Raw genomic sequence first — 114,507 nt, forward strand, 5'->3', positions numbered from 1 at the left:
GCAGCCAAGCACTTGCGGCGGTACATGACCATCCCGATCTGGAGTTGGTCGGCGCCCGCGTCTACAACGAAGCCAAGGTGGGACGCGATATCGGCGAGGTATGCGGGATCGGTCGGATCGGAGTCACCGCCACCGCCGACCCCGACGAGATCATCGCTATCGACGCGGACTGCGTGCTGTATATGGCCGAGGGCGAGTGGAACCCGCCCGAGGCTCTCGACGACATCTGTCGCTTGCTGGCCTCGGGCAAGAACGTCGTCTCTACCGCGGTAACGGCCTGGATCTATCCGAAGAGCGCGGGCGAGGACGTGGTCGAGAGGCTCGAGGCGGCCTGTGCCGAAGGGCAGAGTTCGTTTCATGCCACCGGTATTCAGCCGGGTTGGGCAGCCGAAGTACTGCCGCTGACGATGTCGGGGCTATTCCGCCGGATCGATTCCCTGCTGGTGCAGGAATTGATGGATTACACCACCTACAACGTTCCCTTCGTGATGTTCGATGTGATGGGTTTCGGCAAGCCGCCGGAGGAAAAGGTCCTGATGGACGACGCAGCGATCGGCGCAGTGCCGTTCAAAGCGCCGCTGATGCTATTGGCCGAAGGCCTCGGCGCGACGATCGACGACTATATTTGGGAGCGCCAGGTTGCGGTCACCGATCAGCCGATCGAGATCAAGGCTGGCCGCATTGAAGCCGGAACCGTCTCTGCGCAACGGTTTTCCCTCACTGCCGTCATCGAAGGCCGGCGGGCGTTGACCGTCGAGCACATCACCCGAGTGGGCACCGATCAGGCGCCCGAATGGCCGAACGGGCGTGGCTGGAAGGTCACCGTCGAGGGGCTTCCGTCGATGGTGCTGGAATCCCGAATCGCAATCCACGACGAGGACGACACGGAACAGGGTTGCTTGGGCACTGCGATGCATGCCGTGCACGCCATCGCGCCGGTGTGTGCCGCGGCGCCGGGTGTCCGTACGTTCCTCGACCTCCCGACGATCGTGGGCCGTGGGGTGTTGTCACAGGGACCGCGCAGGTGACCTACCGGATCGTTCAGTGGACCACCGGCAACGTCGGAAAGAAGTCGGTGCATGCGATAGCGTCGAACCCACTGCTGCAAATTGTCGGATGCTACGCATGGTCCCCGGACAAGGTCGGCCGCGATGTCGGTGACCTGTGTGGGATCGAAACCCTCGGTGTGATTGCTACCGAGGACATCGATGCGCTTCTCGCCCTCGAGCCGGACTGCGTGGTCTACAACCCGATGTTCGCGAACGTCGACGAACTGATCCTGATTCTCGGTGCGGGCATCAACGTGGTGACCACTTCGGAATTCATTACCGGCCATCAACTCGGCGAGCAGCGCGAGCTCATCGCCAAGGCCTGCGAGCAGGGCGGTGCCACGATCTTCGGCAGCGGCATCAATCCGGGCTTCATACAGCTCTTCGCGATCGTCACCGCCGGAATCTCGGACCGGGTCGATCGCATCTCCATCGTGGAGTCCTTCGACACCACCATCTACAACTCGCCGGCAACCGAAAAGCCGATGGGCTTCGGCTATCCCATTGACCAGCCGGACCTGCGTGCAATTACGGAGAAGGGCTCCGGAATCTTCCGGGAAGCGGTAATCCTTGTCGCCGATGCTCTCGGAGTCGAACTCGACGCTATCCGCTGTGAAGTCGACTACGCGCAAACCACCGAAGACCTCGAGTTGCCCGGTGATTGGACGATCAAGAAAGGCTGTGTCGCGGGAATCGACGTCCGGTGGAAGGGCTTCGTCGGCGATCGTGAGGTCATCGCGATCCGTGGTGTGTGGACCAAGGGCCAATCCTTGGACCCGTCCTGGTCGACCGATTTCGGTTACACAATCACAGTCGAGGGCCGCCCGACCGTGAAGAGCACGCTTAGTTTCGAGCCGCCACCGGACTTTGTTGCTGAAACGCTCGACGACTTCATCATGCTCGGATTGACCATCACAGCCATGCCGGCGATCACTGCCATACCTGCTGTTGTCGCGGCTCCGCCCGGTATCGCCACCTACAACGACCTGCCACTGCTGCTTCCTCGCGGGGTCACGGCAGACGGTGTTCCGCGGAATTCAGGATAGCGAGTAGCCAGTCGATGTCCGAACAGACCTACCGCGTCATCCAGTGGATGAGCGGGCGCGTCGGGAAGATCGGAATCCGTCACTTCGCCGCCAGTCCGGCGTTCGACCTGGTGGGTGTCCTGGTGCACGACAAGGAAAAGGTGGGCAAGGATGCGGGCCAGATCGCCGGCATCGAGCCGGTGGGCGTAGTCGCGACCGACGACGTCGAGGCAATCCTGGCTATGGACGCCGATTGCGTGTTCTACACCCCCTGGTTGTTCGCCGACGTCGAAACGATCTGCCGAATACTGCGCACCGGCAAGAACGTCGTCACCACCGCTGGTTACTTTCATCCGAACAAGGACAACCAGATCGACGGAGCCAAGATCGAGGCCGCATGCCGAGCCGGGGGTACCAGCTTCCATGGCGGCGGTATCCATCCAGGCTATGCGGGCGACGTCCTGCCGCTCACGCTTGCGCGAGTCGTCAGTCGGATAGACACGATCCACGTGTACGAGATCGTGAATGTCCTCACCGACGCGCCCCTGGAAGATCACCTCGGTCTCTTCGGATTCGGCAAGGGCAAGGACGACTTCCTATCCAACCCGACCATGCTGGGCATGGGCGTACCCTTCTTCGCCCAGGCGATGGCAACGATCGCCGACGGGCTGGGACGGGAGATCGACGAAGTCACAACAGAATTGACTGCAGCGACCGCGACCGAGGACATAACGCATCAACTGGGAGTGATCCGGAGTGGGTCGGTGGCCGCACAGCGGCACGACTGGACGGCTTGGTCCGACGGCAAGCCGCTGATCGTCTTTCACGCCATGTACACGACCGGCGATGCGAGCAACCTCGATCCGGCTTGGGATTGGGGCAAGACGCGGTACCGGATCGTCATCGACGGAGATCCGCCGACCGAACTCACACTCGAGGGCGGGACGCGCCCCGACGGATCGTTTGCGCATCCCGGCTACAACTGGACCGCGATGAGTGCGATCCACGCGATCCCCGATGTCTGTGACGCTCCGCCCGGCTGGATCACCCAATTGGACCTCGGATTGGTCCGACCCCGAGGACTGGTGTGACATCACTTTGACCCGCACGCACCGACCGAAGAACCAACGATGGCCTACAGGATGGATCCGAGCGTTCTGGCCGAAGTATCGGCCGAAGTCCTGGACCTGCCACTCGCCGACGGTGAACATGTGTTCGTGGGGTCGAAACTTCGCACCCGCGAACACAATTTGCACCCGGTAAGGAGTGCGTCAGCCGTCGGCGCGTTCGGCAACGCCGCGCACAACCGTGTCTCGTGCGTGCACGAGCGCGGCCCGCCGACCGACCTGCAGCAGGATGTTCTCCGGGATCCACTGCACTCCGATGACGCAGCGCGCGAGCATGTCCGACGACGGGCTTTCGATCCGGATTTCTCCCGAGCGCACGCCCTCGGCGAGCAGGTGCTTCATCTGGCGCACGCGGGTCCCGAACGACCAGGCCGGATCGGTAGCACCGGGTGGGGTCTGCCGCATCCACGCGAGCTGGATGCGGAACTCGTCGCTGAACTGGTCGAGCGCGCTGATGTTCACCCAGCTGAGCGCGTCGATCTTCTCGATAGGCGTCGAATCCGACTGCAGCACACTGGTCCAGCCCGCGGCGAGCTTGTCGCCGAAGGACAGCATGATCGAGCCGAGCAGTTCGTCCTTCGAGCCGATCAAGCGGTACACCGTCCCGGTCCCCATACCGGCGGCCGCGGCAATGTCTCGCACGGTGGTGAATTCATACCCCTTGCGGCCGAACTCTTCTCGGGCCACCGCCCGAACATGGGCGGCCCGGTCATCGGGATCGGCTGCCGACTCGGATGCCCAGGTTCGGACCACCTCGTCGGCGGCGGCGAAGGCACTCGACTCGTCGAGTTCGGTATCGTCGCGCCGGCGTGTCGCGAGTCCGTCGAAAAGAATCCGGCACAGCACCGTGGCGGTGCGATCGGGTGCGGCGTTGTTGCGGATCACGTCGATGCCGACGTGCAGCATCGTCTGGCACACTCGGTCGGCCAGCGTAGGCAGATCGATGTCGGGCCGCAGATAGCCGCTCCATCGCGCCGCGCGCAATGCCTGCAGCATCGCTGTATTCAGGGTGGTCGGCGCGCGGCTGGTCAGTGCTTTCAGTTCGGGATCGTCGCTGGGCCCCTCGTAGAACGACAACTGCAGTGCGGCGCTGTTGCGCACCGCGCACTCCGCGATCGACACCGCCAGCGCGAAGATCTGCTCTGGGATGGGCCCGGCCTCGGGATCGTCGAGCCGGAGTAGTGCGGTTTCGCCGATCCGGTCCAGTTCGGCGTGGTACCGGCGGATCAACTCGATGAGGATCGCTTCTTTGGAGTCGAAGTGGTGGTAAAGGCTTCCCGCGAGGATTCCGGCGGACTCCGCGATCTGCTGCAGCGAGGTGCGCAGACCCGAGGACGCGATCACGGTGTTGGCGGCCTGAAGTATCTCGTTGCGCCGCGTGACGTCGACGGACGTGCCGTCATTGCCAGCGGCGAGGTCGAGCACACGTGCGCGCGAACTCGGCGGGGTGGTCGGGGAACGGGGCGCCTCACGCCTCGGCTGCACAGTACGGACTCCCCTCGAGTTGTGCCCGCACGGTCCTTCGACAGGATGCGGAACATGGCACACCGGAGGTGTGAGTCTACCGCCCGGAGCCGGACTGCCTGGTTCGTGATTCGTGTTGTGTCCTTGGCATTGACTTGCCGTCGCGCCTCACCCTACTGTGGAACAGATATTAGGTCAACGATGTTGGATCGGGGTGCGGGTTGCAGTTCGACCAGGATCGGACCGCCGGTGTGCGGCGATGGGAGCTCATCGCGGGCGCGGTGGCAGGCCGTCCGCTTCGAGTGCTCGCCCTCGATGGCGGTGAAGCGGCCTGGACGGATGGCAGCGCGATTTACGTCGATCCCGGCGCCGGCACAGCGCGGCTGCTCGAGTCCGTGACGGTGCAGGCGTCGCTACTGGCGGCAGGCAGCCTCGACGCGGCCGTGCTGCGCAGGGTCGCCCGCCGGACCAACCTCACCCGGCGCTACCTGGCGGTCGAGGGGCATCGTGCGCTGGCCTGCAACGAGGACGTGCTGCCACCCGCGGTGCGGCCCTTGGTCGACTGGAACCTCGCCGCGCGCAGCGACTCGCCGACCGCCTCGTTGGCCCTTGCGTCATCGGATGACGTCCTGCCCGATCCGCCCTCCGCCTTCGGTGCCATCCGGCCACGTCAGATGCGAGAAAGCGACGCGGGCAAGGAATTCGGACCAGCGGCAGCAACGCACGCGCCGCGCCGCCGGAACGACCGCGAGTTGGCCGAACTCGATGACGAGACCGGCGAGGCCGACATCCTCGACATCGTCTCCAGCCCGGTCTCCGGGGGCGGGGGCATCGGTCGGCTACTCCAGCGAATGCTCGGCGCGGTCCGCAAGCTGGGTGGCGAGGGTGGTACGCCCGGCGCCGACACTCCGTCGCACCGGTTGCGATCGGGTGCCCGCGGTGGCGGCCCACGCATCTTCTCCACCGCCCGCGCCGAGTCGGACGAGGAAGTACTCGGCGACGGCCGCAAATGGACCTACCCGGAGTGGGATGCCGGGCGGCGGGCGTACCGCCCGGACTGGTGCACCGTGCTGGAGGCAGCACCGCCGCCCGATGCCGCCGGCCACCCCGGAGACTGGTCGGGTCATGCACTGCGCCGCCCGCTTGCTCGCCTCGGAGTAGGGATCGAGCGTCGGCACCGCCAGTTTCAGGGTGACGACATCGACCTCGACGCGGCCGTCGAGGCGCGGGTCGAGGCGCTCGCGGGAACCGTTCCCGACGAGGCGGTCTACATCGAAAGCGTGCGGCGGCGACGTGACCTCGCCGTGCTCGTCCTCCTCGACGTGTCCGGCTCGGCGGGCGAGCCGGGCGCGGGGGGAACGACCGTGCACGACGAACAGCGCGCGGCAGCCGCCGCGATCACGATGGCGTTGCACGAACTCGGCGACCGCGTCGCGCTCTACGCGTACAACTCGCAGGGTCGTTCGTCGGTGTGGTTGTCGGCGCTCAAGCGATTCGACGACAACCTCGACGAGCTGGCGCTGCGGCGGCTGGCGGGGCTCATGCCCGCGGCCTACTCCCGGTTGGGCGCCGCGGTCCGGCACGGTACCGCGGTACTCGAGCGCGAGGGCGGTGCATCGCGACGCCTCCTCGTGGTGTTGTCCGATGGACTGGCCTACGACCACGGCTACGAACGTGCCTACGGCTCGGCCGACGTTCGGCGAGCGCTCGCCGAATCGCGTGCGCGCGGGATCGGTTGTCTGTGCCTGACGATCGGCGCCGGGACCGACACCGAGGATCTGCGTCGAGCCTTCGGCAGCGCGGCACACGCGACGATTCCGCGCCCCGAGCAGCTGAGTCGGGTAATCGCGCCGCTGTTCCGGTCGGCGCTGAGCGCCGCAGACATGCGTCGACGCATCGCGCAGCGGCACCGACCACACGCCCAGCGGGATCCCCGCGTCAGTGCCCCCTAGCAGCTCGCTGCGCCGACGAGGCGCAGCACACCCGGCGCGCGGAATCGACCGCGCGGGAAGGAAATCTCATGGTAAGCGGAACGCGCCCGTACTACGTCGCGGTCGACAATGAGGAGCAGGTATTCAAGGCCGCATACCGGCAGGGCATGTCGATCGTGTTGAAGGGCCCGACCGGCTGCGGCAAGACCCGTTTCGTCGAGGCGATGGCCTACGACCTCGACCGGCCCCTGATCACCGTTTCCTGCCATGACGATCTGACCACCGCCGACCTGGTCGGCCGGTACTTGCTGCGCGGTGGCGAGACCGAATGGGCCGACGGACCGCTGACGCGGGCGGTGCGCGAAGGGGCGATCTGCTACCTCGACGAGGTGGTGGAGGCGCGTCAGGACACGACTGTCGTACTCCATCCGCTCGCCGATTATCGGCGGCAGTTGCCGATCGAACGGCTGGGGGAGACCCTCGATGCGGCACCGGGTTTCGGCCTGGTGGTGTCGTACAACCCGGGCTATCAGAGCGTGCTGAAGGACCTGAAGGATTCGACACGGCAGCGGATGGTCGCCATCGAGTTCGGTTTTCCCGCACCCGATGTGGAGGAGAAGATCGTCGCCAGCGAGTCGGGCGTCAGCACCGACGTCGCGGCCGCACTCGTGCGGCTCGGGCAGGCAATCCGGCGGGTCGACACAGCGGGTCTGCGCGAGGTCGCCTCGACGCGGGTGCTCATCGCCGCCGGACGATTGGTCGCCGAGGGATTGGGTGCACGGACCGCCGCGCGTGCGGCCATTGCCGGACCGTTGACCGACGACGCACTGGTGGCCGGCGGGCTGTTCGAGATGATCGACGCCTATCTGCCCGACGACAATGTCCGGCAAGGGGATTGACCATGGCAGGCCGTCCCGCTAGGTTGGAACAAAGATTAGGTTGTTCGCGCGGGACAATGCCTGCGCACCCTCGGAGGTGACATGTCCTACGAAAGCACGGCACAACCGATCAAGGTCGGATATCTGATGGACTTCAAACTCCCGGATTTCTTCCCGGAGACAATGCGTGACGACCTGACCCGGCCCTTCGAGATGGTCTTCGCGGATGCCCGCGAGCGAGGCATCATCGACCGACCGGTGGAGATGGTCTACCGCGAAGTCGAGGGCTTGCCCAAGGGTTCGGTCAAGGCGGTTATCGACGCCTACGGCGAACTCGTCGACGAAGGTTGCCTGGTGGTGTTCGGGCCGAACATCACCGACAACGCCGTCCCCACGAAGGAAGCGATCGAGGAGAGGTTCAAGGTTCCGGGGATCAGCGTCACCGGAACCGACGACTGGCTGGGGGAGTGGACCTTCGCATTCCCGCAGGGGTCGATGACCGACGAGCCCATCTTCTGGGCGGATCTGCTTGCCAAGGCAGGGCACCGCGAGGTCGGTGTCATCATCGAGAAATCGCTGGTCGGCGAGAGCTACCTGAAGAACTTTCAAAAGGCATGCCGCAGCAAAGGAATTCGCATCACTGCCGAGGTGTCGATCGCGCAGACCGCTCAGGATGTCGGCGGAGCGGTGCAGACACTGCACGAGGCGAAGGTCGACGCGATTGTGCACTGCGGCTTCGGCTTCGGCATCGTGTTCGTCAATCCGGCGCTCGAGGCGTTGGGCTGGGATCCGCCCAGGTACACCAGTACCGCGTTCCAGAACGCCTGGGTGAATCCGGTGATGTGGAACGCATTGCTCGGCTGGACCGGCATCGATCAATACGACGAGCACAACCGGGTCGGCCAGGCGTTTCTCGATCTTTACCAGGAGAAACTCGGGCGCCGGCCGGAGTACTGCGTGCCGGTGGTGAATCGCGATGTTGCCACCACGCTGCTGCAGGCGTTCACCGACTCGCACCCACTGAGTCCGCGGGGCGTCAAAGAGGCGCTGGAGCGGGTGAAGATGCTGCCGGCCGCGTCGGGGGCGCCCGGCACCAGGGTGTCGTTCGGGAAGTGGACCCGTCGGGCATGGATGGGCGCCGGGTACCTCGTGGCGCGGCGCCTCGATCCCGACGGCGTCACCACCCACCTGGTCGACCGGTTCGGTGAGGAATAGCCGTGACGACCGAACAAAGCGCTCCGGCAGGCGGTTCCGCGCCGCCGCAGCGCATACCCGGCGAGCAGAGCCCACCGACCAAACGTTCCTACCTCGGTTGGGGCCTGCTGGCGCTGGCCTTGCTGGTGCTCTGGTTCATCGCGGCCAACGCGCGGCGCGGGGCAGTGTCCGACCGGATCCGCAATCCCGAGGTCGAAGGCGCACCGCGACCGGTTGAGCCGCTCTTCGGCTTCGACCACTGGATCGCGGTAATCCATATCGGCACCATCCTGCTCGTCCTGACGGTGATCGTGATCTGGGTGCGCATGTTCCGGCAAAACCCCCGGAACCCGGTGCTGATCATGGGCTTCATGACGACCGTGATCGTCTGGCAGGACCCGATCATGAACTGGGCGCCGTTCGCGGTCTACAACCCGTTGCTGTGGCACTGGCCCGAGGATTGGCCGCTGGTGTCGCTGTCGCCCACTGTCGAACCGTTCGTGGTGATCGGCTATGTGTTGTTCTACCTCGGCCCGTACTTCCCGGCGGTCGCCATTCTGCGTAAGCTGCAGGCCGCGCGCAGTCCGGAATCGTTCGTGTGGCGGCATCCGCTGATCTGCCTGGCCGGCTTGATCCTGGTGATCGGGTTCGCCTTCGACATGATTCTCGAGGTGTCGCTGGTTCGCACCGGGATGTACATCTACTCCCAAGCCATTCCGTTCGGGACGATCTTCGCCGGTACGACGCACCAGTTCCCGCTCTTGTGGGAGTCGCTGTCGGTGACGTTCGTGATGATCCCGGCCGGCGTGCTGATCTATCGCGACGACAGCGGCCGCACGGTCGCCGAGAAGCTTGCGCAGCGGGCCCGGATCTTCCCGAAGCGCCCGTTTGTCGGAATGGTCATCGTGATGGCCGTGATCATGAACATTTCCTACTTCATCTACGGCGGCTGGTTCGCTGCGATCAAGTGGTCCGGTCAGGCCACCTCGGTTGCCTGCCCGTGGCCGTATCCGGATGCGAAGGTCTTTGACCCACAAGGGTTCTACGAAGAGAACGGCGCAGCCGGCCCATACTCTGTCGGCATCTGGTCGGAGTGGATGAGTGGCCAGCCGAACGGACGTCCAGACGTCGAGTTCGCCTCGACGAGCGATCGATGCGGAGCAGAGCAGTGACCGAGTCGCGCAGTGTTGTCGTCACCGGGGCATCGCGCGGCCTGGGCCTCGCGTCGGCCGCCCACCTGTATCGGCACGGTTGGCGGGTGGTCGCAGCGATGCGCTCGGTCGACACCGGGATGGCCGCATTGCGTGCCGAGACGGGCGCCGCCGCAGACGATCCCCGATTGATCGGTGTGCGGCTCGACCTCCTCGATGAGGACTCGATCGTTGCCGCGGCGGCCGCGATAGCGGCGGCCGTCGGGGCGCCGGATGCGTTGGTGCACAACGCGGGGATCGCATCCGCCGGCACCGTCGAGGAAACTCCGATGGAGTTGTGGCAGCAGATGTTTACGACGCACCTGTTCGGTCCCGTCGCGCTGACCAAGGCCCTGCTGCCCGGGATGCGGGCCGCTGGGCGGGGCCGGATCGTGGTGATCTCGAGTGCGGGCGGGGTGCGCGGTATGCCGGCGATCGCCGCGTACTCGGCGGCCAAGGGCGCGACCGAACGCTGGGCGGAGTCGCTCGCCGGCGAGATCGCAGCCTTCGGCCTCGGTGTCACCGTCATCGTCACCGGAGTGTTCGACACCGACATCATTACCGATCACGGCACGCAGACCTTCCGTGATTTCGAGGGTCCGTACGGCCGTCACCACGCGACGATCGACAAGCGTGGTCGCGCCGCGATGAAAATCGCCCACTCACCGGAGAAGTTCGCGAAGGAGCTGGCGAAGGCGCTCGACGACACCCGGCCGATCGTGCGCCGGTCGACGGGCATCGACGCAACCTCCCTGGTTGTGTCCAACCGATTACTGCCCGGACGGGCGATGCACCAGGTCTCGCGGCTGGCGATGGGATTGCCCAGACAGGGCGCCATGCGTCCCGGTGTCGTCAAACTGGGCATCGGCACTCGCGCGCTGATCGCCGCGGCCAAGGTGATTCCGCGCCGGTGATGCAGCGAATTGTCGTGCTGGTGATGAAGTTTCAGAAACCGCCCAGCCCTGCCGACGTAGTGCCGCCGGTTGAATCCGACCCGGCCGGCGATCAGTCGAACACCATAACGGACGAGGCCGGATCGGCACAGCCGACCGAAAGCTACAGCGAGGAGACCAAGATCCATGGCTGACAAAGTTGTCCCACGGTTCGAATCTCGGATGCTGATCGATGGAAAGCTTGTCGACGGCAGTGCGGGAACCTTCACGAACGTCAACCCCGCCACCGAGGAGGTCATCGGCGAGGTCGCCGATGGATCAGTCGCGGACATGCGCCGGGCGATCGATGCGGCACGTCGAGCATTCGACGAGACTACGTGGTCGACCGATCGTGCGTTCCGAGCGAAATGCCTGCTGCAGCTGCAGGAAGCGCTCGAGGCCGAGCGCGAGGAACTGCGCGAGGAACTGATCCTGGAGGCGGGTTGCCCGCGGGCGATCACCTTCGGGCCGCAGCTCGATGCTCCGCTGTCCGACGGACTGACGTACCCGGCCAAGCTCATCGAAGAGTTCCCCTGGGAAACCGATCTCGGCGACGCGTTCGTCTCGGTGACCGGTGTCAATACGACCCGCAAGGTATGGCGCGAGGCGGTCGGCGTGGTCGGTGCGATCGTGCCGTGGAACTTCCCGTTCGAGGTTTCGCTGCACAAGCTGGCGCAGGCGCTGGCGACAGGGAACACCGTGGTGCTCAAGCCGGCACCGGACACACCGTTCAACGCGACCCGCCTGGGCCGGCTCATCGCCGAGCACACCGACATCCCGGCCGGCGTGGTGAATGTCGTGACCGCATCGGATCACCTTGTCGGCGAGGAACTCACCCTCTCGCCCAAGGTCGATCTCATCTCCTTCACCGGTTCGACTGCGGTCGGGCAGCGGATCATGGAGAAGTCCGCAGCGACGATGAAGCGGCTGTTCCTCGAGCTCGGTGGAAAGTCTGCGACCATCATCTGCGAGGACGCCGACTTCGGATTTGCCTGCGCTATCGGCATTGCCCCGTGCATGCACGCCGGTCAGGGCTGCGCCAACCCGACCCGACTCCTGCTTCCGCGTTCGCGTTACGACGAGGGCGTGGCGATGCTGAAGGCGATGTACGACGCGGTCGCTCCCGGTGACCCGCAGGATCCGTCGACGCTGTGTGGCCCCGTGATTTCGGCGAGGCAGCGTGAGCGCGTGCTCGGCTACATCCGCAAGGGCATCGAAGAGGGCGCGACCCTGTTGTCCGGCGGACCGGAGCGGCCCGAGGGGCTCGACAAGGGTTACTTCGTCAAGCCCACGCTATTCGTCGATGTCGACAACAAGATGACCATCGCCCAGGAAGAGATTTTCGGCCCTGTGCTGGCGGCGATTCCGTACGAGGACGAGGACGACGCGGTCCGGATCGCGAACGATAGTCCGTACGGGCTCGCCGGGAATGTCATGTCCGGTTCGATCGATCATTCCCTCGCACTGGCACGCCGGCTTCGAGCCGGTTTCATCGGAATCAACGGAACGGCCGCGTACAGCGCCGATGCTCCATTCGGTGGTTACAAGGCCAGCGGTGTCGGACGGCAGAACGGGCTTGCCGGATTCGAGCAATACACCGAGATGAAAACCGTCGCCTACCCCGCAGAATGAGCAGAAAGAACCCTTCGGTATGCAGTTATTCGATGATCTAGAAGATTTCGGTTCCTTCGATGACGTGGTGTCCGGAGATGTCCGCGACCCCTACACGGAGTTGGCCCGCATTCGGCGGGAGGAACCGGTGCAGCGTATCGAATTGTCGATGATGCCGGGCGATGACACGAAACCGCTGTTCATTGCGTACCGCCACGAAGACATCGCGCAGATGTTGCGCGACAACGAGACATTCTCGTCCGCCATTGTCCTGCAGGCATTCGGTGATGTGCTCGGCAAGCAGGTGATGCTCGGGCTCGACGAGCCCGACCACGGTCGCCACCGCGCCCTGGTTTCGAAGGCGTTCACCCAGAAGGCACTTGCCAAATGGGAGGACGAGTTGGTCGGCACTGTCGGCAATAGCCTGATCGACAAGATCGTGGCGAAGGGCAGCGCGGATCTGGTGCGGGAGTTCACTTTCCCATTTCCCACTCAGATCATCGCGGGACTCATCGGGCTACCGCGCGACGACTTTCCGCAATTCCAGAAGTGGTCGATCTCGCTGCTGAGTTTCACTGTGAACCCGGAGCGCGGCAAGGCGGCCTCGATCGCCCTCGAAGAGTACTTCGCACCGATCCTCGCGGAACGCCGCGAGAATCCGCAGGACGACCTGATCAGCCGCCTCGCCACGGCCGAGATCGACGGCGAGCGACTCGCGGACAGCGAGATCTTCTCGTTCCTACGACTGCTGCTTCCCGCTGGTGTGGAGACCACCTACCGCTCTCTGGGCAACCTGATCTTCGGATTGCTCACGCACCCGGACCAATTCGAGGCTATCCGGGCCGATCGCTCGCTCATTCCGCAGGCGATCGAGGAAGCGGTGCGCTGGGAGGCGCCGTTGTTGACGATCACCCGCGTGGCCACGCGCGACACCGAACTCGGTGGCGTGGCAATCCCTGCGGGTTCGTCGGTGATGCCGATGCTGGGCGCGGCCAATCGGCAGGAGGACCGGTACGAGGACCCGGATTCCTTCAACATCTTCCGGCCGGCCCGGGCGAACATCTCGTGGGGTTACGGAGCCCATGTCTGCCTCGGCATGCATCTGGCTCGACTCGAGATGCGGGTGGCGATGAACCTGCTGCTCGATCGGCTACCGAACCTGCGGCTCGATCTGGAAGGCAAGGATCCGCACATCCGAGGCCAGGTGTTCCGCTCACCGACCGCACTACCAGTGCTGTTCGACGCGACGCCGCGGTGACCTCGAGGAGGCCCGAAGTGGACGAGTTCGACGAGGTGGACTTCTTCACCGACCCGGCCCTGATCCCGAGTCCGTACGAGTACTTCGATCAACTTCGGTCGAAGTGCCCGGTACTCACCAACGAGCAGTACGGCCTCGTCGCGATCACCGGACATGACGAAGCTGTTGCGGTGTACAAGGATTCGGCATACTCATCGTGCGTCACGGTGGCCGGGCCCTATTCCGGCGTCTCGTTCGATCCCACGGACGACGATATCGGCGCGCTGATCGAGGAATGCCGCGACCGGATTCCGATGAGCGAGCACATCGTGACGCAGGACCCGCCTCATCACACCCGCACCCGCGGACTGTTGAGCCGTCTGCTGACACCGCGACGGCTGCAGGAGAACGAAGAGTTCATGTGGCGCCTCGCCGATCGGCAGCTCGCCGAATTCGTCGCCGAGGGCAGCTGCGAGTTCATGGCTGCCTACGCGAAGCCGTTCTCGATGCTCGTGATCGCCGACCTGCTCGGCGTCCCGGAATCGGATCACGACGCGTTCCGGGAATCGCAGTACGGGGTGATCGCGGGCAACCTCGGCAAGGACCAGATGGCGCACAATCCGCTGCTCTGGCTCGAAGCGAAGTTCACCGAGTACGTAACCGACCGGCGCAGCGAGCCGCGCGAGGATGTGCTGACCGCGCTCGCTCTGGCCAAGTATCCCGACGGCGGGACACCGGAAGTCGTCGACGTCGTCCGGCTCGCCACGTTCCTGTTCGCGGCCGGACAGGACACGACGACCAAACTGTTGTCCGCGGGTATCCGGATGATCGCCGAGCAGCCGGAACTCCAGCAACAACTACGCGACGACCGGGACATCATCCCGGGATTCCTCGAAGAAGTGCTGCGGCTGGAGAGCCCGGTGAAAAGTCATTTCCGGTTGTCGAGCCGGCCCACGTCGATCGGCGAAATGCCCATTCCGGCCGGCACGACGGTGATGCTGCTGCCGGGCGCGAGCAACCGTGATCCGCGGAAGTTCCCGGAACCCAATGAGTTACGCGTCGATCGGCGAAACGTGCGCGAGCACGTCGCATTCGGTCGTGGAATCCACTCGTGCCCGGGCGCGCCGCTGGCCCGCGCCGAGGGCCGGATCTCGATGAACCGGATTCTCGACCGCATGGGCACCATCACGATCGACGAGCGGCAACACGGCCCGGCGGGGGAGCGGCGGTATTCCTACGATCCGACGTTCATCATGCGCGGCCTCTCGGAGCTGCACATCGAGTTCAACCCCTAAACCGGATCGAACTTCGAAATAAGCCACTTCCCGTCGACCTTGTCCATCGTCGCGACGACACTGCTCGAGGCTATCGCCGGGTCCGGCTGGTCTTTGCTGGTCGTCGTTTGATTGATGAACAGCAGCACCTTCGCGCTATCGGGGTGCATCTCCGACACCGCGGAGCGGACCACGACGGCGTTGGTCTTGACCGCCTTGTCCTTCGCCGCGGGTGCGACGACCTGTTCGGTGAACTGCTTGTAGTAGTCGAGGAAGTCTCCGGTGAGGTGTGACTGCGCCGCGGCGAGATCCTGATCGAGGGTGTCGGGACCATACGTGAGTACCGCGACCGCGCCATCGGCCGCCGCGGCACGAGCCTCCTCGGTGGCGGCGGCGTCGGTCTGCTGATCCGGGCGGTACTGCACGAAGTACACCGTGGCGGCCGTTGCCACCGAGGCCACCAGGACGACCGCGAGCATCGCGGCACCGAGGTGGCCCTTCAGCCACATGATTGCCTTGGCAACGGGCATGAGCACCCGGTACTTCAAAGGCAGCTTGGGCGCCGCCGTTGGCAATTCGGCAGGATCGGTTTCGGACACGTCGGCTTCCAGTACGTCGGAGTTGGTCGGGGTCACGGTACGTAATCCACCTTCGACATCTTGATCTGGTCGCCTTCGTGGGTGACGGTCACGGCAAGGCGCCATGCGCGCGGTTCCTGGTCGGCGCCGGCGGAATTGGTGACCTTCGAGGTGGCGGAGACGAGCACCACTGCGTCGTTGTCGTTCATCGATTCGACGGCTGTCGAATTGACCTGGCCCTCGGTCGCCACTTTGGAATCTTGGATCACCTTGGCAAAGTCGTCTTTGCGGCTCTGGAAGTCATCGCGGAACTCACCGGTGGAACTGTCCAGCACGCGCTGGATGTCCGCCTCGGCGTTGTTGAAGTCGAGCGAGGTGAGCGTGACGACGCCCTGTTTCGCCGCGGCCGCGTATTCCGCCGCTTGGTCGCGATCGCTTTCGGCCTGCCGATGCTGGTAGGTCATGTACCCGGTTGCCGCGAGCGCTGCGCAGATCACTACGACGGCGGCGGACGTCAGAATCGTCCATGCGGGGCCCTTCCGGCGTCGGCCGGGTTCCTGCTGCCAATCGGTCGCCGGAGTTTCCCCATACTCCTTGGTGAGAGTCACCGTAGGGGTCGGGTCGTCCGCGGCACCGGCCGCCTGCGCGCCAACGTCGGAATCCCGGCGCAGTCGGGCCGCATGCGCGCGAGCGGCTGCCGCAGTCGCTTCGGCGGCAGCAGCAGTTGCTGCGGCAGCCGCGGCCTCCGCCTCAGCGTCGGCTGCAGCGAGATCCAATCGGGCGGCGTCGCTGCCGGAAGCCCCCTCGCCGCCGGCCGAGGACGAGCCTCGACTGGGATGGCCGGGCGTCGAGTCCGGCATCGGTCACCTCCTGGTTGACTGCACAGATGAGAATGACGCTACCGTAAATAGCATGTGAGGACCATCACGCGGCCTGAGAACTGTCTTGGAAATTGCTTATAACGTGCGGAAATGACGTTCTCTCCAAAGAGCGCCGTCGCTACCGTTGCCCGCCGAAGATGAATTCGGCGGGCATGTGCGCAGACTATTTGTGCGGCACGTCGGCGACCAGGCCGCCGTCGACGACGAACTCGGCGCCCGTGGCATACGACGACTCGTCGCTCGCGAGGAAGAGGACGAACGTCGCGACCTCGTACGGATCCGCGGCGCGGCCGAGTGGCATCTTGACCATGTCCTCGGGGATGCCCTCGGTCATCGGGGTGCGGATCAGGCCCGGGTGCAGCGAGTTGACCCGAATCTTGTGCGGCGCCAACTCCAGCGCGGCAGACTTCGCGAGTCCGCGCACCCCCCACTTCGAGGCGACATAGCCATGCGCCCATGGCGCGCCGCGAAGACCCTCGACGGACGAGACGTTGATGATCGAGCCGCCACCGGCCGCGATCATCGCGTCGACGGATGCCTGGATACCGAGGAACGTGCCGGTGAGGTTGACGTCGAGGATCTGGCGCCACTTGTCGAGGCGGAACTTGGCGATCGGGCTGCCGTTGACGATGCCCGCGTTGTTCACCAGCACATTGAGCGAACCGAACTCGTTCACCGCGAGGGCGACGGCCGCCTGCCACTCCTCGGGCTGGGTGACATCGAGGTGCACGTAGCGCGCAGCCTCACCCAACTCATCGGCGAGCGCTTTGCCCTTTTCGTCGAGAATGTCGCTGATAATGACCTTGGCGCCCTCGGCGACGAGCAGGCGGGCATGAGCCTCACCCATGCCCTGCGCGCCGCCGCTGATGATTGCAACTTTTCCATCCACGCGTCCCATGTCGCGTGACGCTACCCGATTGGACAGGTGTCTGGCTAGAACGTGTTCTACCCGCAATTAGGTCGCTCAGGAGGGGATCCGGAACAGCCCCTTGCCGGTGACGAACGGCAGATCCAGCGTCGTGCGGATGCCCGGGTCGGCGTCGACCACCGCCGGGATCGCGTTCACGACGCGTCCCGCGCCGGCCGCGATAGCCGCGTAGTTGTGGTCGCCCTTGCGGCTCGTCGGGCAGATGTCGACGACATACGAGGGTTCGCCGGTGATCTCGACGCGGTAGGAGCCGCCCTCCTGGGCTGGGCGGCGCCAATCCGGACGCAGGTCGTCGCGCAGCCGCGTGACGTGCTCGATGACGATTGCCGGATGGTCCCCGACCCAGCCGAAGATCTCGAACTTCAGTGCGGCGACGCCGCCCTTGGGGATGTGCCCGGCCGAAATATCGAACGCCTCGGGCGCCGGCTCGCGCTCATAGGTTTCGGTGATGTTGTCGATCTCGATGCCGAGACCGGCCGCGAGCTGGCGAATCGCGGTGCCCCACGCCATGCCGAGCATGCCCGGCTGCAGCAGCATCGGCACCTCGTCGAGCGTCATCCCGAAGCCCATGACGTCGAACATGACGGTCGAACCGTCATAGGTCGCGTAGTCGGCGATCTCGAGGCACCGCACCTGCTCGATGCTCTGGCAGGTGGAGGCGAAAGCGAACGGGATCAGGTCGTTGACGAACCCGGGATCGACGCCGGTGATGAACAGGCTCGCATTGCCCTGCTCGGCGGCCTCTTCGAACTGCGCAATGTACTTACGGGGCAGCACCTGCCAGGGGTACTGCAGCATGCCGGGCGCCGAGCCCGCGACGTTCACGCCGGCGGCGAGAATGCGGCGCACGTCCTCCATGGCCTCGATCGGCCGGTTGTCACCCATCGCGCAGTACACGACGCAATCGGGCTTGTCGGCGAGCACGGCATCCAGGTCGTTGATCGCGGTGATACCGGTGACGACCTCGAGTCCGGCGAGTTCACCGGCATCTTTGCCCACCTTGGCGTCGGTGGACACGCAGACCCCGGTCAGTTCGAAGCGCTCATCGTCGATCAGGTGTGCCAGCGCTATGCGGCCGACGTTTCCGGTGCCGACATGGGCGACGCGGATGGGCATGGGTGTCTCCTGTCGAAGATGTGTCTCGCGTAGTGCGAGTCGCTCGTCGCCGGGTCACCGTAGCAAGAGCGAGCGAGAAATTGGAACAAGTTCTAGGACAGGTGGGGATAACATTTGCATTCGGAAACCGAAACGCGCGAGAGAGGTCACGTCATGTCGCTGGTGCGGGTGCATAATTTCTCGATCTCGCTCGACGGGTTCGGCACGGGCGAGGGGCAGTCGGCCGACGAACCATTCGGGCACGCCGGACAGCGCCTGCACGAGTGGGCCTTCGCGACTCGGACCTTCCGCACGCAGTTCGGCAGCGACGGGGGCGGCCGCGGGGTCGACGAGGTTTATGCCGCCGCGGACAAGACCGGAGTCGGTGCGGAGATCATGGGGCGGAACAAGTTCGGGCCACAACGTGGACCGTGGGAGAACGAGGAGTGGCGAGGCTGGTGGGGTGAGAACCCCCCGTTCCACACCCCGGTCTTCGTGTTGACCCACCATCCGCGTCCCGACCTGGAGATGGCGGGCGGCACCACCTTTCACTTCATCGACGCAACTCCGGAAGAAGCCCTCGAGAAGGCCAGGGCCGCAGCCGGCGACCGTGACGTCCGGATCGGTGGCGGTGTGCAGACTGTTCGCGCGTTTCTCGCCGCCGACCTCGTCGACCACCTCCACCTCGTCGTCGCGCCGATTCTGCTCGGCCGCGGTGAACGCCTGTGGGATGGGCTCGAAGGCCTCGAGGAACGCTTCGACTTCGAATCGGTCAGTTCACCGACCGGGGTCACGCACATCACCGGCACGCGTCGATGATGGGAGGGTAGGTCGGTAGGTCGGGGTCAGAGCAGGCCGGTCGCGTCGAACACCCACGAGGTGTCCGAGGTCGCGAGTTCCTCCATCCAGGTCGCCGGTGCGGCGTGCACGAATGCACCGAAGTCCCAGTAGTCCTTCCACGCCGTGATCTTGCCCTCGACAACCTTGTGCACCGTGACGAATGGCAGCACCGCGACCTCGCCGGTCTTCCAGGTCCAGGTCTCGGTGTGCTCGTACATGACGTCGCCGCCGTTCGCGACCATCATGCCGTCGTGGTTCACGTAATCGGCCAGCGGCTCGAGCCCCACCTTGAGCCGCTTCACGATATCGGCCGGACCGCGTGCGGCGAGGGTCGGGCCGGTCGGTACGTCGAGGTAGATGCAGTCCGAGGCAAGGAAAGTCGCGATCGACTCCCAGTCTCGCTTCGACAGTGCGGCCCACAGACCGAGAACGATTTCCGAAGCGGTGTCCGGCACGGGATTCGCCTAGGCGGTTCGGGTGAGCGGAGCGGCCACAGGATCGGTCGCGGGCACGGCGGGGGTGGACTGTGCACGCAGGAACTGTCCGGTACGCGCGTGTCCGACGAAGTCGCCGAAATCGCCGTCGCGGAACACCGGACGGCCGGCAACGTAGACGGCGTTCACCGTGGCGTCGTTTCGGTTCACCATCCGCGAAAGTCCGCCGTACTGTTCGACCTTCGCCTCGGTATACGTCTCGAGTGACGCGTCGAGGTAGTCCGGGTCGAGGACGAGCAGGTCGGCGCGGTCGCCCACCCGCAAGTGTCCGGCATCGATCCGATACCAGTCGGCGAGTTCGCCGGTCAGGCGGTGCACCGCCTGTTCCATGGACAGGAAGGGCGTGCCTGCCTTCGCCGCGTCGTTGACGTGGCGAAGCAGGCGCAGTCCGAAGTTGTAGAACGCCATGTTGCGCAGGTGTGCACCGGCATCGGAAAAGCCCATCTGAATTCCGGGTTCGGCCGCCATGCGTCGGAGCATCTCGGGTCGGTGATTGGAAATCGTTGTCCGCCAACGGAGTTTCTGGCCGTGTTCGACGACGAGATCGAGGAATGCGTCCACCGGGTGAATTCCGCCGCGATCGACTCCGACCTGGCCGAACGATTTGCCGATCACCGACGGATCCGGGCAGTCCACGATCTGCGCGTCGAAGAAGTCACGGTGCCATACGCGCGGCCCGAACTTGCTCTCGTAGTCCTTGCGGAATTGACGGCGGTAGCCCTCGTCGCGAAGCAGGGAGTCGCGTTCGACCTCGTCGCGCAGGTGCAATGCTGCGGCGCCCGAGCCGAACTCCTCGAAGATCACCAGGTCGATACCGTCGGCGTAGACCTCGAACGGCACCGGTAGGTGTTGCCAGCGAAAGTCCCCGCCCAGGCGGTTCACGAACCGGGCGATCGGGCCCATGATCCGGATCACGGCCGGGTTTGCCTTGATGTCGGCCGCCGACAACAGGCTGGTACGCAGGTGCGGTCGCAGTCCCCCCAATGCGTTGAACACCTGGGAGACGATGTTGAGCGGGTTGGTGATATCGGGCCCGGACTGCATGACCCGGTTACGGCGCCGCAGGATCGCGTTGAGGCGGCGAATCTCGCCGGCGCGCGCATATGTCGACGGCAGCGTCCGCGAGCGGCATGCCTCACCGTCGACCTTGTCGAAAAGTAGCTGCTGCGAGGACATTCCGACGAACCCGGAATCCAGCGCCTCGGTGAGCATCGATTCCATCCGGGACAGTTCGTGTTCGGTGGGGTGCACCTGCTTTCGCGTCGCGCGGTCCAGGCCCATCGTTGCCGCACGAATATCGGAGTGACCGATGAACGCGGCGAGATTGGGGCCGAGTGGAAGCGCCTCGAGTGCATCGACGTACTCCGCGCAGTTGCGCCAGGTCTTGTGCTCCTCGACCGCGCCGATGACGTGCTGGCGGGGGATGGCCTCGACCCGGCCGAAGAGGTCGCCTGCGGTCGTGGCACCGACATGGACGGTCGACAGCGAACACGAACCGAGCAGCACCGTGGTGACCCCGTGCCGAAGCGACTCCGGCAGCGCCGGACTGCCGAGCACCTCCACGTCGTAATGCGTGTGGATATCGACGAAGCCGGGAAGCACCCACTTGCCGGTGGCGTCGACGACGTCGTGCACACCCGTTTCGTCGAGAGGTTCAGCGCTCACCGCGACGACCCGGCCGGCCAGAATCCCGATATTGCGGGTCGCGGACGGCCCGCCGGTGCCATCGAACCAGCGCCCGTTGCGGATGACCGTGTCGTACGTCATAACGTTGATGTAATCCCAATACTGGAACACGTGTCAACGCCGGTGGCAATCGTTGCCCTCGCGGCGGTCGCGCCGATCCACAGCACCTTCCAAGGTTTGTCACAGCCGGTGTGTAACCGATCACAGGACGATCGAGATATGACTGGTGGAGGGAGTTTGGTGATGGTCGTTCAATGGTCGGTCGCGCTGGTGGCGGTTTTCGTGATGGCCGCATCCGGCATCGTGGCGACACGCGCACCCGAATCGCTCGTGCGGGTTCGGCCCCGCAAGCGGTAGGAGCTATAGACAGGACGCCAACAACTCGCGAGCATCTCGCCGATGTTCGACCGAGAGTTGTTCGCGAAGGCGTTGGCGCAGCCGCGGTTGCGACAGCCGCTGCCCGAGTGCCTGATGTACGAGGGTGAAACGCTCTTCGACTTCATCGACGCCACCCAGTCCGCCGGCATCCTGCCCTCGGACGAGAGTTGGCAATTCCACACCCTGATGCAGGCCTCACGGCTGCCGTGCGCGATCGGCGCACTGCCCAGGCAGTTGAGTCCCGCGCGCTGATCGAGCCGGTCAGCATTCCGCGCTGCCGGTCGAGCCGAGCAGTTCGACCTCGCACCAGAGCGGCTTCGGCGGGGGCGGCGGGGCAGGCGCACTGCCGTCGCTGAGCACGACCCAGTCGCCCTGGACCGTCACCGGTCGTCGTTCCAGTGGTCGATTTGCCGGCCCGGCGGTCACCGCGCCGTCGAGCGCGAACTTGCTGCCATGGCAAGGACAGTTGATGTTTCCCGCGGTGATCGAATCGACGGCGCAGCCGAGGTGCGGGCACACCGAGGACAGCCCGACGAAGTTGCCGGCAGTCGGTTGGGTGACCACAACGTCGGCCACAATGACGCCCGAGCCGACCGGGATTTCGGAAACTCGGGCCACCTTGCCGCCGGGGGCGGATTGCGGCTGGGACTCGGTTGGTGATTCGGAATTCGGTGCCTGCTGTTCCGGCACCACCGCTTCGCCGCCCTGCCCGCCGACGATCCACTCGCCCTGCACGCTCACCTGACGGGTGGCGAGGCTGCGCGTCGCCGGTCCGACCGCCACCGAGCCGTCGAGGTTGAATTTGCTGCCGTGACAGGGACAGTTGATCGTCCCGTTTGTCACCGAATCGACGGCGCAGCCCTGATGCGGGCACACCACGGAGAAGCCACGGTATTCGCCCTGGCTCGGCTGCGTGAGCACGACGCCGCCGGCGATGATGCCCGATCCGACCGGAACGTCGGCGGTTCGCGCGAGGGTGGTTCCGGGCGCGGGCTCGGGCGCTTCTGCGACGGGTTGCTCCTCGGTCTCCTCGGCTGTCGGGGGAGCAGGTTGCGGTCCGACGGCAACGACCCAGTCGCCCGCCAACGCGACGCCCCGAGCCGCGAGGCCGGTCGTCGCGGGCCCGACAGCGACCGAGCCGTCAAGGTTGAATTCGCTGCCGTGGCAGGGACACATGATCGTGCCGCCGGCAATCTTGGTGACGGCACAGCCCTGGTGTGGACAGACCACGGAGAACCCCGCAACCGCCTCGGGGCTCGGCCGGGTCAGCACGGTGTCGCCGACGATGATGCCCGAACCCACCGGCACATCGGACGCTGCTGCCAGGGCGTTCGGTGGGCGGGGCGACGCGGGCGCGTTCGCGCCGGCGGATGGTGGCGGAGCCTGTGATGGCGCCGAGGTGGATGTCCCCGGAGGCGGCGTATCGTCCGCCGTCGTTTTCCGGTCCGACGCGCATGCGGCCAGGGCCGTGGCACCCAGCGCCACGCTTGCACCGACCACAACAGTCCGCCTCGTGACGCGACCTTGCTCGATTCCCATTCGCCCTCCATTTAGCCCGATGCATCGAGCTCTCCCGGTTGTCACGAACGAGGTGGCGATCCGGTTCGACGTCACTTTTGCGGACCTGACCGGAGCGACCGCTGGTGCCGAGGTCCGGCTGATGGAAGCGGAGCGCCGGTCGGTGACCTACCCACGAAAAGCTGCGCGCGCCAACCATTCTCGTGCTAGAATCGCCTGTATGTTCGACTATGTGCTGCAGGTGCCGCCTGATGCGCTCAGTTGTGGTGATATGGCGCTGGCGGTGCTCGACGAATGCCGGCAGGCGGCCAATGCTGCGGCGGCGCGGTTGGCGCATACGGCACGGGATCTGTGGGAGATCCGGCTGTGTGCGGCGGAACTCGAGGGTGGCGATGCGGGGACGGTGTCGCGGTCGGCGATCGCGGAGGTCGCTGTCGCGCTGGGTTGTTCGCAGGCCACCGCGAAGACCATGATCGACACTGCGCAGCTGCTGGAGTTTCGGGCGCCGCTGGTGAACGAGGTGTTTCGGGCCGGTGATATCGATTTCGCGAAGGCCCGCACGATCGCCGCGGTGCTGACCGATGCGAGCGACGAGACCATCGGTGCCATCGAAACCGAGGTGCTGGGCGCGGCAGCGCACCTGACGCCCGGTCCGTTGCGGGCCGCGATCTGGCAGGCATGGATGCGTGCGAATCCGGAAGAGGCGGCCGCGGTTCGCGAGGGCAAGCGCACCACCGAGCGCAAGGTGTATGTGCGGCGCGGGACCGACGGGTTGTCGTGGCTGTCGGCATGTTTGACCGATCTCGAGGGATTCGAAGCACAGCGGCTGATCGACGAGCTCGCCGATAGCGTGTGTGCGGGTGATCCGCGCTCGCGGGACAATCGGCGTGCGGATGCGTTGCTGGCGTTGCTGCATGGCGAGGCGTATCTGGCTTGCCGGTGCGGGGATCTGGGCTGCCCGCATGCGGGGACCGCGGCACCGGAGCGTCGCGGTCATCTGTTGCAGATTCTGGTGGGCATCGAGACACTGCTCGGATTATCGGAGAACCCCGGCATGCTGCCGGACGGTACACCGTTGGATCCGGTATTGATCCGCACTCTTGCCGAGGACGCGACCTGGCAAGGGTTGCTGGTCGAGATGCGTTCGCTGGCAGCGGGACTGGGCGTCGATGATTCGGGTAGCGAGGTGCCCGCCGACGAGGTTTCCCAGGTGACAGGGCGCGGCCGTCGTCGGATGTCGGGATCCGTCCCACCGCCCGCAGGCAGCTCGCGGCGCATGTGCCCGGATGGTATCGGGCACTTGCATGACCGGGTGTACGCCGCGCATGCCAATGCGGCGAGCTCGTTGAACGATGGGCATGGCGGGCATGGGGTGCCGCAGCCGGGAGCCTTGACCTACCGGCCATCGGCCGCGACCGCGGACATCGTGCGCGCGACCTACACGACCTGCACCTTCCCGGGCTGTGCAGTCGCGTCGGCACGGTGCGAAATCGACCATCGGGTGCCCTTCGACCACGCTGATCCAGTGCAAGGCGGATGGACGGTTGTGGAGAATTTGCAACCGTTGTGTAAACAACATCATCAGATGAAGACCCAAAAGCTCTGGGCCTGCACCGGACTCGGCGGCGGTGCCGTGTACTGGCGGAGCAGGGCAGGGGTTGCGCGGATCACCGTCTCCCGGGGAGGTCTCGCCGCAATCCCTTACGGGCCGGCACCGGTCCGCACCGAGCCGGCAAGGGATTCGGTCGCCGACCCCCCGACCCCGGACGAGGAAATCGACCTGCTCTACGAACCCACCTGGTGGGAACTGAACATGGGCGATGCGCCCCCACCACCGCCTCACGACACCGAACTACGCGAACGTCATCGCGAGCATCGCGACGTGGCTCGGCGACGGTATCTGCTGCAGCCATCGCCGTTCTGAACTGGTGCGCGCTGTCAGCTATCGATCCGATACGAGATGCCGCAGGTATCTTTCCGGCTCCGCGAGGAAATCCCGGGTCAGCCGCACCGGCATCGCGTCGTCATACGCAACTTCCTCGATGTCACCGTCCTCGGAAATCGCGAAGATTGTCGCGCCGGGCACGGACAGCAGAATCGGGGAGTGGGTGGCGACGAGGATCTGGCAGCCTTCGGCGGCAAGCTCTGCCAACCGGGCGACCGCGGCCATGCATCCCCTCGGCGACAACGCAGCTTCCGGCTCATCGAGGATGTAGAGCCCGCGCGGGTAGAACCGGAGCAGCATGAGGTCGATGAACGACTGGCCGTGCGATCGGTCGTGTGGCGAAACGCCGGCGAACACCTTTTCCAACTGTTCCGGGCCGATGTTCTCGGTTTCGGTGGCGACGTTGTAGTAGGACTCGGCGCGGAGGAAGAAGCGGCTGTGCGGTTTGCGGGTGCCCCAACTCAGCGTCAGGTTCGCACCGAGTGGTGACTCGGAAGATCTTGTTGCGAAGCGGTAGTTCTGGCTTCCGCCTTCGGCATTCATTCCAGCTGCCACCGCGATGGCCTCGATCAATGTCGACTTGCCGCTGCCGTTCTCACCCACCAGAAACGTGATGCCCGGCGGAATCGGGAGTCCGTCCGGACTCTTGCGCAGTCGACGAACTATGGGGAGGTTGAAGGGGTAGTCGTCGCCGTGGTGGCCGCGTGCCACGCGCACGCTGCGGATGTACTGGGCGCGGTTCGAATCCACCTCGAGAGGCTACCTACTCGAGCAAGGAGCCCGAACTAGACTGCAGGTACGCGGGGGCCGAGGAGCGCAGCATGACAGCGATCGCGTCCGGAGTCGAGTGGGTGGCGGCCGCCGTCGCACTATCGAAGTTCGCGCACCTGTTCGTGGTGGCAGGGCTACTCGTGGTCCTCTACCGATGGTCGCGTCGGCACCCCGAATCGCCCGAGCGGCGGCGGGGTTCGCCGCCCGGGCAATCCGACAGCGAGATCAGACCGAGGCGGCGTCGTTGAGCCGCTCGAGCGTTCCGGTCGCGTCGAGATACTCCTGCACCCATCGTTCGATGACGGCCGCGGTCTTCTCCACCTTGGTGAACTGACCGACCACCTGGCCGACCGGGTTGAACGCGACATCGACGGTCTCGTCCGGGTACTTGTGCGTGGCCGCGACGGCCATTCCGGACACCATGTACTGCAACGGCATGCCGAGCGGCTCGGGATTGCCTTCCTTCTCCCACGCTTCGGTCCAGTCGTTGCGCAGCATGCGGCACGGCTTGCCGGTGAACGAACGGCTGCGCACCGTGTCGCGGCTGCTCGCGCCCGCGTACGCGGCCTGCTGCACGGCGGTGTTCTCCGCTTCCTCCACCATCAACCACTGCGAGCCCGACCAGGCACCCTGGGTGCCCAGCGCGAGCGCAGCGGCGATCTGCTGGCCGCTGCCGATACCGCCGGCGGCGAGCACCGGGACCGGCGCGACCTCCTTGACAACCTGCGGCCACAACACGATCGAACCGACCTCGCCGCAGTGGCCGCCGCCCTCGCCGCCCTGCGCGATGATGATGTCCACGCCGGCGTCGGCGTGTTTGCGTGCTTGGTAGGGCGAGCCGCAGAGCGCGGCGACCTTGCGCCCGGCGTCGTGGATGTGGGCGATCATGTCGGCCGGCGGGGTGCCGAGCGCGTTCGCGATCAGGGTGACCTTCGGGTGCTGGAGGGCGACCTCGACCTGCGGCGTGGCCGTGGCTTCCGTCCAACCGAGCAGCTGCAACGCGTTCTCGGTGCCGTCGTTGGCGACCGGCACACCGTGGTCGGTGAGGATCTTGCGCGCGAAGTCGAGAGTCTCCTGCGGGACCATCGATTGCAGCATCTTGGTCAGATCATCACCGGACAGGTCCGAGTCCATGCCCTCGTACTTGTTCGGGATGACGATGTCGACGCCGTACGGATGATCGCCGATGTGCTCATCGATCCAGTTCAGCTCGATCTCGAGTTCTTCGGGCGAGAAGCCCACCGCGCCGAGGACGCCGAAGCCACCAGCTTTGCTCACGGCCACCACCACGTCTCGGCAGTGCGTGAAGGCGAAGATCGGGAACTCGATGCCGAGTTCGTCGCAAAGTGGGGTGTGCATGCGCGCTCCTTCTCTGGGCGGTACCTAGAACTGTAACAAGTTCTACCTTATCCAGAGGTGCGTTCAGGCATCCACCCTTTCCCGGTCCGCGGTTTCGCGACGGGCGAGCAACGGTATGCGACCACCGGCCAACACGGCCTCGACCTGGCGCTCGGAGAGCCGGTGGTGCAGCTTGTAGGTCTCGTCCTTGGTGTCGTTGCGGATTTCGGCGTGCCGGTCACCGGGCAGCAGGTCGCGCAGCCCCTCCAGCACGAGGGTGTCGCCCTCGTCGATCCGGTCGTAATCCGCCGGATCGTCGAACTCGAGCGCGACGACCCCGAAGTTCGCGAGGTTCTGCCAGTGGATACGGGCGAACGATTTCGCCACCACCGCATGCAACCCGAGGTGGCGCGGGGTAATTGCGGCGTGTTCGCGGGAGGATCCCTGACCGTAGTTCTCCCCGCCCACGATGATGTGGCCGGTCGATTCCTTCAGCTCCGCCGCTTGCTGGGGGTAGTCCTCGCGCACCTGTGTGAAGGTGAACTCCGCCAGCTTGGGAATGTTCGAGCGGAACGGCAGCGCGCGGGCCCCGGCGGGGGAGATCTCGTCGGTGGAAATGTCGTCGCCGACCTTCAGCAGGACGGGTGCCTCGATCCGGTCGGGCAGCGGCGGGAAATCGGGCAGCGCCGAAATGTTCGGGCCCTTCACCAACTCCTCGTCCCGCGCCTGGTCGGGCTCGAGCGGTGCGACGAGCATCTCGGTGTTGACCGTGGCCGTCTCCGGCAAGTCGAGCTGCGGATACGCCAGATCGAGCTTTTCGGCGAGATCGCGAGGGTCGACGATCTCGCCGGTCAATGCCGCGGCGGCCGCCGTCTCGGGCGAGCAGAGCCAGACCGAGTCCTCCTTGGTGCCGGACCGGCCGGGGAAGTTGCGCGGGAACGTCCGCAGCGAGTTCGTGCCGGATGCCGGCGCCTGACCCATCCCGATGCAACCCATGCATCCGGTTTGGTGCAGCCGGGCGCCGGCGGAGATGAGGTCGAATGTGGCGCCCATCTTCGTCAGGTCGGCGAAAATTTCGCGGGAACTCGGATTCACGTCGAAGCTGACCGCATCGTTGGACTGCCGACCGCGCACCATCGCCGCGGCCATGGCGAAATCGCGCAATCCCGGATTCGCCGACGACCCGATCACTACCTGATTCACCGGAGTGCCCGCGACCTCGCGTACCGGGACGACGTTGCCGGGGGAGGACGGCTTGGCGATGAGCGGCTCGAGCGTGGACAGATCGATCTCGTCGGTCACGTCGTAGTCGGCATCCTCATCTGCGACAAGTTCGGTGAAATCGTCCTCGCGGCCCTGTTCGCGCAGGAAGGCGCGGACCGCGTCGTCCGCGGGGAAGACGGTCGTCGTCGCCCCGAGTTCGGCGCCCATATTCGCAATGACGTGCCGGTCCATCGCCGTGAGGTGCGCCAATCCCGGCCCGTGGTACTCGATGATCCGCTGGACTCCACCCTTCACGCCGTGCCGGCGCAGCATTTCGAGGATCACGTCCTTCGCGGACACCCACGGCGGCAACTCGCCGTCGAGCCGAATGCCCCAGATCTCGGGCATCCGCAGATATAGCGGCTCGCCCGCGATACCGCCGGCCACCTCGAGGCCGCCGACGCCGATCGCCAGCATGCCCATCGACCCGCCCGCGCAGGTATGCGAATCGGAGCCGATCAGGGTCTTGCCGGGTTTGCCGAAGTGCTTCATGTGGGTGGGATGGGAGACCCCGTTGCCCGCCTTCGAGAACCACAACCCGTACCGGCGACATGCGGATCGCAGGAAGGCGTGGTCCTCGGCGTTCTTCTCGTCGGCCTGCAGCAGGTTGTGGTCGACGTACTGGACGCTGACCTCGGTCTGTGCGCGGTCGAGGTCCATCGCCTCGAGTTCCTGCATCACCAGGGTGCCGGTCGCATCCTGGGTCAGCGTCTGATCGACGCGAAGCGCGATCTCCGCACCCGGTTTCGGCTCACCGGAGACCAGATGGGAGGTGATCAACTGCCTGGCTACCGAATCGCTCACCCTCTCGGTGTAACCGGGATCACAGCGTTTCTAACCCGGCCCCGCGGTATCGGGTGTTTCGGCGCGAAGTCGACGGGTAACCGAGGAGTGCAAGGTTCTCGACACCCCGAAACGAAGGATGACCACGTGACCGAGAAGAACAGTGGGCCCGCCGAAGCTGTCAAGGGCGTCGTCGAAGACGTCAAGGGCAAGGTGAAGGAAGCCACCGGTGCTGTCACCGGGCAGGACGATCTGACCCGTGAAGGCCGCGCTCAGCAGGACAAGGCCGAGAGCCAGCGCGAGGCCGCCGGTAAGGAAGCCGAGGCCGAGAAGGCTCGTGCCGAGGCGAAGAAGGACGAAGAGCGGCAGAAGTCGCACCAGGACAACTGATTCCTGGAAGCACTGCGTCCAAGCAGACGAAACGCGACCCCCGCACCACCAAGGTGCCGGGGGTCGCTTTCGTTTGCCCGCCAGGTCAGGCTCGGCGGCGTTGTTCCAATTTGGCGACCAGGCGCCGCATGTCCGGGTCCGCGGCGAGGCGGGCATCGAGCGCGACATTGATGACTCCGCGCAGCAACGCATACGGTTCCCAACCGGCCGGGGCGACCGTGCGGGCGGCGCGCCGGCCGATCCCGTCGGCGATGGTGGTCGCCGCTTGCTCGGGAGTGATCCGCACATTGAGCGGCCACGGCAACCCGGCGCCGAGTTCGCGACCGAGATCGTCGTTGTCGAGCGTGTTGTGTGTCATCGCTGTGTCGACGACACCGAAGTACGCCACGCCCGCGCTGGCGCCGCACGCCGCGAGTTCTACGCGCAGCGCGCGGCCGAACTGTTCGACCGCGGCCTTGCTCACCATGTACGGCGAGCCGCCCATCCCGGGCGCGAACGCCGCGCACGAGGACACCACGACGACGTGACCACCGACCGCGACGATCGCATCGAGCGCCGGGCGCACCGTGTTGAATACGCCGGTGAGGTTGATCGAGATGACTCGATCGAAATCGTCGCCGTCCATCGTTCGCACGGTCGCAGGTGTGGGCACCACACCGGCATTCGCGACGACGACGTCGACGCGGCCGAACTGCTCGCACGCCCGCGCGATCGCCTTGGCCATGTCCTGGCGATCGGCGACGTCGGCCCGGATCGCGAGTCCGCGGCCGCCGAAGGGGGCGGCAGTGACCCGCGCCGCGACGTCGTCGATGTCGACCACGGCGACCGAAGCACCCCGGGCATACATGATCTTCGCCAGTTCGCGGCCGATGCCCTGTCCGGCGCCGGTGATCACCACCGTCTTGCCGCGCACGTCGTATGCCGGGCCGGAATCGAGCCACCGCAGGGGGTTGAGCCGATCCAGAATCGCGAGCCGTTCCGAAATCACATTGTCACCTCGTAGTTTTCCGCATCGAACTGGCTTGTGCGGCGGCGATATTCGAAGCTCCAGTTCGGGTACAACCCGGAATTTCCGCCGTCCGGGGTCTGGTAGTAGCTGGTACACCCACCGGTCAGCCATACCGTGGAGGTACTGCGCGCTTCCATCTCCTCGATGAACGCGTCCTGAACGGCCGGACGTACCTCGACCCGGGTCGCGTTGCGCTCGCGGACGGTGCGCAGCGCGTCGACGATATAGCCGATCTGGGATTCGATCATGTAGATCGCCGACTGGTTCCCTGCGGCGCCGAATGGGCCGAGTGTGAAGAAGAAGTTGGGGAAGCCCGAGATGGTGGTGCCGAGATAGCTGCGCGGCTGCTTCTCGTACAGGTCGGCGATGCTGAGCCCGTCCCGTCCGATGAACCGTTCGTAGGCCGCCCCGGCGGACTGGAACCCGGTGCCGTAGATGATCGCGTCGATTTCGATCTCTTCGCCGCCGCGCGTGACGATCGAGTGTGGCCGTACCTCGGCGATGGAGTCCGTCACCACGTCGACATTCGGCCGGTCGAGCGCGGGCAGATACGCATCGGAAAAGATCGCGCGCTTGCACCCGATCACGTAGTCCGGCGTCACCTTGCGGCGCAGGTCCGGATCGGCGATCTGGCGGCGCAGATGGACGCGGGCCACCGCTTCGTAGGGATGGCGGAACCGGTTGTCCACGAAGCCAACCAGGCCGAAGCCTTCGATCAGGCTGTACCACGCTCCGCGGATCGCCTTGCCGGCCGCGGGAACGTTGCGCAGCACCAGTCGCTCGATCGGCGTCGTGGCGCGGTCCAGTCGCGGCACGATCCACGGCGCGGAGCGCTGGAACACGGTGAGACTGGCGACCGCCGGCTGGATCTGTGGGATGAACTGAACGGCCGATGCGCCGGTACCGATCACGGCGACCCGCTTGCCCGCGAGATCGTAGTCGTGATCCCAGTGCAGGGAATGGAATGCCTTGCCCGCGAACGTCTCCATGCCCGGCAATGAGGGGTATTTCGCCTCGTTGAACACACCGATCGCGGAGACGACGAAATCGGCCGTGAACGCTCCGCGCGAGGTTCTCAGCCGCCACAGCGATGCGCCCTCATCCCAGCGTGCCGACTCCAGATCGGTGTTGAGCCGAATATTGCGCAGCACATCGTGTTCGATCGCGACGCGCCGCAGATAGCTCAGGATCTCGCGCTGTTCGCCGTAGGTGCGCGACCAGTTCGGGTTGGGAGCGAAGGAGTAGCTGTACAGCTGGGAGGGCACGTCGCAGGCGCATCCCGGATAGGTGTTCGCCTGCCAGGTGCCGCCCAGGTCGGCGGCACGTTCCAGCACGACGAGGTCTGTGAAACCCGCCTCGCGCAGCTTGATTGCGAGGCCGAGACCGGCGAAGCCCGCGCCGACCACGGCGACGTGGGTGTGTTCGGGGAGGGGAGCCATCGCCTAGTGGATCCTTCCGTGCAGTTCGGAATCGGAACGGCTGATCGTGCGGGTCTTGGCGATCCCGTTCGCGATCGACGCGGTTAGCACGCGGTTGAGCAGGAAAACGTCGTCGGCCGGCTCGAGAGAGTAGCGGGGCATCTACGCGGCATCCTTTCTCGAATACCTGGGTGTCACAGGTCGAGGGTCAGGGACTTCCCGGCTGCGCGGGATACACAGCTGAGCATGTGGGTGGAGCGTTCGGAATCGGTGAGTGTGCGGTCGCGGTGATCGACCTCGCCGGCGAGCACCGCGACCCGGCACGTGCCGCAGAAGCCCTGTCGGCACGAGTAGGCCGCGCCCGGTACGGCACGTCGAATCGCGGCGAGGGCAGGTTCGTCCGCGCCGACCCGGATCGTGGTGCCGGAGCGGGCCAGCACCAGATCGAACTCTGCGCCGTCGAGAACGGTTGCAGCCGAGAAACGTTCGGTATGCAGCGATCCGGACGGGTTGGCCGTGAAGGCGTGCAGTTGGGCGCGTTCGAGCACCGGCGGCGGCCCGCACACGTAGACCGCGGCACCCGATTCGGCCATGCCGAGCAGCGCCTCGATTTCCGGCGCACCGTATTCATCGTCCGGTCGGATCGTCACCGACTCCGGGCCCATCGCGACGAGTTCGTCGAGAAACGGCATGGTGGCGCGGGAACGGCCCAGGTAGACCAGGTGCCAGCGCGCACCGGCGAGTGCCGCGGCGCGGGCCATCGGCAGGATCGGGGTGATCCCGATACCGCCCGCGATGAACAGGTAGGCGGGCGCGTCGACGAACTCGAATGCATTGCGTGGGCCGCGCAGTCGCAACGGCATGCCGGGCTCGATGGCGCGGTGGATCTCGGTGGAGCCGGCGCCATCGGGCAAGTGGCGCACGGCGATCCGGTAGTGCGTGCGATCGCGCAGATCGCCGCAGAGCGAGTACCGCCGCTGCAGGCCCGACGGCAGAAAGACATCGACATGCGATCCGGGACGCCAGCGGGGGAGTTCCGCACCGGAGGGCGCGGACATGGTCAGTGCCGCCACGCCTTCGGCCACGTCCTCGATCCGGTCGACAACCACCGGGAAGTCGAAATCGTTGTGGCGCACCGGGCTCGGGCGTGACAGCAGGGAGGCGGTGCGACCAGACACGAACAGATCGAGGTAGGCGTCCACCGCCGTGCCGACCAGACGCAATGCGGCGGGCGGTGTGTACGCCGCTGTCACTGTCCGGGCCGGTCGGTAGAACTTCGACCGACTCTGGCGGCGGGCGAGTGCGCGAGGTAGCGCAACGCTTTGTCCATCGGGCCGAGCTGCGACGGATGGAAGCCGGGCCGCAGGTAGCGCGGCAGCTCGGTGAGGAAGATCGTCGCGGGCGGGATGACCCCGCGCATCGTCGCGCTGACGAATTGCGTTGCCCAGGAACGGCCGGACTTGGGCACTGGGTCGCGGCGGTACATATACGCGGTGGACACAACGAACAGTGGCAGCAGGAGTGCGCTCGCCAGCACCGCGGTCCGTGCGCGTCTGGCGTAGCTGCCATCCAGGTACATGAAAGCGTCGTAGACGACGCTGCGATGCTCGACCTCCTCGGCGCCGTGCCAGCGCACGAGATCGAGCATCGTCGGATCCATGCCCAACTCTTCGAACGTCGGGTTCTCCAGTAGCCATTCACCGATCACCGCGGTGTAATGCTCCATTCCGGCGAAGAGGCCGAGGCGCTCGTTGAGCCATTCCCGTTTCGCCCGCCCGGTCAGCCCGTGATCGCCGAGAACTCGATCGACGAGCCAGGACACGGCGCGGACGTAGGTGTCCACGTCGAGCCCGATCGACTGCAGGTGCTCGCGAGCGGCGGCGTGGCTGCTTGCGTGCGTCGATTCCTGGCCGACGAAACCGGCGACTTCCTCCGCGAGTCGCGCGTCGTCGATGAGCGGCATGGCCTCGGCGAGGCACTGGGCCATCGCCCGCTCGCCCTCGGGCAGCACGAGATGCATGACGTTGACGATGTGGGTCGCGAGCACCTCGCCGGGGATGTAGTGCATCGGTACATCGCCGAACTCGAAGTGGACGTCCCGTGCGCTGATCGCGTGCTCGTCCGCGCTGTAGGGGCGCTGCGCCGCGCTCGAAGTCCCAGCCATGCGGCGACCGTACAATGCAACATGCAGCATTGCAATGTTGCAGCTACAAATCTCTAACGATTGTTGCAGAAAGCGGCCTACTTGTTAGCGTGTAAGCGTGCGTAAAGCCCCGACAACCTCGACGAGTACCCCCGAGGCCGGCGATTCGGTCGAGTCGCGGATCCTCGACGCGGCGCTCGTCCAGTTCGAGAAACAGGGGTTCAAGAAGACGACGATCGAGGACATCGCGCGGCAGGCATCGGTCGATCGCGTGACGATCTACCGCCGGATCGGCTCCCGCGACGACGTGGTGAGCGCGGTGAACACCCGTGAGGTGCAGCGCGTGCTCACCCAGCTGGGCGATCTGGCGGACCGGATCGACAACGCCGACGAACTGGTCGTCGGAATGTTCGCCGCGGTGCTGAGCAGCTGGCGCACGCACCCGTTCGCACAGCACATGCTCACCGTCGAACCCGAGCGGGTGATCGGTGCGCTTACCGTGGACGGCGCAACGCCGTTCACGTTGACGGTCGCGGCGATGGGCGCGATCCTGCAGGGCGCCATGGTGCGTGGTGTGTTCCCCGAACTACCCGACCTGTTTGCGCGGGTCGAAATCATCTGCCGGATAGTGCATTCGATCATCCTGCAACCGGCTGGATCGATTCGGCTGGAGTCCGAGGAAGACATCGAGGCGTTTGCCCGGCAGTACCTGATCCCGATCCTCATCCCGGCAGGCGTGGTGTCGAACTAGCGGGAGCCGTCCCGGTCAGGCCGATGACACCGCGTAGAGCCGATACACGCCGGGAAAGCCCTTGAGCTCGACTTCCTGCTCGGGTGTGAAGACGAATCCGTCCCGGTCGGCGAGTGCGCGGTGGACGGACTCCGACACCAGCGTTTGCGCGCCGTCCGCCTGCGCGGCGACCCGAGCGGCCATCGCCACGTTGCGACCGAATAGATCGTCACCGCGCCGGACCGAGGTGCCCATGTGCACGCCGATCCGCACCTTGACCGAGGTGCCGGGTTTCCAGACGGTCGAGCCGAGCGTCTGCTGGATGGCCAGGCAGCAGCGAACCGCTCCGGCCGGACGGGGAAAGGCCAGCATGAACCCGTCGCCCTGGTTCTTGATCACATGGCCGCCGAACTCCTCCACGCGCTTGCGCACCAGCCGGTCGTGCCGGCTCAAGACCTTCACCCAGGCGTTATCCCCGAGCCGTTCGTTGAGCGCGGTCGAGTTTTCGATATCGGAGAAGACGATCACCACGTTCCCGTCCACGGTCATTCGGGCCAGATCCGGTCGCTCCACTTCCGCCCAGTCGGCAAGTACCTCGATCGAGTTGCGTACCGCGGCACCAAAACCTTTGCGACGCACCAGATCTGCGGTCTGCCACACCGTTTTCACTGCTTCTCGGCCGGTGGTCATCAGCCGCTGGGAGGGCTTGGCCTCCAGGTTATTCTGGAGATGGGCCAATTCGCGTCGCGTCTCGGCGAGTTCGTGCAGCGCGCCGCGCAGCGCAACAGCAAGCACCACCAGGCCGATCGCCGCGGCTACGAGGAGTACTACCAGCACGATCTCGATCATGGTGGCGCTGACGGTAATGCACGGTCGGTGCGGCGTCGAGATTGGATCTCAGGTGATGCTCACCGAGCGACTGTGCCAGCCCGTCGCGCCGTCCGGGATGGGCGCCACTCGCTCGTCGGTCTGGGTATTGCCGTCCAGGTCGGTCGCGCGCACCTGCAGCGTGTGCGACCCCGGTTCGGCGTTCCACATCCAGGTCCACTGGCGCCAGGTGTCGATCGAGTACAGGCCGGCCAGCGTCGCGGGCTGCCATTCGCCATCGTCCACCCGCACCTCGACGAGCGCGATGCCGCGATGCTGGGCCCATGCGGTGCCCGCGACGAGAACCGTGCCGGGAGCAACGCGAGCGAAGGAGGCGGGAACTTCGATGCGCGACGCAGTCTTGATCGGCGCCCGTTCGGCCCAGCCGCGGCGGGTCCAGTAGGCCTGTTCGCGGTCGAAGCGGGTGATCTTCCAGTCCACGACCCATTTCGTCGCAGAGACGAAGCCGTAGAGACCGGGTACGACCTGCCGGACCGGGTAGCCGTGTTCGAACGGCAGCGCCTCCCCGTTCATGGCGACAGCCAGCATCGCGTCACGTCCATCGCGAAGCACCGCCAATGGTGTGCCGACGGTGAAGCCATCGGAACTGGTGGACAGCAGCATGTCGGCGTTGGCATCGACACCGATTTCGTCGAGGATCGGCCCGATCGGATAACCGGTCCAGCTCGCATTGCCCGCGAGGGTGCCGCCGACCTCGTTGGAAACGCAGGTCAGCGTGATGACCCGTTCGATCGGCGTGCGGGCGACGAGGTCGGCCCAATCCAGGACGATTTCGCGCTCGACCATCCCGTGCATGCGGAGTTGCCATTCGTCGGTGGTGAGCCGCGGCACCTGCAGCGCGGTATCGATTCGATAGAAGGAGCCGGTGGGGGTGATGAAGCTGCTGGCCCCGGGCACACCGATATCCGTCCCGGGCGCGATCGGGGCAGCCCGGTCCCCGGCGCCGACGGCGGGAACGCGAAACAGGCGCCGGTTCGCGATCGCGTCGTTGAGTCGTCGGGCGAGAACTCGCGCAGTTGCGCCACCGGTCGCAGCGATGGCGGCGGCGCCTGCCGCCAGGGTCAGGAACCGCCGGCGCGATACGGACCCAGCTGCCTGCGTCGGCGAGGTGCCGGGGTGTCCGGACGGGCGCGCGGCGGCCGTGAGGACGCGCAGCGTCGCGATGCCGGCAACTGTTCCGACGATGGTAGGTACGGCGTACAGCAAAGTCGCGTTGGGTCTGGCGAGTGCGGCACCGACCGCGGCCACGCCGAGTATGGCAAACAGGATGCTGCCCACTGGCCCGCGCGTGCGCTCCAGCACCCCGGCAAGTGCCGCGACGACAACCACGACGATCACCATCCCGCCGAACAATGCCGGCTTGTCGTTGGTACCGAAGGTCTGGATGGCGAACTCACGTGCCCACGCCGGACTTCGATCGACCGCAGTCGAACCGATCGCGAGAAATGGCGACGCGGCCGGTGCGATGAGTACCGCCACCAGCTCGCCGACAGCGAGAATCATTGCCGCAGAGATCACTCCGGACAACGACCGAAAGATCAAGTGCCGGTGTGAAGTCGGGCGTGCCAGTTCCGAGGTGTGCGATTCGATGGTGTCCGACATGGTTTTTCCCTTCGCCTATTGGGCGGATTCGTCGCGGCGAGGGCTGCGGATGGGTCGGCTGCGGGCGCACGACGGGTTTGGCCGCCCACCCATCCGCACGTCGTCCGGTTCCGAATAGCACTCGTAACCAACGCGACGACGCGGGCAAAGCCCCGCGGACAAGAAAGTGGTGACGTGGAATGAACACGCAACGATTTACTGCCGTGGTGAGTCTGGGCGCGATCGCCGTGCTGGGCTTGGCGGCCTGCTCGTCCGATGATTCGGACTCGAGCGCCGAGTCGACGATGACCGGGTCGCCGATGACGAGCGAAACGTCGGCGATGGCGGCCGCACCTGCAAGCGATCTGGTCGGTCCCGCCTGCGCGGACTACGCGGCACAGGTACCGACCGGTGCCGGATCGGTGGAGGGTATGGCGCAGGACCCGGTGGCGGTCGCCGCGTCGAACAACCCGATGCTGACCACGCTGACCGCCGCGGTATCCGGGCAGGTAAACCCACAGGTCAACCTGGTCGACACGCTCGACGGTGGTCAGTTCACCGTGTTTGCCCCGGTCGACTCGGCGTTCGCGAAGATCGATCCGGCCACGATCGACACCCTGAAGACCGACGCGGCCGCACTGACCGGGATTCTCACCTATCACGTGGTGCCGGGCCGGCTCGATCCGCAGCAGGTGGTCGGCGAACACCCGACCGCGCAGGGGGCCACGGTGACCGTTACCGGATCCGGCGACGATCTGAAAGTGAATGGTGCAGCGGTAGTGTGTGGTGGTGTGAAGACCGCGAATGCCACTGTCTACCTGATTGATTCGGTGCTGATGCCGCCGGCATAACGTGGCAATGGCGCCCGCGAGCGTCGTGTGGTGGTGGGGAACGGGAGTCCGCATTACGGTGAAGGGCGATGATACGAGCATCGCGGTGACCCGCCCGGTCCCTGAACAGCGTCGGTTCGGCGCCCGGCCCATCGAGGGCGGGCGCCGGCCCGGCCTCGCCGCAGACGAGCGGTCGGTGCTCGACGCACTCGTTGCGGCCATCGCCACCGGTGACGAAGATGGCTTTGCGGAATTGTACGACCGGACCTGTGCACGTGTGTACGGCGTCGTGGTGCGGGTTCTGCGAGACGCCGGCTACGCCGAAGAGGTGACCCAAGAGGTGTACCTGCAGGCATGGAATACCGCGGGTGAGTTCGATGCGAGTCGTGGTTCGGTACTTGCCTGGCTACTGACCCTTGCCCACCGCCGAGCGGTGGATCGGGTGCGGTCGGAGCAGGCCGCGACCGATCGCAGCAATCGCTACGAAACCCGCAACGTTGCCGCGGCCTTCGACGTCGTCGCCGAGGAGGTGGCACGTCGGGGCGACCGGCGTGCGGTCATCGACTGCCTCCGTTCGCTGACCGAGGTCCAGCGGGAGGCAGTGGCGATGGCCTACTACGACGGTCGGAGCTATCCAGAGGTGGCAAGCCACCTCGGTGTCGCGCTCCCGACCGTGAAATCCCGTATCCGAGACGGGCTGATCCGGCTGCGCCGGTGCCTGGAGGTGTCGTAGTGACCGACGACGAACTCATCGGCATGGCCTATCCGTATGCCCTCGACGCGCTCGACGACAACGAGCGTCGAGCGGTCGAAGCCGACCTCGCCGCTGCGCAGGAAGGTCTGCGCGCGGCGTTCACGGACGAAGTGCGCGTGATCCGGGAAACGCTCGCGGCGGTCAGCGATGTGGGTGCCGTGACGCCATCGGGTCAGGTGCGCGAACGAGTCCTGGCGCAGATCCGATCGGGCGTGCCACCCGATGCGCTTGCGCTCAAGCGCCGCAGCCGACGGCGGCGGCAGCTCCTCGCGGCGGCCGCCGCGATCGTGGTTGCCGTCGGTGCGGTCGTGGCGGTGCAGGCGTTGACCGACGAACCGGCGCCCGCAGTCACCGCCGAGCAGGTCCTCGACGAGCCCGACGTGCACTCGGCGACCGCGCCGATTCCGGGTGGCGGCATGGCGACGGTGAGCTATTCGCCGGCGGCGGACGCTCTGGTATTGGTCATGGACGGCGTCACACCGCCCCCGGCGGATGTGAACTACCAGATGTGGCTGATGTCGGATGCGGCGCCGGCCGTGTCGGCCGGGACGATGTCGGCGCAGGACGTCGCGCCGACAACCACCGTCGTCGTCGACGACGTGGGCTCGGCCCAGAAATTGGGATTCACCGTCGAGCCGCCCGGGGGATCCGCGACACCGACGAGCGAACCGTTCGCGGTCATCGACCTGGTCTGACAGTGGCCCGGTCAGCCTTCGCGCAGCGCGGGGATCACCTTCTCGCAAAGCAACTGCTGATTTTCCCACGACGGCTCCGCCGGCATATTGCCGCACAGCGGATGGCTCGTGATCAGGCGTAGTTCGCCGCTGCGGCAGCGTTCGATCAGCTCGTCCGGTGTGGCAACGAGGTACGACCCGGCGGCGCGAAGCTGCCGCACCGTTGTCGAGCGGTCCCGCACGTGCGATTCCATGTCACCGTGCCAGGCGTCGTAACCCCGGGCGTCCGCGAGCAGATGCTCGCCGTGGTTCGCCCAGAACCGGTCGGGATCGGTGCTGCAGAAGACCGTCGCCGGCCCGGTCGGTGGGATCAGTACATGGCCCGGTTGCCGGCCCAGACGCTCGCACTCCTCGAGGTAGAGCTGTTTCAGCGCGCGATCGGCGAGTTGGGGCGCGAAGTTCAGCCCGAGCCGGGCAGCGCGCCGAGCCGCCGCGGGCGAGCTTCCGCCGTAATAGAGGAATGGATGCGGCCGGCTGAACGGCGGCGGCGTTACGCGCGTGGTTTCCCCGGCTGCGGTGAAATCGGTGCCCGCCCAGGCGTCGAGCATTTCGCCGATCGCGTTCTCGATATCGAGGCCCCGGGATTCCCAATCGCGGTCGAACATGGCGTACTCGACGGGGCGGTAACCCAGAGCCAGCACGTAGGACACCCGGCCCGCGCTGATCAGATCGAGCACGGCGATGTCCTCGGCGAGTCGGCGGGGCTGGTACAGGTTGACAATCAGCGCGGATACCGAGATCGGAATGCGCTGCGTCCTCGCTGCGATCGCCGAGGCCAGCAGCAGCGGCGATGGAAGGTAGCCATCCGGCGAGCCGTGATGCTCCGACAGCATGATTGCATCCTGGCCGTGCGCGTCTACATAGGTGGCCTGCTCGACCGCGCGCGAAAACAACTCCTGGCGTTCGGCGTTCGAGGCGCCCGGCGCGCGCATGTCGAACCTGGTGATGAACTGGGTCGCCACGGCAGGTCCTACCGCGCCCACCGCGGAATGATGAAAACCCCGCTCGCCTCGACTGTCACGCCCTCCGCGTCGGAGATGGTGCCGCGGGCGAACTTCTTGCTGGTCTCTCGGCGGTCCATCTTTGCCTCGATACGAACCGGGCCGAGCGGGGTCCTGCGCAGGTAACGCACCTCGATCGTGCCGGTCAGCGACGGGGTGTCGTCGAAGCTCGCCGCCTCGCCGAGGACATGGTCGAGCAGCAGCGCGAGTACGCCGCCGTGCACATGGCCGGTCGGGCCCTCGTAGGCGGCGCCGAGCGTGAAGTCCGACCAGTGCCTGCCGGTCTCGTCGCGTTCGACGAACAACGGCGGCGCAATGGGATTGCGGATGCCGATCACCGGATTGCCCCACGGCATGCTCTCGCCGCGCGGCGTATAGCGGATGCCGTACGCGCCGTCGATCTGGTTGCGGCGCAGCAGGGCGGTGGCCCGCTCCACCAGCGCGCGGGCCTCGGCAACTTCCGTCGCGTCGGCCTCGGTCCGAATCGAGGCATCGATGAGCTCGCGCACCGACTCGGCGAGGGGTTCGTAGGTGGACCGCCGCTGCAGCATTTCGGATCGGCTGATGTCCTCGACCACGAAGTGGCCACCACCGCCGCTCTGTTGCAGCTTGTCCCGCAAGCCGGGCCGAAGCTCGTCGGACACGTTTCCTCGTTTCTCCTGCGCCAACCGCAATGGTCGCCCTCGCCGGATCTGGACAACTGTCCGGACGTGGGTTCAAGCTAGCCGAGCGGCGAAGGAGCTGTCCATGCGGCCGCACTGGACACGAAGTACCGAACAGATGTTCACTTCTTGTGGCGTACTCTGAATCGCCTCGAGACCGGTCACGAGGAGGTGGCGTCGGTGGATTGGCTCACCGACTTCCTGGACGCGCTGCCGCCGCAGATGCGCGACCCTGTCGCGTTCGCGATCCCGTTCTTCCTGATCCTGCTGATCCTCGAATGGACTGCCGCACGGGCGCTCGAATATCAGGCAGCGGATCCCGGTCGGAGCGACGGCGAGCACCGCCCGCCGCCCGGCTCCTATGAGACGCGCGATGCCCGCGCGAGCATCGGGATGGGGCTCGTCTCCATCGTCACCACCGCGGCGTGGAAGGCCATCGCGTTGTTCGTCTACGCGGCGATCTACGCCTACGTCGCGCCATGGCAACTCTCCGCGACGCAGTGGTACACGTGGGTGATCGCGCTGTTCGGGGTGGACCTGTTGTTTTACCTGTATCACCGCACCGCGCACCGGGTGCGACTGATCTGGGCCACGCATCAGGCGCACCACTCCAGCGAATACTTCAACTTCGCCACCGCGTTGCGGCAGAAATGGAACAACAGCGGCGAGATCGTCGCCTGGCTGCCGCTACCGCTGCTCGGGGTCCCGCCCTGGATGGTGTTCGCGAGCTTCTCGGTCAACCTCGTCTACCAGTTCTGGGTGCACACCGAACACATCGGCAAGCTGGCGCGGCCGGTCGAGTTCGTCTTCAACACTCCGTCGCATCACCGCGTGCATCACGGACGCGATCCCGAGTACCTCGACAAGAACTACGGCGGAATCCTGATCATCTGGGACCGGATGTTCGGCACCTTCACGCCCGAGATCGAGCGCCCGCACTATGGGCTGACCAAGCCGGTCGAGACCTTCAACATCTGGCGGCTGCAGTTCCACGAGTACGCCGCGATCACCGCCGACGTACGCAGCGCGGCGCGGTGGCGGGACCGCGTCGGATTCGTGTTCGGCCCGCCCGGGTGGCTGCCACGCTCCGGCGCGCCGGCGCGTGCGGGATCCGTGTCCGCCGACCCGGCACGCTGAATGCGCTGCCGCGGTCGCGTCAGGCGGCTGCTGCCGCGGGTGTTTTGAGCGCCATCTACCGGGTATTCACGCGCATGGCCTTGGCGACGTCGCCTCGGCCTCGGCTCGGTGACCAGCTCATGTGATGCGGTCGACCGGGCCGACTGTCCGGGCGGGCCGATCGTGGCGTGGTTCGCCGCAGATCGCGTCCACGCAGACAGGAGCGATTCCGATGTCCCAGACCGACACTCGAGCGACCGTGGGCGAGGTGCCGCCCAGCGTATTGCGCAGAGCAATCGGCGCCTCGGCAATCGGTAACGCAGTCGAATGGTTCGACTACGGCGTCTACGCATACCTGACCACCCATATCGCGGCGTCGCTGTTTCCCGAGGGCGAGAACGGCGTCCTCTACACCCTGCTCGGTTTCGCCGTGTCGTTTCTGATCCGGCCGATCGGTGGGCTGTTCTGGGGTCCGCTCGGCGATAAGATCGGCCGCAAACGCGTGCTTGCGATGACGATCATTCTGATGGCCACTTCTACGCTCGCCGTCGGTCTGATCCCCAGTTACGCGGCCATCGGCATATGGGCGCCGATCCTGCTGTACACGTGCCGCGTCGTGCAGGGCTTCTCCGCAGGCGGCGAGTACGGCGGCGCCGCGACCTTCATGGCCGAGTACGCACCCGACAAGCGCCGCGGCTTCTTCGGCAGCTTCCTCGAAGTCGGCACGCTGGTCGGCTTCACTGTGGGCAACGTGATCGCGCTGCTGCTGGTGAACACGCTCGACGACGCGTCGATGCAGTCCTGGGGCTGGCGCCTGCCGTTCCTGCTGGCCGCGCCGCTCGGCCTGATCGGTATGTATCTGCGGTCGCGGATGGAGGACACCCCGGTCTTCCGTGAGCTCGAAGAAGAGCAGAAGACCGAGGACACCGCGGCCCACGTGTTCAAGGACCTGATAACCAAGTTTGCCCGTCCGATCCTGACACTGTTCGGCCTGGTCATCGCCCTCAACGTGGTGAACTACACGTTGCTGAGCTACATGCCGACGTACCTGCAGACGACGCTGGGCATGGACGAGTCGGACGCACTGCTCGTGCCGTTGTTCGGGCAGATCGCCATGCTGTTCACGTTGCCGCTGTTCGGCATGCTCTCCGACCGGATCGGTCGTCGTCCGATGTGGATGTTCTCCTGTATCGCGCTCGTCATCGCGGTCATCCCGATGTATCTGCTGATCGGGACGAACCTCGCCGGCGCCATCATCGGCTTCGCGGTGCTCGGCATGCTCTACGCGCCGCAGTTGGCGACGATCTCGGCGACCTTCCCTGCCATGTTCCCGACCATCGTCCGGTTTGCCGGTGTCGCAATCGGCTACAACGTGGCGACGTCGCTGTTCGGTGGTACCGCCTCGGCGATCAACGAGGGGATCATCGATGCGACCGGCAACAGTCTCGTTCCGGCGTTCTACATGCTCGGCGCGTGCTTGATCGGTATCGCTTCGGCCTACTTCCTGATCGAGACGAAGGGCCTGTCGCTGCGCGGTACGGAGATTCCCGGTACGCCCGAGTCGTTCGAGGAACAGCGCGAGCTCGAACTCGAGCGCCTCGCCGAGGAGGAGAGGCGCGTCAGCGGCCGGACGTAGCGACCCGTCGGTCCGGGAGCGGAGCCTGCGGAGTGACCCGTCGTTCCGGGAGCAGAGCCTGCGGAGTCACCCGTCGTTCCGGGAGCGGAGCCTGCGGAGTGACCCGTCGGTCCTGGATCAGCTTCACGAGTTCGGCAGCGGGGCCGGTGAGCCGACGGGGCGGGCGCCACACCGCGCGCAGCGTCCGATCGGTGTGCAGCCCATCGACCGGCACCTCTTTCAGCTGGCCGTCGCGGAGTTGATCCGCGACGGCCAGCGTGCTGAGAACTGCCGGTCCCACGGCGCCGAGTGCAGCGGCGCGGATGGCCGCACTGCTACCCAGCTCGAGCAGCGGAGTGGCACGCTCGTAGGCCTCCAGCGCGAGATCGAGGGTGTGCCGGCTCCCCGAGCCCTGCTCGCGGATGACCAGCGGGGTCGCGGCGAGGTCGGCGACGCGCAGCGGGCTGCGGCGCCTGGCCAGCGGGTGGCTCGGATGTACCACCACCGCGAGCCGGTCGCGGCCGATGGTGACGCTGTGCAGACCGGCGGGCACGGTGGGGCTCTCGACGAACCCGAGTGCGCACCCACCCGACGTGACCAGATCGAAGACCCGCATCGAGTTGTGCACCTGCAGATGGACCCGGATGTCCGGGTGCGCCCGCTGGAAGGACCCGAGCCAGGGCGGTAGCAGGCACTCGGCCACCGTCATGCTTGCCGCGACGGCGAGTTCTGCGTCCCGCTTCGTGCGCAGCGCCGCGGCCGTGTCGAGCAGATCTGCGGCCCGCGCCAGCACGTCGCGCGCCCGGTGCGCGATGACGGTGCCCTCCGGTGTCAGGGTCGAGCCGCGCGGAGTCCGGTGGATCAGTGTCGCGCCGAGTGCGCGTTCGAGCCGTTTGATCGTCCGGCTCGCGTTCGGCTGCGCGACACCGAGCGCACGACTCGCCGCGCCGAGACTGCCGCGATCGTCGACAGCGACGAGTAGCTCGAGTGCATCGAGGTCGGGCCAGGTGTAGGCCATGCATGGATGATATGCCTGAAGGCAAAGCCATATCAAATTGATATGTCAGCCATGCCGAATTGGCGGCTACCGGAGGGCCCGGTTCACGGCGAGTCTTATGGCATGGCAATTCAGGCGACGATCGACCACGCTCCGGTACCGGCTTCGCGCACGCAACGCAGCGAAGCCACGGCGGCCGTGGCCCGACTCGCGCCCGGCCTGGCCGTGTGCGCTGCGGCAACGGCCGTCGCACTCGGCGTTCGATCGCTGGTGCCCGCCGTGAGCCCGCTGCTCGTGGCGATCGTGCTCGGCGCGGTGCTGACGAATATCGTTCCGCTGCCCGCGAGCACGGCCGCCGGAATGGGTTTCGCGAGTCGACGGCTCCTCCGGGTCGGTGTCGCACTGCTCGGTTTGCAACTCGCACTCGGTGACCTCGTCGGGCTCGGCCCGGGCGTGCTGCTCGCCGTCGTTGCGGTCGTCGCCATTGGCGTTTCGGGCACGATGGTGATCGGACGGTGGCTCGGAATCGGCTGGGAACAGCGGGTACTCATCGCTTGCGGGTTCTCGATCTGCGGCGCCGCGGCGGTGGCCGGAGTAGAGGGTGCGGTCGACGCCGATGAGCGTGATGTCGTCACCGCGGTGACCCTGGTCGCTGCCTTCGGCACGCTGATGATCCCGGCGATTCCGCTGCTGGGAAACCTGCTCGGCCTGACTTCCGAGCAGTCCGGCATGTGGGCGGGCGCATCGATCCACGAGGTCGCCCAGGTTGTCGCGGCCAGTGGCGCGATCGGTGGCACGGCGCTCACCCTGGCCGTCGCGGTCAAGCTGGCCCGTGTGGTGCTGCTTGCGCCGGTCGTGGTCGTCGTCGGCGCAATGCATCGGCGCCGTGCCGGCGAGGCAGCACGTTCGAGCCGGGCAGCGCTGGTGCCGATGTTCGTGATCGCATTCCTTGGCTGCGCCACCCTGCGCACCCTCGACGTTGTGCCTGCCGGTGTCCTCGCCGGTGCCGGCACCGTGCAGACCGCGCTGTTGACCGCGGCCATGTTCGCGCTCGGGACCGGAATCAAGATGTCCGTGCTGAAGCGCATCGACGTTCGCTATGTGGCGCTGGCCGCGATCGCCACCGTGCTGGTTGCGGTGGTCTCGCTGATCGGCGTCCTGCTGGCCGGCTGACTCACCATGCTTCTGCATTCGACCGGCTGAGTAACTCAGCCGGTCGAATGCGTTGTCCGTGTCTGATTCAGTGGCTCGGCAGCGCGCACGCGGTGTCGAGTCCGAGGATCCGGTTGAGCCGCCCGAAGGACAGCCACGACCCAATGCACATGCTCAACTCGACGATCTCGGGCTGGGTGTAGAGCGCCTTGAACCGCAACCAGAAGTCGTCGTCGATGCCGTGATGGTCGAGTGCATAGCGTTCGGCGTACTCCGCGGCAATCCGGGTGCGGTCGTCGAAAGAGTCGGTCGTGCGCCACTGCGCCACGGCGACGTCGAAACCTGCTTCGACCTTGACGCCGTCGCGTTCGGTGCGCCAGTCCTGGCAGAAGACGCACCCGTTGATCTGGGCGATACGTAGTCGGGCGGCCTCGAACTCGCGCAATCCGAGTGTCGAGTCCGAGTACACCGCCAGTGAGAGCTTGGCCGCGGCCGGTCCGATACCGGGCACCATCTCGCCCCACACGTAGGTGATCGGGTCCTTGCCTGCGGGGATGTCGATGTTCATTCGGATTGCCTTCCTGGAACGAGCTTGCCGGTTGCCGGGCGCAGCGGTACGTCGAGCGCGTCGTAGATAGCGGGCGGAGCTTCGACAAGCCAGTCGATCGCGTTGACGATCCGGCCCACCGCGGTCGCGTTGCCGCCCGCGGCGCCGCTGCCGCCCTCGTCGGTGGCGACCACGGTGACTTCGATGTTCGGCCGGCCCGAGATGATCACGCGGTGCGCACCGTCGCGGCCGCCCGGTGGCTGGGGCCACTCCGGCGCGCAGTCGGGGTGGATCCGGGTGATGTGCTCGATGACGATGCGCGCTTCGCCATCGACGATGCCCTGCACCTCGAAGCGCAGCGCGCCTTGTGTTCCCGCCTCGAACTCGCCCATCGTGGCGGTTTGGACCGTCTCGGCGAGTGGCCGGCGCTCGAGGGTTTCGGTGATCTTGTCGACCTCGACGCCGAGGCCGCGGGCGATCAGCCGGATCTGGCCACCCCAGACCATCGTCGGGACGCCGGCGGCGACCATCGGCGGGTCGTAGTCCATCGGCTGGCCCATACCGACCAGGTAGCGCACCGTATCGGGCTGGTCGTAGCTCGCGTAGTCGAAAATCTCCTGGCAGCGGATTTCCTCGACCGTCGAGCCGAGTCCGCTGATCAGCAGCGGGAGGATGTCGTTGCCCCAACCGGGATCCACACCGGAGACGAACAGCGACCCGCCGCCCGCCTCGATGGCCTGCTCGATCGGCTCGCGGATTTCGGCGGGCGCGGAGCTGGGCTCGTAGAGCGCGTACACCGACGGCGTGACGACGACGGCGCCGGCGCGCACGGCCAGGGCAATGTCGGCTATTGCCTCGTCGGGTCGAATCTCGCCGGATGCGGCGTACACCACCGCCCGCGGCCGCTCGGCGAGGACGGCAGCGATGTCATCGGTGGCGAGGACGCCCAGCGTTCCATCGCAGTCGGCCAGGTCGCCGGCGTCTCTGCCGACCTTCGCCGGGTCGTGGACAAGGACGGCTGCGAGGGTCAACGACGGGTGTGCGGCGACCGCGCGAATCGCGGCTCGCCCGACATTTCCGGTGCCCCATACGACGGTCGAGATCACCCTGCGACGCTACCTGAACTGAAACACGTTCTCATTGGGTTCGGGTACGAAATTCCGGCGGAGGCAGTTGCGGTCGGGGTTTAGCGATCGTTAGGTAGAATGCGCCCATGGCTACTTCCGGCGCACCGAACCAGTCCGACGCCCCGACGTTGGACTGGCGACAGCTGGAACCCTTGCCGCTCACGCCGATTCTGGAAGCAGCGCTCGATACGTTCTACGAGCGCGGATTCCACGGCACCTCGGTTCGCGAGATCGCCCGCCGCGTCGGCGTCACCGTGCCCGCGCTCTACTACCACCACGACAACAAGGAGGGCCTGCTCATCGCGCTGATCGAACTCAGCACGGGCGATGTGCTTGCCCGCGCCCACGCGGCCGATGCGGACGGCGGTGAGGACCCGGTCGCGCGACTGTCGAACGTCATCGAGGCAATCGTGCTGCGCATGACGACCCGCGCCCGGCTCGCAGCCATCGAGGCGGAGGCGCGCTACCTCGGCCCCGAGAACCGCGAGCGTAATCGCGTGGTGCGCAAGGGAATCGAACAGCTGATGCGGGGGATACTCGAGGATGGCGACCGGGCGGGCGTCTTCGATGTGGACGATGCCGCCGAAACCACCCGTGCGTTGCTCGGGATGTGCCAGTCGATCCCGCGGTGGTACCACACGGAGGGCACGTTGCGGCCCGACGAGGTGGCCCGCAAGTATTCCGCGATCGCGTTGCAGACCGTCGGCGCCAAGCCCTCGGTGGTCTGACGCGCCAGGGCTTACAGGCCCTGTACCGCGATATCGAAGGAATTCCACAGGGTGTCTATGTCGGCTTCGGTCGCGGCACGCAGGCTCGGATTCTGCAGCGCCAGGCCGTTGCCGAAGATGATTGTATTGAATCCGATGAAGCCGGCATTGGCGAATCCGTTGCCCGACAGTGCATCGAGGGCTGGGCCGAGAGCGTTGCCGAAGACCGCCTTTGTTCGATCGACAATGACGCTCGTGTTGCGCCCGATCGTGTCGAGAACCGTGAAGTAGTCGCGCGCGTTGAATCCGGCCATTGCAACACGTCCAAGCGACAGGCTGCAGTCGTGGGCCAGTGCGAAATGGCGTGCCCATCGCGGTTCGACGTGGCCGGAACCGAACTCCCCGTGCACGTTCACCAGGAACTGGCTCATCACCTCGATGCTGAGCCGATGGGGCGTAGTCGGGGTCGACGAACCCCGACTCCGCACGTTGCAGTGGCAGCACGGCGGATTGTTCGAGGCCGTCGAGTCCGAGAGCGAAAGTTGCTCGCCAATCCCTTTGGCGGACAAGGATTTCGGTGATCCTGTTGAGGCGGGCAGCCACGGCTTCCAGTCGTGGCAGAGTCGGGCCGCTCGCCACGGTGCCGGTATCGGACAGAGTGACGATTTCGGAGACCTCGGCGGAAGTGAGTGGTTGTCCGCAGGCTGCGGCCGCCCCGGCCGGGGACTACTGGCCGCCGAACTTCGCCGGCCGCTTGCCGAGGAACGCCGCGACTCCCTCGCGGTGGTCCGCGGTGACGAGCAGTTCGAGTTGTCCCTTTCGTTCCCGGGCGAGCGCGTTGTCGTACTCGGTCAGGGTGGCGTCATTGATCGCGGCCTTGGTGCGGTGAAACGCCTGCGACGGACCGGCGGCGATGCGGTCGACGAGAGTGGCTGCGGCGGAGGCGAACTCGTCGTCCGGATAGGTCGCCGCAATCAGGCCGTATTCGAGTGCCTTCGGCGCAGGCAGTCGCTCGGCGAGAATCGCCATGTTCAACGCGCGTGCCCGGCCGATCGACGCGGCGACGATGGCCGTCGCGCCGCCGTCCGGCATCAAACCCACCTTGGTGAACGCGAGCAGGAAATAGCTCGATTCGGTCGCGACCGTGAGGTCGCAGATCAAGGCCAGGGAGGCGCCGACACCGGCCGCCGGGCCGTTCATCACGGCAACCACGACGCGCGGAAACGCCCGAATCGCAGCGACGGCGCGATTGGCGGCGTCGATCGTGCGGGTGTCCGCGGGTTTGTCTTCGCTCTTCTCCGTGGCGGACAGGTCGGCGCCGGTGCAAAACGCTCGACCCGTGCCGGTCAGCACGGCGGCACGCACCGCTGGATCATCGGCGTGCGCCTCGAACGCGTCCGCGACCGCCTCGAGCGACGCCCAGGTGAGGGCGTTCATCCGCGCAGGTCGGTTGAGAGTCACTCGCAGCACGCCGGATTCGACGGACACGTCGACGCCCGGAATAGCGGCACCGGGCGCTTCGGTCTCGGAAGCTGCCGTACTCATGCGGGACCTCTTTCTCCGGTGGCCGAAGCTCGGCGAGTCTGCTCCGACTCATCAATACCCCACGTGAACGGGCACTGACGAGGGTGGTGCGCTTTGACCACAGCGGACCTGCTGTGATAGCTGTTTAGCGAGCGATAAGTAAACTATCCGAAAGGAAGCCATGAACGTCACCGACACCGTTGCCCTGATCACGGGGGGCGCCTCGGGCCTCGGCCTCGCCACGACCAAGGCACTCATTGCCGATGGCGCCACCGTGGTCATCTTCGACCTGCCGTCGTCCAACGGTGAGGCGATCGCGAAGGAACTCGGCGATCGGGTCCGCTTCGCCGCAGGCGACGTCACCGACGAGGCGTCCGTGACCGCGGCGCTCGACCTCGCCGAATCGCTCGGCCCGCTGCGCGTCACGGTGAACTGCGCCGGGATCGGCAACGCCATCAAGACCGTCGGCAAGAACGGCGCCTTCCCGCTCGACGCCTTCAAGAAGGTCGTCGAGGTCAACCTGTTCGGCACTTTCAACGTGCTGCGACTGGCCGCGGAGCGCATCTCGAAGAACGACTCGGTCGACGGTGAGCGCGGCGTCATCATCAACACCGCATCCGTCGCGGCATTCGAGGGCCAGATCGGCCAGGCCGCGTACTCGGCGTCCAAGGGCGGCGTCGTCGGGATGACCCTGCCGATCGCTCGCGACCTCGCGTCGCTGCAGATCCGCGTCGTCACCATCGCGCCGGGCCTGTTCAAGACCCCGCTACTCGGTGCGCTGCCCGAAGAGGCGCAGAAGTCGCTCGGCGCGCAGGTGCCGCACCCGTCGCGGCTCGGCGACCCGGCCGAATACGGCGCGCTGGCCGCGCACATCGTGTCGAACCCGATGCTCAACGGCGAGGTGATCCGCCTCGACGGCGCGATCCGGATGGCGCCGCGCTAAAGGATCGACGCGTCGCAACAGCTGTCACGCGGGCCGGGTGCACCCATCGGGGTGCACCCGGCCCGTTCCATTCGGGGGCCGCTGCGCGCCGTCGTCCGTCCGGCGCGCGGTGACATAGGGTCAGTTGTGATGTCGCCCGCCGATTCCTCCCCCGATCAGATCCGTGCGCAGATCGCCAGCGAGCTGGCCCGGTTCGACGCCCGCACGGTGGATCCCGCCGGACACCGGGCCGCCGCCGTTGCCGTCGCGGTCGGGGCCACGGCGGATGGCGACCTCGGATTTCTGCTCACTCGCCGCATCGCCCGGCTGCGCGCGCACCCCGGCCAATTCGCGCTGCCCGGTGGCGGCATCGACAATGGCGAGACCGGTGCACAAGCGGCGATCCGCGAACTCGCCGAGGAACTGGGGGTCACGGCCCATCCGGACGACGTCCTCGGCCGGCTCGACGACTACGTGACCCGCTCGGGTTACGTGATCTCGCCGTATGTTGTGTGGGTGGCCGACGGCCTCGCCACGGCGGATCCGAATCCGGCCGAGGTCGCCGAACTGTTCGTGCCAACGCTGGCCGAACTCGATGTCGAACCCCGCTTCATCACCATCCCGGAATCCGACCGGCCCGTGGTCCAGTGGCCGTTCCGTGGGCATCTGATTCATGCGCCAACCGGCGCCGTCGTCTACCAGTTCCGCGAGGTCGCACTGCACGGCAGGGCGACGCGGGTGGATGGGCTCGAACAGCCTGTCTTCGCGTGGCGTTGATCCGAGGAGGTTGGGACATGGGAATCCTCGACACCATCACGGGCCGGCTCAACCGCGTCGGACTCGAACCGGTTGCCTGGCGGGCACCCAAGCCGCCGCCGCTGATCGGCGACCTTGCGCCCAACACCGAACTCGACGGCGCGCAGCGCTGGCGCCTGCCGTCCGGCGAAGGTCCGGAGGACGTCGTGGTCGACCACGACGGCCGCGTGATCACCGGTGGCGCGGACGGCACAATCTGGCGCTTCGAGGGCCCCGGCCACGCCACTGCTGTCGCACGAACCGGCGGACGACCGCTCGGGATCGAGATCCTCGACGACGGCCGGTACCTGGTCTGTGACTGCGAACGCGGGGTGCTGCGTGTCGACGACACCGGCCGCTGCGAGGTCCTCGCCGATTCCGCCGTTGGACAGCCGCTGCTGGCCACCAACAACTCGGCCGTCGGCCGGGACGGCACCGTCTACTTCACCGACTCCTCGGCGCGATTCACCATCCCCGACCACAAACTCGACATCCTCGAACACGGTGGCACCGGTCGCCTGCTGCGGCTGGACCCGTCGACCGGCGAGACCGACCTGCTCGCCGGCGGGCTCAACTTCGCCAACGGGGTTGGGTTGGCCGCGGATGAGACGTTCGTGCTGGTCGCCGAGACCGGCTCGTACCGGATCACGCGCGTCGACCTGACCGGTCCCGACGCGGGCAAGGTGTCGGTCTGGTACGACAACCTGCCCGGTATCCCGGACAACATGACCTCGCAGGGCACCGACGGCATCTTCTGGGTTGCCCTGTTCAGCCCGCGAATGCCGTTGCTGGACCTCACCGCACCCCGTCCGGCACTGCGGACCATCGCCGCCAACCTGCCTGCCGGGCTGCAGCCCGACCCCCAGCATCGTGGCTGGGTGCTGGGCCTCGACGGCCGCGGGGCGCTGGTGCACAACCTGCAGGGATCGAAGGGTGGTTTCGCCCCGATCACCGGCGTTCGAGTCGCGGGGGAGTGGATGTATCTCGGCAGCCTGGAGGGCGACAGCATCGCGCGGATCGCGGCGCCCGGTAGGGGTGCTTCGGCGTGACCGGGCCGATCCCGGAGCAGGACGCGGCGCGCGAGCAGGCGGCCAAGGATGGCGCGCCCGACCGCATCCTCACCATCCCGAACGTGCTCAGCGTGCTGCGACTGCTCGGTGTGCCGCTGTTCCTCTACCTACTCCTGGTGACCGAGTCGGATGGCTGGGCCTTCGCGCTGCTGATCATCAGCGGGGCAACCGACTGGCTCGACGGCAAGATCGCCCGGATGCTCGACCAGTCCTCGCGTCTCGGTGCGATGCTGGATCCGCTGGTGGACCGGCTCTACGTGGTCACCACCCTGATCGGGTTCGTCATCCGGGGGATCATCCCCTGGTGGGTCGCGGCGCTGTTGATCGGCCGTGACGTCGTGCTGACCCTCACCCTGATCGTGTATCGGCGACGCGGGCTGCCGCCGCCGGAGGTGATTTATCTCGGCAAGGCCGCCACCTTTGCCCTGATGTCCGCGCTGCCGTGGCTGCTCGCCGGCGAGATGGACTGGTCGATCGCCGCATTCGCATCGGCCGTCGGCGCGGCGTTCCTGGTCTGGGGGACCGTGCTGTACGTGTGGACCGGAATTCTCTATGTCGGCAAGGCTGTGGCGGTGGCACGCGCGATCCCGGTATCCACCGGTGCGGTCGGCGGTCGCGCGTGAGCGAGCCGTCACGATATTCGAGCCGGAACTCGCTACTGCAGTCGCTGCTGCGCGATCACCTGGACCCGGGCTACGCCGCGGCCGCGCGGGCGCGCGAATCCGGCACCGCGCGCGGCTCCCGGGTGTCGCAGCTGGTGTGGCTCGTGGTCGGTTGTGTCGCGGTCGGCGCGGTGGTGGGCATTGCGAACCGGACCATCGGGGACGATCCCGACGACTACCGAAAGGAAGTGCTGGCCAGCGTGTACGCGGCCGAGCGGCGCAACGACGATCTGTCCGCGCAGCGCGCGGAGCTCGGCACGACTGCCGACGAGGCCCGCGCCACTGCGCTCGCGGGCAGCGTGGAGGGGGAGCAGGTACTCGACCGGATCCGCGTCCTGGAATCCGCGGCCGGCGCCGAACCGGTGCACGGCCCCGGCGTCGTGGTGTCACTCGATGATCGGGGCGCGGGCGACAACCGGTCGGTCGTGCTCGACCGCGACCTGCAGGCGATCGTCAACGCGCTGTGGGCCGGCGGGGCGGAGGCGGTGTCGATCGGCGACGTGCGGGTCGGACCCGAGGTGACGGTGCGGCAGGCCGGCGGAGCCATCCTGGTGGACAACCGCCCGGTTGCCCCGCCCTACCGGATCACCGCGGTCGGACCGCCCGTGCCGCTGCAGACCGGGTTCGTCGTGAGCCCCGCCTACCTGCGCATGTCGGCGGTGGCCCAGCTCTACGACATCGAGTTCGACCTACAGGCCGAGGACGATCTGCAGCTACCGGGAGCGAACCTGCGCGAGCTGCGTTCGGCGCAGGAGGCGACCCGATGAAGCCGACCTTCGGTCTGGTGGCGATCCTCGCGCTGATCGGCGGGATCGCGCTGGGCGTCGTGGTGAGTCCACAGGTACCCACCTGGGCAGAGCCCTATCTGCCGATCGCCGTCGTTGCCGCGCTCGACGCGGTCTTCGGTGGCATGCGCGCCTATCTCGACGAGATCTTCGACTCCAAGGTGTTCGTCGTGTCGTTCGTGTTCAACGTGCTCGTCGCGGCGCTGATCGTGTGGCTCGGCGACCAACTCGGCGTCGGCACCCAGCTGTCGACCGCGGTGATCGTGGTGCTCGGCATCCGAATCTTCGGCAACGCCGCAGCGTTGCGTCGCCACCTCTTCGGAGCCTGACGCGATGGCGAATGAAGCGAACGACGTATCGCCGGATCCCGTCGAGGAGTCACCCGAGCAGCAGCCGCCGCCCGGGCAGAAGCGTGTCCGCAAGGCGTCGCCGCGCGCCCTGCAGGTGCTCGCGTTGATCCTGATCGGGGTCCTGGGCATCGCGATCGCCACCCAGATCCGCGACACCGACTCCGGCAGCAGCCTCGACTCCGCGCGGCCGACGGACCTGCTCGCGTTGTTGGACAACCTGAACCGCCGCGAGGCGTCGCTGCGTCAGGAGATCGCGACCCTGCAGGGCACGATCGCCGGCCTCGAACAGCGCGGGTCGAGCGCCGCCGTCGACGAGGCAAGGGCGCGCCTGTCGGCGTTGTCGGTGCAAGTGGGCACAGTCCCGGCGAGCGGGCCCGGTGTGGTGCTCACCATCGCGGACCCGGCGCTGAAGGTGGGACCGGACGTGCTGCTCGACGCCGTGCAGGAATTGCGTGCGGCCGGTGCAGAAGCGATTCAAATCGGCGGTGCCGGTGGCGACCCGTTGCGAGTAGGCATCAACACCTGGATCGGTGGCACACCGGGAGCGGTGATCGTCGACGGTGTGACCCTGACCGCCCCGTACACTGTGGTGGCGATCGGCGACCCGCCGACACTCGCAGCGGCGGTGAACATTCCGGGTGGAGTTGTCGATTCGGTCTCGCGCAGCGGGGGAACGCTGGTGGTCGAGCAGCGCGAACAGGTCGCGGTGACCGCGACTCGGGACCCGACCGACCCGCACTACGCTCAGCCAGGAAACTAGGCACCCCGGAACCCGGGCACACCGAAACCGGGCGCACGGAGGCCGGCGCAGACCCCGAAAGGACCAGAAACGGTGAGTACCGCACTACCCGAGGATTTGCGCTACACCGAGGAACACGAGTGGGTACTGCGGACCGGTCCGACGACCGTCCGGGTCGGGATCACCGACTACGCACAGGAGCAGCTCGGCGACGTGGTGTTCGTGCAGCTACCCGCCGAGGGCGACGAGGTGACCGCGGGCGAGTCGCTCGGGGAGGTCGAATCCACCAAGAGCGTGTCCGACATTTTCGCCCCGCTGACCGCGAAAGTCGTTGCCGTCAACGGTGATCTGGAAGCCAGCCCCGAGATGGTGAACTCCGATCCGTACGGCGGCGGGTGGCTGGTCGAGTTGTCGGTCGACGACGAGCAGGTCCTCGACGCCGCTTTGGGCAACACGCTGGACGTGGCCGGTTACCGAGGGGTAATCGGCGGTTGATCGGCGTTTCCGGTCTGCCTGCACGCGGTGCCCCGGGCAGGGTACGGTCATTACCAATACGTGTGTTGTGTGCGGGGGCGATGGTCCGAGACTCGAGAATCGTCCGAGTGAAATGCCGCATTGAAAATCGGACTCAGGAGGAGAAACGGTGAGCGAGAACGACAACGAGTCGGCCTACGGGGAGAGTGCCGCAGAGACCACGTCGGTCTTTCGTGCGGACTTCCTGAACGAGGTCGACCCCTCGGCTGCGCCGACCGGTGAGGCGCCGGTATCGGGCGTCGAGGGTTTGCCTGTCGGCTCTGCTCTGCTCGTCGTCAAGCGCGGTCCGAACGCCGGTTCGCGGTTCCTGCTCGACCAGCCGACGACGTCCGCCGGCCGCCATCCCGACAGCGACATCTTCCTCGACGATGTCACCGTGAGCCGCCGGCATGCCGAGTTCCGTCAGGACGAAGACGAGTTCCAGGTCGTCGACGTCGGCAGCCTCAATGGCACCTATGTCAACCGTGAGCCCGTCGACTCGGCAGTGCTCGCGAACGGCGATGAAGTACAGATTGGCAAGTTCCGCCTGGTGTTTCTCACCGGCCCGCGATCCGAATCGGGTCTTCCCGCCGCGGGCGCGGGTAGTTCATGACGCAGGTCGGGCAGCGGGCTGTTCGCACGGGGATGTCCATTGGCTCCGTGCTCGACCTCCTGCGGTCCGACTTTCCCGACATCACGATCTCCAAGATCCGCTTCCTCGAGGCGGAAGGCCTGATCAGCCCCGAGCGCACCCCATCCGGGTACCGGCGCTTCGCGGTCACCGACGTGGACCGGTTGCGGTTCGTGCTGACCGCGCAACGCGATCAGTACCTGCCGCTCAAAGTGATCAAGGAACAACTCGAAGCGATCGACCGCGGTGTGGCGAGCGTCGGATCGGGTGAGGCACGTACACCGCGTCGGCTCGGCATCGTCGGGGAGGTATCGCCAGAGGAGTTTCGGTCGGCGCGCGATGTCCGGCTCGGCCGGGCCGATCTGCTCGAGCGTGCCGGCATCGAGGACGCGTTTCTCACCGAACTGATCCGCGCCGGCCTGATTGTGCCCGGCGCTGCCGGCTTCTTCGACGAGGACGCGATCGCGCTCGCGGCGACCGCCAAGGCGATGGCCGAGTTCGGTCTCGAAGTGCGTCATCTGCGAGCGTTCAAACTTGCTGCCGACCGCGAGGCCGCGCTGGTGGCCCAGATCGCCGGCCCGGTCGCGAAGAGCCGGGACGCAGGTGCCCGCGACCGCGCGGAAGAGTTGGTCCGCGAACTGGCTGCGATGTCGCTGACGTTGCATACCTATTTGGTGAAGTCGGCCGTCCGGAGTGCACTGGATAAGTGATCCGCGTGGCGACTCGATCAATGCTCGGTCGCGCACCGGTTCGGTGACCGCGCGGCGCGACCCGCCGCGGGGCGATGTCCGGGTGCCGGCCGGATCCCCAACGGCTCGAAGCGAACACCACGTTCGCCTAGACTCGTGCTACGACCTTCGCCGGCGGTGCCGGTATGGACAAGGGTCGGCTCGGCCGGTGGTTCGCCCCGGGGTCGCGCAAGCGCTGGGAGGCAGATTCGATGAGTGAGATGCGTGTGATCGGAATCCGTGTCGAACAGCCGCAGAACCAGCCGGTGCTGTTGCTGAAGGAGACCGACGGCGACCGCTATCTGCCGATCTGGATCGGTCAACCGGAAGCTACGGCGATCGTGCTCGAGCAGCAGGGCGTCGAACCGGCCCGGCCGCTCACTCATGACCTCATCAAGAACCTCATCACCGCACTCGGCCACACGTTGCGCGAAGTCCGCATTGTCGACCTGCAGGAGGGCACCTTCTACGCGGATCTGGTCTTCGAGGATGATCTGCGGATCTCGGCGCGGCCGTCGGATTCGGTGGCGATCGCGCTGCGTGTCGGGGTGCCGATCTACGCCGAGGAAGCCGTCCTCGACGAGGCCGGTCTGGTCATGCCGGACGAGCGCGAAGACGAGGTCGAGAAGTTCAAGGAGTTTCTCGAGTCGGTATCGCCCGACGATTTCAAGGCGACCGACGGCTGACTGCGCCCCGGTGATCACTGTTCCGCAGTGTTTGTGGAGGTAACAAATCGGCCTCACCCTAAACTCGAGGTTTAGGCTTCGGCGAGTCGGTTTGATTGTCGTCGGCTCATCGCATTACATCGGGGAGTAGCCTCACTTCTTACGGGCAGCGATCAGAGGGAGTACTCAGTGGGCGATCAGCCGCACGATCAGCGATCGAGCCGGGACACCGGCTCCGCCCCGGGAGAAACGTCGAGTCGCCCCGTCGACTCCGCTCCTGCTCTGGACTTGGACGTGCAGCCCGGGCTGTTTCCCGACGACACTCTGCCCGACGAACTCGTCGGTTACCGCGTGCCGAGTGCTTGCCAGATTGCCGGCATCACCTACCGGCAACTCGACTACTGGGCGCGCACCGGTCTCGTCGTCCCGTCCATCCGCAGCGCTGCCGGATCCGGCAGCCAACGGCTCTACTCGTTCAAGGACATCCTCGTCCTCAAGATCGTCAAACGCCTGCTCGATACCGGGATCTCGCTGCAGAACATCCGCGTCGCCGTCGATCATCTGCGCGATCGCGGAGTGCACGATCTCGCGAAGATCACGTTGTTCTCCGACGGCACCACCGTCTACGAGTGCACCTCCGCCGAAGAGGTCGTCGACCTGCTGCAGGGCGGGCAGGGTGTGTTCGGCATCGCAGTGAGTGGCGCGATGCGCGAACTCACCGGCACGATCGCGAACTTCCCCGCCGAACGCGCAGATGGCGGCGCCGTCGAGGAGCGTCCCGAGGACGAGCTGGCCTTCCGCCGCAAAAATCGCGCAAGCCGCAAGACCGGTTAAACTAGCGGCACGTCGCCGACGCACGGGAGAGCCCCGAATCCGGACTATCGCCGGTTTCGGGCGCCGAAGGAGCAGCACCTCCCCGTCAATCTCTCAGGCACCCGGACCGTGCGGTCTTCGACGTCTCTGGAAAGCGGTGGCCCGCCGTGCATCAAGGCAGGTCACCCGCCCACGGGGAAAGGTCTGTGATGGGCCGAATCTCTCAGGCGCAAAGACAGAGGGGGAGGGTGTGACGCACCTACCTCCTGGGAGACGCCTATGTTCGCCGATCGTCATATCGGGCCCGATTCCGCCGAGCTGAGCCGCATCCTCGACGTGATCGGCGTCGCGTCCTACGAGGATCTGATCGGCAAGGCCGTCCCGGCAAGCATTCTCGACCAGAGCGGGCTCGACGCATTGCCTGCGCCGGCGACCGAACATGCGGCACTCGCAGAGCTGGCCGCACTCGCGGCGCGCAACACCGTTGCCACCTCGATGATCGGCCAGGGCTACTACGACACCCACACCCCGCCCGTCCTCGTCCGCAACATCTTGGAGAATCCGGCCTGGTACACCGCCTATACGCCGTACCAACCCGAGATCAGCCAGGGCCGGCTCGAGGCGCTGCTGAACTTCCAGACCATGGTCGCCGACCTCACCGGCATGGAGGTGGCGAACTCGTCGATGCTCGACGAGGCCACTGCGGCGGCCGAGGCGATGACACTGCTCCGTCGCGCGAGCAAGAGCAAGTCCGCGCGTTTCGTGGTGGACACCGATCTGTTCCCGCAGACCCGAGCCGTGCTCGAAACCCGCGCCGAACCGCTCGGGATCGAACTCGTCGAGGCCGACCTCGTCGCCGACGGACTGCCGGTGGGCGAATTCTTCGGTGTGCTCGTGCAGTTGCCCGGCGCATCGGGTGCGATCGTGGACTGGAGCGATGTGGTCGCGGCCGCGCACGAGCGTGGTGCGCTGGTGGCCGTGGGCGCCGACCTGCTTGCTTTGACGTTGCTCACCCCGCCCGGCGAGTACGGCGCGGACGCCTGCTTCGGCACCACCCAGCGGTTCGGGGTGCCGATGGGGTACGGCGGCCCGCACGCCGGATATCTCGCCGTACACACCAAGCACGCCCGGCAGCTGCCCGGCCGCCTCGTCGGGGTGTCGTTGGACGCCGACGGCGACATCGCCTACCGACTCGCCCTGCAGACCCGGGAGCAGCACATCCGTCGGGAGAAGGCGACGTCGAACATCTGCACCGCGCAGGTGCTGCTCGCCGTCATGGCCGGGATGTACGCGAGCTACCACGGCGCGGCCGGACTGACCGAGATCGCACGGCGGGTGCACCGGCACGCGGAATCCATCGCCGCCGGTCTGCGCGCGGCGGGTGTCGAGGTGGTGCACGGGCGTTTCTTCGACACCGTTCTCGCGCGCGTGCCGGGGCGGGCCGACGAGATGGTCGGCGCCGCGAAGAAGCACGGCATCAATCTTCGTCGGGTCGACGCCGACCACGTCGGGATCTCCTGCGACGAAACCACCGTCGTCGAGCACGCCGTTGCCGTGCTCGACGCGTTCGGTGCCGCCGCCGTGGAGACGACCGCCGCGTCGATCGAGACCCGCACCTCGGCCTTCCTCACCCACCCGGCGTTCACCAGGTATCGCACCGAGACCGCGATGCTGCGTTACCTGCGGGCGTTGTCGGACAAGGACATCGCGCTGGACCGCAGCATGATTCCGCTCGGCTCCTGCACGATGAAGCTCAACGCGGCCGCGGAGATGGAGGCCATCACCTGGCCCGGTTTCGCACGGTTGCATCCGTTCGCCCCGGACGCCGATGTGCCCGGCATGCTCGACCTGATCGGCGAGCTGGAGCGCTGGCTCGTCGCGATCACCGGTTACGACGCGGTGAGCCTGCAGCCGAACGCGGGCAGCCAGGGCGAGTACGCCGGCCTGCTCGCGATTCGGCGCTATCACCTCGACCGCGGCGACGTGCACCGCGATATCTGTCTCATCCCGTCCAGCGCACACGGCACCAACGCCGCGTCCGCGGTGATGGCCGGAATGAAGGTCGAGGTCGTGGCGTGCCGGCCCAACGGCGACGTCGACCTCGACGATCTGCGTGCCAAGATCGCCGACCACGCCGAACGCCTGGCCGCGATCATGATTACCTACCCGTCGACGCACGGCGTCTTCGAGCACGAGATCTCCGAGCTGTGCGCGGCCGTGCACGACGCGGGTGGTCAGGTGTACGTGGACGGGGCGAACCTGAACGCCCTCGTCGGCCTGGCCCGTCCCGGCCGGTTCGGCGGCGACGTCAGCCACTTGAACTTGCACAAGACCTTCTGCATTCCGCACGGCGGCGGTGGCCCGGGGGTGGGCCCGGTCGCGGTCCGCTCGCACCTCGAGCAGTACCTGCCCGCGCACTCCGGACCGGGCATGATCTCCGCGGCGCCCTACGGTTCGGCGTCGATCCTGCCGATCACCTGGGCCTACATCAGGATGATGGGCGCCGAGGGCCTGCGGCGTGCCACGCTGACCGCGATCGCGTCCGCGAACTACATCGCCCGTCGTCTCGACGAGCATTTCCCGGTGCTCTACGCGGGCGAGGGTGGCATGGTCGCGCACGAGTGCATCCTCGACCTGCGCGAACTCACCAAGCGGACCGGCGTCACGGTCGAGGATGTCGCAAAGCGGCTCGCGGACTACGGCTTTCACGCGCCGACGATGAGTTTCCCGGTCGCGGGCACGCTTATGGTGGAGCCGACCGAGAGCGAGAACCTCGACGAGATCGACGAGTTCTGCGAGGCGATGATCGCGATCCGTGCCGAGATCGACCGGGTCGGCAACGGGGAGTGGCCCGTCGACGACAACCCGTTGCGCGGCGCACCGCACACGGCCGCGTGCCTCGTCGCCGAGTGGGACCACCCGTACAGCCGCGAAGTCGCAGTATTCCCGCGCGGCAAGTCGCGGCCGAAGGTGTGGCCGGCCGTGCGGCGAATCGACGGCGCCCACGGCGACCGGAACCTGGTCTGTTCATGCCCGCCGCTGGAAGCGTTCTCGAGCTAGCCACCGGTGGGTGCCGGAACGAAATCGGCTCCTATTAACGCGGAGTTACATGCTTCGGGTTGGCGTGTCGGTGCCGTAAACATTGGCTTCCGGAGCGTCTCCTCGGTCTTCAGCCGGGTTACGGTTCTGCCTCGAAACCGTCACGAATCGCGGTTTCGCGCAACCTGGTTCGCGACCGACCGCAATTGCGACCGGCGGGGCTGGTTGCGATCGGCCTGGAGAAAAGACGAGGTATCCCCATGCAGAAGATCGCCCGCGTTGCCGCCACCTCGGCGATCGCAGTAACCGCGATCGGCCTCGCGGCCGGGACCGCGAACGCCGCTCCCGCGCTGGCACCGCCCGCGCCCGACACCTCAACAATCACCGCGGAAATTCTGCCTGGGGTCCACTATGCCGCCAGCGGAGTCGACCGCTCGATCGCCCTCGACACGCCGATTGGTTCACTGCGGGTGCTCGGTGACCAGTTCCAGGTCAAGAACTCGCTCGGCGGGATTGTCGCGGGCGCGCCCGAAATGGCAGCACCGGCGGCGGTGACGACGGTCGCGGCGTCCGTTCCGACGCCAGTTCCGGCGCCGCTGGCCGGTCCGGCAGCGGCCCCGGCTGTGCACGAGGCCGCGGCCGATATGCCGTTGCTGCACCAAGTCGACGCCACCGCTGACTTCAACAGCGCACTCGCGGTCGCGGCGACCCAGACCGGCTTGGCGATCAGCGTCGGCACTCTGACCGGCGGCGCCATCGGCCTCGGTGTGGGCTGCGTCGCGGGCGCTTTCACCGGCGGCTTCTTCAGCCTTCCGGCCCTCCCGGCTGTGCCCATCATGGGCGTCCTCGGCTGTATTGCGGGGGCCGGCACCGGTGCGGGCATCGGCGGCATCGTTGGCGGTATCGCCGCGGGTGTCCCGGTGGGGATCGCCAGCGGGGTGCAGATGTACAACACCTTGCATGCGGCCGGAGATATCTGACCGACCCTGCAACGACGAACGCTCCCACCGGATTCGCCTTCTGTGGGGGCGTTCGCCGTTCCGTCGTGAGCCGGCTCGTCGTTGGTGCAATTTGTGTTCGCGGGGGCGAGTTCGAACCCGCGAACGAGTTTTGCACCGGTTTGGGTGCGATCAGTCCGTCGCGCGCAGCCAGTCGAAGGCCGTCGCCGCGGGCGCGTGGTACTCGAGTCCGATGCGGCCGCGGTAGCCGTTGCGCGCCAACTGATCGAGAAAGCCGGTTAGTCCGATCTCGCCGGTGCCGGGCGCACCGCGGCCCGGTGCGTCGGCGATCTGCACGTGGCCGATGCGGTCGGCGTGGGCATCGATCGCCGCCGCGATGTCATCGCCGTTGACGTGTAGGTGGTACAGGTCGGCGAGCAATACCAGATTGTTGACGCCATGCTCGTGTTGCACCGCGTCGCAGACCGCGACCGCATCGCGGGCGAGCCGCAGCGGATACGCGGGGACCGCGCTGAGCGGTTCGATCAGCACGACCGCGCCGATCTCGGCGGCGGCACGGCCGGCGAACGCGAGGTTCTCCCGCGCCGCGGCATCCTGGCGATCGGGCGAGATCTCCGCGCGCCGATTGCCGTAGAGCGCGTTGAATCCGCCCGTGCCGAGCCGGCGCCCGATCTCCACCGCGACGGCGACATTGTCGCGGAACTCCGTGGTGGACGCGGGATTCGACAGCAGGCCGCGTTCACCGGCAGCCATATCGCCACCGGCGAAGTTGAGTCCGGTCAGCCGTACCCCGGCATCCGCAACGGCGGCGACGAACTCCTCCACTTCCCGGTCCGTGGGGACGGCCCGATCGAACGGCCACCAGAACTCCACCGCGTCGAATCCCGCCTCGCGCGCGGCCCGCGGCCGGTCGAGCAGGGGGAGTTCGGTGAGCAGGATCGAACAGTTGACGGTGTAGCCGGACATGGGGCACCTCCTCCTAAACTCCTGGAAGTATGAACGCCCCCACGCGACGGGTCGCCGTCGTCACCGGCGCCGGATCCGGCCTCGGCCGCGAGTTCACGCACGCGCTGCTCGACGGTGGATACCGCGTCGCGCTCGCCGGCCGCCACGCCGAGACGCTGACCGAAACCGCCGGATCACGCGCCGACACCCTCGTCGTGTCGACCGATGTGTCGAATCCCGACTCGGTGCGTGAGCTGTTCGAGCGCGTGCGGCAAGAATGGGGCCGGGTGGACGTGCTGGTGAATAACGCGGGAACGTTCGGTCCGGGCGGCGCGATCGACGAGATCACGCTCGACGACTGGAACGCGACGGTGGCGGTGAACCTGACCGGTGCGTTCCTCTGCGCTGCAGAGGCGGTGCGAATCATGAAGGCGCAGCAGCCCGGCGGCGGCCGGATCATCAACAACGGCTCGATCTCGGCGCACACGCCCCGGCCGGGCAGTGTCGCCTACACCGCGACCAAGCATGCGATCACCGGACTGACCAAGTCGATCTCGCTCGACGGGCGACCGTTCGGGATCGCGTGCGGCCAGATCGACATCGGCAATGCGGCCACCGAGATGACCGCCGGCATCGCGACCGGCGCTCGGCAGGCCGATGGGTCCATCCGCCCCGAGCCGACCTTCGACGCCAAGCACGCCGCGGATGCGGTGCGCTACATGGCCGATCTGCCGATCGACGCGAACGTGCAGTTCTTGACCATCACCGCCACGACGATGCCGTTCATCGGCCGAGGCTGAATCCGGCTCGGTTACAGCGTGTCGAGTGCGGCGATGATCGCGCGCACGTCGGTGCTCTCCGCGGCGCGGATGTGGCGCACCGCCGTCGCGAGCGGCTCGGTCGGGTCGGCGACGATACGGCCGAGCAACTTGGTGCGGTTGTCGATCAAGTCGATGGCGGCCGCGTCGACCATGTCGGGCATCACCGCGATCACCGACGCTGCCCGTTTCGCCTCGTCCCGGGCGGCGATGAGGCTGAACTGCAGCGCGAGTTCGGCCGATGTGCCGGTGGCGGCAGTCAATTCGCCCAGTCGTGGGGAGAACTGCTCGATCACCGCGCGTGCTCTCGGGGTCACCCCGGCCAGGGTGTCGTTGATCCGGTCGAAATCATCGAGTACGCCGATCAGGGCCGTGCCCGGAAACGTCTTGCCGGTGACGACGCCGAGGTCGAGATTGATATGGGTGTTGATCCCGAGCAGCACGCTCTGCAGGATAAGCACTCCACCCGCATGGGTCCGGTCGAACGCGAATTGCCAAGAGCGGCTGGTCCGTCGGCCGGCCTGCTGTGCTTCGTAAGCGGCGAAGTACGCGTTGGCGAATGCCGTGTCGAGACGATTCATCCGCGGGCCGTCGTCGAAAACGCCCGCCTCGATCGACCGCTTCACCTCGACGGTGACCTGTCGGTACACCGCCGCGAAGTAGCCGATCGGGTCGTTGCGGGCCTTCGCGTCGTCGACGATAGTGCGCTGGATCGCCAGGACCTCGTCGATGTTGTTGGCCCGCATCGGCTCAGCGTAGCCGCGAGCGCATAGTTGTTCCGGCCGAAATCGCCGCTACGGCCGGAACAACTATGCGGTCGGCCGTCTATGCGTTGGCGCTCTTGTACTCCCGACGCCGCCGGTGCAGGATCGGCTCGGTGTAGCCGTTCGGCTGCTTGGTGCCGTGCAGGATCAGCTCGGTCGCGGCCTGGAAGGCGATATTGGTGTCGAAATCGGGTGCCAGCGGACGATAGTCCGGATCCCCTTCGTTCTGCCGGTCCACGACCGGGGCCATGCGCTCGAGGCTGGCGCGGATCTCGTCCTCGGTGACGATGCCGTGGCGCAACCAATTGGCCAGCAGCTGGCTCGAAATGCGCAGCGTCGCACGGTCCTCCATCAACGCGATGTCGTTGATGTCGGGCACCTTCGAGCAGCCGACGCCGTGATCGATCCAGCGCACCACATAGCCGAGGATCGACTGCGCATTGTTGTCGAGCTCGTTGCGCTTCTCCTCGTCCGACCAGTCCGGCGTCGGGGCCAGCGGGATCTCCAGGATGTCGTCGACGCTTGCCCGGCGCCCGCCCTTGGCGATCTCTTCCTGGCGCGCGAACACGTCGACCTGGTGGTAGTGCAGCGCGTGCAGGGTCGCGGCAGTGGGGGACGGCACCCAGGCGGTGTTCGCACCGGCCTTCGGGTGGCCGATCTTCTGCTCGAGCATGTCGTGCATGAGATCCGGCATCGCCCACATGCCCTTACCGATCTGCGCGCGGCCTTCGAGCCCGGTGGCCAGACCGGTGTCGACGTTGAAGTCCTCGTAGGAGGTGATCCACTTCTGCTGCTTCATCGCGCCCTTGCGCACGACCGGACCCGCCTCCATCGAGGTGTGGATCTCGTCGCCGGTGCGGTCGAGGAAGCCGGTGTTGATGAACACCACCCGAGCTTGGGCGGCCTGGATGGCGGCCTTGAGGTTGACCGTGGTGCGGCGCTCCTCGTCCATGATGCCGACCTTGAGCGAGTTGGCCGGCAGGCCGAGCACCTCCTCGACGCGGCCGAACAGCTCGTTGGTGAACGCGACCTCTTCGGGTCCGTGCATCTTCGGCTTCACGATGTAGACCGAACCGGTCCGGCTGTTGCCGCGGACGGTGTCCCCGCGCAGGTCGTGCAGCGCGATGAGCGAGGTGAACAGGCCGTCGAGGATGCCCTCGGGCACCTCGTTGCCGTCGGCGTCGAGAATCGCGTCGCTGGTCATCAGGTGACCGACGTTGCGCACGAACAGCAGCGAACGGCCGTGCAGGGCGATCTCGCCGCCGTCGACGCCGGTGTAGACGCGATCCTCGTTCATTGTGCGGGTGAAGGACTTGCCGCCCTTGCTGACTTCTTCGGACAGGTCGCCCTTCATCAGGCCGAGCCAATTGCGGTAGCCGAGCACTTTGTCCTCGGCGTCGACGGCCGCGACGGAGTCTTCGAAATCCATGATCGTGGTGACCGCGGATTCGAGCACGAGGTCCTTCACACCCGCTGGGTCGGTCTTGCCGATCGGCGACTCGGGGTCGATCTCGATGTCGATGTGCAGGCCGTTGTGCCGGATCAGGACCGAGGTCGGCGCGTCCGGGTTGCCGCGGTAGCCCACGAGTTGGGCCGGTCCGGCGAGCGTGGTCACGGTGCCGTCGGCGGTGGTGACGCGCAGCGTCGAACCGTGCACCACGTAGTCGGTGGTGCCGATATGCGAGCCGGACTCGAGCGGGGCGGCCTCGTCGAGGAACTTGCGCGCGTATTCGATGACCCTGTCACCGCGCACCTTGTTGTAGCCGGTGCCCTTCTCGGCACCGCCTTCCTCGGAGATCGCGTCCGTGCCGTAGAGCGCGTCGTAGAGCGAGCCCCACCGGGCGTTCGCGGCGTTGATCGCGAAGCGGGCGTTGAGCACCGGGACGACCAGCTGCGGGCCGGCCGTGCGTGCGATCTCGTCGTCGACGTTCTCGGTGGTGGCGGTGAAGTCGTCCGGCTCGGGCAGCAGGTAACCGATTTCCTGCAGGTAGGCCTTGTAGGCGGCGCGGTCGTATCCGGCGCCCGGATGCTCGGCATGCCAGGCGTCGAGCTTGCCCTGGATCTCGTCACGCTTGGCGAGCAATTCCCTGTTGCGCGGCGCGAGATCGGCGATCAGCTTGTCCGCGCCGGCCCAGAAGTCGGCCGCGGCTACGCCCGTTCCGGGAATCGCTTCCTGCTCCACGAAATCGTGCAGCACCTTCGCGACTTGAAGACCACCGACCTGAACACGCTCAGTCATGCTTTGCCTCACTCTTGGCTATTGCGGACACCCAATGTTACCCGCGGGTATTACGGCTTCTTCCTCCTGGTATGCCAGCAGGACGCGGCAGCGGTCACGCAATTTCGACCGTAGCCGTTCACCCCGCCAGGACAATGCCGATTGCAGCCGCACATATTCCGCGCGCCCGCCCGGCTCCTCGATCCGCACCGGGTCGTAGCCGAGGTCGGCGAGGTCGTACGGACTGGCCCGCATGTCGAGTTCGCGCGCCGCGACGGCGTGCTCGAAACATTCGAGCAGCAGGTCGGAATCGATCAGGGGAACCAGTTTGTAGCACCATTTGTAGAGATCCATGCCGGCGTGCAGGCAGCCGGGCTGCTCGCTGCCCACTTGGTTTGCCCGCTCCAGCCGGTGAGCGTTGCGGGGCACCGCGTCGGCGGTGAAGAAGCGGAGCGCGTCGTAGTGCGTGCAACGCAACTGCATGGACTCGACCACCGCGTCGGTTCCGCCATGCCCGAGCCGCAACGGAACCTGGTCGTGGCGGATCTCGTCGTCACCCGTGCGGTACACCATTGCCCACTCGTGCAGTCCGAAGCAGCCGAGGTTCATCGGGCGAGCCGAGGTCGCCGCGAGCAGCGTGTGCACGAACTCGACGGTCGAGCGTCGGGACGCGAGCACGTCGGCGGCGGCCGTCACGACGCCGTCGATTTCCACGTACCCGGGGTGGCGCAGGTATTCGCGAGCCCGCGGTCCTGCGAGACCGACCCCGAAGCCGGGGTGCCAGCGACGCAGCGCACCCGGCCGGAAGCTGTAGTAGGTGAACAGGAAATCGATCACCGGATGCTTGCGACCGGTGGCCTTGCGTTGCAGGTGCGGCCCGATCAACCCGTCGACCCGTTCCCGGTGCCGATCGCGTCGAGCGGTCCAGTCCTGCACGGGAAGTACGTGCACCGCTCAGCCGGGCCTTCCGGTGTCCGCGCCGCGACGCGCGTCGCGCACACCGGGCACGACATCGGTGCCGCGGTGGGTGGTGTCGCGCACCGTGCCGACGAACTCTTCGACGAGGTCCTCCAACGCGACAACGCCTGCGGTGGCGTCCTGCGCATCGACGACGCGGGCCAAGTGGCTACGCGCCCGCCGCAGCCGCGCCAGTGCCTCGTTGAGCGGAGTGCGCAACGACAGCGTCGGCAGTGGCCGGATCTCCGAGCGCGCGACCACCGTGTCCGGGCCTGTCGATTCGTCACCGATCTCGTCGAGTACATCCTTGATGTGGATGTAGCCGACCAGCGACCCGTCGTCTGCCCGCACCGGATAGCGCGAATACCCCGTCTCGGTCACCGCTTCCTCGATCGAGCCGAGCGTCGCGCCGTCGCCGGACTGCGGCACGCAGCGTGCCTTGTCGAGCGGAATGAGCACATCCGCGACGGTACGCCCCGCGGTTTCCAGCGCCTGGGTCAAGCGGCGATGCTCTTCGGCGTCGATCAGGCCCTCCGAGCGGGACTCGCCGATCATCTCGGCCAGCTCCACCGCCGAGACCGTCGAGTCGAGTTCGTCCTTCGGTTCGATCCGGATCGCACGCAGCGACGCATTCGCAAGCGCGTTGTAGAACCAGATCACCGGCCGCGCGATCTTGATCCAGATCAGATGCATCGGGACGAGCAGCAACGCGACCCGTTCGGGGCCGGCCAGCGCGATGTTTTTGGGCACCATTTCGCCGAGCAGGATGTGCAGGATCACCACGATCGCGAGCGCGATGGTGAATGCGATCGGGTGCAGCAGCTGATCGGGAACCGACAGCAGTTCCATCGGCTTCTCGATCAGGTGCGCCACCGCAGGCTCGCCGACCCGGCCGAGCAGGATCGAACAGATCGTGATGCCCAGCTGCGCTGCGGCGAGCATCATCGATAGGTGCTGACCGGCGCTGATCACGATTCCCGCGCGTCGTTTGCCCTGCGCCTGAAGCGCTTCGAGCCGGTCGCGGCGCGCCGAGATCAGCGAGAACTCGGCGCCGACGAAGAAGGCGTTCGCGCCGAGCAGCGCGATGGCGAGTACCACGCCCCACAGGTCACTCATTGCGATCATCCCGCTGCACGCGGTGCTCGCCGAGCACGGACTCGGTGACGGGAGTGAGCAGCACCCGATCGATGCGCCGCCCGTCCATCTTCTCCACGGTCGCCAGCCAGCCGCCGGACTCGCGCTCGTCGGCGGGGATTTCGGGGAGGGAGACCACATCGCCCTCCTCGGGGATCCGGCCGAGCTCGGTGAGCACCAAACCGCCGAGGGTGTCGTACTCGCCTTCGGGTGCGGTGTACCCGATGGCCTGCGCGACCTCGTCGATACGCAGCAGGCCGGAGCAATTCCAGCCGTTGCCGATGCGGGTCACGTCGAGATCGACCTGATCGTGCTCGTCGCGCACGTCGCCGAGGATCTCCTCGATCAAATCCTCCATCGTGACGATTCCCGCGGTGCCGCCGTACTCGTCGACCACGATCGCCACCTGCATCCCGTCGGCGCGAACGCGCTCCATCAGTTCGTCGCCATCCAGGGTGGACGGCACCACGGGCACCATCCGGGCCAGCTCACGCAACGGTGTGCCGAGCCGTCGCGCGGTGGGGACCGACAGGGCGCTCTTGATGTGCACGATGCCGAGTGTGTTGTCGAGGTCGCCGTCGACGACGGGGAACCGGGAGAACCCGGTGCGCGAGGCTGCGGCGATCAGATCCGCGACGGTGTCGTCGCGCTCGAGCGACTCGATCTTCACCCGCGGCGTCATGAGTTCTTCCGCGCTGCGCTCACCGAAGCGCAGCGAGCGGTCCACCAGCACCGCGGTCCGTTCGTCGATGGCGCCGCGCTTCGCCGAGGTGCGCACGAGCGAACCCAGTTCGCGGGGGGAGCGGGCCGACCGCAGTTCCTCGGCCGGCTCCATGCCAAGTCGCCGCACGACGACGTTCGCGGAGCCATTGAGGAAGTTGATCGCCCAGCGGAACATCGAGGAGAAGACGGTCTGCGGCATCGCGGTGAAGCGCGCTGTCGCAAGCGGTTTCGCGACCGCGATATTTTTCGGTACGAGTTCGCCGAAGACCATGGACAGCGAGGTGGCCAGCACGAGAGCGATGGCAACGGCGATGCCCGCCGCGGCATTCTCGCTCAGCCCGAGGTCTTCGAGCACTGGCCGGAACAGGCCGGCGAGCACCGGTTCGGCAAGGTAGCCGGTGATCAGCGTGGTGATGGTGATGCCGAGCTGCGCACCGGAAAGCTGGAACGAGAGCGTGCGGTGCGCGCGCTGGACCTGCCGGGCGCGCAGGTCGCCGTTGCGGGCGTGCGCGTCGACCGTGCTGCGTTCCAGTGCGGTCAGCGAGAACTCCGCCGCGACGAAGAGCGCGGTACCAGCGGTCAGTGCCGCGAAGCCGATCAGGCTGAGGATATTGATGACGAGGTCCACGGCTTACCGCCCCTGGACCGAGCTGGTAGGGATTGAGGCGCCGGGTCTGTCACCCGGCTCGATAGAGGAGCCCTCCGAAGTCGAACTCTCGGCGGTGGCGGCGTCGCCACTCGGGCGTATCGGAGCGCCGCTGGTAGTGGGTGCCTCGGGCACCACGGTCCTTTCTCGCGGAAATAAGAGCCTCAAGTGTAGCGAGCCGAACCCCGGATCGCTGCCGGCGCATGCCGGTTCACCCGTCACCAACCACCCGGCAGCGGGCGCCCCTCCGCAAAACCGGCCGCCGACTGCACGCCGAGGACGGCCTTCTCGTGTAATTCGGGCAGTGACCGCGCACCGGCGTAGGTGCAGGTGCTGCGCACGCCCGAACAGATGTGGTCGATCAGATCCTCGACTCCCGGCCGGTCCGGGTCGAGCAGCATGCGCGAACTCGAGATGCCCTCCTCGAAGAGCCCCTTGCGCGCCCGGTCGAAACCGCTGTCCGTCGCCGTCCGCGCCGCGACAGCCCGCTTGGAGGCCATACCGAAGCTTTCCTTGTAGGCGTTGCCTGCCGTGTCGTAGTGCAGGTCGCCCGGCGACTCGTAGGTGCCGGCGAACCAGGATCCGATCATCACGTTCGCGGCGCCGGCGGCGAGCGCGAGCGCGACGTCGCGCGGATGCCGCACCCCGCCGTCGGCCCAGATGTGCGCGCCGCGTTCCGCCGCGGCCTCGGCGCACTCGGCGACGGCAGAGAACTGTGGGCGGCCGACCCCGGTCATCATCCGGGTGGTGCACATCGCGCCGGGACCGACACCGACCTTCACGATGTCGGCGCCTGCTTCGAGCAGGTCGCGGGTACCGGCGGCCGAGACGACGTTCCCCGCCACCAGCGGTACGCCGAGATCGAGTGCCCGCACCGCGCGCAGCGCGTCGAGCATTTTTTCCTGATGCCCGTGCGCGGTGTCGATCACGAGCAGATCGACGCCGGCGTCGACGAGTGCCTTCGCCTTGGCGGGCACGTCGCCGTTGACGCCGACCGCGGCCGCGACGCGCAGGTGCCCGGCGTCGTCGAGGGCCGGGGCGTAGATACCGGCCCGCACCGCACCGGTACGGGTGAGCACGCCCGCCAGCGATCCGTCCGGATTGGTGAGCACCGCGAAACGTTGATGGTCGACCTCGAGCCGGTCGAACACGTCCCTGGGGGAGGTGTCCACGGGCAGGGTGACGAAGTCGGTGCCGGACACCGCGCGCAGGCGCGCGAACCGGTCGACTCCGGTGAGCGCGGATTCGGTGACGATGCCGATCGGACGGTCGTTCTCGATCAGCACGATCGCGCCGTGGCCGCGCTTGTGAATCAACGCCTGTGCCTCGGACACCGAGTGGTCCGGGGCGAGCGTCACCGGAGTGTCGGCGACGAGATGACGGCTCTTGACGAAGGCGACGGTCTCCGCGACCGCGTCGATCGGCAGGTCCTGGGGCAGCACGGCGAGGCCACCGCGGCGGGCGACCGTCTCGGCCATCCGGCGGCCGGACACCGCGGTCATATTCGCCACGACGATCGGGATCGTGGTGCCCGATCCGTCGACCGTAGCCAGGTCGACATCGAAGCGGGACGCGACCTCGGTCCGGTTCGGGACGAGGAAAACGTCCGTGTAGGTGAGGTCGTGTGGAGGCTGCTGACCGGGAAGGAACTGCACGTCGGAGACTCTACGCGGGTAGGTTCTCGCGTGCCTGCGAGCGGGAGAGCAGCAACGTGGTGACCACCATGACCACCACCGCGAGCATGGTTACGACGATCCCCAAGCCGCTCGTGCGCAGCCGCTCGTCGAGCACCGTCATGCCGATGAACACCGCGCCGAGCGGCTCGGCGATGGTGAAGGCGGGCAGTGACGCGGTCAGCGGCCCAACTTGATAGGCGCGCTGCTGCAGGTAGAAACCGATCACGCCGGAAGCGACCAACGCCCAGAGTTGCCAGCCGCGCAACGCGGCGCCGATGTCGTGTTCGAATATGTCCGACACGTGTTCGGTGAGCGCCGCAGCGAGGCCGAACAGCAGGCCACCCGCCAGCCCGAGCAGCAGCGCCCGCCAACTCGCGTCGATCCGGCTCAGTCCGGCAGCGGCGGCCACCACGACCACCCCGAGCAGGAGCGCGAGCGGCACCACCCACTCGCGAAACGCGGCGTCGGCCGTGCCCTCGGTGGGATTGCCGATCACGAGAAACACGGCGAGCGCGACACACAGCGCGGCGGCGAGCCAGCCCTGCCGGGCGGTGATTCGGCGGTGGTTCAGCCGCCCGGAGAGCGGCAGCGCGAAGACCAACGAGCTGACCAGAATCGGCTGCACCACCAGCACCGAACCGACGGCCAGCGCGAGCACCTGCAACGCGAAGCCGCCCCCGTCGCCGACCAGCCCCGCCCACCACCGCGGATTGCGCGCGAGGCCGCGCACCAGCGAATCGCCCTCGGCGACGCCGGAGGCAGCGGACTGTTGTGCGACGGCGGCGACCGCAAAGAGCAGTGCGGCGCCCAACGCCAGGGCGATCGACAGGAGCGGAAGGTCGGCCACGGTGTCGCCCGTCAGTGCGCGCCGCGGTTGCGGTGCCCGTGCGGTGTGGCGGGGGGACCCGGTCGACGGCCGCGCCGGCGGGCCGGACCCCCGCCCCGGCCGTCTCGACCGTTCGAGCGCGTCCCGCGGATCGGATTGTCTCCGCGCTGCGGTTTGTCATCGCCGGACGGCGCCTCGGTCACGCTCGGCAGCGCGACACCACTGGGTTTGCGGGCGCCGGTGAGCGCGGCGAGCCTGCGGTCACCGGGACGCACTTCCATGGTGTCGACCCGGACCCCGGCCTTGCCGGTCATCTTGGCGACATCGTCGCGTTCGTCCTCGGTGACGAGCGTGACCACGATGCCCTCCTCGCCGGCCCGCGCGGTCCGGCCGGCTCGGTGCAGGTAATCCTTCGGATCCGCGGGCGGGTCGATGTGCACGACGAGGGAAACCCCGTCGACGTGAATCCCGCGCGCCGCGACATCGGTGGCGACCAGCACCGGGGTGGTGCCGTCGGCGAAGGCGGCCAGGGTGCGGGTGCGGTTGTTCTGCGCCTTGCCGCCGTGCAGCGCGCCGGCCGAGACACCCGCCGAACGCAGCTGCTTGGCGATGCGGTCGACACCATATTTGGTGCGCACGAACATGATCGTGCGACCGGTGCGGGAACCGATCTCGGCGACGATCGCCCGCTTGTCCGCCTTCTGTACGTAGAGCAGATGGTGGGTCATCGTCGTGATCGACGCCGAAGCGGGCGCGGTGGCATGCGTGACCGGGTCGCGCAGGTAGCGCCGGACCAGGGTGTCGACCTCACCGTCGAGGGTTGCCGAGAACAGCAGCCGCTGCCCGTCGGCCGGGGTGCGGTCGAGCAGCCGGGTCACCTGCGGCAGGAAGCCCATGTCGGCCATATGGTCGGCCTCGTCGATGGTCGTGATCGCCACGTCGTCCAGGCTCGCCGAGCCCGCCGCGAGGTGGTCGGCAAGCCGGCCCGGCGTGGCCACGAGCAGATCGACGCCACGACCGAGCGCGTCGACCTGTCGTTTCATCGGGATCCCGCCGACCACACTCGCGACCCGAAGACCCAGCGCCACCGCCGCGTCGTCGAGGGAGCGTTCGATCTGGGCCGCAAGTTCCCTGGTCGGTGCGAGCACCAGGCCGCGCGGCGAGCGCGGACGGCTCGGCGCCCCGGCCAGCCTGACCAGCATGGGCAGCCCGAAGGCGAGCGTTTTGCCCGATCCGGTGGGTGCCCGCCCGAGCACGTCGCGACCGGCCAGCACGTCCGGAATCGTCGCCGCCTGGATGGGGAACGGCTCGTCGATGCCGGCGTTTCGCAGCGACTGGACGAGCAACGGGGGCAGGCCCAGCGCCGCGAACGTCACTGCTCAGCCCGCCGAAACCTCGCTGCGGTCACCGCTCCACAGCGTGTGGAACTTGCCCTCGGCGTCGATGCGCTCGTAGGTGTGTGCGCCGAAGAAGTCGCGCTGGCCCTGCGTCAGTGCCGCGGGCAGCCGCTCGGCACGCAGTGCGTCGTAGTAGGACAGCGACGACGCGAACGCGGGCACCGGGATGCCAAGCAGTGCTGCCGTCGAGACGACGCGCCGCCAGCCGTCGATGGCGTTCTCCACCGCCGAGCGGAAATACGGCGCGAGTAGGAGGCTCTCCAGGTTCGGGTTCTCCGCGTAGGCATCCTTGATCCGGTCCAGGAAGCGGGCGCGGATGATGCAGCCGCCGCGCCAGATCGTCGCCAGGTCACCGGGATTCACGTCCCAGCCGTACTCGCCGCTGCCTGCCTTGATCTGGTCGAAGCCCTGCGCGTACGCGACGACCTTCGACGCATACAGCGCGAGCCGGATGTCCTCGGTGAACTGCTCGACGTCGGTTGGCTTCGCGGCGAGCGTGCCCGCGGCGAGCCCCTGCGCGGCCTTGCGCTGCGCGCGCGAGCCGGAGAGTGCCCGCGCGAAGACGGCCTCGGCGATCCCGGTGACCGGGATGCCGAGGTCGAGCGCGGACTTGACCGTCCACCGGCCGGTGCCCTTCTGCTCGGCGGCATCGACAATGACGTCGACGAGCGCCTTGCCGGTCTTCACGTCCTGCTGACGCAGGACCTCGGCGGTGATCTCGATGAGGTAGCTGTCCAGGTCACCGGAGTTCCATTCGCCGAAGACCTCGGCGACCTGTGCAGCGTCGAAGCCGAGCGCCTCGCGGAACAGGTGGTACGCCTCGCCGATGAGCTGCATGTCGGCGTACTCGATGCCGTTGTGCACCATCTTCACGAAGTGGCCCGCGCCGTCCGGGCCGATATGCGTGCAGCACGGGGTGCCGTCCACCTGGGCGGCGATCGATTCGAGCAGCGGGCCGAGCGAGTCGTAGGACTCCTTCGGGCCGCCCGGCATGATCGACGGACCATTCAACGCGCCCTCCTCGCCGCCGGAGATGCCCGCGCCGACGAAGTGCAGCCCGCGCTCGCGCAGCGACGCCTCGCGCCGGATCGTGTCGGTGTAGAGCGCGTTGCCGCCGTCGATGATGATGTCGCCGGTTTCCATGGCGGCCGCGAGTTCCTCGATGACCGCGTCCGTGGCGTCGCCGGCCTTCACCATGATCAGCACGCGACGCGGCTTCTGCAGCGCCGCGACGAACTCCTCGACCGTCTCGGTGCGGACGAAGTCGCCGTCGCTGCCGTGGTCGTGCAACAGTGCGTCGGTCTTGGCGACACTGCGGTTGTGCAGCGCGACGGTGTGACCGTGACGAGCGAAGTTGCGAGCAATGTTGCTGCCCATGACGGCGAGGCCGGTCACCCCGATCTGGGCGCGCGCGGAATCAGCGGAAGTGGTCATGCGCTACAGCTTCTCAGACCGCGTGCGCGAGGGCACGCCCGGTAGAACCGGTGGATCAGCCGCGCAACAGACGCTCGAGTTCGACGAGCCAGGGCACCGCCACCGCGATCGTCGGCAGCACGAGGATGGCCGCCGAGCCGAGATAGGCGATGGCGGGGATGCGGCGCCGGGCCGCGGGCTCGCCGAGGCGTTGCACCCGCAGCAGCGTGCTGGTTCCACCGAGGCCGAGCGCACCCTGCGGCGCAACCGAATTCGAGCAGGCCACCAGGGCGCGAGCGACCGGCGTCGGTCCGGTGGCCCGGACCGCAGAATCGTCGGCGAGCAGCTCGATCAGCAAGGCCACCGCACCGAGCGCGGACCCGCTACGGACGAACCGCGGGAACGCCTCGTGCACGGCGGTGAAGAATTCCAGCACCAGGTCGTGGCGCGCCCGCAGATGCGAATGCTCGTGCGCGAGCACCGCGGTGAGTTCCGGGTCGCCGAGGCTGGTGAACGTGCCCTCGCTGAGCACCACGCGGCGCCGCACGCCGGGTAGGCAGTAGGCGATCGGTTCGGGCATGTCGAGCACCCGCACATAGGACGAGCGGGCGCGGGCGACCGGCGAATCGGCGCGGCGGGAGCGGGCGACCGGCGAATCAGCGCGGTCGAGCAGGTCGACGAGGATGCGGTGCCGAGCACGCCGTCGCCGGGTGCGGACCCCCACGCGGATGCCCGCATACATCAGTCGGAGACCGATCAAGACGGTGAGCGCGAAGACGATGACGGAGAGCGTCCACAGCGGCGCGCCGAGCGCATCGATTTCCCTGGTGGGGGAGGTGGTCGGACGTCCGTCCGGGCCGGGGACGAGCAACTGGCTCGCGATCGCGAGACCCGAGCCGAAGGCGGACAACACTGCGGCAATGGCCACCGCCTGCCACAGCACCAACGCGGCTCGCGGCGCGCGATGGGTCCAGCGCGCCCGACTCAGCGCCATCGGTACGGGACCCGTGAGCACCAGCGCGAGTGCGGCGAAGACGGGGGCTGCGACGTTCATTGCCGCCCAGGTTACCGATCTTTCGGCGAGTCCTTTGCCACGTCCGGTGTCGACGGGCCGTCGGCCGCCTCGAGCTTGGCGAGTGCGGCCCGCAATGCCGCGGCTTCGTCGGCGCCGACCTGGCCGACGAAGTGCATGAGCGCGGCCGCCCGGCCGCTGGATTCGTCGGCCTGCGCGAGAGCGTCGACCATCAGGCTCGCGACCAGTTCATCGCGCCCGTTCACCGGTGCGTACCGGTGGGCGCGATCGTCGCGTTGCTGGGTGACCAGGTTCTTCTTCGCCAACCGCTGCAGCACCGTCATCACCGTGGTGTAAGCAAGCTCGCGACGCGCGGCCAGTGCCTCGTGAACCTGCCGTACGGTTTGCGGCTCATCCGTGGACCACAGGTGGTCCATCACCGCCTTCTCGAGCTCACCCAATCGCGCCATGAACAGCAGTCTACGGAACCTCCGACACAATGGCGTACTACTTTTTGTAGTAGTCAAGTTCACGTTAAGGTGACATGCCTCACGCAGGTCGAAATCGGGGGCGCACCAGACTATGTGAAGGTTCGGTGGGTGGAGACCATTACCGATATCTCGTTGCTCAGCGGTGCGCTACCGACCGTGGTCCTGGCCATCGGAGCACTCGGGGCAGTCTGGCTGCTCGTCGCACAACGACGCTGGTACTACTACCTAGCGCTGCCGGCCTGCCTTATCGGCGCGACGCTGGTGACGTTGCTCGCCTATCAGATCGTGGAGAACTGGTGGCGCCCGTTCCCCGATCCGGTCGAGACCGAGGTGTACGTCTGGATCGGCGTCGCGATCGCCGCCATCGCCCTGCTCGTCCCGCGCATTCTCACGGCACGGCACTGGCCGGGACGCGTCCTCACCGTGGTCGCGGTGCTCGCCGTCGTGCTCGCGGCGAGTTCGCAGATCAATCGGGTGTTCGCCTACTACCCGACGTTGCGGACCGCGCTCGGCATGTCGAACGCGCACGAGGTGGACTTCGCCGCGGTGCCCGGCCCGACCGCGACGACCGTGACCGGGCGCCCCCTGGACTCGGTCTGGCAGGCGCCGGCCGGAATGCCGAGTACGGGTGACGTGACGTCTGTGTCGATCCCGGGGGACAAATCGGGATTCGCGGCGCGGCCGGCGCGGGTCTATCTGCCGCCCGCGTACCTGACCGACCCGCGCGCCCTGCTGCCGGTGCTGGTGATGATGGCGGGCCAGCCCGGGGAGCCGGACGACTGGATCAAGTCCGGCGGGCTGGCCACCACGATGAACGACTTCGCAGCCGCACATGACGGATTGGCGCCCGTTGTCGTGGTCGCCGACGGGACCGGTTCCACGCTGGCCAACCCGCTGTGCATGGATTCGCGGCTCGGCAACGTCGACACCTATCTCGCCGTCGACGTGCCGAACTGGGTGAAGGCACACCTGCAGGTCGATCCGAACCCGCGGTCCTGGGCGGTCGGCGGGCTGTCCTACGGCGGCACCTGCGCGCTCCAGCTGGCGACCAACCATCCGGACGTGTACCCCACGTTTCTCGATTTTTCCGGTCAGGTCGAACCCACACTGGGGGACAGGCAGCGCACGGTCGACGCCGCGTTCGGCGGCGACGATGCCGCGTTCCGGAAGGTGAATCCGTTGGATCTGCTGACCGCGCGCGATTTCTCGGGCTCGGCGGGAATGTTCGTCGTCGGGGCCGGCGACGACGAGTACCGCGACGGTCAGCGCAAGATGGCGGCAGCGGCGAAAGGGGCCGGCATGGAGGTTGTCTATCTGGAGGTACCGGGTGGGCACAGCTTCGCGGTGTGGACGGCCGCACTGCGCGCCTCGATGGACTGGCTGGCCAAGCGGCTCGGTCTGATCCCGTGAGCACACCGCATGCCCGGGCGCAGACGCTTGTGTCGTCGGTGCGGCGGGAATCGCTGCGGCTCGGCGGAATCGCGGCAGGCGGTGTGCGGCGCGCGCCCGTCTCGGTCGGCGCGATCGTGCTGGTCTGGGTGCTGGCCATCGCCACCGGCAGTGTGCTGCGCGCGACGCACACCGTCCGGTCCGACTTCGCTCTCAGCGTCGGTGCGATCGAGCACGGCAAGTGGTGGACGCTGCTGACCTCGGGGTTGTTTGCGCCGAATCTCGCCGGCTACCTCGTCGCCACCCTGCTGGTGCTGTTGATCGCCGCACCGGTCGAGCAGCGGATGGGATCGGCGAGGTTCGCCCTCGCCGCGGTCTCGACGCAGGTCATCGGTTCGTTGGTGGCACTGCTGCTGGCCTGGGCGGCGAAGGCGATGGACGAGGACTGGGGTTTTCGGCTGCACATCGGCACCGCGATGAGCCCGACGACGTGGATAGTCGGGACGGCGATGGTGGCCAGCGCCCGGATGGAAACGCTGTGGCGGCGGCGGACGCGGGTTGGTTTGTTCGCGCTGCTCGTCACGCTCGCGTTGTTCGGCGGGCACCTCGAGGACATCGCCCGGCTCGGCGCGGCGATCGTCGGTCTGCTGCTGGGACCGGCGATCGTCGGCAGGTCCGCGCGCGGGCCGTTGCGCGCCGGAACTCGCCGAGAAGGCCGGGTTTTGGTCGCCCTGGTGATGGCGGCGACGATCGTCGGCACCGCGTTGGCCGCGTTGTCGCCGAACGCAGTCGGACCGTTCGCGGTGCTGCGCGAACTGTTCCGGGGTGTGCCCGATACACCGGGCGAGGTTGTCGAGCTGTGTTCGAACGCGCGCGGCAGCGACGACTGCCGGCGCGGCCAACTCGATCTGCGGCTCGGCGGTGTCGGACCGACCGTGCTGAGCCTGATGCCGATGCTGGCGTTGCTCGTGTTGTGCGACGGCCTGCGGCGGGGCCGCCGATTCGCCTGGTGGGCAGCGGTCGTCGCGCAGACGGTGCTGCTCGCGCTGTCGCTGGCGAACTACCTGTGGCGGTTCTTTCCCAGCGATTCGGATTCCGTGTTCTACGTACTGGCCTCGCCGACCGCATACCGGACGATCGTTCCGTTCCTGACGCCGCTGGCGATGCTCGTGCTGTTGTTGTGGACGCGGCGTCTGTTCACCGTGTCCGCCCCGAAGGGGACCTATCGCCGCCGGCTGCTCATCCTGGTCGGTGTGACGGTCGCGCTCGGCGTGGTCTACGTGCTCGGTGGTGTCGCGATCCGGCGCAGTTTCGAGCAGGACGCGACGTTCGCCGGCCTGCTGGGCGACTTCCCGCTGCGCCTGATCCCACCGGTCTATCTGCAGTGGCTCGATCCGCGCTTCCTGCCGGACAGTCCGATCGCGACCCTGCTGTTCGACTGGACCGGGGTGATCTTCTGGCTGACGCTGTGTGTGCTGCTGCTCGGTTCGTTCCTCGCACCCGCCTACGGCTCGGAAACCGAAGCCACCGAGCGGGCTCGGGAGCTATTGCGCCGTGGCGAGGGCAGCGCGCTGTCCTGGATGACCACGTGGCGGGGTAATCGACACTGGTTCGCTCCCGACGGGGAGAGCTACGTTGCCTACCGCGTCATCGGTGGTGTCGCGCTCACCACGGGACAGCCGGTCGGGCGGCGGGATCGGCTGCGGGAAGCCATCATCGGGTTTGCCGAGTTCGCCGCGTCGAACGGCTGGACGCCGTGCTTCTACTCGGTGGCGGCGACTGCGGAGGCGATCGCCCGCGACCTCGGCTGGAGCGTGTTGCAGGTCGCCGAGGAAACCGTGCTCGATCTCGATGAGCTCGCGTTCACCGGGAAGAAGTTTCAGGACGTGCGAACCGCCATCAACCGGGCCAAGAAGTCGGGCGTGACCGCGGAATGGATCCGGTTCGGCACGGCGCCGCTCGCACTCACCGACCAGATCACCGCGATCTCGGAGGAGTGGGTGTCGGACAAGGGGATGCCGGAGATGGGCTTCACCCTCGGCGGGCTCGAGGAGGTCGACGATCCCGACGTGCGCTGTCTGCTCGCGGTGGACGCGGACCGCACCGTGCACGGTGTCACCTCGTGGCTGCCCGTCTATCGGCAGGGCCGGGTGGTCGGCTGGACGCTGGACTTCATGCGCAGGCGGACCGACGGCTTCCGGCCGGCAATGGAATTCCTGATCGCCTCGGCGGCCCTCTCGCTCAAGGATGAGGGCGCCGAGTTCGTCAGCCTGTCCGGCGCCCCACTGGCCAAGGTCGACGAGGGGCCGGCCGGCGGCCAGCCCGCCCTCGACCGGCTGCTCGACATCCTCGGCCGCACACTCGAACCGATCTACGGGTTCCGTTCTCTGCTGGCGTTCAAGGCGAAGTTCCAGCCACGCTACGAGCCGGTGTTCATGTGCTACCCCGACCCGGCCGCGCTGCCCAGCATCGGCACCGCCATCGGGCACGCCTACCTGCCGGACGTGACGTTCGGCGAGGGGATGCGGTTGGTGCGGGGACTGCTCGACCGGTAGGCGGTGCGCTCGTCAGCGCGCGCCGTTCACGACGGCGCTCAGGGGCTGCTCGCAGCCGACCTTGCCGTACACGTGGCGGGTTCCGATCGGCACAATAAGCGGTCGGTCCGACACCGGGTCGTCCACAACGGCGGCGTCGAGACCGAACACCTCGCGCAGCAACTCGGCGGAGATCACCTCGGTCGGCGGACCGGACGTGACGATCCGCCCGTCGGCCATCACGACGAGCTGATCGCTGTATCGCACGGCGAGATTGAGGTCGTGCAGCACCATCACGATGGTGCGGCCCATCTCCTCGTGTAGCCGGTCGACGAGGTCGAGCACCTCGACCGAATGCGCGAGATCCAAGTACGTGGTCGGCTCATCCAGCAGCAGGATGTCGGTGCCCTGCGCGAGCGCCATCGAGATCCAGGCGCGCTGACGCTGGCCGCCGGAGAGCTCGTCGAGCGGGCGGTCGGCGAGATCGGCGATGCCGGTGTGTTCCAGCGCGTGCGTCACTACGTCGGAATCGGCCGCCGACCACTGCCGAATCCAGGATTGGTGCGGATGGCGCCCGCGTGCGACCAGATCGGCGACGGTGAGACCCTCGGGCGCCGTTGGCGATTGCGGCAGGATGCCGAGCACCCGCGCAACATCGCGCGTACGCATCGAGCCGATCGCCTTGCCGTCGAGCAGGACCTGGCCGGACTGCGGTCGTAGCAGTCGGCCCAGCGCCCGCAGCAGCGTCGATTTTCCGCACCCGTTGGGCCCGATCACCGTCGTGACGACGCCGGTGTGCACGTCGAGGTCGAGTCCCTCGGCAACGATCCGCTCGCCGTATCCGAGGGTGACACCGGCAGCCGAGATGCGGGATTCGGCGTCGGTCATGCTGCGGACTCCATCAGGTCGCCTTTCGGTTGGTGCGGATGAGCAGATACAGCAGGAAGGGTCCGCCGAAAGCCGCCGTCACCACACCAACGGGCAGTTCGATGGGCAGCACGGTGCGTGCGATGACGTCACTGCCTACCACCAGAATTGCGCCGGTCAGCGCCGAACCTATCAACGGCTCACCCTCGGATCGGAGCATCATCCGGCCGATCTGGGGTGCGGCGAGCGCCACGAAAACGACCGGACCTGCTGCCGCGGTGGCCAGGGCGGCGAGGACCACGGCGGCGAGGAGTAGCAGGCCCTGCCTGCTCTGCAGCCCGAGACCGAGCGAGCGCACCGTGTCGTCGCCGAATCGGAGCGCCCCCAGCGTGCGTGCCGAGACCAGCACGGCGGCGGCGATCACCGCGAAGCACACACCCAACGGGACGACGCGCGACCAGTCGGACTCGGCCAGCGAGCCGTTGAGCCAGACCTGCGCTTTCGACACGTCCATGATGCGGCCCGAGATCAGCAGCCAGCTCACGACCGCGACCAGGAAGGCGTTGATCCCGATGCCGATGAGTACGAGCCGGTAGCCCTCGACGCCGCTTCGCCAGGCCAGTAGATAAATGGCGACGGCGGTGGCGAGCGCGCCGATCAGCGCGGCCACCGGCAGACCGACCGCGGCGAGTGCGCCGGTGACGGAACCGCCGCCGCCGGACACGATCAGCGCAACAGCCGCGACGCTGGCACCGGAGGTGATGCCGAGCATGTCCGGGCTGGCCAGCGGGTTGCGCAGAATCGACTGGGTGATCGCACCCGCCATGCCGAGCGCGGCCCCGACCAGTACCGCGGTGGCCACCCGCGGCATGCGCAGTTCCGTGACGATGAAGTGTTGTGACTTCGTACCGCCGCCGGCGAGCACCTCGACGACATCGCCGAGCGGGATCGCGAACTCGCCGACCGCGATGTCGACACAGGCGAGCACCAGCAGCAAGGTCACCAGCAGTGCCGAGACCGCCACCATCCGTGGTCGCCGGACCAGTGACAACGGGCCGAGCCGGAGCGCGGGCCGGGCCGCAGCGACGGCGGTCGCGTTCGTCTTTCGCACCAATCCGACCGTCACAGCCGCACCAACTTCCGGCGGCGAACCACGGCAATGAAGAACGGCGCGCCGATCACCGCGAGCACGATACCGACCTGTAGTTCGCCGGGGCGCACGACGACGCGGCCGACGACGTCGGCGAAGAGGATCAGAATTGCACCCAGCAGGCCGGAGTAGGGGACCAGCCACCGATAGTCCGGGCCGGTGATCGCCCGCGCGACGTGCGGGACCACCAGGCCGATGAACGCGATCGGACCGCACGCGGCCGTGGCGGCGCCGGCGAGCAGGGTCACGGCAACGATGCCGACCACTCGGGTGAGTGCGATGTTCGAGCCGAGCGAGCGCGCCACGTCGTCGCCGAGGCTGAGCGTGTTCAGGCCGGGGGAGGAAGCCAGCGCGAGCACTACACCGGCGACGATGAAGGGCAACACCTGCCAGAAAACATCGGCGCCGCGCCCCGACAGCGACCCCACGACCCAGAACCGGTAGCTGTCGAGCGCACCCGAGTCGACGAGGAGCACGGCATTGGTCATCGCCTGCAGGAAGAAGGTCACGGCGGCGCCGGCCAGAGCAAGACTCAGCGGCGTCGCCCGGCCACCGCCGATCGAGGCGGCGCCGAACACCACGACGCTCGCGACCAGGGTGCCCGCGAAGGCGAACCAGATGTACTGACTCGACGTCGTGATGCCGAAAAGATGGATCGCAATCACGACGAAGAACGCGGCACCGGCGTTGAGACCGAGCAGGCCGGCGTCGGCGAGCGGATTGCGGGTGTGGCCCTGGATCAGGGCGCCGGCAATCCCGAGTGCGATGCCCACGATGAGGCCGAGCACCGTGCGCGGGATCCGAAGCGACCGGACCACTTCGTCGGCCGCTGTGCCGGTGGCCTCGAACAATGCGTGGTAGACCTGCCCGATGCTCATCGGCTGCGCGCCGACGGCGAGGCTGGCGAGCACGACGAGGCCGCCGACGACGATGAGCGCCGCCAGACCGAACAGCCTGCGCCGCCGCACGATTGCCGCCGAGGTGGTGGGCGGAAGGGGCGTGAAACCGGCTTCGCGCGCGACGCGGCGGTGCACAACTTCGCTGTGCACCCGGAGGTCACCGCGGGTGCGGCGATCCGCTGTCGCGAGTGCGCGCAGGCCGCCGAGCATCAGGACATCGACGCCGTGGCGGCGCAGCGCCGCGCGCGTTCCGATCGGTCCACCCGATTCGGCGTTGCGGGTGGTCAGCCGCAGGCAGGATTTTCCGACCGTCTCGCCGCCGCGGCCCTCGCGTACGCCCCGGTTCCACCACAGCAGGCCCGCGCTGACACACACCGCCAGCGCGCCGAATACCAGCTGGTCGGACTGTCTGCTCCCCGACCCGTCGTCGATCGCGGCGAGGAAGTACCAGCCACACAGCAGGGGCGCGACGAGCAATGCGCCATCCGCTGCGGCGGCGCCTGCGCGGCGGGTCAGGGCAGGCGCCGCCGCGGGACCGGCGCCGGGTTGACGGGTCCGTGAAGAAGTATCGGTCTCGGTCATTTGTATGGTAAGCCTAGCCTATCTTAGTTCGAATTCCGTCCAGGCCGAGGAGATCTCGATGCTCGAAATCGTCCCCGTTCCCCTGCTCGAGCAGGATCGCGCACCGTTCGCGGAGTCATGCGCCCGCTTGCGCGGTCTGCAACCGGACTATCCCCGGGCCTATGCGGTTGCGGCGGTAGCGGAGGAGGGTCGTCGCCGTTGGTGGCAACTTGCCGGCGGAGTCCGCAGCGGCCGGGTCGAAATCATGTACGCCCGCGCAGTCGACGATCTCGGTGTCCGGGACCGGGCAGCGGATGTCGTTGCGATGTCGTTGATCCACGCGATAGTCGGGCGGGTGGTGGCATTGCTCGTGCTGGAGGGGCGGGCCTGGGATCCCGGCCTGGAAAACCTCTGGGTCCACAACGACAGCGACGGCGGCATCGACTGGGCCGGCATCGCGGATACCCGACTGCGCGTGCTCACCGGCGATCCATGGGCCGATCGTGCGGGCGTCAGCACCTTCCCGTGCGAGGAAGCATTGACCGTCTGGTTGGCGCATCGCTGCAGCACCGCGCTCCACGCGGTGTACGAGCGCCTGGCGGGCTGCACCGGATTCGACGCGGATCGATTCTGGGGCATGGTCGGCGAGGCGGTCCTCGGTGCGTCGACACATGTGCCGATTCGCTCCCGGTCGGCCGTGGCGCCCCTCGTAAGGGCCGGTGGTCGCCCCTCGGCACGCCGCGGCCAGGCCCTCCTGGACGCGATGACCGACCGCGGTCTCCCGGTTCGCCAGAAAGGGGTTGCATAGTTAGGTAAGCCTGACCTATAGTCAGATCGAGCATGTGGACCGCGCCGGCGTACCTGAGGGCTGCAGGAACCCCCGGTCCTTCCCGCGACGGGCCCCCGCCAACCGGCGGAGGGCCCGTCGCATTTCTCCGCGCACCATTGTGATCTGCTGTCAGGGCCGCCGGAAGTGGCTTCGGGCGGGCCGTCCGCGACCGATTCGGGCGGAGCGAAGACAGGAGTTTCGAACGTGACCCACCCCGACCGGCCCACTGCCGCAACCGATCCCGCGAATGCCACCCTCGAACAGCTCGCCGAGTTGCCGACCCGCGGCTTCGACAGTTTCGTCGGTTTCCGCTTTACGGACGTTTCCCCCGATGGCATCAAGGCCGAGTGGGTAGTGACTCCGCAGCAGCATCAGCCGTTCGGGATCGTGCACGGCGGTGTCTACTGCACGGTGATCGAGTCCGTAGCCAGTATCAGCGGCGCGGTGTGGCTCGGCGATCGTGGGCACGTGGTCGGCGTCAACAACAACACCGATTTTCTGCGTGCGGTCGAGTCCGGCACGCTCTACGCCGAGTCCAGCCCGATCCACCGCGGGCGGTCGCAGCAGTTGTGGCAGGTCGTCATCACCGATGAGCAGGGCCGCACCGTGGCCCGCGGTCAGGTGCGCCTGCAGAACATGACGAACCCCAAGGGCTGATCGCGCCCGGTGTGCCGCTGGTCGGTTTCACGCGGGGGATATGACCGAACTCGTCGTCCCGACTGCGCGCGGCTCGCATTCACCTGCCACAAATCGCCGACCTGCCCGCCGTGCGAACGCGTGCCAGAATGACCTTCACCCGCCGGTAAGGAGGCCGCATGCGCTTGACGCCGCACGAACAGGAGCGACTGCTCCTCAGCTACGCAGCAGACCTCGCCCGGCGGCGCAAGGAACGCGGGCTTGCGCTCAACCACCCCGAGGCCGTTGCGATCATCACCGACCACGTACTCGAGGGCGCGCGCGACGGGCGGTCGGTTGCCGAGCTGATGGCGTCGGGCCGTGAGGTGCTCGGCCGCGCGGACGTGATGGAGGGTGTGCCGGAGATGCTGCCCGATGTGCAGGTGGAGGCCACGTTCCCGGACGGCACCAAGCTCGTGACCGTGCACCACCCGATCGGCTGAGCGCATGATTCCCGGCGAATACCGCTGCGCCGAAGGCGAAATCGAACTCAATCCGGGTGCGCCGCGGATCGAGCTGGACGTAGTCAACACCGGTGACCGGCCCGTGCAGGTTGGCAGCCATGTGCACTTCCCCCAGGCGAACTCGGCGCTCGCGTTCGATCGCGCCGCCGCGCACGGCCTGCGGCTCGACATTCCGGCGGGCACCGCGGTGCGGTTCGAACCAGGCCTGGGGCAGACGGTTTCGCTGGTCCCGATCGGCGGCACGCGGGAGGTGTACGGCCTGAGCCTGCAACCGCCCGGGCGGCTGGATGGCGAAGGAGAAGCACCATGACGAGGCTGAGCCGCGCCCGCTATGCCGAATTGTTCGGCCCGACAACGGGTGACCGGATTCGGCTCGCGGACACCGATCTGTTCGTCGAGATCACCGAGGATCGCAGCGGCGGTCCGGGACGCGCCGGCGACGAGGCGGTGTTCGGCGGCGGCAAGGTGCTGCGCGAATCGATGGGGCAGGCCCGCGCCACCCGCGCGGAAGGCACGCCCGACACCGTGATCACCGGTGTCGTGGTCATCGACCACTGGGGAATCATCAAGGCGGACGTCGGGATTCGCGACGGCCGGATCGTCGCGCTCGGGAAGGCGGGCAATCCCGACACGATGTCGGGGGTGCATCCCGATCTCGTCGTGGGGCCGGGCACCGAGATCATCGCCGGAAACGGTCGCATCCTGACCGCGGGTGCCATCGACTGCCACGTGCACTTCATCTGTCCGCAGCTGATGGAGGAGGCGCTCGGCGGTGGCATCACCACGCTGATCGGCGGCGGCACCGGCCCCGCGGAAGGCAGCAAGGCGACCACGGTGACGCCCGGTGCGTGGCATCTCGCGCGCATGCTCGAGGCGACCGATCACTGGCCGTGCAACATCGTGCTGCTCGGCAAGGGCAACACGGTCAGTGCCGAGAGCATGTGGGAGCAGTTGCGCGGCGGCGCTTCCGGTTTCAAGCTGCACGAGGACTGGGGTTCGACGCCCGCCGCGATCGACGCGTGCCTGACGGTCGCGGACGCTGCCGGGGTGCAGGTCGCGCTGCACTCGGACACCCTCAACGAGGCCGGCTTCGTCGAAGACACGCTGGCGGCCATCGCAGGGCGGGGGATCCACGCTTATCACACCGAGGGCGCCGGCGGCGGGCACGCGCCCGACATCATCACCGTTGCCGCGCATGCGAATGTGCTGCCCTCCTCGACCAACCCGACCCGCCCGCACACCGTGAACACGCTTGCCGAGCACCTGGACATGCTGATGGTCTGCCACCACCTCAGTGCATCCATCCCCGAGGATCTCGCGTTCGCGGAGAGCCGGATTCGGCCGTCCACGATCGCGGCCGAGGATCTCCTGCACGACCTGGGCGCCATCTCGATGATCGGCAGCGACTCGCAGGCGATGGGCCGGATCGGCGAGGTCGTGCTGCGGACCTGGCAGACCGCGCACGTGATGAAACGCCGGCGCGGTGCACTTGCGGGCGACGGCCCCGCCGACAATGCGCGGGTGCAGCGCTACATCTCGAAGTACACGATCTGCCCCGCCGTCGCGCACGGCCTCGAGGGCGAGATCGGGTCGGTCGAGGTGGGCAAGCTCGCCGACCTCGTGCTCTGGGAGCCGGCCTTCTTCGGTGTCCGGCCGCATGCCGTGATCAAGGGCGGGGCGATCGCCTGGGCCGCGATGGGCGATGCGAACGCGTCGATCCCGACCCCGCAGCCGGTGCTGCCGCGGCCGATGTTCGGTGCGGCGCCGCCCGTGGCGGCCGCGACGTCGGTGCATTTCGTTTCCGAGCAGGCGATCGAGGACGGCCTGGCCGATCGGCTGAACGTGACACGAAAGCTGGTGCCGGTGCGCAACGTTCGCAACCGCGGCAAGGCCGACATGCCGCACAACGACGCCCAGCCACGGATCGAAGTGGAGCCCGACACATTCACGGTGCGCATCGACGGGGAAGTGTGGCAGGAGCAGCCGGCCGCCGAACTGCCCATGGCCCAGCGCTATTTCCTGTTCTGAGCGTCGCGCCGTGAAGCTGTCCACCCTGTTCGTGCTTGCCGATTCGAGACTGCCCGCGGGTGGCCACGTCCACTCGGGCGGCGTGGAGGAAGCCGTCGCCTCCGGCCTGGTCCGCGACCTCGACACCGTCGAGGCGTTTCTGCGCCGGCGCATCCGCACCACCGGTCTCGTGGGTGCGTCGATCGCCGCGGCGGTGTGCGCAGGAAACCTCGAATTCGATGCTGCCGACGCCGAGACGGATGCCCGAACCCCGTCGCCGGCGGCACGGGCGGCATCGCGGGCCCAAGGCCGCGGGCTGCTGCGCTTGGCCAAACACGCCTGGCCCGAACAGGACTGGACGACGCTCGGCGCGAAACCACATGGCCCGGTGGTGACCGGCGCGGTCGGACGCTGCTGCGGCGCCGGTCCGGACGAAACCGCCGCGGTCCTGGTGTACCAGACCATGACCGGGTCGGCCACCGCCGCGCAGCGCCTGCTTGCGCTCGACCCGGCCGACGTCACGGCCGCAACGCTGCGCCTCGCCCCGCTGTGCGACGAGATCGCCGCCACTGCGGCCCGCGGGCTCGCGGCCGTGTCCGACCCATTGCTCGACGTCTTGGCGCAGCGCCATACCGTCCGGGATCGACCGCTTTTCGTTTCGTGAGAAGGGACCACCCATGCCACCGCACCTGCTCGACGGCGAGCCGCACGCGCACATCCACGACAGACCGCGTCGGGTCCGCCGCCCCGGCGAACCGTTGCGCATCGGCGTCGGGGGCCCGGTCGGTTCGGGTAAGACCGCGCTGGTGGCCGCGCTGTGCAGACAGCTGCGCGACGACCTGTCACTGGCGGTCCTGACCAACGACATCTATACGACCGAGGATGCCGACTTCCTGCGCAAGCATGCGGTGCTGCCCGACGAGCGGATCGCCGCCGTGCAGACCGGCGGTTGCCCACACACCGCGATCCGCGATGACATCACCGCGAATCTGGACGCGATCGACGATTTGATCGAACGCAACCCGCCGCTGGATCTGATCCTCGTCGAGTCCGGTGGTGACAACCTCACCGCGACGTTCTCTTCCGGGCTCATCGACGTGCAGGTTTTCGTCGTCGACGTCGCAGGCGGGGACAAGGTGCCGCGCAAGGGCGGTCCGGGCGTCACGTTCTCGGACCTGTTGGTGGTCAACAAGACCGATCTCGCTCCGCTCGTCGGCGCCGATCTCGGGGTGATGGAACGCGACGCCGCGAAGGTCCGCGAGGGCAGGCCGACCGCGCTCATTTCGCTCACCGTCGACCCCACCGCCGGGCCGGTGCTCGAGTGGGTGCGCGAACAGCTGAGCACACCAGTTGCGAACTGAGCTCCGCATCGTCGCCAGCCGTGACCGGCGGCCGCGGGTGTTCGCCCGCGGGGGGCTCGATGCCCGCGCGACCGGACCGCACCGGCTGCACCTGATCGGTACCGCGGCCACTCCGCTCGGCGGTGACCATATCGACCTCGTCGTCGAGGTCGAAGCCGGCGCGCACCTGCAGGTCCGCGCGGTGGCGGCCACGATCGCGCTGCCGGCACGCGGCTGCCTGTCGTCCTCGTCGCGCTGGGTGCTCGACGTCGCCGACGGCGGCTGCCTCGATTTCGATCCGGCGCCGATGGTCGTCGCGGGCGGTGCGGAGCATTCGTCGCTGACCGTGGTCGGCCTGGGTGCCGGGGCTCGGCTGCGACTGCGCGAACGCACCCAGCTGGGCCGGTCGGGCGAGAACGGGGGAGCTTTCACGGGGGAACTCGTCGCCGACGCCGACGCCCGGCCGCTGTTGCGGCACACGGTGTCGTTGGGCTGCGGCGCCGTCACCGATGACGTACTGGACGCGCCGCGGGCGATGGTGAGCGAACTCGTCTATCCCGATACCCGCCCCGCGCAGTTCGAGGGCCTGCGCAGCGCGCGACTCCCGTTGGCGGGCGGCGGCAGCCTGACCACGTGGATGGGGGCGCGTCTGGAACATCGGCCCGATACGGTGTGAATATGTCGGATCGGGAGGATCAGCGCGTGTTCGACGCGGGTGATCAGCGCGTCTTCGACGCGGGGCACGTCGAGCAGGCGCGCGCCGCGGTCAGTGCGGCAACCGACCTGGACCTGTGGGTGCGTCGGTTCGAGCTGCTGGGTGACACCACCCGGTTGCGGATCCTGCTCGGCATGCACCGCGCGCCCGGAATCTGCGTGACCGACCTCGCGGCCGCCCTGTCGATGAGTCCGACGACGGTCTCGCAGGCCCTGCGACTGCTGCGCCATCAAGGCTGGGTCGCAGTGGAACGCGACGGAAAGAAGATGACCTACCGGCTGCACGACGACGTGGTGCACCGCTTGCTGCACGACCTGGGCGCAACACACGCGCCGACCTGATCGATTGGCGCGTGTGTTGTGGTGGTCGGTTCGGCGCTATCCGGCTTTTTCCCGCTCCGCCGCCGCCTCGAGCTGCGCGGTGGCCGGCGAATCGAGCGGTTTGCCTGCGGCCTTGGCCTCGCGTTTCTCGCGTTCGATCTGTTCGAGCGCGAGCCGCGCCGTCACCCACTGCTGAGTCGAGGCCATCTGGCCACGGCCGCGACCGAGGAACGTGACGAACCACGAGATCACGGTGGTGATCCGGCTGCGGTAGCCGACGAGGTAGTACAGGTGCAGCGCGAGCCAGCCGATCCAGGCGAGGAAGCCGCCGAACTCGAGCTTGCCGACCTGGGCGACCGCGCTGAACCGCGAGATCGTCGCCATGCTGCCCTTGTCGAAGTACTTGAACGGTTCGCGCTGCTCGGGGTCGGCGCCCTTGAGCTCCTTCTTGATGTTCTTGGCGGCGTAGGTGGCGCCCTGAATGGCCCCCTGCGCCTGTCCGGGCACGCCCGGCACCGACATCAGGTCACCGACGACGAAGACGTTCCGATGGCCCTTCACGGTGAGGTCGGGTTCGACGACGACGCGACCGGCCCGATCGACCTCGGTGCCGTCGGACTGGTCGGCGATCAGCTTGCCGAGCCCGCTCGCCTGCACGCCCGCCGACCACACCTTGCACATCGCGTCGACGCGGCGCTCGGTGCCGTCCTTCTCCTTGACGGTCAGGCCGTCGGCATCGACGCCGGTGACCATCGCGTTGAGCTGGATTTCGACGCCCATCTTCTCGAGTCGGTGCTGCGCCTTGAGGCCGAGCTTCTCGCCCATCGGCGGTAGTACCGCAGGCGCGGCGTCGAGCAGGATCACCCGCGTGTCCCTGGTGTCGATATTGCGGAATGCGCCGGTCAGCGTGCGGTCGGCGAGTTCGGCGATCTGTCCGGCGAGCTCCACACCGGTGGGGCCGGCGCCGACCACGACGAAGGTCAGCAGCTTCGCACGTTCCTCCGCGGTGGTGGCCAGCTCGGCCTGCTCGAAGGAGCTCAGGATGCGGCCGCGCAGCTCGAGCGCGTCGTCGATGGTCTTCATGCCGGGCGCGTAGTCGGCAAACTCGTCGTGCCCGAAGTACGACTGCTGCGCGCCGGCGGCGACGATCAGGCTGTCGAACGGGGTGACCGCCTGCTTGCCGAGCAGCTCCGAGGTCACTTCATTTTTGGTGAGGTCGATGTTGGTGACATCACCGAGCAGCACCTGGGTGTTCTTGTGGTCGCGCAGGATCAGACGGGTCGAGGGCGCGATCTCGCCGACGGACAGGATGCCGGTCGCGACTTGGTAGAGCAGCGGCTGAAACAGGTGACTCGAGGTCTTCGAGATGAGCGTGACATCGACGTCGGCGCGCTTGAGGTGCTTCGCCGCGAATAGGCCGCCGAACCCTGATCCGACAATCACGACGTGGTGCCGTCGTGGAGTTGCGGATTGGATGGTCATTTCGGTGCTCCTCATTCTCGATCGCGCTCGGACTGACAAATGGCGCATCCGCTGGCTCCGCGCCGGGACAGCTCCCAACAAACGGTAGTACTCGTCCGCGAAGAAGGCGTGTCAACCTATCCAACACTGCTCGGCACCGAGTTAATTCGAGTAGCGATGGATAGCCGCGTCACACCGTTGGCGGGATAGAAGGCTTCGATCGCCAGCTCGGCAACCGTCACGTCGAGCGGGGTTCCGAACACCGTCGTCGTGCTGAGAAACGACAGGGTGTCGCCGTCAGCGGTTGCCAGTTCGAGTGGTACCACCAGCGCGTTCGTCGGCGCCGCGGCCTCGCCGGACGGCGCCGGGTACGTCTGCAGTTCCCGGTGCAACTGGGCGAGCCGGTCGTCGCCGGTAATGGTCACCTGGTGCCACAACCGGTCGAGCAGGTGGGTGCGCCATTGCCCGAGGTTGCGAATCCGCGGGGCCATGCCATCGGGGTGCAGGCTGAGCCGAAGCACGTTCACCGGCGGCTCGAGCAGGTGCGGCGCCACCCCGTCGAGGAAGGTGAACACCGCGTCGTTCGCGTCGATCAGCGTCCAGTGCCGGTCGATGACGACGGCGGGATAGGGCAGGTGCCCGCGCAGGATCTGTGCGATCGCGTCGGTGACCGCGGACATCGGCACGTCGGCGAGTCGATGCTCGGGATAGGCCGGCGCGAAGCCGGCAGCGAGGAACAGCGCGTTGCGATCGCGCAGCGGGATGTCGAGGTGCTCGCTCAGTCGCCGCAGCATGTCGCGCGTCGGCTGTGATCGCCCGGTCTCGAGAAAGCTGAGGTGCCGGGTGGACACTCCGGTCCGGGAAGCGAGGGCAAGCTGGCTCAACCGGCGCCGGGATCGCCACTCGCGGATCAGCGTCCCGACGGAAGCCGGTGGCCGCGCGAGTTCGCTCACGTCGTCGAGCGTAGTGGCAGACCTGTGCGGTGGCCGGAAATCACCTGGTCGGTGGTCCCGCGCGGCGTAACCTCGACAACGAGCGTTGTCGCAAGGAGGTCGCGATGGTCACCGCCGGACACCGACCGCATGCCACCCCGCCGGAGAACGCACGGCTGGTCGGCCTCTCCCGCGATGGCCTCGTCGACCGTGTGCTGCACGCGATTCCGAACCGGACGGGCGAGCTTGCGGCACCGCCGCAGGGCAGCGGTCTGCGCCCGGTCCCGGGCGACCGCGGCCTACCGATCCTCGGACACGGACTGTCCTACCTGCGCTGGGGACCAGCCCAGCAACTCGACGTGCACCGCCGATCGGGCCCGGTGAGCTACTCCAAGCCGATGTTCACACCGACCGTCTTCGTCTGCGGCCCCGAGGCGACCGCGGTGGTTGTCGCGAACAAGGACAAGGCGTTCGGGCAGGGGTGGGACTTCTACATCGGCCCGTTCTTCAAGCGCGGTCTGCTGCTGCTCGAGTTCGACGAGCACATGTTCCACCGCCGGCTCATGCAGCAGGCGTTCACCCGGCCTCGACTCGAGGGATATGTGGAGGAGTTGGCGAGGGTCACCGACGCGGCGGTCGGCCGATGGCCCACAGACCGGACGGTCGAGCTGTATCCGACGATCAAGGCGCTGACCCTCGATGTCGCCGCGGACATTTTCATGGACGCCGACGTCGGGATCGAGCGGCAGCGGCTCAACGATGCATTCATGGCGTGTACGCATGCGGCGCTCGCCTACGTCCGGATCGCGATCCCCGGCGGCAAATGGCGGGCGGGGGTCAACGGGCGCAAGGTGCTCGAGGAGTACTTCTACCGGCAGTTGCCTGCCAAGCGTGCTTCGTCTGGCAACGACTTCTTCGCCGCGCTGTGCCATGCCGTCGACGAGGACGGCAATCGGTTCAGCGACGAGGACGTGGTGAACCACATGATCTTCCTGATCATGGCCGCGCACGACACCACGACGACGACCGCCACAACGGTCGCCTACTACCTCGGCAAGCACCCGGCGTGGCAGCAGCGGGTGCGCGAGGAATCACTCGCGCGCGGCGACGGACCGATTGACATCGCGACGCTGGAATCGATGACCGCGCTCGAACTCGTGGTGAAGGAAAGCATGCGACTCGTCGCGCCGGTGCCCGGTCTGGTGCGGCGGTCGGTGCACGACACCGAGATCCTCGGGCACTACATCCCGAAGGGCGTGCTGGTCGACGTCGGACACTGGGTGAACCATCTGCTGCCGGAATATTGGACGCGCCCGGAGGTTTTCGATCCCGACCGGTTCGCCGAGCCGCGCCGGGAAGACAAGTCGCACAAGTTCGCCTGGATGCCGTTCGGGGCCGGTGCGCACAAATGCATTGGAATGCATTTCGGCATGCTCGAGACGAAGGCGATCATCGACGCGATGGTGCGCCACTACGAGTGGCGCCTACCCGCCGACTACGAGGTGCCGTGGAGCTTCACCACGATCCCGTATCCGCGCGACGGAGCGCCGGTGGTGCTGCGCCGCCGCGGCTGACGCCTCGCGCTGGCCGGCGCCGCGTCAGCGAACGAGCCGGGCGAGGAGTTCCGAGACGACCCAAATCTGTGCGATGCGGTCGTTTTCGACCGTGAACACATCGATCCCGATTCCGGTGACGGTCGCACCCGACGGCGGCACAGGGTCGTCGCCGGGAAACGTGCCGATGTGACGGCCGGACTGCCGGAACACCACCGCACTCTTGGCGCCGTCGTCGATCCGCTCGACGATCTCGAATTCGAGATCCGCGAGAGCGGCATGCGTCGACCTCGCGCGCGCGACCAATTCCGCCGCTGTCGTCGGTGTGCCGTTGATCAGCACCGGGTCGGTGTAGGCCGTGCGGAAGGTCTCCTCGGCGCCAGTTCCTGCTGGGGGACCGCCCGCCCACAATGCGATTGCGCGCTCGATGGCATCCGGCATATGTCGAGTGTGCGGCACCAGCGGTATGGATGTCGCGACAACGAAAACGGGCGCGCCGCGGGATATCCCGCAACGCGCCCGCTCGCTTTGCGTTCCGCTACTTGGCCGCCGCCACCACGACGTTGGCCACTGCGTTCGGTTGCGACACCAGCACGGCATGCGAGGCAGGGACTTCGGTCGTCACGGCCTTCATCCGACTCGCCATCGCCCGTTGCGATGCGGGTGGGATCACGCGATCCTGCCCGGCGACGAGGTACCAGCTGGGCTTGTTCGCCCATGCCGGCGGGCCGCTCGGTTCGAGATTCGACCACAGGGCCGCCGACTTCTGATGTGCATACATCGTCGCCGCGGTCGCATCACTGACGTCCTGGCAGAACACCGAATGGAAGTACTCGGGCGCGACATAGCCGTCGACGTTCTTGCCGCCCGGCACGGTGGCGTCGTCGACGACCTTCACCTGCAGTGCGGGCGGGAGCAACTGGCTGCCGGGGTATCGGATCGGATCCAGTTGCAGCATCACCGGCTCGTACTGGGCGGGACCGAATGCGGCGATATAGACCAGCGACTTCACATCGGGATCCTTGATCTGGGTGATCACCATGCCGCCGTAGCTGTGGCCGACCAGCACGATCGGTCCCGAGATTGTGTCGAGGGTGTGTTGAACGGCGCCCGAGTCGTAGGTCGGGCCGCGCAGCGGATTGTCCGGCGTCACCACCCGATACCCGCGAGCACGAAGGTCCGCGGCGACACCGTCCCAGCTTGTCGCATCGGCGAATGCGCCGTGCACCAGGACAACGGTGGGGAGGGTTTGAGCTGATGCGGGGGCGGCGACCATCCCGGTGAACAGTGCCGCGATGAAGGCGAAGGTCGCCAATATTCGATAACGCACGCCGATCTCCTTTGAAACACGAACGCGAGTGAGGACGAGCGGCCCTTGGCGGGTCGCGATCATCGTCCCCCAACAACAGCCGCGCCGCCTGCTCATGAGCGAATCGGCTGTCGGTCGTCTCACCTAGGATCGAAACCCGAGCCGCAACAGCGGAACGGCGATCGCGGACGGGGAGGGTGCGGGCGTTGTTGAAGCTGCATCGTGCGCAGCGTTGCGACACGCTGGCGACCGCGCTCGCGGACCTGCTGGCGGAACCGCTCGCGGATCCGTTCGCCCGCGAGGTCATCGCCGTCCCGGCCAAGGGTGTCGAGCGCTGGCTCAACCAGCAGCTGTCGGCTCGACTCGGGGCGACCAACGGCGACGGGATCGCCGCGAACATAGATTTCCCCGCGCCGGCACGCCTTGTGGAGACGGCCGTCGCTCGTAGTCTTGGTCTCGACCCCGATGACGACCCGTGGTCGCCGTCGCGCACGGTGTGGGCGTTGCTCGCCGCGATCGACGATTCGCTGACCGAGCCGTGGTGTGCGGTGCTGGCCCGCCACCTCGGTACCGACGCCGCTCCGGACGGGCAGCGGCGGCGGGGTCGCCGGTACGCGACCGCACTGCAACTGGATCGGCTCTTTCGCAGCTACGCGGCCCAGCGGCCTGCGCTGATGCTCGACTGGGTACGCGGGGCCGACACCGACGGTGCGGGTGCGCCGTTGCCGGACGACCTGCGCTGGCAGGCGATGCTGTGGCGGGTATTGCGCGACCGCATCGGCGTGCCCAGCCCGGCGGAGCGGCTCGGCGACACGCGTGCGCGGCTGACCGCCGAGCCGGAACTGCTCGACCTGCCGACTCGGCTGTCGGTGTTCGGCGCGACCCGACTCACCACCGACCAACTCGAGGTGCTGGGTGCGCTCGGCGTACACCGCGACGTCCATCTCTGGGTCCCGCATCCGAGTCCGGCGATGTGGGATCGCCTGTCGCGGCTCACGATTCCGCGGCGTCGTCGCGATGACGACAGTGCGCTCGCGGTGAGCCATCCACTCCTCGCGAGTCTGGCCCGCGACGTGCGGGAACTGCAGTTCCGGTCGCGCGCCGCCGGGTTCGAGGATGTTGCGCACCCCGCGCCGCCCGCGCCGCAGACACTTCTCGGCCGGATCCAGGACGCGATCACCACCGACGACACCGTGCGCGCCACGACCGGGCCCGACTCGACAGTGCAGGTGCATGTCTGTCACGGACCGGCGCGGCAGGTCGAGGTGCTGCGCGAATGCCTGCTGCACCTGTTCGCCGACGATCCGACTCTGGAACCGCGCGATGTCATTGTGATGTGCCCAGACATCGAAACCTATGCACCGCTGATCCGGGCCAGCTTCGGGCAGGGTGTGCTGGTTCATCCCGCACACGGACTGCGGGTTCGGCTTGCCGATCGCGCGTTGCATCAAACCAACGATGTGCTGGCCGTGCTCGACGTGCTGTTCACCATCGCGGACGGGCGGATCACGGCGACCGAGGTGCTCGACCTCGCCGCGGCGACGCCGGTCCGCACCCGATTCGGTTTCAGCGACGACGATCTCGAGCGGCTGGCGCAGTGGACCGCCGAGTCCGGTGCCCGGTGGGGCCTGGCGATGATCCAGCGGTCCGCGTTCGGGCTCGGCGACTTTCCGCAGAACACCTTCCGTGCGGCGCTGGACCGGGTGCTGCTCGGGGCGACCGCGGATGAGACGGCAGGGGAGTGGCTCGGGCTCGCGCTCCCACTCGATGACGTCGACAGCAACGACATCGATCTGGCCGGGCGCTTCGCCGAGTACATCGATCGGCTCGACGTGACGGTGCGCAAGCTTTCCGCCACCCAATCGGCGCACGCCTGGCGGGAGGCGATCCGCTCTGGACTCGATCTGCTGACCGACGTCCCCGGCTCGCAGAGTTGGCAACGCGCCCAAACGAATCGGGAGATCGCCGAGGCGCTCGAGCAGGGCGGCGACACCGAGTTGCGGCTCGCCGACATGCGGGCACTGCTCGTCGGGCGGTTGTCCGGGCGACCCACCCGATCGAACTTCCGCACCGGCGAGCTGACGGTCTGCACGATGGTGCCGATGCGTTCGGTACCGCATCGCGTCGTGATCCTGCTCGGCCTCGACGACGAGGTGTACCCGCGGACCGGTGCGGTCGACGGCGACGACGTCCTGGCCCGGGATCCGATGCTCGGCGAGCGCGACCCGCGCAGCGAGGACCGCCAGTTGCTGCTCGATGCGATCATGTCCGCGGGTGAACGTCTGCTGCTGTTCTTCACCGGTGCCGACCCGGTGACCGGAAGCCCGCGCCCACCGGCCATCCCGCTCAGCGAGGTGATCGATGTTCTCGAACGGACCGTCGGTGCAACCCAACTCGGGGAGATAGTGCACCGGCACCCGCTGCAGCCGTTCGACCCACGCAACTTCCGCGCGCCGGAGCCGTTCAGCTTCGACCGCTCGGCCCTGGCCGGCGCCCAGGCCAGTATGCGCACGCCGATCCCGCTGCCGGAGTTTCTGCCGGCGCCGCTGCCCGCGCGCACACCCGCAGATGTGAACCTCGACGACCTGGTGAACTTCGTGGTGCACCCGACTCAGGGTTTCCTGCGGCAGCGGTTGGGGATTCGCATTCCCGACGTCGACGACGACATTCCCGACGCGCTCGCCATCGACCTCGGCGGCCTCGACAAATGGGACATCGGCGACCGCATGCTCACCGCCCGGCTGACCGGCGTGGAGCCCGGTGCGTTCCGCGACACCGAGTGGCGCCGAGGCACGCTGCCCCCGCGTCGGCTCGGTCGCGACGCCTACGACGACATCGAGCGGACCGTCGACATGCTCGCCGAGCTTTGCCTGCCGGTTCATGCCGGGGTACCCGAATCCCTGGATGTCGACGTCGATCTCGGCGGCGGGCGCCGCCTGAGTGGCACGGTCACCGGTGTGCACGGCACCGTGCTCGCGCGCAGTTCGTATTCTCGGCTTGCCGCCAAGCATCGGCTCCAGGCCTGGGTCCGACTGCTCGCACTCGCCGTTGCTCGCCCGGATTCGCAGTGGACCGCGGTGGTGACAGGGCGCGGAATGGGCAGGCGGGCAAAGCGATCCACCCTCGCCATCCCGCCGGACCCGGCGACCGAACTGCTGCGGCTGATCGAACTGCGCGACCGCGGACTGTGTGCGCCGTTGCCGATCGCGACGGGAGCATCGTCGGTATACGCGGACCGGCGTGCCGGCGGTGCCGATGTCGAGCTTGCCGAGGAAGCCGCGGCCCAGGAGTGGTACGACACGTTCGGTGACGCCAAGGACCGTCACCTGATCCACGTTTACGGGCCCGCGCCGCGGTTCGTCGATTTCGCCGCGGCGTCACCGGAGTCCGACGAGGCCGCGTGGTGGCCCGAGCGATCTCGATTCGGGGTGCTTGCGCGCCGGCTGTGGGAGCCGCTGCTCGCCTGCGAAACCCTCGCACAGGTGGAGACGCGCTCGTGATCCGGGCGACGCGCTTCGATATCGCCGGTCCGCTACCGGAGGGCACCACGGTGCTGGAGGCGAGCGCGGGAACGGGAAAGACCTACGCCATCGTCGCGCTCGCGGCCCGCTATGTGGCCGAGGGGATCGCGACGGTTCCGCAGCTGCTGTTGGTGACCTTCACCCGCGCTGCGACCCAGGAATTGCGCGAGCGAACCAGGGAGCGATTTGTCCGGACGGCAATCGAATTGGCTGATCCGGCGAAAGCACGGGCCAGTTCGGACTCGCTCGTCGCCCACCTCGCCGACGCCGACGACGACGAGGTTGCGCTGCGGCGCCGCCGACTCGTGCAAGCGCTGTCGGATTTCGACGCGGCGACGATCGCGACGACCCACAGCTTCTGTCAGCAGATGCTCGACGGTCTCGGCTTCGCCGGTGAACGCGAGCCGGAAGCGACGTTGGTCGAGTCGATCGGCGATCTCGTGACCCAGGTCGTCGATGACCTGTATCTGGCCCGCTATGCCAAGTCCGACGACCGTGCGATCGACCGGCGCGACGCGGGCGTCGTCGCGGCGGCAGCGGTAGCTGACCGGCAGGCAATGCTCGTGCCCGAAGGTGAACGCGAGGACTCTGCTGCCGCGCATCGCGTCGCGTTCGCCGCGGCCGCCCGCGCGGAAGTGCAGCGCCGCAAGCGGTCCGCGAACCTGCGCGACTACGAGGATCTGCTCTCCCTGTTGCACGACGTGCTCGCGGACCCGGAACACGGACCAGCAGCGCGCGATCGGGTCCGGGCCCGCTACCGGGTTGTGCTGGTCGACGAATTCCAGGACACCGACCCACTCCAGTGGGAAATTCTGCGGCTGGCGTTTCACGGGCACAGCGCGTTGGTCCTCGTCGGTGACCCGAAGCAGGCCATCTATGCGTTCCGCGGGGCCGAGGTGCTCAGCTATCTGCAAGCTGTCCGCGCCGCCGACAATCACCTGGAGCTGACCCAGAACTGGCGCAGCGACGGGCGTCTCGTGCAGGCCCTCGACCATCTCTACGGCAATGCGGCGCTCGGTCATCGGGACATCGTCGTGCACCCGATCGAGTCGGCGCTCGCTTCGTCGCGGATGGCGGGCGTGCCGCCGGTACGGCTGCGCTACCTGGGACGGGACGGTTATGGGGAGCTGACCGGTAGCGGGTTCCCGAAGGTGGATAATCTGCGGCCACGCATTATCGAGGACGTCGCCGCCGATATCGTCGCGCTGCTCGACAGCGCTGTCGAGTTGTCCCTCGACGAACCACATCCGGTGGGACCGGGCGATATCGCCGTCCTGGTGCCCACTCGCGCCCGCGCCGAGGAGATGCGCGCCGCGCTGGACCGGGTGGGCGTCGCCTCGGTGATGGCTAGTGGCACCAGCGTGTTCGCGACCGCCGGTGCCGGTGATTGGGTTCGGGTGCTCGAAGCACTCGAACAGCCACACCGCGCGGACCGGGTACGGCGGGCGGCACTGACATCCCTGCTGGGTTGGACGGCAACCGATCTCGACCGGCGCGGTGACGAACTGGTCGCCGAGGTCGGAACGCAACTGGTCGCGCTGGCCGATCTGTTCGTGCACGCGGGTTTCGCTGCACTGTTCGAACGGCTTGCGGCGCAATCGGGTCTGGAGGATCGACTGCTGTCGATCGAGTCCGGCGAGCGGGAACTGACCGATCTGCGTCATGTCGCACAGTTGCTCAACCGCATCGCGGTGGAGCGGTCCGCGGGGCTGGCCACGCTGTCGCGCTGGCTTGCCGACCGTGTCGCGGACCCGACCATCGAGAGTTCCTCGGACCGGATCAGGCGGCTCGACAGCGACGCCGAGGCCGTGCAGATCGCGACCGTGCACACCAGCAAGGGGCTGCAGTACCCGATCGTCTACCTGCCATTCGCCTGGGATCCGGCGAAGCCGTTCAAATTGGCGACGCTGCTCTTCCACGACGATGACGACCGTCGGGTCCTCGATGTCGGCGGTGACCGTGCCCGCGACCATCGCGACCGCCGCCTGCGGCACGACGAGGAGAATGCCGGCGAGGCGTTGCGGTTGCTCTATGTTGCGCTCACCCGCGCCATGTGCCAGGTGGTGATCTGGTGGGCACCGTCGTCGGGCACGGCGGCTTCGCCCCTGCACCGCATGATCTTCGGCCGCCCGCCGGGTAGCTCCGGAATCCCCGGGCGTGCTCAGGTGCCTGCCGATTCCGTCGTTGCCGCGGACCTGTCGAGTTGGGCGGCCGGTGCCTCCGGGCTGATTTCGGTCGAGCCCGTTCCCGACGAGGTCCGTCCCGCCCGGGTGTGGTCCCCGGCCGAGCCCGCCCCGGCCACGCTCGTTGCCGCCGCGTTCGATCGCGAACTCGATTTCGCGTGGCGTCGCACGTCCTACTCGGCACTGACCGCTGCCGCACACGAAACACCCGGCGTGAGCAGCGAAGCCGAATCGCCGGGGAAGACCGACGAGCCCGAGGACGAACCGATTGTCGCGGACGTCGGGGGCGGTGTCCCGTCCCCGATGAACGAGTTGCCGGGTGGCGCGGCGTTCGGAACGCTCGTGCACGAGGTGCTCGAACTGGTCGATCCGCAGGCGCCCGATCTGCCCGCCGAACTCGTTGCGCGGTGCCGGGAGGTGGTCGCCGCTCGCTTGGCCGAGGTCGATCCGGACGCGCTGGCCGTCGCGCTGCACCCGGTGCTGCGCACCCCGTTCGACTGGAGCGGTGGTGCGCGCGGCTCGTTGGCGGACATTGCGGCATCGGATCGGTTGCCCGAGCTGGACTTCGAGATTCCGTTGGCGGGTGGCGATGCGCCGCTGACGAATGCGGCGACGGTGCACGCGATCGCGGAGTTGCTGCGTGACCATCTGGGCTCCGACGATCCGATGGCGGCCTATGCCGACCGGCTCGACACGCTCGAACCGGTGCCGCTGCGTGGCTTCCTGACCGGCAGCATCGATGCGGTCCTGAGGGTGTCGGGACCACGTTTCCTCGTCGTCGACTACAAGACCAACCGGCTGGGCCTCGGGGATCTCACGGTCGAGCACTACACGCCCGATCGCATGGCCGAGGAGATGCTGCGTGCCCACTATCCGCTGCAGGCGTTGATCTACCTGGTCGCGCTGCACCGGTATCTGCGCTGGCGGATGCCCAGTTATCGCCCAGCGGAGCACCTCGGTGGGGCCAGGTATCTGTTCGTGCGCGGCATGGTCGGTCCGGACACCCCCGCCGGAGCGGGTGTGTTCGAATGGGACGTGCCTGCCGCGCTGGTGTGTTCCCTCTCCGACCTGTTGGCGGGATCATGACCGAGGCTCAACTCGCGCAGCGCGGCACCGGGGTGTTGCGCACGTTCAACGACGCGGGAGTGCTCGCCGCTGCCGATGTGCATGTGGCGTCTCGGTTGCGCGGGCTCTCGGGGGAGCGGTCCGAGGCGGTGCTGCTCGCTGTCGCGTTGGCGGTGCGCGCGGTTCGCGCTGGATCGGTGTGCCTGGACCTGAATCGGTTCGCCGACGTGTCCCTCGACGAAGATTCCGAGATCGATGTGACGACGCTGCCATGGCCCGATGTGGACGAGGTGATCGCGTCGCTGCGGCGCAGCCCATTGGTGATCGGTGCCGCCAATCCGGCCGACGGGACGCTGCGACCGCTGCGCCTGGTGGACACCGATGAGGGCGCGCTGCTCTACCTGGACCGCTACTTCCGGCAGGAGCAGACGATCCGCCGGATCCTCGACGACCGGGCAGGCTCCCATCCCGAGGTCGATCCGGTGCGGGTTGCGGCGGCGTTGGAGACGCTGTTCCGGGACGGAAACGATGACAGCAAGCCGGCTCCGGCGCCGGATCGGCAGCGGGTGGCGGCGGCGTTGGCGGCGGCGCACTGGACGACGATCATCGCGGGCGGTCCGGGAACCGGGAAAACCCATACGGTGGCACGGATTCTGGCGCTGTTGACCGAGCTGTCCGGGTCCCGGCTGCGCGTGGGACTGGCCGCGCCGACCGGTAAGGCGGCGGCGCGGCTGCAAGAGTCGGTTCGCGAGCAGGCGGGTGACCTGCATCTGCCGCCGGATCTGTCCGCGGCCACCTTGCATCGCATGCTCGGCTGGCAGCCGGGAAGCCGGACCCGGTTCCGCCACGACCAGGACAATCGACTGCCCTACGACGTTGTGGTGGTCGACGAGACCTCGATGGTGTCGTTGACGATGATGTGCCGCCTGCTCGAGGCCGTCCGCCCCGATGCCCGTCTGCTGCTCGTCGGCGACCCGGACCAGTTGACCTCCGTGGATGCCGGCGCGGTACTGGCCGACCTGGTGGGACGGCCGATTCGGGCGCTGCCGAACGCGGTTGCCGACGAACTGGTGCGCGCGGATCTCGACGGCGGGGACGATCCGCAGGAGGCGGCACTGGGACGGCGGGAACGGGATCGGTTGCGCGGCGGCATCGTTCGCCTCAGCCGCGGTCGTCGGTTCCGTGGTGCGATCGCCGATCTCGCGGTGGCGGTGCGGGACGGCAACGCGGATCGGGCGATCGAGGTGCTGCAGAGTGGTGCGGACGAGGTGTCGTTGCATCCGGCCGACGATGTGGCGGATCTTCGTCGGGATCTGGTGGATACCGCGAAACTGGTGACCGATGCCGCCGAGGACGGGGATGCCGGCGAGGCACTGCTCGCGCTCGAGCAGCATCGGCTGCTGTGTGCACACCGGCACGGCCCGCACGGCGTCGACCAGTGGGCGCGGCGAGCCACGGAATGGATCGCTACCGATTCGGGGCGCGGACCCACGCCCGGACGCTGGTTCCCCGGTCAGCCGCTGTTGGTGACCACGAACGACCACGAGCTGCGAATCTACAACGGCGACACCGGAGTTATCGTCCGGCGCGCAGACGGCGAACTTACTGCTGCGTTCGCACGGGGCAAGGACGTGGTGCACGTTCATCCGACGCGGCTGCCCGCAGCGCAGACCGTCTACGCAATGACGATCCATCGCAGCCAGGGCAGTCAGTACGACACGGTGTCCGTGCTGCTGCCGCCGGAATCGTCGTCGCTGCTCACCCGAGAGCTGCTCTACACGGCAATTACCCGGGCGCGCAGGCATGTTCGGGTGATCGGAACCCCCGAAGCGGTGCGCTTCGCCGTCGGTCGGCAGGTGCTACGAGCCAGCGGGCTGCGGCGCACGATTCGCGCGGTGAGTTAGTTCGAGCAGATTCGTTGGCGTGTGCGGTGTATCGAAACCTTGTGGGGCAGTGTCCTATTAGCTAGGATAGAACACATGTTCGGGTCTGTAGCTGTCGCTTCGCGGGAGCTGATCGATGTCCCGGATGCGCGGCTGGCTGTGCTCGATGAGTGCCGGCGGCAGGCGAATGCGGCGACGGCGCGGATGGTGCACGCGGCCGCGGAGTTGGTGGACGAGCGGTTGAGTGCCGCGGCGACGTGCGAGGGTGCGGACGCGTTCGCCGAATCGTGTTCGGCGCTCGCGGAAGTCGCGGTCGCGCTGGGCTGTTCGCATGCCTCGGCGAACGCGATGGTGGATACCGCGCAGTTCCTGTACTTCCGGGCACCGCGCATCGATGCGGTGTTCCGCGCCGGGGACCTGGATTACGCGAAGGCCCGCACCATCGCGGCGGTGCTGGGCGACGCGTGCGACGCGACGGTCACCGCGGTGGAGGGCGAAGTCCTTGCCGCGGCAACGCGGTTGACACCGGGTCCGCTGCGCGCGGCGGTGTGGCGGGCGTGGATGGCGATCGCACCGGACGAGGCGGCGGAGGTGCGTGCGGGCAAGCGTCGATTCGAGCGCAAGGTGTATGTGCGCCGCGGGGACAACGGACTGTCCTGGCTCTCGGCCTGCCTGACCGATCTGGAGGGTGCTGAGGCGGCGGCGTTGATCGAGGAGCTGGCCGGTGGTGTGTGCCCGGGTGATCCGCGCAGCATGGACAAATCGGCGCGCGGATGCGCTGCTGGCGTTGCTGCACGGGGAAGCGGTGCTGAGATGCCAATGCGGCACGGATGCCTGCCCCCGGGCCGGACTGTCCACCGGCCCGCGGCGAGGGCATCTGCTGCAGATCCTGGTCGATATCGAGACCCTGCTCGGACTCGCGCGCAATCCGGGGACGCTCCCGGATGGGTCGCCGCTGGATCCGGAGTTGGTGCGGACCCTGGCCGAGGACGCGACCTGGCAGGCAATCCTGACCGAGATGAGCGGGCTCGCCGACACATTGCGCGGCAGTCCCGAGTTGCAGCCCGATCCCGATCCCGATCACACGGTCGTGCATTTCCTCGCTCGCGGACGCAAACACCGGCAGGGATTACCGCCGAAGCATGCGCCGCATCCCGTCCTGCCTGCCCCGATCGGCATCGGTGCGCGCCTGGACGGGATCGCGCGCTCGATGCGCGATCGACCGGTGCCGGTACCGGATGGGCATGGCGGCCAATCGGTTCCCCCACCGGGAGCACTGACCTATCGGCCCTCGACAGCCACGGCAGATCTGGTGCGTGCGGCGTTTCCGACGTGCACGTTCCCGGGTTGCACGGTGTCGTCGCGGCGTTGCGAAGTCGATCACCAAGTCCCGTTCGACCACGACAACCCGGCGCGGGGTGGATGGACGATCGCGGGCAATCTGCAGCCGCTGTGTAAACGTCATCATCAACTCAAGACCCGGCGTTGGTGGTCGTGCACGAATCTCGGGGGCGGAGCTGTGCTCTGGCGCAGCCACAGCGGACTAGCCAGGATCACCGCGCCGGTAACCGGGGCCGTCGCGGGCCTCCCGGTCGAGCAGCCCGCCACGCCGGTGCAGACTCCGGTGCCGGAATCGTTCGCCGACGAACTCCCCGACAATGAAGCCCTCGACCTGCTCTATGAACCCACCTGGTGGGAACAGCACCTGCCCGACGCCTACGCGCCGCCACCGCACGCCACCGAACTCCGCGAGCGCTGGCGTGAACACCGAGCCGTCACCCGGCGGCGATACGAACTCGCCCAGCCGCCCTTCTGATCGTGTCGCCCGAGTGCGATGATGGTGCGATGAAGCGGCTGCTTCGCCAGGCTGTTTATTGCCCTCGCGGCGCTCACCGCGTGCGGAAGCCGCTTCCACCCCCGTCGCATGCGGTCGACAACGTGCTGATCCAGGCCCGGGCGCAAAGCCTGGTGACGGTGATCTGGACGCATTGCGAGACTTGGTCCTGCCGACCGACCCGCCGAAACATCACCCACCGCAACCAGCTTCCGTAGGAGGGGCACGATCGTGAAGAGGCAGCTACCGAAGGTGCACGATCTCGCGCCGCTGATGAAGTTCAAGAAGCCGGAACTGGACCGCAAGAAGCACCGGCTCGCGTCCGCCCTCACCATCGAGGACCTGCGCCGGATCGCCAAGCGGCGCACCCCGAAGGCGGCGTTCGACTACACGGACGGATCCGCCGAAGCCGAGCTGTCGATCGAGCGAGCCCGACAGGCGTTCCGCGACATCGAGTTCCATCCCGCGATTCTGCGTGACGTTTCCAAAGTGACTACCGGCAGGCAGGTGCTCGGCGCTCCAGTGTCGCTGCCGTTCGGCATTGCGCCCACCGGCTTCACCCGAATGATGCAGACCGAGGGTGAGATCGCCGGCGCGCATGCCGCCGCGAAGGCAGGCATCCCGTTCTCGCTGTCCACCATGGGCACCGCCTCGATCGAGGATGTGAAGGCGGCGAACCCGCACGGCCGCAACTGGTTTCAGTTGTACATGTGGAAAGACCGAGACAGGTCGATGCAGTTGGTCAGCCGGGCGGCAGCGGCCGGGTACGACGCGTTGCTGGTCACCGTCGACGTGCCGGTCGCGGGAGCGCGGCTGCGCGACAAGCGCAATGGCATGACCATTCCGCCCGCGCTCACGCTGCGTACCGTGCTGGATGCCGCGCCACGTCCGCAGTGGTGGATCGACTTCCTCACCACCGAACCGCTCGCGTTCGCGTCGCTGGACCGATGGTCGGGCACCGTGGCGGAACTGCTCGATTCGATGTTCGATCCGACCGTGACGTTCGAGGATCTGGCCTGGATCAAGTCGCAATGGCCGGGCAAGCTCGTGGTCAAAGGCATCCAGAGGGTCGAGGACGCGCGCGCGGTGACCGATCTCGGTGCCGACGGGATCGTGCTGTCCAACCACGGTGGACGCCAGCTCGACCGCGCTCCCGTGCCGTTCCACCTATTGCCCGAGGTGGTCAAGGAGGTCGGGGCGGACACCGAGGTCCTGTTGGACACCGGGATCATGTCCGGCGCCGACATCGTGGCGGCCGTCGCATTGGGTGCGCGCTTCACCCTGGTCGGCCGGGCCTACCTGTACGGGTTGATGGCAGGTGGGGAGGCCGGGGTGAACCGCGCGATCGAGATCCTCGCCGAGCAGGTCGAGCGAACCATGCGCCTGCTCGGCGTCACCGCGCTCGACGAGTTGACTCCGCAACACGTTACCCAGCTCGTACGGCTGGTCCCGCGGCCGCGGCCGGCCGGCCGGCCGAGCACGTGATCTATCAGCCCACGATGATGCCCCGGGAGTCGACAGCAGCGCGATAGGAGACCGACATGGAGGTCCGATTCGTTTCGCCGGGCGGGGTCGAATTGTGCGATCCCGTGGAACTACCCGCGCTGCTCGCCCGAGAAGACGGCCTGGTCTGGGTTGACATCGCGACCTGGGACGAGGCGACCGAGCAGACGCTCTCGGCGCTGTTCGCGTTCCATCCGCTCGCGTTGCGGGACTGCGCGATCCGCAACCGCGTACCCAAGGTGCATCGCTACGGCGACCACATCTTTCTGGTTCTGCATGCGCCGGAGCCGGGTGCGGGTGGCCACGTGCACTACGTCGAACTCGACCAGTTCATCGGCGATCGGTACCTGGTCACGGTGCACGGCCCGCTCAATCCTGCGGTCGATCCGGCGGCAGCAATGACCGAGGTGAACACCGTGCTCGGCCGGTTGGCGAGTGGAAAGCTGAAGCCGAACAAGGCATTCGAGCTATCTCACGCGCTGGTCGGCGCTATCGCCGCCCGATTGCGCGGGTACGCCGCCGAGCTGACGGCGGACGTCTGGTCGCTCGAGCAGCGCGTCACCGGCGATCACATGGGTGACCCCGAGCAGTTTCTCGACGAGATGTTCCGGGCCCGCCACGGACTGCTGACGGTGAGCACGATGTCGTCGCTGAGCCGCGAGGTGTACGGACGCATGGTCACCATCGAGGCCTTCGGCCCGGGCAACGGTCAGTTCCTGCTGCAGGACGCGGTCGACCAGTTTCAGCACCTGACGGTGATGGCGGAGAGTCAGAAGGCCTACCTGCAGGGCACGATCGAGTTCTACCAGGCGCGCACGAACACGAAGATGACCGTGGCCGCCGAACGGCTCGCCGTGATCGCCGCCGTCACGCTGCCGATCACCGCGTTGTCGTCGGTGCTCGGTATGAACCTCATCGTCAACGAGGACACGCACTGGCTGCTGCTCGCCCTCACCCTGGCCGTGATGATCGCGATGTCGACGACCCTGCTGGTGTGGGCGAAACGCAAGGGCTGGTTCTGATCCGCGATCACCTCCGGTCGGTTCGCGTGATCGCGACCGCGGGAAACCATTGCTGCGCATCGAGATAGCCGGATCCATTGCCGGTGGGTATCCGCACGTGGATCAGGCCCAGCCAGTCGCCACGAGTGGTTCTGGCCCAGGCATGCAGAGTGGCGGGCACCATCATGTCCAGCCGCAGTCCTTCGCCCCGCACCCGCAAGGCGACCCCCGCGGCGAGCGGGGAACGCGCGATCCCCGCGGACAGGTCGACGATCACGGGGGCGGGCGGTTCGACGACTCGGCGCACCGGCGGCTCGAAGTGGATGGGCCAGGATTCGAACAAGGCATGGCCCTCCGTGCTGTCAATGCGTCATCCGCCGCCGCGTTGCGATGGTGTAGCCACCGTAGCAGGATTCGAACATAGTTTCGAATCAAATGTGTCAGTTTCCCGCCCGCCGCGCCGTGTCCCCGCGCTCGATCGCGGTCTCAACCTCATCGAGCGCCGTCCGGATCAGATTCCCGTACGCATCGTCTCCGAGCGTCTCGCTACTGCCGCGGGCAGCGGCGATGTGTTCTGTTGCAGCGGTGAAGGATCCGAGCCGGCGCAGATTGTCGGCCAGATTCAGGTGCAGTGACGGGTAGAAGCCGGTCACCGACAGTCCGGCATGGTGGCGCTGCGCCCGTTCGTCGGTGAGGGCGTCCGCGGCATCGAGTGCGCGGGTGTCCCACATCAGCGATTGTGCCGCGTCGTCGAACATGTCGGCCAGGTAGTGGGCGAGCGTGCAACGGTGCAGGGGATCGCCGGCCGGCGTGATCTCCGCCCAGATCGACAGCAGCGCCCGACGCGCGCCGGCTCCATCGCCGTGATGAAACATGCTCATAGCGTCGGTGATTCGAGCCATCACCGGATCGGCGGTACCGGCAGGTGTGGTCATCGATGTCTCCTCGGTCCGGCCCGGATGGTCCCCGGGGCGCACAGCGTAGCCGCGGTCACCGACAGGCCGAGAAACCTGCGGCCATCAGCCTGCGGGGGTGTCCAGCCGATCGCCCACGCGGTTCGCCATCTCGGGCAGCCGATCGAGCATGGTCAGGGTGAACTCGACGCACGTTTGCACGAGTTCGTCTCGATTCATGTCGAGCCCGCCGTCGAGCCACACGAGTACGACCTCGGCGACACCGCCGGTGAGTAGCTGGGCGAATGCCTGTAACACCGCCTCGCCTTTCGCCGAACCCGTCGGCGAGTCCGGCAGCTCGACGAACTGTTCGGTTTGCTGGCGGACGACCTGGGCGATGGTGCGCATGGCGGTGAAACGACGCCGCATCAGCGTCTCGCTGCCGTGCGCCTCGGCGAAGGCGACCCGGGCGCGACGCGGATCTTCGGTCAATTCGACGATGATCGTGCCGATACCCGCGGTGAGTCTGGAGTGTGGGTCCTGGTCGGCGGACGCGACGGCATCGAGGGCGCGCCCGAGCGCGGATTCGACGATTTCGTCGTGGACCGCGGCGGCGAGCGTGTCGAGGTCATCGAAGCTCTCGTAGAAGAACCGCGGGCCGACCTTGGCCTGTTCGCATACGCCGCGCACGGTGGTCGCGGCCCAGCCCTGGGTCGCGATGATGTCCATTCCCGCATCGAGCAGGCGGCGCCGACGCTGCTCGCGGCGCTGTTCGGCCGACACGCCGCGGTAGGTGCCCGTTCCCGCAGGTCTCACGCTTACGAGTCTTGCACACCCAAATTCAGGAAACGAACGTATGCGGAAACGTTTGTTTCCGGTATGTTGTGCGTCACGTGCTTCGCGGGAAAGGACATCATCGATGACCTCGTCACTGCTCGAGCTCGTTCAACGCGGCGTGGGGGCCGCGTCCGAACGGATCCCCTCCAAGGTGAAACCGCTGGCCACACCTCCGCCGGGGAGTGGTCTGAAGCCGGTGATGGGGGATTTCGGGCTACCGCTGGTCGGGCACACGCTCGAGACGCTGTCGGGTGACGGCATGAGCTTCGCAAAGGAACGGTACGAGCGCTACGGCGAGGTCAGCTGGGTCGGTTCACTCGGCACCCGAATGGTCAGCGCGATCGGACCGGATGCCATCGAGGCAATCCTGCTCAACCGCGACAAGGCCTGGGGCAACGAGGGCTTCTACAGCTACCTGATCGGCGCCTTCTTCAACCGTGGCGTGATGCTGATGGATTTCGGTGAGCACCTGCAGCACCGCCGGATCATGCAGTCGGCGTTCACCCGCCCCCGGCTGGCCGGATACCTGGAAGCGATGAATCCGCGCATCGCCCAGGACCTGGACAAGTGGCAGCCCGGTGACAACTTTCCGATCTACGATGCTGCAAAGCAATTGACGCTCGACGTCGCCGCCGAGGTCTTCGTCGGTGACACCAATGCCGACCATGCCGCCCTGAGCAAGGCGTTCGTCGACGCCGTCAAGGGTGGTCAAGCGATCATCCGGGCCGATGTGCCTGGCGGAATCTGGCGGCTTGGCCTGCGTGGCCGACGCCTGCTGGAAGACTATTTCCGTTCCCAGATTCCGGGCAAGCGTGCGAATCCGGGCGACGATCTGTTCAGCGTCCTGTGCCAGGCCGAGAGCGAGGAGGGTGACGTCTACACCGACGAGGACATCGTCAACCACATGATCTTCGTGCTGATGGCGGCGCACGACACCAGCACGATCACTATTGCGATGATGGCCTACTACCTCGGTCGACATCCCGAGTGGCAGGAGCGGATTCGCGCCGAGTCGGTCGCGCTCGGCAAGGATATGATCGGCTACGAGGATCTGGACAACCTGCCTGCCCTGGACTGGGCGATGCGCGAGACGCTCCGGATCCACGCCCCGGTGGGCACGCTGTTCCGCGAGGCGGTCAAGGACACCGAGTTGCTCGGCCACTACATTCCTGCCGGAACCCGGCTCGCGGCAAGCATTTTCGCCTTTCAGCGGATGGAGCCGTGGTGGTCCGATCCGCTGACCTTCGATCCGGAACGATTCGCACCCGAGCGCCGCGAGGACAAGAGTCATCGTTACGCGTGGACGCCGTTCGGCGGCGGCGCACACAAATGCATCGGCATGTACTTCGGTGAAATGGAAGTCAAGGCGGTGCTGCACCAGATGGTGCAGCGCTACAGCTGGACGGTGCCCGCGGGCTACCACCCGCCCCTGCGCTACGGCACCGGCCCGATGCCGTCCGACGGACTTCCGGTACAGCTGCGCGCGCTCGCTCGCGTCAACGCCTGAATGCGCTCGCTCGCTCGCTCGCGTCAACGCCTGAATCCGAGTTCGTCGAAAGACGGCACCGCCTGCCCGCGCCGGGCAGCTTCCGCGGCGAGTCGATGCTGGAGCTCCCGTCGAAGCGTGAGCATATTCAGCATGCGCCGCACCGGATTGCGTGGCACGTTGACCTCGTTCAGGGTTCGCTCAACGGTGAACGCCACGTCATCGCCAGTGCGTTCGCAGCGTCCGGTCAGCGTGATGTTCTCCTGGCTGTCGAACACCGAGCCGTGCGTATGGAGGGTCAGACAACCCGGTCCGTCGGTGATCTCGACACCGGCGGGCGGTCGAACGACGAATCCCGTCTCGGTCCGCTCGGCCGCACGCACGCGCAGTGGCAACGGCCAGCCATCGGCGGTGGTCGTCGTCAGTACGGGCATGCCAAGGCGGTCGATCGCCTCGTGCGTACGATCGCGCCAGTCCGGGGCGGGGCGATTGCTCCATGACCCCGCACCTCGGCCCGCGGGCTCCGGATCCGACTGCGGTGCAACGGTATCGGCGCCGGTAGTCCATATCCGAGGTTCGTGGTCGAGATTTCCGTCCGGCCAGCACAGCACGCGAACGGGCGTCACCTCGATCCAGACCCGCGCCCAGTAGAACATCATGCGGCGCATCATGAAGTCCGGGACGGACTTCATCGTGCCCGGAAACCGGTCATAGGACGCCTGTAGGTAGCGGGCACTGTTCGCGCGCAGATCGGCGTCGCGCACCGTGGCCAGCCCTTGCACCACGAACGTGGCCGGTGCGTCGAGTCCCGAACCGACCGGATTCGAAAAGCTCAGGGCAACTTTGGGATTGCGTCGCGCACGTTCGGCCTTGAGGGGGTAGGTGATGCCGGTCGACACGTCGATGGTGCGGTCGTCGACGCCCCGGTAAGGGGTCACCGGCCAGGTGACCGGAGCGCCGTCGCGGCGCAGCGACGCATACTCCGTGGTGATGTGGGCCGACGCCTGCTCGAGAATCCGCGTCCAGTCGAGCCGGGGTGGGTGAATGACGGTCATGGCGTCCTCCGGATGAGATATTTGATAAAGCCAGCCACATTGAATAGAGTCAACTATATGGAAAATACGCCGGGCCCGTCAAGACCCGGATCGAAGCGCGCCTACGACGGGAGCCGCCGCCGGGCGAGCGCACAGGAGCGGCACCGGCGCATCGTCGAATCCGGTGCCCGACTGTTCGTCGAGTACGGCTTCGGCGCCACGTCGATCAACCAGAT

Annotated in this window: 108 protein-coding genes, 1 pseudogene and 1 riboswitch (2 of these 110 running past the window's edge); of the genes and pseudogenes, 61 read left to right on the top strand and 48 right to left on the bottom strand. The window is 67.3% G+C overall.

Annotation, left to right across the window (positions count from 1 at the left end; genetic code table 11):
- The 3 genes in view from OG921_RS14100 to OG921_RS14110 are tightly spaced (at most 14 nt apart) and all read left to right on the top strand, a layout consistent with a single transcriptional unit that may run on beyond the window.
- On the top strand, window positions 1-1,028 hold the 3' portion of the coding sequence (locus OG921_RS14100) for a dihydrodipicolinate reductase (protein ID WP_266113082.1). The gene continues 46 nt to the left of window position 1, outside the view; only the last 1,028 of its 1,074 coding nucleotides appear in the window; its start codon lies beyond the left edge, outside the window; its stop codon occupies window positions 1,026-1,028.
- Window positions 1,025-2,095: a dihydrodipicolinate reductase gene (locus tag OG921_RS14105; protein WP_266113083.1), complete on the top strand. Its 1,071-nt coding sequence runs from the start codon at window positions 1,025-1,027 to the stop codon at window positions 2,093-2,095. Before OG921_RS14100 ends, OG921_RS14105 begins: the two co-directional genes overlap by 4 nt.
- Before the next feature lie 14 nt (window positions 2,096-2,109).
- Window positions 2,110-3,165 (top strand): dihydrodipicolinate reductase, encoded by a 1,056-nt coding sequence (locus tag OG921_RS14110; protein ID WP_266113084.1) that lies wholly within the window; start codon window positions 2,110-2,112, stop codon window positions 3,163-3,165.
- A 180-nt stretch (window positions 3,166-3,345) separates the two neighbouring features.
- Here the strand turns inward: OG921_RS14110 and OG921_RS14115 are convergent, their stop codons facing one another.
- A complete protein-coding gene (locus OG921_RS14115; protein ID WP_266113233.1) occupies window positions 3,346-4,626 on the bottom strand; it encodes a TetR/AcrR family transcriptional regulator in 1,281 nt (426 codons plus the stop codon).
- 260 nt (window positions 4,627-4,886) lie between these two features.
- Between OG921_RS14115 and OG921_RS14120 the strand changes: the two genes are divergently transcribed.
- The 9 genes from OG921_RS14120 (at window position 4,887) to OG921_RS14160 (ending at window position 14,933) form a co-directional block, all read left to right on the top strand.
- Window positions 4,887-6,617, top strand: a complete 1,731-nt coding sequence (locus OG921_RS14120) for a nitric oxide reductase activation protein NorD (RefSeq protein ID WP_266113085.1) — start codon at window positions 4,887-4,889, stop codon at window positions 6,615-6,617.
- A gap of 68 nt (window positions 6,618-6,685) precedes the next feature.
- A complete protein-coding gene (locus OG921_RS14125; protein ID WP_266113086.1) occupies window positions 6,686-7,495 on the top strand; it encodes a CbbQ/NirQ/NorQ/GpvN family protein in 810 nt (269 codons plus the stop codon).
- 81 nt (window positions 7,496-7,576) lie between these two features.
- The gene (locus OG921_RS14130) at window positions 7,577-8,689 is read left to right on the top strand and encodes an ABC transporter substrate-binding protein (protein ID WP_266113087.1); all 1,113 of its coding nucleotides are present in this window, start codon (window positions 7,577-7,579) and stop codon (window positions 8,687-8,689) included.
- Between the two features lie 104 nt (window positions 8,690-8,793).
- Window positions 8,794-9,840, top strand: coding sequence for a spirocyclase AveC family protein (locus OG921_RS14135; protein WP_266113234.1), 1,047 nt, complete (start codon window positions 8,794-8,796; stop codon window positions 9,838-9,840).
- Entirely contained in the window at window positions 9,822-10,772 is a 951-nt protein-coding gene (locus OG921_RS14140; RefSeq protein WP_266113088.1) for an SDR family oxidoreductase, read from the top strand. The genes OG921_RS14135 and OG921_RS14140 overlap by 19 nt, the downstream gene beginning before the upstream one ends.
- On the top strand, window positions 10,772-10,945 hold the full coding sequence (locus tag OG921_RS14145; RefSeq protein ID WP_266113089.1) for a hypothetical protein: 174 nt from the start codon (window positions 10,772-10,774) through the stop codon (window positions 10,943-10,945). Before OG921_RS14140 ends, OG921_RS14145 begins: the two co-directional genes overlap by 1 nt.
- A gap of 28 nt (window positions 10,946-10,973) precedes the next feature.
- The gene (locus OG921_RS14150; RefSeq protein ID WP_266113235.1) at window positions 10,974-12,422 is read left to right on the top strand and encodes an aldehyde dehydrogenase family protein; all 1,449 of its coding nucleotides are present in this window, start codon (window positions 10,974-10,976) and stop codon (window positions 12,420-12,422) included.
- A gap of 19 nt (window positions 12,423-12,441) precedes the next feature.
- The gene (locus OG921_RS14155) at window positions 12,442-13,659 is read left to right on the top strand and encodes a cytochrome P450 (protein WP_266113090.1); all 1,218 of its coding nucleotides are present in this window, start codon (window positions 12,442-12,444) and stop codon (window positions 13,657-13,659) included.
- A gap of 17 nt (window positions 13,660-13,676) precedes the next feature.
- Entirely contained in the window at window positions 13,677-14,933 is a 1,257-nt protein-coding gene (locus tag OG921_RS14160; protein ID WP_266113091.1) for a cytochrome P450, read from the top strand.
- Here OG921_RS14160 and OG921_RS14165 read toward each other — a convergent pair.
- The 4 genes from OG921_RS14165 to OG921_RS14180 all read right to left on the bottom strand — a co-directional run bounded on the left by OG921_RS14165 (window position 14,930) and on the right by OG921_RS14180 (window position 18,415).
- The gene (locus OG921_RS14165) at window positions 14,930-15,547 is read right to left on the bottom strand and encodes a twin-arginine translocation pathway signal (protein ID WP_266113092.1); all 618 of its coding nucleotides are present in this window, start codon (window positions 15,545-15,547) and stop codon (window positions 14,930-14,932) included. The genes OG921_RS14160 and OG921_RS14165 overlap by 4 nt on opposite strands.
- A complete protein-coding gene (locus tag OG921_RS14170; protein ID WP_266113093.1) occupies window positions 15,544-16,350 on the bottom strand; it encodes a hypothetical protein in 807 nt (268 codons plus the stop codon). Before OG921_RS14170 ends, OG921_RS14165 begins: the two co-directional genes overlap by 4 nt.
- A gap of 184 nt (window positions 16,351-16,534) precedes the next feature.
- Window positions 16,535-17,269, bottom strand: a complete 735-nt coding sequence (locus OG921_RS14175) for a glucose 1-dehydrogenase (protein WP_266113094.1) — start codon at window positions 17,267-17,269, stop codon at window positions 16,535-16,537.
- A gap of 66 nt (window positions 17,270-17,335) precedes the next feature.
- Window positions 17,336-18,415 (bottom strand): diacylglycerol kinase, encoded by a 1,080-nt coding sequence (locus OG921_RS14180; protein ID WP_266113095.1) that lies wholly within the window; start codon window positions 18,413-18,415, stop codon window positions 17,336-17,338.
- A 153-nt stretch (window positions 18,416-18,568) separates the two neighbouring features.
- Here OG921_RS14180 and OG921_RS14185 point away from each other — a divergent pair, with 153 nt between their 5' ends.
- A complete protein-coding gene (locus tag OG921_RS14185; RefSeq protein ID WP_266113096.1) occupies window positions 18,569-19,213 on the top strand; it encodes a dihydrofolate reductase family protein in 645 nt (214 codons plus the stop codon).
- 26 nt (window positions 19,214-19,239) lie between these two features.
- Here OG921_RS14185 and OG921_RS14190 read toward each other — a convergent pair whose 3' ends face one another.
- Both OG921_RS14190 and OG921_RS14195 read right to left on the bottom strand, forming a co-directional pair.
- The gene (locus tag OG921_RS14190; protein WP_266113097.1) at window positions 19,240-19,689 is read right to left on the bottom strand and encodes a nuclear transport factor 2 family protein; all 450 of its coding nucleotides are present in this window, start codon (window positions 19,687-19,689) and stop codon (window positions 19,240-19,242) included.
- A 9-nt stretch (window positions 19,690-19,698) separates the two neighbouring features.
- Window positions 19,699-21,495 carry an amidohydrolase family protein gene (locus OG921_RS14195; protein WP_266113098.1) on the bottom strand — a complete coding sequence of 599 codons (1,797 nt, stop codon included), beginning with the start codon at window positions 21,493-21,495 and terminating at the stop codon, window positions 19,699-19,701.
- A gap of 318 nt (window positions 21,496-21,813) precedes the next feature.
- Between OG921_RS14195 and OG921_RS14200 the strand changes: the two genes are divergently transcribed.
- On the top strand, window positions 21,814-22,044 hold the full coding sequence (locus tag OG921_RS14200) for a hypothetical protein (RefSeq protein ID WP_266113099.1): 231 nt from the start codon (window positions 21,814-21,816) through the stop codon (window positions 22,042-22,044).
- Window positions 22,045-22,053: 9 nt separating this feature from the next.
- Here OG921_RS14200 and OG921_RS26615 read toward each other — a convergent pair whose 3' ends face one another.
- Window positions 22,054-23,094 carry a Rieske (2Fe-2S) protein gene (locus tag OG921_RS26615; protein WP_323182779.1) on the bottom strand — a complete coding sequence of 347 codons (1,041 nt, stop codon included), beginning with the start codon at window positions 23,092-23,094 and terminating at the stop codon, window positions 22,054-22,056.
- 436 nt (window positions 23,095-23,530) lie between these two features.
- Here OG921_RS26615 and OG921_RS14220 point away from each other — a divergent pair, with 436 nt between their 5' ends.
- A complete protein-coding gene (locus OG921_RS14220) occupies window positions 23,531-25,234 on the top strand; it encodes an HNH endonuclease signature motif containing protein (RefSeq protein WP_266113100.1) in 1,704 nt (567 codons plus the stop codon).
- Between the two features lie 18 nt (window positions 25,235-25,252).
- Here the strand turns inward: OG921_RS14220 and OG921_RS14225 are convergent, their stop codons facing one another.
- On the bottom strand, window positions 25,253-26,005 hold the full coding sequence (locus OG921_RS14225) for an AAA family ATPase (RefSeq protein WP_266113101.1): 753 nt from the start codon (window positions 26,003-26,005) through the stop codon (window positions 25,253-25,255).
- 71 nt (window positions 26,006-26,076) lie between these two features.
- Here OG921_RS14225 and OG921_RS14230 point away from each other — a divergent pair, with 71 nt between their 5' ends.
- Entirely contained in the window at window positions 26,077-26,274 is a 198-nt protein-coding gene (locus OG921_RS14230) for a hypothetical protein (RefSeq protein WP_266113102.1), read from the top strand.
- On the opposite strand, the gene OG921_RS14235 is transcribed toward OG921_RS14230, so the two are convergent.
- Both OG921_RS14235 and OG921_RS14240 read right to left on the bottom strand, forming a co-directional pair.
- Window positions 26,252-27,385 (bottom strand): nitronate monooxygenase, encoded by a 1,134-nt coding sequence (locus OG921_RS14235; protein WP_266113103.1) that lies wholly within the window; start codon window positions 27,383-27,385, stop codon window positions 26,252-26,254. The genes OG921_RS14230 and OG921_RS14235 overlap by 23 nt on opposite strands.
- 63 nt (window positions 27,386-27,448) lie before the next feature.
- Window positions 27,449-29,431: an aconitate hydratase gene (locus OG921_RS14240; RefSeq protein WP_266113104.1), complete on the bottom strand. Its 1,983-nt coding sequence runs from the start codon at window positions 29,429-29,431 to the stop codon at window positions 27,449-27,451.
- A 126-nt stretch (window positions 29,432-29,557) separates the two neighbouring features.
- On the opposite strand from OG921_RS14240, the gene OG921_RS14245 reads away from it, so the two are divergent.
- Entirely contained in the window at window positions 29,558-29,800 is a 243-nt protein-coding gene (locus tag OG921_RS14245) for a CsbD family protein (RefSeq protein WP_266113105.1), read from the top strand.
- 85 nt (window positions 29,801-29,885) lie between these two features.
- On the opposite strand, the gene OG921_RS14250 is transcribed toward OG921_RS14245, so the two are convergent.
- From OG921_RS14250 to OG921_RS14270, 5 genes are read right to left on the bottom strand one after another with little or no spacing between them, the layout of a single operon-like run.
- Window positions 29,886-30,788 carry a short-chain dehydrogenase/reductase gene (locus OG921_RS14250; protein ID WP_323182781.1) on the bottom strand — a complete coding sequence of 301 codons (903 nt, stop codon included), beginning with the start codon at window positions 30,786-30,788 and terminating at the stop codon, window positions 29,886-29,888.
- Complete coding sequence (locus OG921_RS14255) at window positions 30,785-32,248, bottom strand: NAD(P)/FAD-dependent oxidoreductase (protein WP_266113106.1); 1,464 nt, start codon at window positions 32,246-32,248, stop codon at window positions 30,785-30,787. Before OG921_RS14255 ends, OG921_RS14250 begins: the two co-directional genes overlap by 4 nt.
- Window positions 32,249-32,251: 3 nt before the next feature.
- Window positions 32,252-32,389, bottom strand: coding sequence for a hypothetical protein (locus OG921_RS14260; RefSeq protein ID WP_266113107.1), 138 nt, complete (start codon window positions 32,387-32,389; stop codon window positions 32,252-32,254).
- 32 nt (window positions 32,390-32,421) lie between these two features.
- Window positions 32,422-33,480 carry a PDR/VanB family oxidoreductase gene (locus OG921_RS14265; RefSeq protein ID WP_266113108.1) on the bottom strand — a complete coding sequence of 353 codons (1,059 nt, stop codon included), beginning with the start codon at window positions 33,478-33,480 and terminating at the stop codon, window positions 32,422-32,424.
- Window positions 33,477-34,391, bottom strand: a complete 915-nt coding sequence (locus OG921_RS14270) for a metal-dependent hydrolase (protein ID WP_266113109.1) — start codon at window positions 34,389-34,391, stop codon at window positions 33,477-33,479. Before OG921_RS14270 ends, OG921_RS14265 begins: the two co-directional genes overlap by 4 nt.
- Before the next feature lie 97 nt (window positions 34,392-34,488).
- On the opposite strand from OG921_RS14270, the gene OG921_RS14275 reads away from it, so the two are divergent.
- Window positions 34,489-35,121: a TetR/AcrR family transcriptional regulator gene (locus OG921_RS14275; RefSeq protein WP_266113110.1), complete on the top strand. Its 633-nt coding sequence runs from the start codon at window positions 34,489-34,491 to the stop codon at window positions 35,119-35,121.
- Window positions 35,122-35,136: 15 nt separating this feature from the next.
- Here OG921_RS14275 and OG921_RS14280 read toward each other — a convergent pair whose 3' ends face one another.
- Together OG921_RS14280 and OG921_RS14285 are read right to left on the bottom strand one after the other, a co-directional pair.
- A complete protein-coding gene (locus OG921_RS14280) occupies window positions 35,137-35,949 on the bottom strand; it encodes an adenylate/guanylate cyclase domain-containing protein (protein WP_266113111.1) in 813 nt (270 codons plus the stop codon).
- Between the two features lie 48 nt (window positions 35,950-35,997).
- Window positions 35,998-37,590 (bottom strand): molybdopterin-dependent oxidoreductase, encoded by a 1,593-nt coding sequence (locus OG921_RS14285; protein WP_266113112.1) that lies wholly within the window; start codon window positions 37,588-37,590, stop codon window positions 35,998-36,000.
- A gap of 179 nt (window positions 37,591-37,769) precedes the next feature.
- Between OG921_RS14285 and OG921_RS14290 the strand changes: the two genes are divergently transcribed.
- From OG921_RS14290 to OG921_RS14300, 3 genes are read left to right on the top strand one after another with little or no spacing between them, the layout of a single operon-like run.
- Window positions 37,770-38,420 (top strand): fasciclin domain-containing protein, encoded by a 651-nt coding sequence (locus tag OG921_RS14290; protein ID WP_266113113.1) that lies wholly within the window; start codon window positions 37,770-37,772, stop codon window positions 38,418-38,420.
- Between the two features lie 7 nt (window positions 38,421-38,427).
- Window positions 38,428-39,132: an ECF RNA polymerase sigma factor SigK gene (gene sigK / locus OG921_RS14295; RefSeq protein ID WP_266113114.1), complete on the top strand. Its 705-nt coding sequence runs from the start codon at window positions 38,428-38,430 to the stop codon at window positions 39,130-39,132.
- Complete coding sequence (locus tag OG921_RS14300) at window positions 39,132-39,848, top strand: anti-sigma factor (protein WP_266113115.1); 717 nt, start codon at window positions 39,132-39,134, stop codon at window positions 39,846-39,848. The genes sigK and OG921_RS14300 overlap by 1 nt, the downstream gene beginning before the upstream one ends.
- 11 nt (window positions 39,849-39,859) lie before the next feature.
- On the opposite strand, the gene OG921_RS14305 is transcribed toward OG921_RS14300, so the two are convergent.
- Window positions 39,860-40,849 carry an LLM class flavin-dependent oxidoreductase gene (locus tag OG921_RS14305; protein WP_266113116.1) on the bottom strand — a complete coding sequence of 330 codons (990 nt, stop codon included), beginning with the start codon at window positions 40,847-40,849 and terminating at the stop codon, window positions 39,860-39,862.
- Window positions 40,850-40,857: 8 nt separating this feature from the next.
- Window positions 40,858-41,439, bottom strand: coding sequence for a PaaI family thioesterase (locus tag OG921_RS14310; RefSeq protein ID WP_266113237.1), 582 nt, complete (start codon window positions 41,437-41,439; stop codon window positions 40,858-40,860).
- 291 nt (window positions 41,440-41,730) lie between these two features.
- Here OG921_RS14310 and OG921_RS14315 point away from each other — a divergent pair, with 291 nt between their 5' ends.
- Together OG921_RS14315 and OG921_RS14320 are read left to right on the top strand one after the other, a co-directional pair.
- Window positions 41,731-42,687 carry a sterol desaturase family protein gene (locus tag OG921_RS14315; RefSeq protein WP_266113117.1) on the top strand — a complete coding sequence of 319 codons (957 nt, stop codon included), beginning with the start codon at window positions 41,731-41,733 and terminating at the stop codon, window positions 42,685-42,687.
- Window positions 42,688-42,898: 211 nt separating this feature from the next.
- On the top strand, window positions 42,899-44,302 hold the full coding sequence (locus OG921_RS14320; RefSeq protein WP_266113118.1) for an MFS transporter: 1,404 nt from the start codon (window positions 42,899-42,901) through the stop codon (window positions 44,300-44,302).
- Here OG921_RS14320 and OG921_RS14325 read toward each other — a convergent pair.
- Window positions 44,286-45,299, bottom strand: a complete 1,014-nt coding sequence (locus tag OG921_RS14325) for a LysR family transcriptional regulator (protein ID WP_266113119.1) — start codon at window positions 45,297-45,299, stop codon at window positions 44,286-44,288. The two genes, OG921_RS14320 and OG921_RS14325, sit on opposite strands and share 17 nt — an antisense overlap.
- A 102-nt stretch (window positions 45,300-45,401) precedes the next feature.
- Here OG921_RS14325 and OG921_RS14330 point away from each other — a divergent pair, with 102 nt between their 5' ends.
- Window positions 45,402-46,451, top strand: a complete 1,050-nt coding sequence (locus OG921_RS14330; protein WP_266113120.1) for a YeiH family protein — start codon at window positions 45,402-45,404, stop codon at window positions 46,449-46,451.
- Between the two features lie 67 nt (window positions 46,452-46,518).
- On the opposite strand, the gene OG921_RS14335 is transcribed toward OG921_RS14330, so the two are convergent.
- Together OG921_RS14335 and OG921_RS14340 are read right to left on the bottom strand one after the other, a co-directional pair.
- On the bottom strand, window positions 46,519-46,998 hold the full coding sequence (locus OG921_RS14335) for a carboxymuconolactone decarboxylase family protein (RefSeq protein WP_266113121.1): 480 nt from the start codon (window positions 46,996-46,998) through the stop codon (window positions 46,519-46,521).
- A complete protein-coding gene (locus tag OG921_RS14340) occupies window positions 46,995-48,083 on the bottom strand; it encodes a dihydrodipicolinate reductase (RefSeq protein ID WP_266113122.1) in 1,089 nt (362 codons plus the stop codon). Before OG921_RS14340 ends, OG921_RS14335 begins: the two co-directional genes overlap by 4 nt.
- Window positions 48,084-48,190: 107 nt before the next feature.
- On the opposite strand from OG921_RS14340, the gene OG921_RS14345 reads away from it, so the two are divergent.
- The gene (locus tag OG921_RS14345) at window positions 48,191-48,832 is read left to right on the top strand and encodes a TetR/AcrR family transcriptional regulator (RefSeq protein ID WP_266113123.1); all 642 of its coding nucleotides are present in this window, start codon (window positions 48,191-48,193) and stop codon (window positions 48,830-48,832) included.
- A gap of 11 nt (window positions 48,833-48,843) precedes the next feature.
- On the opposite strand, the gene OG921_RS14350 is transcribed toward OG921_RS14345, so the two are convergent.
- Window positions 48,844-49,242 carry a hypothetical protein gene (locus OG921_RS14350; protein ID WP_266113124.1) on the bottom strand — a complete coding sequence of 133 codons (399 nt, stop codon included), beginning with the start codon at window positions 49,240-49,242 and terminating at the stop codon, window positions 48,844-48,846.
- 295 nt (window positions 49,243-49,537) lie between these two features.
- Window positions 49,538-50,356 (bottom strand): enoyl-CoA hydratase, encoded by an 819-nt coding sequence (locus tag OG921_RS14355; protein WP_266113125.1) that lies wholly within the window; start codon window positions 50,354-50,356, stop codon window positions 49,538-49,540.
- Window positions 50,357-50,516: 160 nt separating this feature from the next.
- On the opposite strand from OG921_RS14355, the gene OG921_RS14360 reads away from it, so the two are divergent.
- The 14 genes from OG921_RS14360 (at window position 50,517) to OG921_RS14425 (ending at window position 63,027) form a co-directional block, all read left to right on the top strand.
- The gene (locus OG921_RS14360) at window positions 50,517-51,278 is read left to right on the top strand and encodes a 3-hydroxyacyl-CoA dehydrogenase (RefSeq protein ID WP_266113126.1); all 762 of its coding nucleotides are present in this window, start codon (window positions 50,517-50,519) and stop codon (window positions 51,276-51,278) included.
- Between the two features lie 129 nt (window positions 51,279-51,407).
- On the top strand, window positions 51,408-52,034 hold the full coding sequence (locus tag OG921_RS14365; protein WP_266113127.1) for a CoA pyrophosphatase: 627 nt from the start codon (window positions 51,408-51,410) through the stop codon (window positions 52,032-52,034).
- 17 nt (window positions 52,035-52,051) lie between these two features.
- A complete protein-coding gene (locus OG921_RS14370) occupies window positions 52,052-53,101 on the top strand; it encodes an SMP-30/gluconolactonase/LRE family protein (protein WP_266113128.1) in 1,050 nt (349 codons plus the stop codon).
- A gap of 8 nt (window positions 53,102-53,109) precedes the next feature.
- On the top strand, window positions 53,110-53,745 hold the full coding sequence (locus tag OG921_RS14375) for a CDP-alcohol phosphatidyltransferase family protein (RefSeq protein WP_266113238.1): 636 nt from the start codon (window positions 53,110-53,112) through the stop codon (window positions 53,743-53,745).
- Window positions 53,742-54,551, top strand: a complete 810-nt coding sequence (locus OG921_RS14380) for a DUF881 domain-containing protein (RefSeq protein ID WP_266113129.1) — start codon at window positions 53,742-53,744, stop codon at window positions 54,549-54,551. The genes OG921_RS14375 and OG921_RS14380 overlap by 4 nt, the downstream gene beginning before the upstream one ends.
- The gene (locus OG921_RS14385; RefSeq protein WP_266113130.1) at window positions 54,548-54,898 is read left to right on the top strand and encodes a small basic family protein; all 351 of its coding nucleotides are present in this window, start codon (window positions 54,548-54,550) and stop codon (window positions 54,896-54,898) included. Before OG921_RS14380 ends, OG921_RS14385 begins: the two co-directional genes overlap by 4 nt.
- Before the next feature lie 4 nt (window positions 54,899-54,902).
- Window positions 54,903-55,679 (top strand): DUF881 domain-containing protein, encoded by a 777-nt coding sequence (locus tag OG921_RS14390; protein WP_266113131.1) that lies wholly within the window; start codon window positions 54,903-54,905, stop codon window positions 55,677-55,679.
- 72 nt (window positions 55,680-55,751) lie between these two features.
- On the top strand, window positions 55,752-56,153 hold the full coding sequence (gene gcvH / locus OG921_RS14395; RefSeq protein WP_266113132.1) for a glycine cleavage system protein GcvH: 402 nt from the start codon (window positions 55,752-55,754) through the stop codon (window positions 56,151-56,153).
- A 148-nt stretch (window positions 56,154-56,301) separates the two neighbouring features.
- Complete coding sequence (gene garA / locus OG921_RS14400; RefSeq protein ID WP_266113133.1) at window positions 56,302-56,784, top strand: glycogen accumulation regulator GarA; 483 nt, start codon at window positions 56,302-56,304, stop codon at window positions 56,782-56,784.
- Window positions 56,781-57,512 carry a MerR family transcriptional regulator gene (locus OG921_RS14405; RefSeq protein ID WP_266113134.1) on the top strand — a complete coding sequence of 244 codons (732 nt, stop codon included), beginning with the start codon at window positions 56,781-56,783 and terminating at the stop codon, window positions 57,510-57,512. The genes garA and OG921_RS14405 overlap by 4 nt, the downstream gene beginning before the upstream one ends.
- A gap of 230 nt (window positions 57,513-57,742) precedes the next feature.
- On the top strand, window positions 57,743-58,216 hold the full coding sequence (locus tag OG921_RS14410) for a bifunctional nuclease family protein (protein WP_266113135.1): 474 nt from the start codon (window positions 57,743-57,745) through the stop codon (window positions 58,214-58,216).
- Window positions 58,217-58,477: 261 nt separating this feature from the next.
- Entirely contained in the window at window positions 58,478-59,029 is a 552-nt protein-coding gene (locus OG921_RS14415) for a MerR family transcriptional regulator (protein WP_266113239.1), read from the top strand.
- 13 nt (window positions 59,030-59,042) lie between these two features.
- Window positions 59,043-59,148: riboswitch (glycine riboswitch) on the top strand.
- A gap of 139 nt (window positions 59,149-59,287) precedes the next feature.
- A complete protein-coding gene (gene gcvP / locus OG921_RS14420; protein ID WP_266113136.1) occupies window positions 59,288-62,068 on the top strand; it encodes an aminomethyl-transferring glycine dehydrogenase in 2,781 nt (926 codons plus the stop codon).
- Between the two features lie 239 nt (window positions 62,069-62,307).
- The gene (locus OG921_RS14425; RefSeq protein WP_266113137.1) at window positions 62,308-63,027 is read left to right on the top strand and encodes a hypothetical protein; all 720 of its coding nucleotides are present in this window, start codon (window positions 62,308-62,310) and stop codon (window positions 63,025-63,027) included.
- Window positions 63,028-63,177: 150 nt separating this feature from the next.
- Here OG921_RS14425 and OG921_RS14430 read toward each other — a convergent pair whose 3' ends face one another.
- Window positions 63,178-63,972: a hydroxypyruvate isomerase family protein gene (locus tag OG921_RS14430; protein WP_266113138.1), complete on the bottom strand. Its 795-nt coding sequence runs from the start codon at window positions 63,970-63,972 to the stop codon at window positions 63,178-63,180.
- Window positions 63,973-64,001: 29 nt separating this feature from the next.
- Between OG921_RS14430 and OG921_RS14435 the strand changes: the two genes are divergently transcribed.
- Complete coding sequence (locus tag OG921_RS14435; protein ID WP_266113139.1) at window positions 64,002-64,751, top strand: SDR family oxidoreductase; 750 nt, start codon at window positions 64,002-64,004, stop codon at window positions 64,749-64,751.
- Between the two features lie 11 nt (window positions 64,752-64,762).
- On the opposite strand, the gene OG921_RS14440 is transcribed toward OG921_RS14435, so the two are convergent.
- The 11 genes from OG921_RS14440 to OG921_RS14490 form a co-directional block, all read right to left on the bottom strand.
- Window positions 64,763-65,515 (bottom strand): DUF5995 family protein, encoded by a 753-nt coding sequence (locus OG921_RS14440; RefSeq protein ID WP_266113140.1) that lies wholly within the window; start codon window positions 65,513-65,515, stop codon window positions 64,763-64,765.
- A gap of 79 nt (window positions 65,516-65,594) precedes the next feature.
- On the bottom strand, window positions 65,595-67,772 hold the full coding sequence (locus tag OG921_RS14445) for a malate synthase G (RefSeq protein ID WP_266113141.1): 2,178 nt from the start codon (window positions 67,770-67,772) through the stop codon (window positions 65,595-65,597).
- A gap of 18 nt (window positions 67,773-67,790) precedes the next feature.
- The gene (locus OG921_RS14450; protein WP_266113142.1) at window positions 67,791-68,702 is read right to left on the bottom strand and encodes a 3-methyladenine DNA glycosylase; all 912 of its coding nucleotides are present in this window, start codon (window positions 68,700-68,702) and stop codon (window positions 67,791-67,793) included.
- A gap of 3 nt (window positions 68,703-68,705) precedes the next feature.
- The gene (locus OG921_RS14455; RefSeq protein WP_266113143.1) at window positions 68,706-69,824 is read right to left on the bottom strand and encodes a hemolysin family protein; all 1,119 of its coding nucleotides are present in this window, start codon (window positions 69,822-69,824) and stop codon (window positions 68,706-68,708) included.
- Window positions 69,817-71,193, bottom strand: coding sequence for a hemolysin family protein (locus OG921_RS14460; RefSeq protein ID WP_266113144.1), 1,377 nt, complete (start codon window positions 71,191-71,193; stop codon window positions 69,817-69,819). Before OG921_RS14460 ends, OG921_RS14455 begins: the two co-directional genes overlap by 8 nt.
- Window positions 71,194-71,429: 236 nt before the next feature.
- Window positions 71,430-72,866 carry a GuaB1 family IMP dehydrogenase-related protein gene (locus OG921_RS14465; RefSeq protein WP_266113145.1) on the bottom strand — a complete coding sequence of 479 codons (1,437 nt, stop codon included), beginning with the start codon at window positions 72,864-72,866 and terminating at the stop codon, window positions 71,430-71,432.
- A gap of 10 nt (window positions 72,867-72,876) precedes the next feature.
- Window positions 72,877-73,734 (bottom strand): DMT family transporter, encoded by an 858-nt coding sequence (locus OG921_RS14470; RefSeq protein ID WP_266113146.1) that lies wholly within the window; start codon window positions 73,732-73,734, stop codon window positions 72,877-72,879.
- A gap of 11 nt (window positions 73,735-73,745) precedes the next feature.
- Entirely contained in the window at window positions 73,746-75,089 is a 1,344-nt protein-coding gene (locus OG921_RS14475; RefSeq protein ID WP_266113147.1) for a DEAD/DEAH box helicase, read from the bottom strand.
- A 3-nt stretch (window positions 75,090-75,092) separates the two neighbouring features.
- Window positions 75,093-76,544, bottom strand: a complete 1,452-nt coding sequence (gene gndA / locus OG921_RS14480; protein ID WP_266113148.1) for an NADP-dependent phosphogluconate dehydrogenase — start codon at window positions 76,542-76,544, stop codon at window positions 75,093-75,095.
- Between the two features lie 55 nt (window positions 76,545-76,599).
- On the bottom strand, window positions 76,600-77,577 hold the full coding sequence (locus OG921_RS14485; RefSeq protein ID WP_266113149.1) for a M56 family metallopeptidase: 978 nt from the start codon (window positions 77,575-77,577) through the stop codon (window positions 76,600-76,602).
- A gap of 11 nt (window positions 77,578-77,588) precedes the next feature.
- Window positions 77,589-78,005, bottom strand: a complete 417-nt coding sequence (locus tag OG921_RS14490) for a BlaI/MecI/CopY family transcriptional regulator (protein WP_323182782.1) — start codon at window positions 78,003-78,005, stop codon at window positions 77,589-77,591.
- 129 nt (window positions 78,006-78,134) lie between these two features.
- Between OG921_RS14490 and OG921_RS14495 the strand changes: the two genes are divergently transcribed.
- Both OG921_RS14495 and OG921_RS14500 read left to right on the top strand, forming a co-directional pair.
- Complete coding sequence (locus OG921_RS14495) at window positions 78,135-79,436, top strand: alpha/beta hydrolase family protein (RefSeq protein ID WP_266113150.1); 1,302 nt, start codon at window positions 78,135-78,137, stop codon at window positions 79,434-79,436.
- A 38-nt stretch (window positions 79,437-79,474) separates the two neighbouring features.
- Window positions 79,475-81,970 carry a bifunctional lysylphosphatidylglycerol flippase/synthetase MprF gene (locus tag OG921_RS14500; RefSeq protein WP_266113241.1) on the top strand — a complete coding sequence of 832 codons (2,496 nt, stop codon included), beginning with the start codon at window positions 79,475-79,477 and terminating at the stop codon, window positions 81,968-81,970.
- Window positions 81,971-81,982: 12 nt separating this feature from the next.
- Here the strand turns inward: OG921_RS14500 and OG921_RS14505 are convergent, their stop codons facing one another.
- The 3 genes from OG921_RS14505 to OG921_RS14515 form a co-directional block, all read right to left on the bottom strand.
- The gene (locus OG921_RS14505) at window positions 81,983-82,837 is read right to left on the bottom strand and encodes an ABC transporter ATP-binding protein (protein WP_266113151.1); all 855 of its coding nucleotides are present in this window, start codon (window positions 82,835-82,837) and stop codon (window positions 81,983-81,985) included.
- 13 nt (window positions 82,838-82,850) lie between these two features.
- The gene (locus OG921_RS14510) at window positions 82,851-83,843 is read right to left on the bottom strand and encodes an iron chelate uptake ABC transporter family permease subunit (RefSeq protein WP_266113242.1); all 993 of its coding nucleotides are present in this window, start codon (window positions 83,841-83,843) and stop codon (window positions 82,851-82,853) included.
- A 95-nt stretch (window positions 83,844-83,938) separates the two neighbouring features.
- Window positions 83,939-85,447, bottom strand: coding sequence for an iron ABC transporter permease (locus OG921_RS14515; protein WP_266113152.1), 1,509 nt, complete (start codon window positions 85,445-85,447; stop codon window positions 83,939-83,941).
- A 58-nt stretch (window positions 85,448-85,505) separates the two neighbouring features.
- On the opposite strand from OG921_RS14515, the gene OG921_RS14520 reads away from it, so the two are divergent.
- From OG921_RS14520 to OG921_RS14560, 9 genes are all read left to right on the top strand, one after another.
- Entirely contained in the window at window positions 85,506-86,234 is a 729-nt protein-coding gene (locus OG921_RS14520; protein ID WP_266113153.1) for a hypothetical protein, read from the top strand.
- Between the two features lie 294 nt (window positions 86,235-86,528).
- Entirely contained in the window at window positions 86,529-86,912 is a 384-nt protein-coding gene (locus OG921_RS14525) for a PaaI family thioesterase (protein ID WP_266113243.1), read from the top strand.
- Between the two features lie 158 nt (window positions 86,913-87,070).
- Window positions 87,071-87,373: an urease subunit gamma gene (locus OG921_RS14530; protein ID WP_266113154.1), complete on the top strand. Its 303-nt coding sequence runs from the start codon at window positions 87,071-87,073 to the stop codon at window positions 87,371-87,373.
- 4 nt (window positions 87,374-87,377) lie between these two features.
- Entirely contained in the window at window positions 87,378-87,704 is a 327-nt protein-coding gene (locus OG921_RS14535) for an urease subunit beta (RefSeq protein WP_266113155.1), read from the top strand.
- Window positions 87,701-89,422 (top strand): urease subunit alpha, encoded by a 1,722-nt coding sequence (locus tag OG921_RS14540; RefSeq protein ID WP_266113156.1) that lies wholly within the window; start codon window positions 87,701-87,703, stop codon window positions 89,420-89,422. The genes OG921_RS14535 and OG921_RS14540 overlap by 4 nt, the downstream gene beginning before the upstream one ends.
- A 10-nt stretch (window positions 89,423-89,432) precedes the next feature.
- Window positions 89,433-90,065, top strand: a complete 633-nt coding sequence (locus tag OG921_RS14545; protein ID WP_266113157.1) for an urease accessory protein UreF — start codon at window positions 89,433-89,435, stop codon at window positions 90,063-90,065.
- 13 nt (window positions 90,066-90,078) lie between these two features.
- Window positions 90,079-90,762, top strand: a complete 684-nt coding sequence (ureG, locus tag OG921_RS14550) for an urease accessory protein UreG (protein WP_266113158.1) — start codon at window positions 90,079-90,081, stop codon at window positions 90,760-90,762.
- A complete protein-coding gene (locus OG921_RS14555; protein ID WP_266113159.1) occupies window positions 90,752-91,417 on the top strand; it encodes an urease accessory protein UreD in 666 nt (221 codons plus the stop codon). The genes ureG and OG921_RS14555 overlap by 11 nt, the downstream gene beginning before the upstream one ends.
- Before the next feature lie 2 nt (window positions 91,418-91,419).
- The gene (locus tag OG921_RS14560; protein ID WP_266113160.1) at window positions 91,420-91,797 is read left to right on the top strand and encodes a helix-turn-helix transcriptional regulator; all 378 of its coding nucleotides are present in this window, start codon (window positions 91,420-91,422) and stop codon (window positions 91,795-91,797) included.
- A gap of 36 nt (window positions 91,798-91,833) precedes the next feature.
- Here OG921_RS14560 and OG921_RS14565 read toward each other — a convergent pair whose 3' ends face one another.
- Both OG921_RS14565 and OG921_RS14570 read right to left on the bottom strand, forming a co-directional pair.
- Complete coding sequence (locus OG921_RS14565) at window positions 91,834-93,258, bottom strand: NAD(P)/FAD-dependent oxidoreductase (protein WP_266113161.1); 1,425 nt, start codon at window positions 93,256-93,258, stop codon at window positions 91,834-91,836.
- Between the two features lie 116 nt (window positions 93,259-93,374).
- Window positions 93,375-94,190: a helix-turn-helix domain-containing protein gene (locus OG921_RS14570; protein ID WP_266113162.1), complete on the bottom strand. Its 816-nt coding sequence runs from the start codon at window positions 94,188-94,190 to the stop codon at window positions 93,375-93,377.
- Between the two features lie 104 nt (window positions 94,191-94,294).
- Here OG921_RS14570 and OG921_RS14575 point away from each other — a divergent pair, with 104 nt between their 5' ends.
- Window positions 94,295-95,743 (top strand): cytochrome P450, encoded by a 1,449-nt coding sequence (locus OG921_RS14575; RefSeq protein ID WP_266113163.1) that lies wholly within the window; start codon window positions 94,295-94,297, stop codon window positions 95,741-95,743.
- A 24-nt stretch (window positions 95,744-95,767) separates the two neighbouring features.
- Here the strand turns inward: OG921_RS14575 and OG921_RS14580 are convergent, their stop codons facing one another.
- Both OG921_RS14580 and OG921_RS14585 read right to left on the bottom strand, forming a co-directional pair.
- Window positions 95,768-96,163 carry an ester cyclase gene (locus tag OG921_RS14580; protein ID WP_266113164.1) on the bottom strand — a complete coding sequence of 132 codons (396 nt, stop codon included), beginning with the start codon at window positions 96,161-96,163 and terminating at the stop codon, window positions 95,768-95,770.
- A 97-nt stretch (window positions 96,164-96,260) separates the two neighbouring features.
- A complete protein-coding gene (locus OG921_RS14585) occupies window positions 96,261-96,998 on the bottom strand; it encodes an alpha/beta hydrolase (RefSeq protein ID WP_266113244.1) in 738 nt (245 codons plus the stop codon).
- A gap of 239 nt (window positions 96,999-97,237) precedes the next feature.
- Between OG921_RS14585 and recC the strand changes: the two genes are divergently transcribed.
- The 7 genes and pseudogenes from recC (at window position 97,238) to OG921_RS14620 (ending at window position 110,042) form a co-directional block, all read left to right on the top strand.
- Window positions 97,238-100,531: an exodeoxyribonuclease V subunit gamma gene (gene recC / locus OG921_RS14590; protein ID WP_266113165.1), complete on the top strand. Its 3,294-nt coding sequence runs from the start codon at window positions 97,238-97,240 to the stop codon at window positions 100,529-100,531.
- The gene (locus tag OG921_RS14595; RefSeq protein ID WP_266113166.1) at window positions 100,528-103,821 is read left to right on the top strand and encodes a UvrD-helicase domain-containing protein; all 3,294 of its coding nucleotides are present in this window, start codon (window positions 100,528-100,530) and stop codon (window positions 103,819-103,821) included. The genes recC and OG921_RS14595 overlap by 4 nt, the downstream gene beginning before the upstream one ends.
- Window positions 103,818-105,704, top strand: coding sequence for an exodeoxyribonuclease V subunit alpha (gene recD, locus OG921_RS14600; protein WP_266113167.1), 1,887 nt, complete (start codon window positions 103,818-103,820; stop codon window positions 105,702-105,704). The genes OG921_RS14595 and recD overlap by 4 nt, the downstream gene beginning before the upstream one ends.
- Window positions 105,705-105,887: 183 nt before the next feature.
- Window positions 105,888-106,379 (top strand): annotated as a pseudogene (locus tag OG921_RS26715) (DUF222 domain-containing protein); the annotation flags it as partial.
- 28 nt (window positions 106,380-106,407) lie between these two features.
- Window positions 106,408-107,499, top strand: a complete 1,092-nt coding sequence (locus OG921_RS14610; protein ID WP_266113169.1) for an HNH endonuclease signature motif containing protein — start codon at window positions 106,408-106,410, stop codon at window positions 107,497-107,499.
- 249 nt (window positions 107,500-107,748) lie between these two features.
- Window positions 107,749-109,002, top strand: a complete 1,254-nt coding sequence (locus OG921_RS14615) for an alpha-hydroxy acid oxidase (RefSeq protein ID WP_323182783.1) — start codon at window positions 107,749-107,751, stop codon at window positions 109,000-109,002.
- A gap of 56 nt (window positions 109,003-109,058) precedes the next feature.
- On the top strand, window positions 109,059-110,042 hold the full coding sequence (locus tag OG921_RS14620; RefSeq protein WP_266113170.1) for a magnesium transporter CorA family protein: 984 nt from the start codon (window positions 109,059-109,061) through the stop codon (window positions 110,040-110,042).
- Between the two features lie 7 nt (window positions 110,043-110,049).
- On the opposite strand, the gene OG921_RS14625 is transcribed toward OG921_RS14620, so the two are convergent.
- From OG921_RS14625 to OG921_RS14635, 3 genes are all read right to left on the bottom strand, one after another.
- Window positions 110,050-110,364 (bottom strand): hypothetical protein, encoded by a 315-nt coding sequence (locus OG921_RS14625; protein ID WP_266113171.1) that lies wholly within the window; start codon window positions 110,362-110,364, stop codon window positions 110,050-110,052.
- A 97-nt stretch (window positions 110,365-110,461) separates the two neighbouring features.
- Entirely contained in the window at window positions 110,462-110,956 is a 495-nt protein-coding gene (locus OG921_RS14630; RefSeq protein ID WP_266113172.1) for a hypothetical protein, read from the bottom strand.
- Window positions 110,957-111,040: 84 nt separating this feature from the next.
- Window positions 111,041-111,730 (bottom strand): TetR/AcrR family transcriptional regulator, encoded by a 690-nt coding sequence (locus OG921_RS14635; RefSeq protein WP_266113173.1) that lies wholly within the window; start codon window positions 111,728-111,730, stop codon window positions 111,041-111,043.
- A 103-nt stretch (window positions 111,731-111,833) separates the two neighbouring features.
- On the opposite strand from OG921_RS14635, the gene OG921_RS14640 reads away from it, so the two are divergent.
- Window positions 111,834-113,258 (top strand): cytochrome P450, encoded by a 1,425-nt coding sequence (locus tag OG921_RS14640; RefSeq protein ID WP_266113174.1) that lies wholly within the window; start codon window positions 111,834-111,836, stop codon window positions 113,256-113,258.
- Window positions 113,259-113,281: 23 nt separating this feature from the next.
- On the opposite strand, the gene OG921_RS14645 is transcribed toward OG921_RS14640, so the two are convergent.
- Complete coding sequence (locus tag OG921_RS14645; RefSeq protein ID WP_266113175.1) at window positions 113,282-114,292, bottom strand: hypothetical protein; 1,011 nt, start codon at window positions 114,290-114,292, stop codon at window positions 113,282-113,284.
- Window positions 114,293-114,349: 57 nt separating this feature from the next.
- Here OG921_RS14645 and OG921_RS14650 point away from each other — a divergent pair, with 57 nt between their 5' ends.
- Window positions 114,350-114,507, top strand: partial view of a TetR/AcrR family transcriptional regulator gene (locus OG921_RS14650; protein ID WP_266113176.1) — the 5' portion only. It continues 490 nt past the right edge of the window; only the first 158 of its 648 coding nucleotides appear in the window; it begins with the start codon at window positions 114,350-114,352; its stop codon lies beyond the right edge, outside the window.

Source organism: Aldersonia sp. NBC_00410, assembly GCF_026342035.1.
In the GTDB taxonomy this organism is placed as follows: domain Bacteria; phylum Actinomycetota; class Actinomycetes; order Mycobacteriales; family Mycobacteriaceae; genus Aldersonia.

What these genes read in the sequence shown, in the direction of transcription:
- OG921_RS14110 (WP_266113084.1), top strand. Translation starts at nt 2,110, where the DNA reads ATGTCCGAACAGACCTACCGCGTCATCCAGTGGATGAGCGGGCGCGTC.
- OG921_RS14125 (WP_266113086.1), top strand. Translation starts at nt 6,686, where the DNA reads ATGGTAAGCGGAACGCGCCCGTACTACGTCGCGGTCGACAATGAGGAG.
- OG921_RS14130 (WP_266113087.1), top strand. Translation starts at nt 7,577, where the DNA reads ATGTCCTACGAAAGCACGGCACAACCGATCAAGGTCGGATATCTGATG.
- OG921_RS14140 (WP_266113088.1), top strand. Translation starts at nt 9,822, where the DNA reads ATGCGGAGCAGAGCAGTGACCGAGTCGCGCAGTGTTGTCGTCACCGGG.
- OG921_RS14145 (WP_266113089.1), top strand. Translation starts at nt 10,772, where the DNA reads ATGCAGCGAATTGTCGTGCTGGTGATGAAGTTTCAGAAACCGCCCAGC.
- OG921_RS14150 (WP_266113235.1), top strand. Translation starts at nt 10,974, where the DNA reads ATGCTGATCGATGGAAAGCTTGTCGACGGCAGTGCGGGAACCTTCACG.
- OG921_RS14155 (WP_266113090.1), top strand. Translation starts at nt 12,442, where the DNA reads ATGCAGTTATTCGATGATCTAGAAGATTTCGGTTCCTTCGATGACGTG.
- OG921_RS14170 (WP_266113093.1), bottom strand. Translation starts at nt 16,350, where the DNA reads ATGCCGGACTCGACGCCCGGCCATCCCAGTCGAGGCTCGTCCTCGGCC.
- OG921_RS14175 (WP_266113094.1), bottom strand. Translation starts at nt 17,269, where the DNA reads ATGGGACGCGTGGATGGAAAAGTTGCAATCATCAGCGGCGGCGCGCAG.
- OG921_RS14180 (WP_266113095.1), bottom strand. Translation starts at nt 18,415, where the DNA reads ATGCCCATCCGCGTCGCCCATGTCGGCACCGGAAACGTCGGCCGCATA.
- OG921_RS14185 (WP_266113096.1), top strand. Translation starts at nt 18,569, where the DNA reads ATGTCGCTGGTGCGGGTGCATAATTTCTCGATCTCGCTCGACGGGTTC.
- OG921_RS14195 (WP_266113098.1), bottom strand. Translation starts at nt 21,495, where the DNA reads ATGACGTACGACACGGTCATCCGCAACGGGCGCTGGTTCGATGGCACC.
- OG921_RS14200 (WP_266113099.1), top strand. Translation starts at nt 21,814, where the DNA reads ATGTTCGACCGAGAGTTGTTCGCGAAGGCGTTGGCGCAGCCGCGGTTG.
- OG921_RS14220 (WP_266113100.1), top strand. Translation starts at nt 23,531, where the DNA reads ATGTTCGACTATGTGCTGCAGGTGCCGCCTGATGCGCTCAGTTGTGGT.
- OG921_RS14230 (WP_266113102.1), top strand. Translation starts at nt 26,077, where the DNA reads ATGACAGCGATCGCGTCCGGAGTCGAGTGGGTGGCGGCCGCCGTCGCA.
- OG921_RS14235 (WP_266113103.1), bottom strand. Translation starts at nt 27,385, where the DNA reads ATGCACACCCCACTTTGCGACGAACTCGGCATCGAGTTCCCGATCTTC.
- OG921_RS14255 (WP_266113106.1), bottom strand. Translation starts at nt 32,248, where the DNA reads ATGGCTCCCCTCCCCGAACACACCCACGTCGCCGTGGTCGGCGCGGGC.
- OG921_RS14260 (WP_266113107.1), bottom strand. Translation starts at nt 32,389, where the DNA reads ATGCCCCGCTACTCTCTCGAGCCGGCCGACGACGTTTTCCTGCTCAAC.
- OG921_RS14270 (WP_266113109.1), bottom strand. Translation starts at nt 34,391, where the DNA reads ATGGCTGGGACTTCGAGCGCGGCGCAGCGCCCCTACAGCGCGGACGAG.
- OG921_RS14280 (WP_266113111.1), bottom strand. Translation starts at nt 35,949, where the DNA reads ATGATCGAGATCGTGCTGGTAGTACTCCTCGTAGCCGCGGCGATCGGC.
- OG921_RS14285 (WP_266113112.1), bottom strand. Translation starts at nt 37,590, where the DNA reads ATGTCGGACACCATCGAATCGCACACCTCGGAACTGGCACGCCCGACT.
- OG921_RS14290 (WP_266113113.1), top strand. Translation starts at nt 37,770, where the DNA reads ATGAACACGCAACGATTTACTGCCGTGGTGAGTCTGGGCGCGATCGCC.
- sigK (WP_266113114.1), top strand. Translation starts at nt 38,428, where the DNA reads ATGGCGCCCGCGAGCGTCGTGTGGTGGTGGGGAACGGGAGTCCGCATT.
- OG921_RS14310 (WP_266113237.1), bottom strand. Translation starts at nt 41,439, where the DNA reads ATGCTGCAGCGGCGGTCCACCTACGAACCCCTCGCCGAGTCGGTGCGC.
- OG921_RS14320 (WP_266113118.1), top strand. Translation starts at nt 42,899, where the DNA reads ATGTCCCAGACCGACACTCGAGCGACCGTGGGCGAGGTGCCGCCCAGC.
- OG921_RS14325 (WP_266113119.1), bottom strand. Translation starts at nt 45,299, where the DNA reads ATGGCCTACACCTGGCCCGACCTCGATGCACTCGAGCTACTCGTCGCT.
- OG921_RS14330 (WP_266113120.1), top strand. Translation starts at nt 45,402, where the DNA reads ATGGCAATTCAGGCGACGATCGACCACGCTCCGGTACCGGCTTCGCGC.
- OG921_RS14335 (WP_266113121.1), bottom strand. Translation starts at nt 46,998, where the DNA reads ATGAACATCGACATCCCCGCAGGCAAGGACCCGATCACCTACGTGTGG.
- OG921_RS14345 (WP_266113123.1), top strand. Translation starts at nt 48,191, where the DNA reads ATGGCTACTTCCGGCGCACCGAACCAGTCCGACGCCCCGACGTTGGAC.
- OG921_RS14350 (WP_266113124.1), bottom strand. Translation starts at nt 49,242, where the DNA reads ATGAGCCAGTTCCTGGTGAACGTGCACGGGGAGTTCGGTTCCGGCCAC.
- OG921_RS14355 (WP_266113125.1), bottom strand. Translation starts at nt 50,356, where the DNA reads ATGAGTACGGCAGCTTCCGAGACCGAAGCGCCCGGTGCCGCTATTCCG.
- OG921_RS14360 (WP_266113126.1), top strand. Translation starts at nt 50,517, where the DNA reads ATGAACGTCACCGACACCGTTGCCCTGATCACGGGGGGCGCCTCGGGC.
- OG921_RS14365 (WP_266113127.1), top strand. Translation starts at nt 51,408, where the DNA reads ATGTCGCCCGCCGATTCCTCCCCCGATCAGATCCGTGCGCAGATCGCC.
- OG921_RS14370 (WP_266113128.1), top strand. Translation starts at nt 52,052, where the DNA reads ATGGGAATCCTCGACACCATCACGGGCCGGCTCAACCGCGTCGGACTC.
- OG921_RS14385 (WP_266113130.1), top strand. Translation starts at nt 54,548, where the DNA reads ATGAAGCCGACCTTCGGTCTGGTGGCGATCCTCGCGCTGATCGGCGGG.
- OG921_RS14390 (WP_266113131.1), top strand. Translation starts at nt 54,903, where the DNA reads ATGGCGAATGAAGCGAACGACGTATCGCCGGATCCCGTCGAGGAGTCA.
- OG921_RS14405 (WP_266113134.1), top strand. Translation starts at nt 56,781, where the DNA reads ATGACGCAGGTCGGGCAGCGGGCTGTTCGCACGGGGATGTCCATTGGC.
- OG921_RS14410 (WP_266113135.1), top strand. Translation starts at nt 57,743, where the DNA reads ATGAGTGAGATGCGTGTGATCGGAATCCGTGTCGAACAGCCGCAGAAC.
- gcvP (WP_266113136.1), top strand. Translation starts at nt 59,288, where the DNA reads ATGTTCGCCGATCGTCATATCGGGCCCGATTCCGCCGAGCTGAGCCGC.
- OG921_RS14425 (WP_266113137.1), top strand. Translation starts at nt 62,308, where the DNA reads ATGCAGAAGATCGCCCGCGTTGCCGCCACCTCGGCGATCGCAGTAACC.
- OG921_RS14430 (WP_266113138.1), bottom strand. Translation starts at nt 63,972, where the DNA reads ATGTCCGGCTACACCGTCAACTGTTCGATCCTGCTCACCGAACTCCCC.
- OG921_RS14435 (WP_266113139.1), top strand. Translation starts at nt 64,002, where the DNA reads ATGAACGCCCCCACGCGACGGGTCGCCGTCGTCACCGGCGCCGGATCC.
- OG921_RS14440 (WP_266113140.1), bottom strand. Translation starts at nt 65,515, where the DNA reads ATGCGGGCCAACAACATCGACGAGGTCCTGGCGATCCAGCGCACTATC.
- OG921_RS14445 (WP_266113141.1), bottom strand. Translation starts at nt 67,772, where the DNA reads ATGACTGAGCGTGTTCAGGTCGGTGGTCTTCAAGTCGCGAAGGTGCTG.
- OG921_RS14455 (WP_266113143.1), bottom strand. Translation starts at nt 69,824, where the DNA reads ATGAGTGACCTGTGGGGCGTGGTACTCGCCATCGCGCTGCTCGGCGCG.
- gndA (WP_266113148.1), bottom strand. Translation starts at nt 76,544, where the DNA reads ATGACCACTTCCGCTGATTCCGCGCGCGCCCAGATCGGGGTGACCGGC.
- OG921_RS14485 (WP_266113149.1), bottom strand. Translation starts at nt 77,577, where the DNA reads ATGAACGTCGCAGCCCCCGTCTTCGCCGCACTCGCGCTGGTGCTCACG.
- OG921_RS14490 (WP_323182782.1), bottom strand. Translation starts at nt 78,005, where the DNA reads ATGGCGCGATTGGGTGAGCTCGAGAAGGCGGTGATGGACCACCTGTGG.
- OG921_RS14505 (WP_266113151.1), bottom strand. Translation starts at nt 82,837, where the DNA reads ATGACCGACGCCGAATCCCGCATCTCGGCTGCCGGTGTCACCCTCGGA.
- OG921_RS14510 (WP_266113242.1), bottom strand. Translation starts at nt 83,843, where the DNA reads ATGGTGGCGGTCTCGGCACTGCTGGTGACCTTGCTGCTGGTGCTCGCC.
- OG921_RS14515 (WP_266113152.1), bottom strand. Translation starts at nt 85,447, where the DNA reads ATGACCGAGACCGATACTTCTTCACGGACCCGTCAACCCGGCGCCGGT.
- OG921_RS14520 (WP_266113153.1), top strand. Translation starts at nt 85,506, where the DNA reads ATGCTCGAAATCGTCCCCGTTCCCCTGCTCGAGCAGGATCGCGCACCG.
- OG921_RS14530 (WP_266113154.1), top strand. Translation starts at nt 87,071, where the DNA reads ATGCGCTTGACGCCGCACGAACAGGAGCGACTGCTCCTCAGCTACGCA.
- OG921_RS14535 (WP_266113155.1), top strand. Translation starts at nt 87,378, where the DNA reads ATGATTCCCGGCGAATACCGCTGCGCCGAAGGCGAAATCGAACTCAAT.
- OG921_RS14540 (WP_266113156.1), top strand. Translation starts at nt 87,701, where the DNA reads ATGACGAGGCTGAGCCGCGCCCGCTATGCCGAATTGTTCGGCCCGACA.
- ureG (WP_266113158.1), top strand. Translation starts at nt 90,079, where the DNA reads ATGCCACCGCACCTGCTCGACGGCGAGCCGCACGCGCACATCCACGAC.
- OG921_RS14560 (WP_266113160.1), top strand. Translation starts at nt 91,420, where the DNA reads ATGTCGGATCGGGAGGATCAGCGCGTGTTCGACGCGGGTGATCAGCGC.
- OG921_RS14565 (WP_266113161.1), bottom strand. Translation starts at nt 93,258, where the DNA reads ATGACCATCCAATCCGCAACTCCACGACGGCACCACGTCGTGATTGTC.
- OG921_RS14575 (WP_266113163.1), top strand. Translation starts at nt 94,295, where the DNA reads ATGGTCACCGCCGGACACCGACCGCATGCCACCCCGCCGGAGAACGCA.
- OG921_RS14580 (WP_266113164.1), bottom strand. Translation starts at nt 96,163, where the DNA reads ATGCCGGATGCCATCGAGCGCGCAATCGCATTGTGGGCGGGCGGTCCC.
- OG921_RS14585 (WP_266113244.1), bottom strand. Translation starts at nt 96,998, where the DNA reads ATGGTCGCCGCCCCCGCATCAGCTCAAACCCTCCCCACCGTTGTCCTG.
- recD (WP_266113167.1), top strand. Translation starts at nt 103,818, where the DNA reads ATGACCGAGGCTCAACTCGCGCAGCGCGGCACCGGGGTGTTGCGCACG.
- OG921_RS14620 (WP_266113170.1), top strand. Translation starts at nt 109,059, where the DNA reads ATGGAGGTCCGATTCGTTTCGCCGGGCGGGGTCGAATTGTGCGATCCC.
- OG921_RS14630 (WP_266113172.1), bottom strand. Translation starts at nt 110,956, where the DNA reads ATGACCACACCTGCCGGTACCGCCGATCCGGTGATGGCTCGAATCACC.
- OG921_RS14640 (WP_266113174.1), top strand. Translation starts at nt 111,834, where the DNA reads ATGACCTCGTCACTGCTCGAGCTCGTTCAACGCGGCGTGGGGGCCGCG.
- OG921_RS14645 (WP_266113175.1), bottom strand. Translation starts at nt 114,292, where the DNA reads ATGACCGTCATTCACCCACCCCGGCTCGACTGGACGCGGATTCTCGAG.